Below are 111,254 nucleotides of genomic sequence, written 5' to 3' on the forward strand. Positions count from 1 at the left end.
AGCAGGGTGCCGCCGGCCGAGTGCAGGATGGCCTTGGGCGTGCCGGTGGTGCCGGACGAGTAGAGCAGGTAGAGGGGGTGATCGAAGGGCAGCGCGGCGAAGGCGATCTCGGTGGCGTCGTGATCCAGGAAGTCGTCCCAGGCCACGGCCCCGGGAATGTCGTCGAGCTCGGGCGCGTCGTCCAGGAAGGGGTAGACCACCACGCGCGCCAGGCCGTCGATGGCGCAGGCGATCTCGGCCAGCCGTGGGCGGATGTCGATCGCCTTGCCGTGCCAGGTGGAGCCGTCGGCGGCGATCAGCACGCGAGGACCGATCTGGCCGAAGCGGTCGAGCACGCCCTGGACGCCGAAGTCCGGCGAGCAGGACGACCAGATGGCGCCGAGGCTGGTGGCGGCGAGCATGGCGATCACCGCATGCTCGCCGTTGGGCACGATGCCGGCGACGCGGTCGCCGGGGCCCACGCCGAGCTCTTGCAGCGCCGCGGCCAGGGCGGCCACGCTCCGATACAGCCGGGCATGGCTCAGCTCGCGGCGCCGGCCGCGCTCGTCCCGGGCGATCAGCGCCGGATGCGCGTCACGGCGGCGCAGCAGGTTCTCGGCAACGTTCAGCCGGGCGTCCGGGAACCAGCGGGCGCCGGGCATGGCGTCGGGCCGTTCCAGCACGCGCTCGCCGCGCCGCTCGGCGATGATATCGGCGTCGTCCCACAGCTGGGTCCAGAAGGCCTCGGGATGGGCGAGGCTCCAGGCGTGCAGGGCGGCGTAGTCGGGCAGCTCGATGCTGTGCCGGCGTTCGAGCCGGCGCATCAGGGCGGCCAGGCGAGTCGCCTCGATCGCCTCGGGAGACGGTTGCCAGAGCGGTTCGGCCATGGGACATCCCTCCTGATCGACGACGGCTGTTGGATTCCCCTGTCTTGAGATTAGTCGGCGCCGAGCACGGGGGCGGTGATGGTCTCCTGGATGACCTCTCTCAGTGCCTGCGCGGCCACCGAGAGCGCTTCGGCGTTGGCGGACAGCACGCCCACGGCGCGCTGGATGGTCGGCGCCTCCAGGGTCAGGCAGCGCGCGCCCAGCTCATGCATCTGCTCGATGCACAGCGACGGCACCGCGCTGACGCCGAGCCCGGCGGCCACCATGCGGCCCACGGTGGAGAGCTGATAGCTCTCGAAGGCCACCGGCAGCTCGATGCCCTCTGCGCGCAGCTGCTCCTCGAGCATCAGCCGGACCATGGAGGGACGCTGCAGGGTGATGAAGTCCTCGGAGAGCAGGGTCGGCCAGTCCACCCGCTGGCGCTCGGTCAGCGGCGAATCGGCCGGCACCACGGCCACGAAGCGGTCCTCGAAAAGCGGCGTGAAGTGCAGGGTATCGGTGGCCTCGGGGGCGAAGGCGATGCCCAGCTCGACGCGGCCATGGCGTACCATCTCGATGACCTGCTCGTTGATCACGTCGTGCACGGTGACATTGATCTGCGGATAGCGGGCGCGGAAGGCCCTGAGCACGGTGGGCAGCTGGTTGCCGGCGAAGGAGGGCATGGCCGCCACGGCCACCCGGCCCAGGCGCAGGGTGAAGCGCTGGCGCAGCAGCTCCTCGGTGTTGTCCCAGTCGGCCAGCAGGCGCTTGGCCAGCGGCACCAGGGACTCGCCCTCGGGCGTCAGCCTCACGCTGCGGGTGCTGCGGGTCAGCAGGCGGCCGCCGAGGGCTTCCTCCAGGCTCTTGATGGTAAGGCTGAGGGCCGGCTGCGACAGATGCAGGCGCTCGCAGGCCTGGGTGAAGCTGAGCGTCTGGGCCACGGCGAGAAAGGCGCGGAGTTGCTTGACGGTCATGGGCGCTACGCTAGTCTATTTGGTAATCAAAATAATCTATAAAAAAATCAAACTTAACAAATATATATTCCCCGTCGACACTGCGGGTGTCTTGAAAATAACTCCGCAACAACAACCACTTTCCAACCAGGCGAGGCAGATATGGCCGGATTCGACAAGCGAGTGGGTTCCTATGAGGAGGCAATGGCCGGCATCGAGAGCGGCATGACCGTGATCGCCGGCGGCTTCGGGCTGTGCGGTATCCCCGAAAACCTGATCGGCGAGATCAAGCGCCGTGGCGTCAAGGACCTGACCGTCTATTCCAACAACTGCGGCGTGGACGGCTTCGGCCTGGGCCTGCTGCTCGAGGATCGCCAGATCGGCACCATCTATGCCTCCTACGTGGGCGAGAACGCGCTGTTCGAGCGGCAGATGCTCGATGGCGACATCGAGGTGGTGCTGACGCCGCAGGGGACCCTGGCCGAGAAGATGCGCGCCGGCGGTGCCGGCATTCCGGCCTTCTACACCGCCACCGGCTACGGCACGCCGATCGGCGAGGGCAAGGAGGTCCGCGAGTTCAACGGCCGCCACTACATCCTCGAGGAATCCGTCGTCGGCGACTTCGCCATCGTCAAGGGCTGGAAGGCCGACCGCTACGGCAACGTCATCTACCGCGACACCGCCCAGAACTTCAATCCGCTGGCCGCCACCGCGGGCAGGATCACCGTGGTCGAGGTCGAGGAGATCGTCGAGCCCGGCGAGCTGCCGCCGGACCAGATTCATACCCCGGGCATCTATGTCGATCGCATCATCCAGGGCACCTTCGAGAAGCGCATCGAGAAGCGCACCGTGCACCAGGGCTAAGCGCTTATCCCTTACAAGATACAAGAGGCAATCACGATGGCACTGACTCGCGAACAGATGGCTATGCGCGTGGCGCGCGAACTCGAGGACGGTTTCTACGTCAACCTGGGCATCGGCATTCCCACCCTGGTGGCCAACTACGTGCCGGATGACATCGACGTCATGCTGCAGTCCGAGAACGGCCTGCTGGGCATGGGCCGCTTCCCCACCGAGGAGGAAGTGGACCCGGACATGATCAACGCCGGCAAGCAGACCGTCACCGCCCGTTCCGGCGCGGCGATCTTCTCCTCCGCGGAATCCTTCGCCATGATCCGCGGCGGCCACGTCGACCTGACCGTGCTCGGCGCCTTCGAGGTCGACCAGAACGGCAACATCGCCTCCTGGATGATCCCCGGCAAGCTGATCAAGGGCATGGGCGGTGCCATGGATCTGGTGGCCGGCGCCGAGAACATCATCTGCACCATGACCCACGCCTCGAAGCACGGTGAGTCCAAGCTGCTGGAATCCTGCAACCTGCCGCTGACCGGCGCCGGCTGCATCAACCGCGTGCTGACGGACTTGGCCTACCTCGAGATCGAGAACGGCGCCTTCGTGCTCAAGGAGCGCGCGCCGGGCGTCTCGGTCGAGGAGATCAAGGAAAAGACCGCCGGCAAGCTGATCGTGCCGGACCACGTGCCGGAGATGGTCTTCGCCGACTGACGTCTTCGGCGTCGTCAAGGATTTTTTCCTTTCATGGCCCGGGCTTGCCCGGGCCATCTCGTTGCCGGCGAGTGCCGAAAAACTGACCATTCCAAGCGCCACGGCCATGTCACGGGGCTCGTCGCCGGCTGTGCCGAGATGATGCACAGCGTTATCCACAGAAACTGTGGATGGTCGCGCCGGCGCGGCGCGAGCCGGGACGCCTCGAGGCCGAATCGTCAAGGGGCGCGGGCGGAGATCGGGTCGAGAAACGGCGGGTGAGCTGGCGCTCGGTTGGCCAGCAAAAGACGCCCGCCGGATGGGCGAGCGCTGACAGTTTTCGTACAGGACCTAGGTGAGCTCGCAGCGGGTGTGGTGGGGCAGCAGCAGCTCGGCGCAGCGCTCCTGATTGGCGCTGACCTGCTTCTGTACCAGCGCCAGGCCGCCGGCGGTGACCCTGTGCTCGTCGCCCTCGGCGAAGATCAGCCGCCGGGCCGGCCCCGGATAGAAGCGGTAGTCGAGCAGTGGCGAGACGGGCAGGATGCCGTGATGGCGGTCGGCGCTGCCGTCGATGCCCGACTGGGCGAGGGCGCCGTCGAGCTGATCGAGGCTCTGGCCGAGCCGGGCGCAGTCGAAGCCGGGATGATGCAGTCGCGGCCCCATGGCGGCCAGCCAGCCGGCCAGCGGATGCGCCGCCGTCAGTGCCTGGAAGGTGGCCCAGTCCGGCACCGGCCAGGGGCGACCGCGGCACAGCAGGTTCTGGCCCCGGGTGTCGGCGGCATGGGCCTGGCTCACCAGCTGCTGCAGGGCCTCGCGGGGCGGCCGCGACAGGGTGCCGAGCTGCAGTTCGGCCAGCACCAGCCAGGCGCCGTCGTCGGGTGCCGCCAGCAGGGTGGCGAGCAGGCCACGGTCGGCCATGGCATAGCGCTGCAGCGGGCGATAGCCGAAGCGCACCAGGGTCGGCAGCAGCGCCTCCATGGCCCAGGGGCCGTGGTTGAGCGTCAGCAGCGTCAGGTATTCCGGCGGGGTCTCCACCGGCCATAGCCGCAGCCCGCCGAGATCCGGGTGCTGATGAACGTAATCCAGCCATAGCTGCTGGATGAATTCTTCCCGCTGCATCCTGCCTCTTCCTCTGTCCGCGTAGTTGTCCCTTCAGGAGTGTAAGCCGCGCGGGTGTGGGCGGATTCAACGAGGCAGGAGGCGCGGCCATGACGCAAGAAGGCCGCCCTCGGGCGGCCTTCGTCTAGCACGTGTCGCGCGGCTTACTGGGCGGCTTCTGCTTTCTCCAGAAGCCCCTGTTCGCGAACGTACTGGTCGAACTCGGTGAAGCCGCCGATGTGGGTCTGGTCGGCGAAGATCTGCGGCACGGTCTCGACCGGCTTGCCGATGGTCTTCTCCATGTCGGCCTTGGTGATGCCTTCCTCGTGGATGTCCACGTAGCGGTGCCCCTGGATGGCGCCGGCGCTCTCGAGCTTCTCGGCGAGCTCCTTGGCGCGAACGCAGAACGGGCAGGCGGGGCGGCCGAAGATGACGACGAACATGGCATGACTCCTTGCATCACGGATGCATCGAAAGGGGATAAAGGCGAAATCGGGGGCCATTCTGCCCCAGCGACGCGCGTGTGGCCAATAGGCATCGGCTGGGGCGGCGATTGCATCGCCCTATAGGGCGCTTGCCGCCGGGGGCGGCGCCCCGGCGGACGGGCTCAGAGGGCGTCCTGGTCGCTGGCGTCGGCGTGGCGCAGCAGCTCGCCGAGTGGCTCGTGCAGCGCCGGGCTCGATACCAGCAGGTTCTCGCCGTAGAGATCCTCGGGCAAGCCGCCGGGGACCGGATAGAGATGGCCGGTGCGCGCCCCGGCCTCGCGGGCGATCAGCAGGCCGGCGGCCAGGTCCCAGGGCGAGACGCTCTCGTAGTAGGCGTCCAGGCGGCCGCTGGCCACGGCGCACAGGTCGAGGGCCGCGGAGCCGGCGCGGCGCACGTCTTGGCAGTGGGTGAGCACGGCCATCAGCCGGCGCATCAGCGGCGGCCGGCTGTCGCGGCGATAGGGGAAGCCGGTGCCGACCAGGCTGGTGGCCATCTCCTTGTTGCCGCTGGCGCGAATCGGCTCGCCGTTGCACCAGGCGCCGCGTCCGGCCAGCGCCGTGTAGGTCTCGCCGAGGAAGGGGGCGTGCACGACGCCGAGCCTCACCTTGCCGCCGCTGGCCCAGCCGACCGAGACTGCCACGTGGTGAAGGCCGTGGGCGAAGTTGACGGTGCCGTCGATCGGGTCCACCACCCACAGCGCATCGGGCCGTTCGAGGACCTCGCGGTCCGGGGCGAGCTCCTCGCTGAGCCGCGCTTCCTCCGGGAAGCTCGCCTCCAGCCGCTCGCCGATGTAGGTGTCCACCTGCAGGTCGATGTCGGTGACCAGTTCCTGGCCCTGCTTGTAGCGATGGTCGAAATCGCCCTGTTCGCGGGCCTCGATGATCATCCGCCCGGCGTGGGTGGCGATGTCGACGGCGATCTCCAGGCGCTGTTCGGGGGTCATGGCGGCTCCTCGGGGTGTCGTTAGGCTTACCATGCTAGCAGTAACCCCCGGTCGGCTGGCTATACTGGCCGCCCGTTCATCTCATCGTGTCATCTCAACGCAGGAGCGCCGTGATGCAGGCCCTGTCCGCCGATCAGTACGACCGCCTTAACCGCCTGGCGCAGGCCTGGGAGCGCGACTTCCTGGAGGCCGCTTGCCGCGCCCCCGGCGACAACCCGCGGCTCGGCGTGGATGCCCTGTGCTTCCAGCCCCAGGCGCTGCCGGACGGTCGACGCGGCCTGCTGGGCGCGCTGATCACCCCTGGCTCGATGTCGCTGGCGCTGGTGCCGGAAGACGACGAGGCGTGTCCCGGCGAGGGGGCGCGCCTGACGCTGGCGCTGCCCTCCGGGCGCTATCCCTTCCAGGCGGTATCGCTGCGCGCCGGCGAGTGGCTGTGGCTGTGCACGCTGCTCGACGATCTCTCCGATCTCGATTCGGTGCAGGACGGCAGCCGGCTGGCCCAGCGGTTGATGGCGCAGGTGATGGCGCCGGCTGCCGCCGAGTAGGAGAAAGGTCGCTCTGGTGCAGTGCGGCAAAGGTTCATATGCTGGTGGCGCAGCGTCGTATCTTCAGCTTTCCCATGGAACTGCAACGAGGAGACTCCATGACCGCTCAATCTTCCACGCCGCGCGTGGCGCTCGTCACCGGCACCAGCAGCGGCATCGGCGAGGCCGTGGTGCGCCACTTCCGAGAGCAGGGCCATCAGGTGCTGGCCGTGGACTTCAATCCCGAGGGCCAGGCGATCGCCGAGCGCGCCGGCGCCGCCTTCTTCCAGGCCGACCTCACCGATGGAGAGGCCTGCAAGGCCGCGGTCGCCGATGCCCTGAGCCGCTTCGGCCGGCTCGATATCCTGGTCAACAATGCCGGCATTCAGCATGTGTCGTCGATCGAGGAATTCCCCGAGGCGCAGTGGCGTCGGATCATCGATCTGATGCTGACCGCGCCCTTCCTGCTGACCCAGGCCGCCTGGCCCTCGATGCGCGAAAACGGCTGGGGCCGCATCGTCAACGTCGCCTCGATCCACGCCCAGGTCGCGTCTCCCGGCAAGGCCGCCTACATCAGCGCCAAGCACGGCCTGATCGGGCTGACCAAGACCGCGGCCCTGGAAGGCGGCCCGCAGGGCATCACCGCCAACGCCCTGTGCCCGGCCTATGTGAAGACGCCGCTGGTGGAGAACCAGATCGCCGACCAGGCGAGACTGAACCGGATGGACGAGCAGGAGGTGGTCGAGCAGATCATGCTCAAGAACGCCGCCGTCAAGCGACTGATCGATCCCGGCGAGGTGGCCTCGCTGGTGGGCTACCTGGCCTCCAATGCGGCGGGGGCCGTCACCGGCGCCAGCTGGAACATCGATCTGGGCTGGACGGCCCAGTAATCGCCGAGCGACAAGCGCCGAGCGCCGAGCGACAAGAAACCCCGAAGGCCCGGGCCTTCGGGGTTTCTTCGCTGTGGGCGGTTTCAGGCTGCAGCTTGCGACTCAGCGCCTGACCGGGCGCTTCTGCAGCTTGCGCTGCAGGGTGCGGCGATGCATGCCCAGCGCGCGGGCGGTGGCGGAGATATTACCGTCGTGCTCCTGCAGCACCTTCTGGATATGCTCCCAGGTCAGGCGGTTGATCGAGGGCGGATGCTCGGCGACCTCGGCCCCGGGATCGGCCTCTTCCTGTGACAGGGCGGCGAGAATCTCCTCGGCGTCGGCGGGCTTGCACAGGTAGTTCACCGCGCCGAGCTTGATCGCCTGCACCGCGGTGGCGATGCTCGAGTAGCCGGTCAGCACCACCACGCGGCAGTCCGGCACCACCTCGAGCATCTCGGGCAGCAGCTTGAGCCCCGACTCCTGTTCCAGCTTTAGATCCAGGGTGGCCATGGTGGGCGCATGCTGGCGCGCCAGCGACAGGGCGTGCTCGGCGTCGTGGGCCACCAGCACCTCGAAGCCGCGCCGGCTCATGGCGCGGTGCAGCACGTGGCAGAACATCTCGTCGTCATCGACGATCAGCAGGCGTTCGTCGGTCTCTTGCATGGCATCCTCGCTGGAATCGGGGCCGCTCAGACGGCGGGGGCGCTGCGAGGCAGGGTCACCTCGGTCAGGGTGCCGCCCTCGGGATGATTGTACAGCCGCACGCCGCCGCCGAAACGGTTGATGGTGGCATGGGTCAGGAACAGGCCGATGCCGAGGCCCTTGCTCTTGGTGGACACGAAGGTCTCGCCGAGCTGGTCGGCGATGTCCAGCGACACGCCGGGGCCGTGATCGCGAATGTCGATCACCACCTCGTCGGCCTTCCAGTCGAGCTGGATGAGGATGTTGTCCGGGTTGGCATCGGCGGCGTTGTTGAGCAGGTTGGTCATCGCCTGGGCGAGGGTGGTGTCGACGGTCAGGCGCGGCGTGCCGCGGCGGCCGGTCACCTCGAGGCGGTAGCCGACGTCCGGGCGCAGCACCAGCCAGCGCTGCACGACCTCCTCGAGCCACTCGGTGGCCTCGCGCACCTCGGGGCTGGCCATGCGGCGCCGGTCGGCGTTGTCCACCAGGTGGCGCAGCCGCGACTTGCAGGTGGCGACCTGCTCGCGCAGCAGGTCGATGTCCTTCTCCAGCAGCTCGTTGCCCCGGGCGTCCTCACGCATCTCGTTGAGCAGCACCGCCATGGTCGACAGCGGGGTGCCGAGCTCGTGGGCGGTGCCGGCGGCCTGGGTGGCCACGGCCAGCACCTGCTCGTTGCGCAGTACCGCCTCGCGGGTGCGCGACAGGGCCTGCTCGCGGCCGCGCAGGGCGCGGGCCATCTTGAAGATGAAGAAGGTCACCAGCCCCGCGGACAGCGCGAAGTTCAGCCACACGCCGAGGATATGCAGGCTGATGCCGTCCTGCAGGTGCGGCATGCCGAGTTGAGGCACGGGATGATAGAAGATCATCAGGAAGCTGGTGCCGGCCAGGCCCGCGGCGGCCACGCCCCAGGCATGACGCCACGGCAGCGTGGCGGCGGCGATGGTCACCGGCACCAGGTAGTAGTTGATGAAGGGGTTGGTGGCCCCGCCGGTGAAGTAGAACAGCAGCGTCAGGCCCGCCATGTCGGCCAGCAGGTGCGCCAGGTATTCGCGGTGGCTGACGTCCCGTGGACGGCCCAGCCGCCACCAGGTACCGATGTTGATCAGCGCCATCACCACGATCACCGCGCCCACGGCGGGCAGGTCGAGCTCGAAGCCGAGCCCCGTCACGCCGATCACGATGCCGAACAGGAAACCGGTCCAGGTGATGCCTCGGACGATGGTCAGGCGCACCATGTTGCGGTTGGGGGTGGACAGCGGCAGGGGCAGGGCGGCTGGCATGGGGGCTCCGCGGCAGAATCGTGCTCGCGATGATACCCGATCGCTCCGCACCGCGTCCCGCGGCGGGGTGCGGTCAGGCGTCGCTCCCCGACCGGCCGTGGTCGCCGCCCCGTGACCAGCGCATGGCGCGCCCGGTCAGCAGGTCCACGCTCATCACCCCGGAGGTCACCGCCGGCCGGCGGGGCTTCGGCGATGATGATGGCGTGATGGTGTCGTGTCCGGCCCCGGCCCCTGGCCGGCTGCTCCGGAGCTGAACGCCCAGACCCAGGATGTCGCGTCCCTATCGCATCGATCGTCTCCCCTGGAAGTCGGGGCACGACCCTAGGGGCGCGGGATGACGGAACCATGACGGCGCGCAAGCCGACGACGAATCTCGGGTTTCTCCCCGCGGTTCAGACGGTATATTGGAGTCTTCGAATCCTGTCCGATGGATGGCCGATGCGACGATTGCTGATCCCCGTGCTGTTCCTGGCGCTCGGTGCCGGCGCCTTTCTCGGCCTGCGGGCGACGCGCCCGGAGCCCGCCGAGGTGGCGCCCCAGGAGCGCAGCTGGCGCGTCGAGACGCTGTCCGTGGCGCTGTCGAGCCATGCGCCGCTGCTGCCGCTCTACGGCGAGATCGTCGCCCCGGAGGCGGTGACCTTCACCGCGCCGCTGCCCGCGCGCATCGCCGAACGGCCTGTGCGCGACGGCCAGCGCGTGGCCGAAGGCGAGCCGCTGGTGGTCCTGGACGAGGCGGACGTGGCGCCGGTGGTGGCGCGAGCCGAGGCCCGGGTCGCCGACCTGGCGGCGCAGATCGAGGCCGAACGCGTGCGCCAGCAGAGCGATCGCACCGCGCTGGCCCGGGAGCGCGAGATGCTCGACAACGCCGGCCGCCGGCTCGCGCGTGTGCGCTCGCTGTCCGATCGCAATCTGGCCTCGGCCTCGTCGCTGGACGATGCCCGCGACGCCCTGGCCCAGGCGCGGGTGACCGTCGACGCCCGGGAAGGCGCCCTGGCCGGCCATCCCGCCCGGCTGGCCCAGCTCGAGGCCGGGCTGGCCGAGGCCAGGGCCGGGCTCGCCGAGGCGCGTCGCGACGCCGAACGAGCCAGGGTCCTGGCGCCCTTCGAGGGCATCGTCAGCGGCGTGACGGTGGCGCCCGGGGAGCGGGTCGGCGAGGGCGCCGAACTGCTGTCGATCTACCCGCGTGATGGCCTGGAACTTCGCGCCCAGGTGCCCAGCGCCTATCTCGGCGAGCTGCAGGCGGCGCTGGACGACGGCGAGCATCCCGTCGCCCAGGGCGAGGGCGCTCGGTTTCGCCTCGATGGCTTCGTCGGCGAGAGCGCGCCGGGCGGCACCGAGGCGATCCTGCGCCTGGTGGGCGAGCCCCGGGGACTGCGGCCGGGCAGCCTGGTCGACGTGACGCTGCGTCGCCCGGCGGTGGCGGATAGCCTGGCGGTCCCGGCCAGCGCGCTCTACGGCGACGAGGTGCTCTACCTGCGCGATGAGAACGATCGCATGCGTCGGCTGCGCGTCGAGCGTCATGGCCCGGTGAACGACGCCACGGCGCCCGGCGACGGCTGGGTGCTGGTCAGCGGCGCGGGGCTGGCCGACGGCCAGCAGGTGATCGTCACCCATCTGCCCAACGCCGCGGAGGGCCTCAGGGTCGAGGTCGCCGGGGAAAAAGACCACAGGACCGGGGAGCGCCCATGAGCCGGCGTCGCGGCCCGCTGAGCTTCTTCGTCCACCACCGCGTCGCCGCGCATCTGGTGATGCTGGTCATGCTGCTGGGGGGCGCGCTCGGGCTGGCGCGCATGAACGTCCAGTTCTTCCCCGACTTCGCCCTCGACGTGGTCAGCGTGAGCACGGTGTGGAGCGGGGCCGCCGCCGAGGACGTGGAGCAGGGCATCACCCTGCCGCTGGAGCAGCGCCTGCGCAGCATCGAGGGGCTGAAGCGCATGACTTCGACCTCGGCCCAGGGCGTGTCCAGCATCAGCCTGGAATTCCGCGAGGGCACCGATCCGGTGCTGGCGCTGGACGACGTACGCCAGCGGGTCGACGAGTTCACCCACCTGCCGGTCGATGCCGAGGAGCTGCGCATCAGCCGGGTGGCGCACTTCGAGCCGGTGGCGCGGCTGCTGATTCACGGCGCGCTGTCCGACGACGAGCTGCGTCATCTGGCCAATCGGCTCGAGGACTCGCTGCTGCAGGCGGGCCTCGACCGGGTGGAGATCGAGGGCCTGCCCGAGCAGCAGATCAGCATCGAGGTGCCGGCCCGGCGCCTGGAGGGGCTGCAGCTGTCCCTCGACGAGATCGCCGAGCGCGTCGAGGCCATGTCCCGGGACCTGCCGGCGGGGCTGATCGGCCAGCGCGACAGCACCCGCGAGCTGCGTGCCGTGGAGCAGCGCCGCTCGTCGGCCGGCTTCGGCGAGCTGCCGATTCTCGGCAGCGATCGCGTGCAGCTGCGCCTGGGCGACATCGCCATCATCCGCCAGGAGCCCCGGCAGGGCGAGGTGACGCTGAGCCGCGACGGCCAGGGCGCGGTGGAGCTGCTGCTGCAGCGCAGCGAGGACGGCAACTCCCTGGCGGCGGCCGAGACGCTGCGGGCCTGGCTCGACGAGACGCGCCCGCTGCTGCCGCCCACGGTGACGCTCGAGGTTCACGACGAGACCTGGCAGCTGATCGCCGAGCGCATCGGGCTGCTGATCAGCAATGGCCTGGGCGGCCTGCTGCTGGTGCTGGGGCTTTTGTATTTCTTCCTGCCGGGGAGGGTGGCCTTCTGGGTGGCGGTCGGCATTCCCACCGCCTTCCTCGGTGCCATGGCGACGTTCTGGATCATCGGCGGCTCGATCAACATGATCTCGCTGTTCGCGCTGATCATGGCGCTGGGGGTGATCGTCGATGACGCCATCGTGGTCGGCGAGGATGCCGATGCCCACTTTCGCCAGGGCGAGGCATCCCGGCGCGCCTCGGAGGGCGCGGCGCGGCGCATGCTGTGGCCGGTGATGGCTTCCTCGCTGACCACGGTGGCGGCCTTCATGCCGCTGCTGATGGTGGGCGGCGTGATCGGCAGCATCCTCGGCGACATCCCGGTGGTGATGATCTGCGTGCTGGTCGCCTCACTGCTGGAGTGTTTCGTGGTGCTGCCCGCCCATCTTCGCAATGCCTTCGTGCCCGCCGCGTCGACAGGCGCCAGGGCACCGAGGCCGTTGCCGCTGGCGCGCTCCCGCGCTCGCTTCGATGCCGCCTTCGACGCCTTCCGCGAGGGCCCCTTCCGGCGCTTCTCGTCGCTGACGCTGCGCTACCGGGCCGCGACCCTGGCCGCAGCGGTGGCCATGGTGCTGGTCACGGTGGGGCTGCTGGCCGGCGGGCGGCTGGCCTTCAACTTCTTCCCCACGCCCGAGCCCAACGTGCTCTATGCCAACGCGAGCTTCGTCGCCGGCACCGATCGCGCCCGGGTCGATGCCTTCCTGAGCGACATGGAAGCCGCCCTCGAGGCCACCGACGAGGCGCTGGGCGGTGGCCTGGTGGCCCAGGCGGTGACGCGACACGGCGCGGTGATCGCCGAGGGGCAGGCCGGGCGCAGCGGCGACAACCTGGGCTCGATCATGGTCGAGCTGATTCCCTCCGACGATCGCACGGCGCGCAACGCCGAGATCATCCGCGACTGGCGCGCACGCCTCGACCCGCCGCCGGGCATCGAGAACCTGACCATCAGCGAGCGCAGCGCCGGCCCGCCGGGCAAGGACGTCAACGTGCGCCTGACCGGCGATGCCGCCGAGCCGCTGAAGGCGGCGGCGACATCGCTGTCGCGCTCGCTTTCCCAGCTGCCCGGGGTGCTGGCCACCGAGGACGACATGCCCTGGGGCCGCGAGCAGCTGATCTACCGGGTCAGTCCGCGCGGTGAGGCGCTGGGGCTGACCACCCGCGAGCTGGGGCGCCAGCTGCGTGCGGCCTACGACGGCAGGCTGGTGCAGGTCTATCAGGACGGCCCGGACGAGGTCGAGGTGCGGGTGCTGCTGCCCCGCGAGCAGCGCGAACGGCTCAGCTCGCTGTCGCGGCTGTCGATTCGCACCCCGGACGGCGACTTCGTGCCCCTCGATCAGGTGGCCCGCTTCGACTATCGCCAGGGCTTCGAGACGCTGCGCCACGCCGACGGACGGCTGGCGGTGGAGGTCACCGCCGAGGTGGACGCCGCGGTCAACACGCCCGACCGTATCCTGGCCGATCTCGCCGCCACGGTGCTGCCGACGCTGATGCGCGAACACGGGGTGCGCTACAGCTTCGAGGGCCGCGCCGCCGATCAGCGCGAGACCTTCGCCGACATGCGCGTCGGGCTCCTGGTCGGGCTGGCGCTGATGTACGTGGTGCTGGCCTGGGTGTTCGCCTCATGGAGCCTGCCGCTGATCGTCATGGCGACGATCCCGCTGGCGCTGGTGGGCGCGCTGCTGGGCCACTGGCTGATGGGGCTCGACCTGACCATGCTGTCGCTGTTCGGCCTGTTCGGGCTCTCCGGCATCGTGGTCAACAACGCCATCATCCTGGTGACCTTCTACCGCCAGCAGCGCCACCGCGGGCTGGCCATCGATGCCGCGCTGAACGAGGCGGTAGTGCAGCGGGTCCGGGCGGTGCTGCTGACCTCGCTGACCACCATCGGCGGGCTGATGCCGCTGCTGTTCGAGACCTCGCTGCAGGCCCAGTTCCTGATCCCGATGGCGGTGTCCATCGCCTTCGGGCTGGGACTCTCGACGCTGCTGGTGCTGGCGGTGATTCCGGCGCTGCTCAGCTATCTCGAGCCCCTGCGCGAGCGCTTCGGGCGCGAGGTGGTGCCGGATGCCAGGGGAACGTGAACGGTTCGGTCATGACTCGTCGTCGAGCAGTTCGGCCAGCAGTTCGGGCTGTCGCGGCATCAGGCCGACCCTGAGCCCCAGCGGACGGAAGACCCGATCGAGGCTGGCCATGGAGGCGTTGCCGGCATCCCGCTCGATGTCCGACAGGGTGCGCCGGCTGACGCCGACCAGCTCGGCATAGGCCGTCTGGGTCAGGCCCAGGACCTCGCGACGCAGCGTCCGCAGCACGCGGCCTTCGGTGGTCTCGCCGCGCATCAGCAGCCGCAGTTGTTCGAGCAGCGCCGCCTGGCGCGCTTCGGGAGAGCGGGCCTGTGGCTTCATGTCAGCCCCCAGCGCGTCAGGCGATCGTCGAGATGGTTCAGCCCCACCGCCGGCATGTCCAGGATGCGCGACGGCACGCCGCGATTCGCCAGTCGATCGCGAAGGCCCGTCAGGCGCTCGCCAAGGGCTCGCAGCTCACCCATCAGGCGCTCCGGCTCGACCAGATCCGCCAGGTGCTCGGCGACCGCCGGCCAGTCGACGTCTCCGCCTCGTTCGAATTCCGGGCCCCACTGTGTCGTCCGGGTCACGCCCTCGGGATCGGCCTTCATGGGGGCGAAGTCATAGACCGGCGCGTGCCATATGCCTTCGGGGCGCTTGAGCAGGGCGGCATTGCGACCGTGGTTGTCCGAATTGCCGAAGGCCAGATTGAGCAGGTCCCGCGTGACCCAGTCGACGACGAAGGCGGCCGTATCGAAGGGCTCGTTGCCCTCGCGCACCCGATGCTGTCCCTTCAGCAGCGCCTCCAGTCGGCGAATGACCGCGGGATGGCGCAGGTGGGTGCCCGGTGCGGCGCCGAGCAGCGCGTACACCGATTCCAGGCCGTGGCGATGGAGCTGGCCCTGGCGCCATTCGACGTCGAAGCGCGGCAGCCAGAGAGAGGGATAGCGCGTGCCCTCGTGTAGCTCCAGGCCCTCGAGCGGCACGGTATCCACGCCGAGGGCATTCAGCTCACGATAGAAGTGATATTCGGCGCGCAGGATGTCGCAGTCGTCGTCGCTGCGGCTCCCGCGGGGAAACTTGACCAGGTAATGGGCGTCGGGCGTGGTGGTGTCGTCCTGCCAGGTATCGATCCACACCTGACGCTCCGGGGTGCGACGTATCAGCAGCTTGGGTGCCTCGCCACCGGCCCCGGTGGCGCCGCCGCTTGCGGCGCCCATCTGCTGGGCGTATTCGAGGAAGTCGGTGTGGCGTTCCAGCACGTCTTCCAGCGGAAAGCGCAGGGACGCCAGTGCATCCCCGGGCGGGCGTTCGGGCAGTGCCTCGCGGATGCGCAGATTGCCCACCGGTGCGATGGTGCCGAGACGCAGCAGTTCGCTGTCCTGCTGGCCGGCGTCGAGATCCTGCAGGCCCAGATGGTCGATCCAGTAGCGGCGGCTGGCACCGGCCGGCATGATGTCCTCGAGAAAGCCGAACCAGCGATCGCCGCGGTGGGTCATCATCAGTTCGACGGGCAGGGTCAGGCTGCACGCATGTTCGTCGTCGTGGAACATCCATGCCAGGGCATAGTCCTGGAAGTATCCCATCCTGGCGGGGCCACGCGTTCCCCGTTCCGGCGCAGGAATCTCGAGAAGCGCGGCGTCCTGCCAGCGTGCCTGGTGGTGGATCTGTATCGTCAGCTGCATGGAAGGCATCTGTTTTGAGCAATATGCTACTCAGGATAGAGCAGGGAGGCTTTTTTTGAGAACTATGCTTCTCAAAAAATCGCCTTGCGACAATTTTTGAGCAATTTTCTGCACAATGGTGTTTTGGATATCCAAGGAGGCGACATGACATCCACCGTTCTGATCACCGGCGCCAATCGCGGCGTCGGGCTGGCGCTGGCGCGTCATTATCACGAGGCGGGCTGGGCCGTGATCGGCGTCTGCCGGGAGGCGTCCTTCGAGCTGGCCGAGGTGGCGGCTCGCGTCATCGAGGGCATCGACGTGACGCGAGAGGAAGACGTCGCGCGCCTGGCGGCCGAGCTCGAGGGCCAGTCGCTGGCGCTGCTGGTCAACAATGCCGGCATGCTGCACGACGAGGTGCTGGGCGAGATCGACTTCGATGCGATCCGTGCCCAGATGGAGATCAACGCCTATGCGCCGCTGCGGGTGGTCGAGGCGCTGCTGCCGTGCCTGGGCAAGGGGGCGAAGATCGCCAACATCACCAGCCGCATGGGCTCGATCGCCGACAATGATTCCGGCGGACGCTACGGGTATCGCGCCTCCAAGGCGGCACTGAACGCCTTCGGCAAGTCGCTGGCGGTGGACCTGGCGCCGCGCGGCATCGCCGTGGCCCAGCTGCATCCGGGCTATGTGCAGACGCGGATGGTCAACTTCGGCGGGCTGATCGGCCCCGAGGAGGCCGCCGCCGGGCTCGCCGAGCGCATCGAGGCGCTGACCCTGGACACCAGCGGCGGCTTCTGGCACAGCAACAGCGAGCGCCTGCCATGGTGAGGCCCGGTACCTGCGAGGAGATAGCCTTCGTCACGCCCGAGGCGCGCGAGCGGCTGCTGGCGGGCGTCGAGGCGGCGGGCGAGGCGGTGATGGCGATCTATCGGCGGCCATTCGACGTGGCGACCAAGTCCGACGACAGCCCGGTCACCGAGGCCGACCTCTGCGCGCATCATGCGCTGGTCGAGCTGCTCGGCGAGGTGACGCCGACGCTGCCGGTGCTCTCCGAGGAGTCGGAGGCCGTGTCCTACGCCACGCGCCGCACCTGGCGGCGCTACTGGCTGGTCGATCCGCTGGACGGCACGAAGGAATTCATCCGGCGCAGCGGCGACTTCACGCTCAACGTGGCGCTGATCGAGGACGGCGTGCCGACCTTCGGCATCGTGCATGCGCCGACGCTCGGCGTGAGCTGGTTCGGCCGGCTGGGGGAAGGCGCCTGGCGGCGCGAGGCCGGCGAGACGCGGGCGATCGGCGTGCGCGCGCTGCCGGATCCTGACCGCGAGCCCTGGCACGTCATGGGCAGCCGCTCCCATGGCTTGTCGGTCTTGGCGGGCTTTCTGGAGCGCCTGCCGCGGCACGAACTCGTCTCGCGGGGCAGTTCGCTGAAGCTGTGCCTGGTGGCCGAGGGCGTCGCCGATCTCTATCCGCGCTTCGGGCCGACCAGCGAGTGGGACACGGCCGCGGCGCAGGCGGTGGTGACCGCCGCCGGGGGCGAGGTGCTGGATGCCCGGACCCTGACGCCGCTGCGCTGCAATCGTCAGGCCTCGCTGCTCAATCCGGCCTTCATCGCCTGCGGAGAGCGCGATTCCCGCTGGCAGCGGGCGCTGGCCGAGAGCCTGGACGAGGAGGTCTGAGGGAGTAAGGCGAGGGAGGGCGCACTGAGCGCCGAGTCGGAGATCGACCGCTGTTCGACAACGCCGTGGACGCAAAACTTTCATCCGCACATGAGCCTTCGGTCTCCCTCCTTTGGACTATTGTTTAGGTCCCAGCGGTCAGCGCGGAGGCGGTCACATGTGTCATGTCGAGGTCGAGCGGCGTCCCCTTCATCGACTGCACCAGCGTGGCTGCGCGGCGCCCGAGGTGGTCTTCGCCGTCCCGCGCCGTGAGCCGCTGCGCGGCGTCGGCTGGGACCCACGGCAGGGGCTCTTTCTGATGCTGCAGTCCGGCGCGCGCTGTTATCCGCTCTATGATGTCAGCCGCGGCAGCGACATCCTGGCCATGCGCCTGCTGGCGGTGGAAGTGGCCGAGCCCGACGATCCGCAGGTGAAGGCGTTCATCATCGAGGCGCTGGGCGATGCGCTCGGAGCAGTGGTGTAGGGGGGCCGGCTAGCGGTCGTCCTCCTGGGCCGGCGCCGGCTGTCGATAGACGGTGCGCTGCTGGCACTGGCCGCAGACCAGCAGGTAGGTGCGATCCTCGACCGCGGTAACGCCGAATTCGTGCCAGGTGTCCATCGTCGATGGGCGAATCTCACTGGCTCCGCAGGGACACATCATGAGCCATCCCCCGCGAGGTTCAGGCATCAGCGTGATATCGTCCATTTGATTGTTCTCTATTAGGTGATGTCAGCGCTGATAGTAGTCTGCCGGCGCGCCAGCGCCTTGTCGGCGATCTCAGACATCCTTGTAAGCCATCGCCCTGCCGCCGAGTGCCTGCCCGACGTCGTGCTGTCGAGACAGCGGGCGGGCCTGGCGGTACAATCTTCGCATTTCTCACACCCATCATCGCCCGCGGTCTTCGGACGCCCGAGTCCGCGGGTGAGCACAGATCAGCAACGAGCCTCAATGTCGACCGACCCTATCGCCCAAGAAGCCGCGCTGCGCCGCACCTTCGCGATCATCTCGCACCCGGACGCCGGTAAGACCACCATCACCGAGAAGATGCTGTTGTTCGGAAACGCCATCCAGATGGCGGGCTCGGTGAAGAGCAAGCGCGACGATCGCCATGCCACCTCCGACTGGATGAAGATGGAGCAGGAGCGCGGCATCTCGGTGACCACCTCCGTGATGCAGTTCCCCTACGGCGGGCGTATCGTCAACCTGCTCGATACCCCGGGCCACGAGGACTTCTCCGAGGACACCTACCGCACCCTGACCGCGGTGGACTCGGCGCTGATGGTGGTCGACGGCGCCAAGGGCGTCGAGGACCGTACCATCAAGCTGATGGAGGTCTGCCGGCTGCGCACCACGCCGATTCTGACCTTCATCAACAAGATGGACCGCGACATCCGCGATCCCATCGAGGTGATGGACGAGGTCGAGAAGGTACTCAACATCCAGTGCGCGCCCATGACCTGGCCGATCGGCATGGGCCGTCACTTCAGGGGCGTCTATCACCTCTACAACGACGTGATCCATCTCTACACCCAGGGCCAGGGCAACCGGATCCCCGAGGACAAGCGCATCGAGGGCCTCGACAGCCCCGAGGTCGACGAGATCCTGGGCGAGGACGCCGCCGAGGAACTGCGCATGGAGGTGGAGCTGGTGCGTGGCGCCTCCCACGAGTTCGATCTCGAGGCCTATCGTCGCGGCGAGCTGACCCCGGTGTACTTCGGTACCGCCATGGGCAACTTCGGCGTGCGCGAGATGCTGGACGGCTTCGTCGAATATGCGCCGGCGCCCCAGTCGCGGGAGACCAACCTGCGCACGGTGGAGTCCGAGGACGGCAAGTTCACCGGCTTCGTGTTCAAGATCCAGGCCAACATGGACCCGAACCACCGCGACCGCATCGCCTTCCTGCGGGTCTGCTCGGGCAAGTACGAGAAGAACATGAAGATGCGCCACACGCGTATCGGCAAGGACGTCAAGATCGCCGACGCCCTGACCTTCATGGCCTCGGATCGTGCCCACGTCGAGGAGGCCTGGCCCGGCGACATCATCGGCCTGCACAACCACGGCACCATCCAGATCGGCGACACCTTCACCCAGGGCGAGGACATGCGCTTCACCGGCATCCCGCACTTCGCCCCGGAGCTGTTCAAGCGCGTGCGCCTCAAGGATCCGCTGAAGATGAAGGCGCTGCAGAAGGGCCTGCAGCAGCTGTCCGAGGAGGGCGCCACCCAGGTGTTCATGCCGATGGACAACAACGACCTGATCCTCGGCGCCGTGGGTACGCTGCAGTTCGATGTGGTCGCCCATCGCCTCAAGGAAGAGTACAAGGTCGACTGCCTCTACGAGGGCATCAACGTCCAGACCGCCCGCTGGGTGTACTGCGACGACGCCAAGATGCTCGAGGAGTTCAAGCGCAAGGCCAGCCAGAACCTCGCCATCGACGGCGGCGGCTACCTGACCTACATCGCGCCGACCCGGGTCAACCTGCAGATGACCCAGGAGCGCTGGCCGGACGTTCGCTTCAGCCCGACCCGCGAGCACTGACCCGGGCTGCGCCCGGAGCTACAAGCGCCGAGCGACAAGCCCCCCCCCGAAGGTTGAGCCTTCGGGGGGGCTTTTGCTTCGGGCGGTTTCATGCTGCTGACTTGCAGCTTGCAGCTTGCAGCTTGCAGCTTGTAGCTTGAGCCCATGCTCATCGACGCCCACTGCCATCTGGACTTTCCCGATTTCGACGCCGACCGCGAGGCGGTGCTGGCGCGTGCCCATGTGGCGGGCGTCGAGCACTTCGTGGTGCCGGGCACCCGGCGTCGCGATTGGCCGCGGGTGCTGGCGCTGGGGGCACGGGACGACGTCAGCGTCTGCCTGGGGCTGCATCCCTACTTCATGGAGGATCACCGCGAGGGCGATATCGATGCCCTGGCGGCGGCGCTGGACGCGCATCCCGAGGCGGTGGCGCTGGGCGAGTGCGGCATCGATGCGCGCCTCACCGACACCCTGGACGCCCAGTGGGCGCTGTTCGACGCCCAGGTCCGCCTCGCCAAGGCGCGCAATCTGCCGCTGGTGATCCATTGCGTGCGGGCCAACGATCGGCTGGCCAAGCGGCTGCGTCAGCTGGCGCCCGAGACCGGCGGGTTGATCCACGCCTTCGCCGGCTCGCCGCAGCAGGCCAAGGCGTTTCTCGATCTCGGCTTCGCGGTGGGGCTCGGCGGAGCGCTGACCCATGAACGAGCCAGGCGACTGCAGCGCAGCGTGGCGGCGCTGCCGGACGATGGCTACGTGCTGGAGACCGACAGCCCGGACATGCCGCCGGCCGGCCATCGAGGGGAGCGCAACGAGCCGGCCAGGGTGAGCGAGGTGTGTCGCCGGGTGGCCGAGCTGCGGGGGCAGTCCGCCGAGCGGGTGGCGGCGGACAGCACCGCCACCGCCCGGCGGCTGTTCGGCCTGCCGGTGCGTGCGTGAGGCGTTCGCTCAGGCCTTGGTGGCCAGGCTCTCCGGGTCCAGGCGCTCGAGCGGGTAGGGCAGCTGCAAGCGCTTGAACTGCTGGCCGTCGACGCTGAGCGGTTCGGGGGCTTCCCGGGTGCTCATCACCGCCAGCACTTCTGGCTGGCCGTAGGCGTCGAGCTCGGCGCACAGCACCTCGCCCAGGCTCTTGCCGTTGGCATCCTCCACGGCGCTGCCCTCGGCGGGCAGTCGCTCGCCCTCGAGCTGACCGCGTACCAGGCGCTTCTTCACCTGGCCCCGGAAGTGCGCGCGGGCCACGACTTCCTGGCCGGTATAGCAGCCCTTCTTGAAGCTGATGCCGCCGAGCGCCTCCCAGTTGAGCATCTGCGGCAGATGGGCGTCGGCCTGGTCGGCGTTCAGCCAGGCCAGCCCGGCCTGGATGTCGTGCAGGCGCCAGATGGCGTTGTCGACCGGAGTGGCCTGATCGGCCAGCGACTGCCAGACGGCCTCGGCGCGCTCGGCGGGCAGGCTGGCCAGCAGGCGGGGGCGCGGCCCGGGATGGGCGAGCAGCTGAAGATCGTCGCCGTTGGCCTGATGCCAGGCCGTGGGCGGTCGCACGTCCAGGCGCGCCTCGGCCACCGCCGGCGCCTCGCGGCCGATCAGCCCGATCAGCGCCAGGTCGTCGCGGACCCTGAGCTCGGCCTTGTAGAAGGGCGCGAACTTCTTGAGATGGTCGTGCAGGCCGGCCACCAGGCTGCGATGCATCAGCAGCCGATAGTGTCCTTCGGCCACGCGCCACAGCTGGGCATTGGCCAGCATCCGCCCCTTGGGCGTGCAGAAGCTGGTAAGCGGCGCGAAGGTGTCGTCGGCCAGCGACACCTGGGCGCTGGTCTGGCCCTGCAGGAAGCGTTCGGCGTCGGCGCCGCTGACATCGAGGATGCCCAGGTGGACCAGCGGCGTCATCACGGTGGCGTCCATGGCGAGATGGGCCTGGTCTGGCGTCTCGAAGACGAGGCGCGTGTCGTCTTCCCGGCGGCCGCCGAGGCGGTCGAGCCAATCATTCATGTGGGGTCTTCCTCGTCTCTTTCCTTAGGCCTTTGGTCCCCCGAGATGAGGGCGTCGGGGCGGCATTGCAACCGCTGCCGGGCCCCGAGGCGGCATGCTAGACTCGTGCCATTCCCATCCAGCCGACCGGAGAGCCAGCCCATGGCCCAGCAGAGCCTTACCTTCAAGGGCGTCGAGAACGCCGATCAGGTCAATCGCATCACCACCGCCCTGATGATGCTCGACGGCGTCGAGAGTGTCGAGGTCGGCCGCCACGGGGCGGAGGTCGACGGCCGGGCGCGCCGCGAGGCGCTGATTCAGGCCGTGAAGAAGCTGGGGCTCGGCATCGAGGTGTCGTGATGAAGCCGCCGATCCGTGTCACCAGCCAGCGCGATCGCGTGCTCCGTCAGCGGGTCGAGCTCGAGGGCGCGGAGGACCTGTTCGTTGACGTCCCCGAGGCCTTCGGCGGCGAGGGCAGCGCGCCCGATCCTCACGACTACTTCGACCTCTCGCTGGGCGCCTGCAAGGCGATCACCGCCCAGATGTACGCGCGGCGCAAGGAATGGCCGTTGGAGGGCGTCGAGGTGACGGTCAATCGCGATGAACGCGAGGAGCGCCACGGCGTCTATCGTCTGGAGGTCGTCATGGCCTTCCTCGGCGATCTCGACGACGCCCAGCGGGCGCGGCTCGAGGAAATCAGCGACAAGTGCCCGATCCACCGCCTGATGACCGCCGCCACGGTGGAGATCACCACCCGGCAGCGCGACTGAGCCCCCAGATTCATGTGACCTGTCGTCACCAGACCAGGAGACCCGATGAGCAAGGCATTCCGACTCGAGTCCAAGTACCGGCCCGCCGGCGACCAGCCCACGGCCATCCAGGGCCTGGTCAACGGGCTCGATGCGGGGCTTGCCCACCAGACGCTGCTCGGCGTGACCGGTTCGGGCAAGACCTACACCATGGCCAACGTGGTCGAGCGCCTGCAGCGTCCGACCATCGTCATGGCGCCCAACAAGACGCTGGCGGCCCAGCTCTACGGCGAGTTCAAGTCGTTCTTCCCCGACAACGCCGTGGAATACTTCGTCTCCTACTACGACTACTACCAGCCCGAGGCCTACGTGCCGTCCTCGGACACCTTCATCGAGAAGGACGCCTCGATCAACGACCACATCGAGCAGATGCGGCTGTCGGCGACCAAGGCGCTGCTCGAGCGTCGCGACGCCCTGATCGTGGTCTCGGTGTCGGCCATCTACGGCCTCGGCGATCCCGATCAGTACCTGAAGATGCGCCTGCACTTCAATCGCGGCGAGCTGATCGACCAGCGGGCCTTCCTGCGCCGCCTGGCGGAGCTGCAGTACACCCGCAACGACCTGGACTTCAAGCGCGGCACCTACCGGGTGCGCGGCGACGTGATCGACATCTTCCCGGCCGACGCCGAGGACGAGGCGGTGCGGGTGGAGCTGTTCGACGACGAGATCGACGGCATCAGCCTGTTCGACCCGCTGACCGGCGAGGTGCGCGGCAAGGTCCCGCGCATGACGATCTACCCGAAGTCGCACTATGTCACGCCCCGCGAGACCATCATGGGCGCCATCGACCGCATCAAGGAGGAGCTCGCGGAGCGGCTGGCCTTCATGCGCCAGCACGACAAGCTGGTGGAGGCCCAGCGCCTCGAGCAGCGCACCCTCTATGACATCGAGATGATGCTCGAGCTCGGCTACTGCAACGGCATCGAGAACTACTCGCGCTATCTCTCGGGCCGCGAGCCGGGCCAGGCGCCGCCGACCTTCTTCGACTACCTGCCCAGCGACGCGCTGCTGTTCATCGACGAGTCCCACGTCAGCGTTCCTCAGGTGGGCGGCATGTACAAGGGCGACCGCTCGCGCAAGGAGACCCTGGTCGAGTATGGCTTCCGGCTGCCCTCGGCGCTGGACAACCGCCCGATGAAGTTCGAGGAGTGGGAGCGGATCAGCCCGCAGACGGTCTTCGTCTCGGCCACGCCCGGCCCCTACGAGGCCGAGCACGCCGGTCAGGTGGTCGAGCAGGTGGTGCGGCCCACCGGGCTGCTCGACCCCGAGCTCGAGGTGCGTCCGGCCTCCACCCAGGTCGATGACCTGCTGTCCGAGATCCGCGAGCGCACCGCGGTGGAGGAGCGCGTGCTGGTCACTACCCTGACCAAGCGCATGGCCGAGGACCTCACCGAGTATCTCGATGAGCACGACGTGCGGGTGCGCTACCTGCACTCCGACATCGACACCGTGGAGCGGGTCGAGATCATCCGCGACCTGCGCCTCGGCAAGTTCGACGTGCTGGTCGGCATCAACCTGCTGCGCGAGGGCCTCGACATCCCCGAGGTGTCTCTGGTGGCGATCCTCGACGCCGACAAGGAAGGATTCCTGCGCAACGAGCGCTCGCTGATCCAGACCATCGGCCGCGCGGCACGCAACGCCCACGGCAAGGCGGTGCTCTACGCCGACCGCATCACCGATTCCATGCGCCGTGCCATGGACGAGACCGAGCGTCGCCGGGCCAAGCAGATCGCCCACAACGAGGAGCACGGCATCGTGCCGGAGACGGTGCATCGCTCGGTGGCCGACATCCTCGAGGCCGCCGAGGCCCCGGGGCGCAAGGGCAAGGGCCGCAAGAGCGAGCGCAAGGTGGCCGAGGGCTCGACGGTCTACGATCCGAACGACCTGGGGCCGGCCGAGCTGGCGAAGGAGATCACCCGGCTGGAGGACGCCATGTCCGAGGCGGCCCAGAACCTCGAGTTCGAGGAGGCCGCGCGGCTGCGCGACCGGCTGCTGGAGCTCAAGGAGCGCCAGCTGGCCGTGGGCTAGTCACCGGCGGTTGAGCAGGGACGGTATCAGCAAGGAGAAAGCATGCCGGAAGGCCCCGAGATTCGTCGTGCGGCGGATGCGCTGCACGACCACCTCGCCGGGCGTCGTCTCGACGACGCCTGGTTCGCGTTTCCCGAGCTGGCGGGCCAGTCAGGATCGCTGATCGGCCGCGAGGTGAGGGCGGTCGACAGCTGGGGCAAGGCGCTGTTGACCCGCTTCGACGACGGTCGGGTGCTCTATTCCCACAACCAGCTCTATGGCGTGTGGAAGCTCCACGACGCCGAGCGCGAGCCCGATACCCAACGCTCGCTGCGCGTGCGCCTGACCGCCGGCGATCGCATGGCGAGCCTCTACAGCGCCTCCGATGTGTCGCTCTGGGAAGCAGGGCGCCTGCACGAGCATCCCTTCCTGTCGCGGCTCGGTCCCGATCTGCTGACCCATGAGGTCACGGTCGACACCCTCGTCGAGCGGCTGATGGACGCGCGCTGGCGCGGGCGCCGCCTGGGCGGCCTGCTGCTGGACCAGTCGCTGGTCGCGGGGCTCGGCAACTACCTGCGCTCGGAGATCCTGTTCTTCGCCGCGCTCTCCCATCGGGCCCGGCCGGTCGACCTGAGCGACGACGAGCGTCGCGAGCTTGCCGGGCAGATGCTGGCCCTGACGCGGCGCTCCTACGAGACCGGCGGGGTGACCAACCGCGACGACTGGGCCGCCGCCGACCGGCGCGAGGGGCGCAGCCGCAGGCGCTGGCGCTTCGCCGCCTTCGAGCGTGAGGGCCTGCCTTGCCATCGCTGCGGGCGGCCGATCGAGAAGCTCAGCGTGGCCTCGCGGCGGCTCTATCGCTGCCCGTCCTGCCAGCCGGACTGAGCCCTCGAGGTTTTCGGTGAAAAAATATACCGTTATCTTCTGTTTTCCTTACCTCGCTAACCTCGGTGGCGCTGCCGTAGGAAGGCAAGTGCGATATAATGTTGCCCCGTTCGAGCCCGCCACCGGCTTCAGGCCGCAGGCATCTGTCGGATCAGCGTTGAGTCCGGCATCTGTCTTGAGAAGCGGGCGTGTCGACCCACCAATGGAGCGTCTTGCCCATGACCGTGATCCGCCAGGATGACCTCATCCAGAGCGTCGCCGATGCCCTGCAGTACATCTCCTACTACCATCCCAAGGACTTCATCGACGCCATGGCGGCGGCCTATGAGCGCGAGGAGAACCCCGCGGCCAAGGACGCCATCGCCCAGATCCTGATCAACTCGCGGATGTGCGCCACCGGCCATCGGCCGATCTGCCAGGACACCGGCATCGTCACCGTCTTCGTCCACGTCGGCATGAACGTGCGCTTCGAGACCGACATGAGCCTCGACGACATGGTCAACGAGGGCGTGCGCCGGGCCTACAAGCTGCCCGACAACATCCTGCGCGCCTCGGTGCTGGCCGACCCGGACGGCAAGCGTCAGAACACCAAGGACAACACTCCGGCGATCATCCATCACAAGCTGGTGCCCGGTGATACCGTCGAGGTGCACGTGGCGGCCAAGGGCGGCGGCAGCGAGGCCAAGTCCAAGTTCGCCATGCTCAACCCCTCCGACAGCGTGGTCGACTGGGTGCTCGAGCAGCTGCCCAAGATGGGCGCCGGCTGGTGCCCGCCCGGCATGCTCGGCATCGGCATCGGCGGTACCGCCGAGAAGGCCATGGAGCTGGCCAAGGAGTCGCTGCTCGACCCGATCGACATCCAGGACCTGCAGGCCCGGGGGGCATCCGATCGCGCCGAAGAGCTGCGCCTCGAGCTCTACGACAAGGTCAACCAGACCGGCATCGGCGCCCAGGGCCTGGGTGGCCTGACCACGGTGCTCGACATCAAGGTCAAGGACTACCCGACCCACGCGGCCAACAAGCCGGTGGCGATCATCCCCAACTGCGCGGCCACCCGTCACGCCCACTTCACGCTGGATGGCACCGGCCCGGCGGCGCTGCCGGCACCGAAGCTCGAGGACTGGCCGGAGATCACCCGCGAGGCGGGCGACAACGTCAAGCGCGTCAACCTCGACGATATCACCCCGGAAGAGGTGCAGAGCTGGCAGCCCGGCGACACCCTGCTGCTCAACGGCAAGCTGCTGACCGGCCGCGATGCCGCCCACAAGCGCATGGTCGACATGCTGGCCAGGGGCGAGACCCTGCCGGTGGACCTCAAGGGCCGCTTCATCTACTACGTCGGGCCCGTCGATCCGGTCGGCGACGAGGTGGTCGGTCCGGCCGGCCCCACCACCGCGACCCGCATGGACAAGTTCACTCGCACCATGCTCGAACAGACCGGCCTGCAGGGCATGGTCGGCAAGGCCGAGCGGGGCGAGGCGGCCATCGAGGCGATCCGCGACAACCAGGCCGTCTACCTGATGGCGGTGGGCGGTTCTGCCTACCTGGTGGCCCAGGCCATCAAGCAGGCCCGCGTGGTCGGCTTCGAGGACCTGGGCATGGAAGCCATCTACGAGTTCGAGGTGGAGGACATGCCGGTGACCGTGGCCGTGGACAGCGCGGGCACCTCGGTCCACCAGACCGGTCCGGCCAAGTGGAAGGAGATCATCGCCGAGCGCGTCTGATCCCCGACGCCAGCGTGAGAATCGACGGCCCCGCCATCTGGCGGGGCCGTCGTCGTTTTGCGTATGCTGGGGACCCTCGCGCACATCCCACGGAAAGGGAGCCTGCTCATGACGTCATGGCTGTTCGGCCTGCTGATCCTCGCCCTTCATCTGCTCGGCATGCTGTCGGCGGTGAAGGCGCTGATGTCGGCGCGCACCTCCCAGGGGGCGATCGCCTGGATCCTGTCGCTGGTCACGGTGCCCTATCTGGCGGTGCCGGCCTACTGGGTGTTCGGGCGCCCGCGCTTCTACGGCTACGTCTCCGCGAGGGGCGAGCGCGATACCGTGCTGCGCCGCGTGCTGGAAGGCTATCGTGAGCGGGTCGCGCCCTATCTGGCCGGCGCCCGTGAGGCCGACGTGCGGGCCGTGGAGAAGCTGGCGATGATGCCGATGACCCGGGGCAACGACGCCGAGCTGCTGATCGATGGTCCGGCCACCTTCGACAGCCTGTTCGACGGGATCGATGCCGCCGAGGACTACATCCTGATCCAGTTCTTCATCGTCCGCGACGATGACCTCGGTCATCGGCTCAGCGAGCATCTGCGGGCGGCGGCGGAGCGGGGCGTCTGGGTGCGTTTCCTGTACGACGAGATCGGCAGCCACGCGCTGCCGGAGCGCTACCTCAAGGCGCTGAGGGAGGCCGGTATCGAGGTCAGCGCCTTCCATTCGTCACGTGGGCTGCGTCATCGCTTCCAGCTCAACTTCCGCAACCATCGCAAGATCGTGGTGGTCGACGGCTATCAGGGCTGGATCGGGGGGCACAACGTCGGCGTCGAGTACCTAGGCCAGCATGCCCGTCACGGCCATTGGCGCGATACCCATCTCAAGCTGGTCGGGCCCAGCGTGCTCGGCCTGCAGGAGGCCTTCTGGGAAGACTGGCACTGGGCCACCGGCGAGGTGATCCGCCTGGACTGGGTGCCGCGCGAGAGCGATCAGGCGTGTCGTAACGTGGTCATCGTGCCCTCGGGGCCGGCGGACCCCCAGGAGACCGCCAGCCTGCTGGTGCAGCACGCCATCCATCGGGCCCACGAGCGACTGTGGATCACCAGTCCCTACTTCGTGCCCGATCACAGCGTACAGGACGCCCTGCGCCTGGCGGCCATGCGTGGGGTGGACGTGCGCATCATGATGCCCGAGCGGCCCGATCACCTGCTGGTGTTCCTGTCGGCCTTCTCCTTCCTGCCGGACATGCTGCGCGCCGGGGTCAGGGTCTACCGCTACCAGCCGGGCTTCCTGCACCAGAAGGTGATCCTGATCGACCAGGCCGCGGCCTGCGTCGGCACGGTCAATCTCGACAATCGCTCGTTCCGGCTCAACTTCGAGGTCACCGCCTTCGTGCCGGATCAGGGCTTCGCCACGGAAGTGGAAACCATGCTGGAGCGGGATTTCGCCAACTGTCGCGAGGTCTCGTTGGAGGAGATCCGCTCGCGCCCGCTATGGAAGAAGCTGGTCTCCCGGGGCGCCTACCTGTTCGCGCCGGTGCAGTGAACGCGGAAAGCGGCGAATCGTCTTGGGTCGTCAGGCCGGCTGGGGTACATTAGCGGCCTTCATGCATTCCGTTCGGAGTCGTGGTGAATCTCGAGACCAAGTGGCTGGAGGACTTCGTTGCCCTGGCCAATACCCGCAGCTTTTCCGCCTCGGCCCGCCAGCGTCACGTCACGCAGCCGGCCTTCAGTCGCCGCATCCGTTCCCTGGAGCAGGCCGTCGGCGTGACCCTGGTCGATCGTTCCACCACGCCGGTCGATCTCACTCCCCAGGGGCAGCTGTTCCTGGTCACCGCGCGCAACATGGTCGAGCAGCTCAACGAGAGCCTCGGTCACCTGCGTGGACTGTCGATGGCCAACGAGGCGCTCGACATCGTCGCCGCTCACTCCCTGGCGCTGAGCTTCTTTCCGCCCTGGATCTCGCGCCTGCAGAAGGGCGTGGGCGAGCTGCCGACGCGGCTGGTCGCCATGAACGTGGGGGACGCCATCCACGTGCTGCGGGAGGGCAACTGCGACCTGATGCTGGCCTACTACGATCCCTACGCCACCATGCAGCTCGATGCCGAGGTCTTCCCGTCGTTCTCGATCGGTCAGGTCAAGATGGTGCCGGTGAGCCTGCCCGACGAGGCGGGCAAGCCGCGTTTCTCGCTGGAAGGGCGCCAGGAGGTGCCGTATCTCGCCTACACCCAGGGCGCCTTCCTCGGCCGCAGCGTGCGCATGCTGCTCAAGAACGACCCGCTGCGCATGCGGCTGCGGGTGGTCTACGAGACGGCCATGGCCGAGGGCCTCAAGGGCATGGTGCTGCAGGGCGTGGGCATGGCCTGGATTCCCGACTTCTGCATCCGCGAGGAGCTCAACAGCGGGCGCCTGGTGCGGGCGGGGCCCGAGAACTATGACGTGCCGCTGGAGATCCGCCTCTATCGCTGTTCGCTGGTGCACAAGCCGGGGGTGGAGAAGCTGTGGCGGCAGATGATGAAGCTGCCGCGGGATTTCCTCCAGGCCTGAAAAAGGCGGGATGTCCTGCTGCGCTCGACGGCTCGTGACGGACATCTCGACGTTTTCAGCGTTCCAGCATCATGGCTGGGGTGACGGGGACTCGCCGGCGCCTGTCAGGGTCCGCCGAAGTCGGCGGGCAGGCCCAGGAAGTTCTGGATGATGAAGAAGTGATCCTCGAACAGCGCGTCGGGTTCGAGGTCGGCCAGCGGCACCCAGCGGGCGTGGTCGCCGCCCTTGACCGGCTTGAGCTGCGGCAGCTGCTGTTCCGGGCGCAGGGCGAAGTAGAAGGCTTCCGCCAAGGTGCGCCCCCGCCAGCTGCGATGCGGCTCGTCGAACAGCCGCTGCCCGCGCAGTGACCCCTTCAGCACCGGCTCCGGCACCTTGAGCCGCACCCGTTCGCGCAGCTCGCGCAGGCAGGCATCCAGCAGCCGCTCCTGAGGACTGATGAAGCCGCCGGGCAGGGCATAGAGCCCCTTGCCGGGCGCCGCGGTGCGCTTGACCAGCAGCACGTGCCCCGACTGGACCACCACCGCGCAGGCGGTGACGAACACCGGCGGGTAGGGCGCCTGGGCCCAGGCCTGTCGGTACTGCTCCAGCAGCCCCTGTTCCTCCACCAGCTGCTCGAAGGCCTCGGTCTCGAGGAACCCCTTGAGGCTGTCCACCACGCCCGGCGGCAGGTCATGCGAGGCGCCGGCGCTGGCGTAGTCTGCCGCGGCGATCGACGAGCGAAACAGTCGCTCGCGGATCTGGCTGGCGGAGATGCCCTCGACCATCGGCACGCTGACCGACTCCCACTGGGGGAAGAGCGACAGGTAGTAGCTGGACTGGCCCCGGCTGGCGCCGATCAGGCCGATGCGCGGCAGGCGCGCATGGCTCGGCGCGGCGATGTCGCGCACCTTGCGCTGCACGTCGCGGACCCAGACGTCGTTGTTGTAGAGCGCATCGAGCAACGGCACGATCTCGAGCCGGGCGTTGTCGTCGGCGTCGAAGGCACTTCGCAGCATCCGGCGGCGCTCGTTGAAGCGCCACGGATTGCGCAGCGAGCGCGCCTGCCAGGCCGACCCGACCAGCACGATCACCTGCCGGGCCCGCTTGAGCGCCTCGTGGATCACCGCCAGATGCCCCAGGTGCGGGGGCTGGAAGCGGCCGATGAAGACCAGGCAGTCGAAGTCGGGGGAGGACGTCTCGGCGTCCGGCGGCGGACACATGGCGGGGCTCCGGCGGGAAAAGGGCCCCATTATGGTGAGCCCCATGAAGCCGTGCAATGCTAATGCTCGTGACGACCGGGGGGCTCCGGTATGCTGAAGCGGCAAGGGACTGTGAAGGAGACATCGTGATGTGGAGCCGTATCAAGCAGGTCGTACTCTTCTGGTGGGGCGTGACCCGCGATGCCGTCAAGCTGTGGGTCGAGCGCAACGCCTTCAGCTATGCCGGCTCGCTGGCCTTCTACACGCTGTTCTCGCTGGCGCCGACCATCATCATCGCGGTGACCGTCATCGGCCTGGTGCTGGGCGAGGAGGCCGCCCAGGGGCAGATCGTCGCCCAGCTCGAGGGCACCATGGGCACCGGCGCGGCCGAGGCCATCCAGAGCGCCGTGGCCCAGTCGCGCATCGAGGCCTCCGGCCTGTGGCCGACGCTGATGGGGATCGGCGCCATGCTGGCCGGCGCGACCACCGTGTTCGGCCAGATGCAGTACTCGCTGAATACCCTGTGGGGTGTCACCGCTCACCCGAAGGCCAACAGCGTGCTGCTGCTGCTGAAGAAGCGCACCCTGTCGATGACGGTGGTACTGGCCATCGGCTTCATCCTGCTGGTGTCGCTGGTGCTGGGCGTGGCGGTCAAGTCGCTGCTGCACGCGGCCAATGACCTGATGCCGTTCGTCGGCGCACTGACGGCGGCCATCGAGTTCCTGATCTCCCTGGCGCTGGTCGGCGCCCTGTTTGCGACCATCTTCCGGGTGCTGCCGGACGTGCTGCTGAGCTGGCGCGACGTGCTGGTGGGGGCCGTGGTCACCGCGCTGCTGTTCGCCGTGGGTCGCAGCGCCATCGCCACCTACCTGGCCTACACCGCCACCGCGTCCACCTACGGCGCGGCGGGCTCGGTGGTGGTCGTGCTGCTGTGGGTCTACTACAGCTCGCTGATCCTGCTGTTCGGCGCCGCCTTCACCAAGAGCCTGCTGCTGGCGCGGGGCGGCAAGGTGATCCCGCGCAATACCGCCGTGCTGGTGCATCACGAGCTGGTCGAGGACGAATCCCGGGACGAGACCGCGACCAACGGCCAGCGGTGGTGGCCCGGCCGCCACCGGGACGACGCGTCGCCCCACGAGGCGGCCGATGACACGCCCGCTGGCGAACCTGCCAGCGCATCATCCCGCGCCGAGGCGAGCTCGGAGGACGCCGATGGCGCCACCGGCGATTCGGAGCCCCGTCCCCCTTCGGCTCGCTGAGCCTCAGCCGCCGGTCTCGAAGCGCTCCCGGGCCATGTCGTCGGCGACCGGGGCCGGGCTGCGGCCTTCCTGCGCGGCCCTGGCGAAGATCTCGTCCAGGGTCGTGCCGATCCCGGCGATATGCGCCATCACCGCCTCGGGGCGGGCGTCGTCGCGGCGCTGCCAGGCGATCTCGATCACGCCGCCGGCATTGGCCACGTAGTCGGGCGTGTAGAGAATGCCGCGGGCCAGCAGCTGGTCTGCCACCTCGGGGCTGGCCAGCTGATTGTTGGCCGCACCGCACACCACCCGCGCCTTGAGGCGCCTCACCACTTCCGGCGTCAGCGCCGCGCCCATGGCGCAGGGGGCGAAGACGTCCACCTCGGCATCGACGATGGCCTCGGGGGCCACGGTGTCGGCGTCGAGCTCCCTGGCCAGACGGGCCACGGCGTCGCGATCGACGTCGGCCAGCACCAGCCGGGCGCCGGCATCGTGCAGCCGCCGGGCCAGGCGACCGCCGACGTGTCCGACGCCCTGGAGGGCGATGCGCAACCCGGCGAGCTGATCCTCGGATTCCGCCCGGCCGAGGCCGTGGTAGATGGCGCTCTGCATGGCATGGAAGACGCCGAGGGCGGTCCAGGGCGAGGGATCGCCGGAGGCCCCGTCTCGGCCGAGCCCGCCGACGTGCTCGGTGGCCTCTGCGATGACGTGCATGTCCGCCTCGTCGGAGCCGGCGTCCTCGGCGGTGATGTAGCGCCCGCCCAGCGAGTCGATCAGTCGGCCCATGGCCTGCAATAACTCGGGCGCCTTGTCGCGCCGCGGGTCGGCGATGATCACCGCCTTGCCGCCGCCCAGCGGCAGATCGGCCAGCGCCGACTTGTAGGTCATGCCGCGGGACAGCCGCAGCACGTCGGTGAGGGCGTCGGCCTCGCTGGCGTAGGGATAGATGCGCAGCCCGCCCAGCGCGGGGCCGCGGGTGGTGTCGTGGATGGCGATGATGGCGCGCAGGCCGCTGGCCGTGTCGCAGCCGTGGATGACCTGCAGATGATGGTCGAAGTCGGGATGATCGAAGACCGGCATGAGGCGTCTCCCTTATGAGGAAACCGGGGCAGCGAGGCGGCGCCGCGAGGCTTGTGGCCGCGCAAACGCCGATGTCACCCTGTAGATTAGGACATCATCATCGCCAACCGCTCACCACAGGAGGCGTCGTATGCAGATTCATGCCATCAAGGCGCGCGTCAGCGGCCGCGTCCAGGGCGTCTGGTATCGCCGCGCCACCCAGGAGCGCGCGAGGCAGGCCGGGGTGACCGGCTACGCCATCAATCTGGCCGACGGCCGCGTGGAGGTGCTGCTGTGCGGGGCGCGGGAGGACGTCGAGGCCGTGACGGTCTGGCTGTGGCAGGGGCCGCCGAACGCCGAGGTCACCAGCGTCGAGTCCGAGGAGATCGCGCTGGCGGAGGGGGAGGCGCCGGGCGCCTTCACCACCGGCTGACGGCGCCACGAACGAGACGCGGTGTCGTACGGCTTCGCGATGCCCGCGAATCAGGCGAGGGTCTCGGTGATCCACTCGACCACGGCTTCGCCGTCGACCCCCAGGCAGACGTCGGCCAGCGGCGTCTGCGACCAGCGCGGGGCGATGAACTCGCGGCCCTCGGACGCGAACAGGGTCTGTCCCTCCGCCGGGCCCTCGGTGGCCACGTTGAGATGGCCGCTGGCGACGGTGAACAGCTCCGGACGCACCAGCCAGGCCAGGGCCAGGCTGTCGTGCGGGCAGCAGCCGTCGATGCCCAGCGCGCCCTGGTAGAACTCGCGGTAGAAGGCGTAGCTGCCGGCCAGCACCTCGCCCAGCTTGCCCTGGCCGGCGGCGATGCGTTCCATGTGCTGCGGCGCCAGCACGCAGCGATGGGTGACGTCGAGGCCGACCAGGGTCAGCGGCCAGCCGGCGGTCAGCACCCGCTGGGCGGCGTGCGGGTCGTTGAAGATGTTGGCCTCGGCCACCGGGGTGACGTTGCCGCCTTCCCTGATCGAGCCGCCCATCACCACCACGCGCTTGACCCGCTCGGTGATGCTCGGGTCGATCTGCAGCGCCGCGGCCAGGTTGCCGAGCGGCCCCACGGCCACCAGCGACACCTCGCCGGGGCGGGTGTTGACGGTATCGACGATGAACTGCGCCGCGTTGCGGGCGTCGGCCTGACCGGTCACCGCCGGCAGGTCGATGTCGCCGAGGCCGTTGGCGCCGTGGATGTGTGCCGGTGCCGGGTGGCGCGGCTTGACCATCGGCACCGCCGCGCCCTGGGCCACCGGGATGCGCTGGCCGGCCAGCTCGGACAGCAGCAGCGCGTTGTGGGTGGCGGTCTCCACGTCGACGTTGCCGAAGGTGGTGGTCATGCCCAGCAGCTCGATGTCGGGATGGCGCAGGGCGATGGCGATGGCCTGGGCGTCGTCGACGCCCGGATCGGTATCGAAGATGATCGGTTCTGACATGGCGTCCTCGGCGGTCGGGTTCAGGGAGTATTCGGGGTCTGAGTCTGGCGCTGCCACCGGGCCACCTCGGCGGCCTCGGGAATGCTCTCGGCCGCGCCGGAGCGCTGCACGCCCAGGGCGGCGGCGGCGGCGGCCCGTTCCAGGCAGGCCTCGGGCCCTTCGCCGTCCTGCAGCGCCGCCAGATAGTAGCCGATGAAGGTGTCGCCGGCGGCAGTGGTGTCGACCGGGGTGACCGGCATCGGCGGCTGGAAGTGGCGCGTCTCGCCGACCTGATACCAGGCGCCGTCGCCGCCCAGGGTCAGCACGGTCTCGGTGGCCGGCAGGCGGCTGGCCAGGGCATCGAGCAGGGCAGAGGCGGCGCTGCCGGCGGGCAGGCCGGTGAGCATCTCCGCCTCGCTGCGATTGACGAACAGCAGCCGGCAGGCCTCCAGCGGCAGCTCGGCGGCGTCGGCGGTCATCGGCGCCGGGTTGAAGGCGATATGCAGCCCGCGCTCGCGCGCCGCCTCGAACAGATAGGGCAGGGCGATACATTCGTTCTGGGCCAGCAGCCAGTCGCCGGGCCTGGCCTCGGCCAGTCGCGCATCCAGCGCCGCCTCGGTGAAGCCATGGTTGGCGCCGGGGAACAGCAGGATGGCGTTCTCGCCGGCATCGTCGACCTGGATGATGGCGTGGCCGCTGGGCTCATCCACCAGTTCGACGCTGTCGACGCCGACCCCGGAGGCCTCGAGCAGGTCGCGTGCCCAGGCGTCCTGCCGGCCCAGGCGGCCCCAGTGGCGCACCTGACCCCCGGCACGGGCCATGGCCAGCGACTGGTTGGCGCCCTTGCCGCCGAGCCCGACGCGGTAGCCGTGGCTGGTGAGGGTTTCGCCGGGCGTGACCAGGTGGGGAACGCGATAGATATGGTCGAGATTGATCGACCCGAAGTTGTGCAGCATGCCGTCATCCGGATGAAGGGGCTTGGGGAAACGATACCGGCGAGAGTATCGGGGGCCAGAGCGACCTTCGCAAGCCCGGACCGAGACCCAACACCACATTTATACCGTTATCTTTCTTACTTGAACCGCCAGGCAAGGCCCGACGGTATGAGAGTCTTCAGTCGCGGAGGGGGCGCGTGAGGTTGTCCGCGGTAAGCGCGACGATGCGCTGGCGGGCCTCGGGGCTGATCCAGGCGCTGTGGGGCGTCACGATCAGGTTGAGCGGCTCGCTCAGGGCATCGATCAGCGGATGGCCGTCACGCGGCGGCTCCTCGGGCAGCACGTCGACGGCGAGCCCGCCGAGCCGGCCCTCGCGCAGGGCCTCGAGCGACGCGATCTCGTCGATCATCCCGCCACGGGCACAGTTGACCAGCAGTGCCGACGGCTTGAGCGTCGCCAGCAAGTCGGCGTCGACCAGGTGCCGGCTGGCCTCGGTGAGCGGGCAGTGCAGGCTGATGGCATCGGCGGTGGGAGCGAGCTCGGCGAGGGTGGGGCGGGCATCCTGCTCGGCCCCGGGGCGCGCGGCGAAGATGACCTCCATGCCGAAGGCGCCGGCGAGCTCGCCGACCCGGGTGCCGAGCTCGCCCTGGCCGACGATGACCAGACGCTTGCCCTCGAGCTGCAGGGTGGTGTGATCCATCAGGCAGAAGAAGGGGCTGTCTCCCCAACGGCCCTCGGCCACGTCGCGCTGGTAACGGCGCAGACGGCCGGCCAGGGCCAGCAGCTGCATCATCGTGTGCTGCGCCACGCTGGCCGTGCCGTAGGCGGAGACGTTGCGCACCACGATGCCGCGGCGCTCGGCTTCGTCCATGGCGATGTTGTTGGTGCCGGTGGCCAGCACGCAGATCAGCCTGAGGTCGGGCAGGGCGGCCAGGGCGTCGGCGTCGAGCACCACCTTGTTGACGATGGCCACCTGGGCGCCGGCGAGCCGGGCGACGGCCTCGTCGCACTCGGTGAAGGCATGGACGTCGAGGCGGGACACCCGCTCGCGGATCGGCGTCAGGTTGATATCGTCGCCGAGGCTGGCGGCGTCGAGAATCACGGCATGCATGGCGGTCTTCCTTGTCGTTAGAGACGTCACCGCGGGGCTGGGCCTGGGGCCTGACGGCAGGCTATAATGTCGGGCTTTCAGGGCAGGCCAGTGTTGGAATCTTCGCCGCCCGACCCTATATCGCAGAACGTGTCGCGGGCCCGCTCGGTCCGCATCGCCCTCTGGGACGTCGTTACCGGGAGATATCGAACCATGCCCATCTACGAATACGAGTGCAAGGCCTGTGGCCACCGCCTGGAGAAGCTGCAGAAGATCAGCGCCGCGCCGCTGACCGACTGCCCGGCCTGCGAACAGGCCGAGCTCGACCGCCTGGTCTCCGCGGCGGGTTTCCGCCTGGCGGGCAGCGGCTGGTACGAGACCGACTTCAAGTCCGGCAGCAAGAAGAACCTGGCCGGCGGCGGCGAGACGTCCGGGTCGGCGGCCTGACCGCGGTCGTCGCCTCCCCACACCATTTCACGCAACAGAACAGGATACGACATGCGCAGCCATTATAGCGGCCAGCTGAACGAGACCATGGTGGATCAGACGGTCACCCTGTGCGGCTGGGTTCATCGCCGCCGTGACCATGGCGGGGTCATCTTCCTCGACATGCGCGACCGGGACGGTATCGCCCAGGTCGTGGTCGACCCCGACACCGCCGAGGCCTTCGCCAATGCCGACCGCGCCCGCAGCGAATACGTGCTGCGCATCAGCGGCCGCGTGCGTCTGCGCCCCGAGGGCACCCAGAACCCGAACATGCCCACCGGCCTGATCGAGGTGCTGGCCAAGGACGTGGAGGTGCTCAACACCGCCGCCACGCCGCCGTTCCAGCTCGACGAGCACGGCAAGGTCGGCGAGGAGGTGCGCCTCAAGTATCGCTACATCGACCTGCGTCGTCCGGAGATGATCGACAAGCTGCGCCTGCGTTCGCGCATCTCCCACAGCGTGCGCGCCTACCTCGAGGGGCAGGGCTTCCTCGACATCGAGACGCCGATCCTGACCCGCGCCACGCCGGAAGGCGCCCGCGACTATCTGGTGCCGAGCCGCACCCATCCGGGCAGCTTCTTCGCGCTGCCGCAGTCGCCGCAGCTGTTCAAGCAGCTGCTGATGGTGTCCGGCTTCGATCGCTACTACCAGATCGCCAAGTGCTTCCGTGACGAGGACCTGCGCGCCGACCGCCAGCCCGAGTTCACCCAGATCGATCTTGAGGCTTCCTTCGTCGAGGAGGAAGACATCATGTCGATCACCGAGAACATGGTGCGCAACCTGTTCAAGGACGTGCTGGACGTCGAGCTGCCGGAGTTCCCGCGCATGCCCTACGCCGAGGCCATGCAGCGCTTCGGTTCCGACAAGCCGGACCTGCGTATCCCGCTCGAGCTGACCGACGTCGACGACCTGATGAAGGACGTGGACTTCAAGGTCTTCTCCGGCCCGGCCAACGCCGATGACGGCCGCGTGGCCGCGCTCAAGGTCAAGGGCGGCGCGACCCTGACGCGCAAGGAAATCGACGAGTACACCAAGTTCGTCGGCATCTACGGCGCCCGCGGCCTGGCCTGGATCAAGGTCAACGAGCGCGCGAAGGGCCTCGAGGGCCTGCAGTCGCCGATCGTCAAGTTCATGGAAGGCGTGGTCGAGCAGCTGCTGGACCGCGTCGGCGCCGAGGACGGCGACATCATCTTCTTCGGCGCGGACAAGACCAACATCGTCAACGAGGCGCTGGGCGCGCTGCGCGTCAAGCTGGGTGAGGACCTCGAGCTCTACACCGCCGAGTGGTCGCCGCTGTGGGTGGTCGACTTCCCGATGTTCGAGGCCGACGGCAACGCCCGCCTGCAGGCGCTGCACCACCCGTTCACCGCACCGTCCTGCGACGTGGAAACGCTCAAGAACAACCCGGCCGAGGCGCTGTCCCGCGCCTACGACATGGTGCTCAACGGCACCGAGCTGGGTGGCGGCTCGATCCGTATCCACGATCAGGCCATGCAGCAGAGCGTGCTCGAACTGCTCGGCATCGGCGAGGAAGAGGCCCGCGAGAAGTTCGGTTTCCTGCTCGACGCCCTGCAGTACGGCGCGCCGCCCCACGGTGGCCTGGCCTTCGGCCTCGACCGCCTGGTGATGCTGATGAGCGGCGCCCGCACCATCCGTGAGGTGATCGCCTTCCCGAAGACCCAGAGCGCGGCCTGCCTGATGACCGACGCCCCGGGCGAGGTCAGCGGCGAGCAGCTCAAGGAGCTCAACATTCGTCTGCGCCAGAAGGCCAAGGCGGAGGGCGCCGCCGAATAATCGGCGAGTCTCCCGTGATCGCACCGGCGCCCCTTGTGGCGCCGGTGTCGTTTCTGGGGGTAATAAAGCTTCAGCACTCGACCTGAGCACCGAGGACCAGCCGAAGCGAGGTTCTTTTGACAAGGATGTCAAAAGAAGCGCCCAGGGAAGGGTTTACCGCGTCCTCGTGAAGGCTGGTCGTCGGGAGGGCTCATCTGGCCGATGATTCAATCCGGTTTCCTGACTCACCGACGAGACACGAAGGAGGGAATATGGCCGGCCATAGCAAATGGTCCAATATCAAGCATCGCAAGGCGGCTCAGGACGCCAAACGCGGCAAGATCTTCAACAAGCTGATCCGCGAGCTGACCGTGGCCGCGCGGCAGGGCGGCGGCGATCCCGAGGACAACCCGCGCCTGCGCGCCGCCATGGACAAGGCGCTCGGCAGCAACATGCCCAAGGACACCGTGCAGCGGGCGGTGGATCGCGGCGCCGGCAACACCGACGGCGATGCCATGGAGGAGGTGGTCTACGAGGGCTACGGCCCCGAAGGCGTGGCGGTGATGGTCGAGGCCATGACCGATAACCGCAATCGAACTGTCTCCGAGGTGCGACACGCCTTCGGCAAGCATGGCGGCAACCTCGGCACCTCCGGCTCGGTGGCCTTCATGTTCCACAGGCAGGGGCGACTGACGCTGCGGGAAGGCGTCGACGAGGAGACGGCCATGGAGGCGACCCTGGCCGCCGAGCCAGAGGACATCGAGACCCTCGAGGACGGTCGCCTGGAGGTCGTCACCACCCCCGACAGCTTCGGCGCGGTCAAGGACGCCCTGGTCGAGGCGGGCATCGCGCCCGAGGCCAGCGACGTGGGGCTGTATCCCGACAATTACACCCGCATCGACGACGCCGAGCTCGGCCGGCGCATCGTCGGGCTGGTCGACCGGCTCGAGGACCTGGACGATGTGCAGAATGTTTACACCAATGCCGACTTCGATAATGCCATTCTCGAGGAACTGCATGATTGAGACGGCACACCAATGCGCTCTCGACCTGGCTCGGATGAGAGCCTGGAAGAGCTGCATGATGACTGATCATTTCACGACGAGAGAGCGCCCATGCTGATCCTGGGCATCGATCCGGGATCCCGCATCACCGGTTACGGCGTGCTGGACGTCACCGAGCCCAAGCCGAAGTACGTGACCAGCGGCTGCATCCGCACTCGCGGCGACGACCTGGCCCAGCGCCTGGCTCAGGTCTATGCCGGGGTCAGCGAGGTGATCGGCCTGCACGGCCCCGGCGAGTTCGCCATCGAGCAGGTGTTCATGTCGAAGAACGCCGACTCGGCGCTCAAGCTCGGGCAGGCGCGGGGCACCGCCATCGTCTGCGCGGCCAATCACGGCCTGCCGGTGAGCGAGTACGGCCCGCGCCAGATCAAGCAGGCGGTCACCGGCGGCGGGGCGGCCGACAAGGCCCAGGTGCAGCACATGGTGACCGCCATCCTGGGCCTCTCCGGCACGCCCCAGGCCGATGCGGCCGACGCCCTGGCCATCGCCCTGACCCACGCCTATGCCCGGCTCGGGCTGATCCGCCGGGGCAGCTACGGCGGCGGCGGGCGAGGGCGCGGAAAGAGCGCGTCCTGGCGCGACTTTCGCCCCGAGTGATGTCGCCTGACGGCGACGCCGAAGCGGTTGTCGAACAGCGTTCCACGGGCTGGCATGGCCCGGGGGGGACCAGTATAGTGAGCGCGACGCGCTGCGGATTCATCATCAAGGACAGTGACATATCATGATCGGACGCTTGCGAGGCACCCTGGTCGACAAGCAGCCTCCCTGGCTGCTGCTGGACGTGGCCGGGGTCGGCTACGAGCTGGAAGCGTCCATGACCACCCTGGTGGCATTGCCTGGGGTCGGCGAGGACGTGGTGCTGCATACCCATCTCACCGTGCGCGACGACGCCCATCTACTCTACGGCTTCGCCCGCGAGCAGGAGCGTTCGCTGTTCCGCGCCCTGATCAAGGTCAACGGCGTCGGCCCCAAGCTGGCCCTGGCCATCCTCTCCGGCATGGACGAGGACGCCTTCATCCGCTGCGTGATGGACGACGACGTCAAGTCGCTGACGCGCCTGCCCGGCGTCGGCAAGAAGACCGCCGAGCGGCTGATCGTCGAGATGCGCGACCGCTTCCCGCACTGGGAGGCCGAGGCGCCCGCGGACGGCGCGGCGCCGTCGACCGGCGGCGCCCCCGAGCCGCGCCAGGAGCCGCTGGCCGAGGCCGAGGCGGCGCTGGTCAGCCTCGGCTACAAGCCCGCCGAGGCCGCGCGGATGCTCGCCGGCCTCGAGGAAGAGGGCAGCACCGAGGCGATCATCAAGGCGGCGCTCGCGCGTCGCATGGCAGGCTGATGACCATGCGCGATTCGCAGCCTTTCATCCCGATGCCGGCGGAGGGCCCCCATGCTGGAAACTGACCGCCTGATCGCCGCCGAGAACCGCGAGGGCGAGGGCCATCTCGATCACGCCATCCGCCCCAAGCAGCTCGGCGACTACATCGGCCAGCCGCGGGTCCGCGAGCAGCTGGAGATCTTCATCCACGCCGCCCGCGGTCGCGACGAGAGCCTCGACCACACCCTGGTGTTCGGTCCGCCGGGGCTCGGCAAGACCACGCTCGCCAACATCATCGCCACCGAGATGGGCGTCGGCCTGAAGTCGACCTCCGGCCCGGTGCTCGAGCGGGCCGGCGATCTCGCCGCCATGCTCACCAACCTGCAGCCCGGCGACGTGCTGTTCATCGACGAGATCCATCGCCTGTCGGCGGTGGTGGAAGAGATCCTCTATCCCGCCATGGAGGACTTCCAGCTCGACATCGTGATCGGCGAGGGGCCCGCGGCGCGCTCGATCAAGCTCGATCTGCCGCCCTTCACCCTGGTCGGTGCCACCACCCGGGCGGGCCTGCTGACCTCTCCGCTGCGCGACCGCTTCGGGATCGTCCAGCGCCTGGAGTTCTACTCCATCGAGGAGCTCAGCGAGATCGTCGCCCGCTCGGCGCGACTGCTGGGCGTGACCGCCGACGATGCCGGCGCCCGGGAAGTGGCGCGCCGTTCCCGCGGCACCCCGCGCATCGCCAACCGCCTACTGCGCCGCGTGCGCGACTACGCCGAGGTCCGCGGCGGCGGGCGCATCGACGCCGAGATCGCGGACCAGGCGCTCAACATGCTCCACGTCGATCATCACGGTCTGGACCACATGGACCGCCGCCTGTTGCTGGCGATGATCGAGAAGTTCGACGGCGGCCCGGTGGGCGTCGACTCCCTGGCCGCGGCCATCGGCGAGGAGCGCGACACCATCGAGGACGTCATCGAGCCCTATCTGATCCAACAGGGGCTGATGATGCGCACCGCCCGCGGCCGGGTGGTGACGCGCCAGGCCTGGCAGCACTTCGGCTTGGCCCCGGACGACCGCGCCCCGGCGCCGACACCTTCCCAAGACTGACTTCGACGAGACGAGGATTCCCGTGAACGACGCCATGTCCATTCCCCACCTGATCATGAACGCCAGCGGCGTGGTCCAGGCGGTGATGCTGCTGCTGCTGCTGGGCTCGCTGCTGTCCTGGGTGGTGATCTTCCAGCGCACCTTCGTGATGCGCCGCGCGCGCAAGGCCCACCGCGAGTTCGAGGACCGCTTCTGGTCCGGGGTCGACCTCAACGAGCTGTATCGCGAGACGCCCGCCGAGCAGGAGACCCTGGGCGCCGAGCACATCTTTCGCGCCGGCTTTCGCGAGTTCAATCGCCTGATGCCGAAGACTCAGAGCCCCCAGGCGATCCTCGACGGCGTGCAACGCAGCATGCGCGTCGCCTGGTCCCGCGAGGAAGACCGCCTCAACCTGCATCTGGTGTTCCTGGCCACCGTGGCCTCGTCCAGCCCCTACATCGGGCTGTTCGGCACCGTGTGGGGCATCATGGGCTCCTTCCAGTCGCTGTCCATGGCTCAGCAGGCCACACTCGGTACTGTGGCGCCATGGATCGCCGAGGCGCTGATCGCCACCGCCATGGGCCTGTTCGCGGCTATTCCCGCGGTGATCTTCTACAACCGGCTGTCGGCGGAATCCAGCCGACTGCTGGGCAAGTACGAGGACTTCGCCGAGGAATTCCATTCCATCCTGCACCGCAACCTGCAGGGTCGCGGCGAATCCGCCGCGGGCTGAGGAGGGCCACGCCATGCACGGACCCTTCAATCGCATGGGCCGGCGCAAGCCGATGAACGAGATCAACGTCGTGCCCTTCATCGACGTGATGCTGGTGCTGCTGGTGATCTTCATGATCACCGCGCCGATGCTGACCCAGGGCGTCAAGGTGGACCTGCCCCAGGTGACCTCCGAGCCGATCGAGGACAGCGAGGATCGCGATCCGATCGTCGTCTCGGTGGACAGCGAGGGCCAGATCTACGTCAGCCTGAGCGGCGACGAGACCGCCGTCGATCTCGACCAGCTCGGCCAGCGGGTCGGCATCCTGCTCGAGCGCGAGCCGGGCACCCGTGTCCTGGTCCGCGGTGATCGCAACGTCGCCTACGGCCAGATCGTCACCCTGATGAGCACCCTGCAGACCTCGGGCGTGGTCAACGTCGGACTGATCTCCGAGCCCCCGCCCGGGGACGCCTGAGGAGGACGCATGGCCAAACAACATCGCCATGTCGGCTACGGTCTGCCATTGATCCTCGCCGTCGGGCTGCATCTGGGGCTGCTGGTGGTCAGCGTGATCCGCTTCCCGAGCGCCGAGCAGGAGCCGCCCAACCAGGCCATCGTCAATGCCACCCTGGTGCGTGCCGAGACCGCCACCGATCAGGCCCAGCAGGCACAGCAGCAGGCCCGGGCGGCGGCCAAGGCGGAACGCGAACGTCAGGAGGCCGAGGCCGCCGAGCAGGCGGAGGCGGAACGTCAGGCCGCCGCCGAAGCGGAGCGACAGGCACAGCAAGCCCAGCGCCAGGAACAGGAGGCGGCCCAGGCCGCCGAGCGGGAGCAGGCCCGCGAAGCCGCCGAGCAGGCGGCGGCCGAAGCCGAACGCCGCGAGCGCGAGGCCGCGGAGCAGGCGGCCGAGCGGGAGCGTCAGCAGGAGGCCGCGCGCCAACGCCGCGAAGCCGAGGAACAGCGACAGCGCGAGGCCGAGGCCGAACGCCAGCGTCAGGCCGAGGAAGAGGCCCGCCGTCAGCGCGAAGCCGAGGAACAGCGTGAGCGCGAGGCGGAGGCCGAACGCCAGCGCCAGGCCGAGGAAGAGGCCCGTCGTCAGCGCGAAGCCGAGGAGCAGCGTGAGCGTGAAGCGGAGGCCGAACGCCAGCGCCAGGCCGAGGAAGAGGCCCGCCGCCAGCGCGAAGCTGAGGAGCAGCGCGAGCGTGAGGCCGCCGCCCAGCGCGCCGCCGAAGCCGCCCAGAGCAGCCTCGACCAGGCCATCGCCGGCGAGTCCGAGGCCGTGGCCAACGCCCAACAGGCAGAGGAGGCGGCCAACGGCTTCATCAACCTGGTGCGCCAGGCGGTGGAGCAGGCCTGGTCGATTCCGCCCAACGTCCCCGACGGCGCCGCGGCCGAGATATCGGTTCGCCTGGGGCCCTCCGGGGAGCTATTCGCCGCCAACATCGGTCGTAGCAGTGGCAACAGTGCCTTCGACCGTTCGGCGCTGAGCGCGGTGGAAACCGCCGCGCCCTTCGCCGAACTGCGCGAGCTGCCCGCTTCGGTGCAGCGCCAGTACCGTGAGTTCAATCTCAGATTCCGACCGGGGGACATACGCTGATGAGAGCCTTGATGACCACCTGGCTGGCGGCCGTGCTGCTGCTGTGCACGTCGCTGGCCCAGGCCGACCTGACCATCGACATCACCCAGGGCAACGAGCAGGCCACGCCGATCGCCGTGGTGCCGTTCGCCGAAGGCGAGAACCTGCCCCAGGACGTGGCTCGGATCATCTCCGACGACCTGGAACGCAGCGGCTACTTCGCGCCCCTCGAGCGCGAGGCGATGTTCGCCAGGCCGACCCGCGGCGACGACGTCAGTTTCGGTGACTGGCAGGCCCTGGACACCCGCTATCTGGTGGTCGGCCGGGTCAGCCGCACCGGCGGCGGCGTCGAGATCCAGTACGAGCTGATGAACGTCAGCGGCGAATCGCGGATGCTGGGCGAGGTGATCACCGCCGGCCAGGATCAGATGCGTGCCGCCGCCCACCGCATCAGCGACAAGATCTTCGAGGAGATCACCGGCATTCGCGGTGCCTTCTCCACGCGCATCGCCTACGTCACCTCTCAGGGCGTCGGCGACGAGACCGCCTATCAGCTGTTCGTCGCCGACGCCGACGGACGCAACAGCCGGCAGGTGCTGAGCTCCGACGAGCCGATCATGTCGCCGGCCTGGTCGCCGGACGGCGGCAAGCTGGCCTATGTGTCGTTCGAGTCCGGCCGCCCGGGCATCTACGTGCAGGAAGTCGCCAGCGGCCGTCGAGTGCGCCTGACCTCCTTCGAGGGCCTCAACAGCGCCCCGACCTGGTCGCCGGACGGCCGCCGACTGGCGATGGCGCTGTCCCGCGACGGCCAGCCGGAGATCTATGTCATGGACGTCGCCTCGCAGAACCTGCAGCGCGTCACCAACAGCCAGAGCATCGAGACCGAGCCGGCCTGGTCACCGGACGGCAACAGCCTGATCTACACCTCGGACCGCAGCGGCGGCCCGCAGATCTATCGCCAGTCGCTTGGCGGCTCGCCGGAGCGCATCACCTTTACCGGCAACTACAATGCCCGGGCGCGCTTCGCGCCGGACGGCGAATCCATCTTCCTGATCCATCGCGGCGGCAACGGCTATCGGGTCGCCAAGCAGGATCTGGAGAGCGGCCGGCTGGTCGAGCTCGGCGACGCCCGCCAGGCGGAGTCGCCCAGTGTCGCGCCCAACGGCACCATGGTAATCTTCGCCACCCAGCAGGGCGGTAATGGGGTGCTGGGGGGCGTTTCCGCGGACGGTCGTGCCTCGTTCCGTCTTCCCGCGGCCCAGGGCGACGTGCGCGAGCCCGCCTGGTCCCCGTTTCTGAACTGAATGTATCCCGCAAAGAAAGGAGTCATACGATGCAATTCAAGCCTTATGCCCGCACTCTGATCGCCGCCATGTCGATGGCCGTCATGGCCGGCTGTTCCAGCACCGGTGGCACCCAGGAAGGCTCCATGGATGGCACCGCCGGTGGCACCGCCGGCGTGGGAACCGGCACCGCCGGTGCCGGCCAGGCGAGCGGCAGTGGCCTCGGCGAGGGCGCCGGCCAGATGGCCGGCTCGCGCATTCCCGAGGTCCGTACCATCTACTTCGCCTACGACAGCGACACCATCCGCCCCGAGTTCCAGTCGGTGCTGGAGGCGCACGCCCGTTTCCTGCAGAACAACGGCAACGCCAGCGTGGTGCTGCAGGGTCATACCGACGAGCGAGGCACCCGCGAGTACAACCTGGCCCTCGGCGAGCGTCGCGCCGACTCCGTGAAGCGCTTCCTGAGCGTGCAGGGCGTGTCGCCGTCCCAGGTCGAAGTCGTCAGCTACGGCGAGGAGCGCCCGGCGGCCCGCGGCAGCAACGAGGAAGCCTACGCCCAGAACCGCCGGGTGGTCTTCGCCTACTGAGCTCCGCGCCACGCACGGCACCACGATAGCGAGGGGAGAAAGCGATGAGACCGCGTCTCAGAATCTGGACCGCCGCCGGCGCCTTGAGCCTGCTGGCCGCCCCGGCGCTGGCCCAGCAGCCGGTGGTGGAGGATCTCACCGCCCGCTCCGGCTCCGGCAGTTTCTATGACCAGACCGCGGCCCGCGAGCCGGCGGGTGGCAATCTGGAGCTGTTCAACGAGCTGCAGCGCAACCAGGAGCAGCTCCGCCAGCTGCGTGGCCAGGTCGAGGAGCTGCGCTATCAGCTCGACCGACTCAAGCGCCAGACCCGTCAGCAGTACATGGACCTGGACGAGCGCCTGTCCGCGAACGCCGGCGCCGCCAGTGCGACAGGCGGGGCCGGTGCCGCCGCGGCCGAGCAGGTGGCCAATGGCGGCAATGCCGGCGAGCCGTCGGCATCATCCACCGGGCAGGCCGCCGGCGCGTCGGGCTCGATGGACAACGACGCCGGCGCCCGGGCCGACTACCAGGCGGCCTTCGCCAAGGTGCAGGCCCGCGAGTTCGATGCCGCGACCCAGGCCTTCGAAGCCTTCGTCGACCAGTATCCGAACGCCGGGCTGACCGCCAACGCCTACTACTGGCTCGGTGAGCTGCATTCGGCCGGCGGCGACCTCGAGGCCGCCGGGGCCTCCTTCCAGCGCGTGCTCGACGACTTTTCCGACAGCAACAAGGTGCCCGACACCCTCTACAAGCTGGGCCTGCTCAAGGCCCGCCAGGGCGAGCCGGAGGCCAGCCAGGCACTGCTCGAGCGGGTGCAGCAGGAATATCCCGACAGCAGCGCCGCCAATCTGGCCGCCGACTTCCAGCGGCAGTCGGGCAACTAGCCCCGGAGGGACATCATGACGGTCTGCAAGATCGACTATGAGGCACCGCAGGGGCTGCTCGACGGCCGGGTGATCCTGGTCACCGGCGCGGGCGATGGCATCGGCCGCGCCGCGGCCCTGAGCTATGCTCGCCACGGCGCCACGGTGATCCTGCTGGGACGGACGATCGCCAAGCTGGAGGCGGTGTACGACGCCATCGAGTCGGAGGGGCTGCCGCAGCCGGCGATCTTCCCGCTCAACTTCGAGGGCGCGACGCTCAAGGACTTCCACGACATGGCAGAGGCCCTGAACAAGGAGTTCGGGCGCCTGGACGGCATCCTGCACAACGCCGGCCTGCTGGGCAGCATCACGCCCTTCGCCCAGTATGATCCGGCGCTGTGGGAGCAGGTGATGCAGGTCAATATCAATGGTCCGATCTGGATGACCCAGGCACTGCTGCCGCTGCTGGAGGCCTCACCGGATGCCTCGGTGATCTTCACCTCCTCCTCGGTGGGTCGCCGCGGGCGCGCCTACTGGGGCGCCTATGCGGTGTCGAAGTTCGCCACCGAGGGCTTCATGGAGGTGCTGGCCGACGAGGTGGAGCATCTCGGCACGCTGCGCATCAACACCCTGAACCCCGGCGCCACCCGCACCGCCATGCGCCAGTCCGCCTATCCGGCGGAGGATCCGGGCACGCTGCGCACGCCGCAGGACATCATGCCCACCTATCTGTGGCTGATGGGGCCGGATAGCCGCGGCCACAGCGGCGAGGCGTTCGACGCTCAACCCCCGCGCCAGTAGGGCCGGACCAGCGAGACAAGCCGGCACGGCAAGGACGCCGGCATGGGGGCGGACCAGGGGTACCGAAAAAGCGGGCCTCCCGACTGGGAGGCCCGCTTTTTTTGTCGATGGCCTTGATCGCGTTTTACCCCCTGCCGGAGCCGTCACGACCGGGCCGTCATGCCGGCACAGGGGTGTCGCCCCGACGGGACATCAACGCTTGGGATCGACCGGCAGCAGGGTCTCGGTCAACGCCTCGGCGGTGTCGAACCAGCGATCCGCCGGCCACAGGCGATAGTCGTCGTCTTCGGTGATATAGCCATAGCCCACCGCCACCGCGGGCATGCCCGCCGCCCTGGCGGCCTGCATGTCGCGGTGATGATCACCGAGGTACCAGCAGTCGCCGGGGGCCACGGCGAGGCGCCGCGCCGCCTCGAGCAGCGGCGCCGGGTCGGGCTTCTTCACCGGCAGGTCGTCGGCGCACAGCAGCGCGCCCGGTTCGAGGCCCAGGGCCTCCACCAGCGGCGCGGCGTAGGCCCGCGGCTTGTTGGTGACGATGCCCCAGGGGCGACCGGCGCCACGCCATTCGTCCAGCAGCCGGTCCAGCGGCGGAAAGACGCGGCTCTCCACCGCCACCGCCTCGCCGTAGGCGGCCAACAGGAAGGCCCGGGCATCATCGTGGCCGTCGTGCTCGCGCTCGAGGCCCAGCGCCAGGGTCACCAGGGCGCTGCCGCCGTTGGAGACCTGGGCGCGGATGGTCGCGTAGGGCAGGGGCGCCAGCCCGTGGTGGTCACGCAGGGCGTTGGTGGCACGGGCCAGATCCGGCGCGGTATCCACCAGGGTGCCGTCGAGATCGAACAGCAGCGCCTCGGGTGTCGTCCATTCGCGACTCACGACGCCTCCCGACGGCAGTGCATCAGGTAATTCACCGACACGTCGGTGGCCGACAGGCGATAGCGGCGGGTCAGCGGCTGGTAGGTCAGGCCGCTCTGCTCACAGACCGCGAGACCGGCCTCTCGGCACCAGCCGGCGAGCTCCGAGGGGCGGATGAACTTGGCGTAGTCGTGGGTGCCCCGCGGCAGCATGCGCAGCAGGTACTCGGCGCCGACCACGGCCAGGGCGTAGGCCTTGGGATTGCGGTTGATGGTCGAGAAGAACACCTGGCCGCCGTGCTTGACCAGCCGCGCGCAGGCGCGGATCACCGAGGCGGGGTCGGGCACGTGCTCGAGCATCTCCAGGCAGGTGACCACGTCGAACTCGCCGGCATGGGCCTCGGCCATGGCCTCGACGCTGACCTGGCGGTAGTCGACGCTCGCGCCGGTCTCCTCGGCGTGCAGCCGGGCCACCGCCAGCGGCGCCTCGCCCAGGTCGATGCCGGTGACCTCGGCGCCGCGATGGGCCATGGCCTCGGCGAGGATGCCGCCGCCGCAGCCGACGTCGAGCACCCGATGGCCGGCCAGCCCGGCGCGGGCGTCGATGAAGTCGAGGCGCAGGGGATTGATCTCGTGCAGCGGCTTGAACTCGCCGTCGGTATCCCACCAGCGATGGGCCAGGGCCTCGAACTTGGCGATCTCCGCCGCGTCGACGTTGTCCGCTTGCGACTGGCTTGCCGTCATCTGTCCTCTCCGTAGGTGTCGCCGGCCGGCCACTGTGGCGAGCTCGGCATGATTCGGTATGATGCCATTCTACTCGTTCCCGACGGCCCGGCCCATGCCCGGCCGCGTCGGGCTACATGCGACACGACAAGGACCGCACCATGATCCGCAAGGCCGTTCTCCCCGTTGCCGGTTTCGGCACCCGCTGCCTCCCCGCCTCCAAGGCGATCCCCAAGGAGATGATCACCATCGTCGACCGCCCGGTGATCCAGTACGTGGTCCAGGAGGCCGTCGAGGCCGGCATTCGCGACATCGTGCTGGTGACTCACGGCAGCAAGAGCGCCATCGAGAACCACTTCGACAAGCACTTCGAGCTCGAGGCCGGCCTCGAGGCCAAGGGCAAGCACGAGCTGCTCGAGGAGCTGCGCTCGATCGTGCCGGAGGACGTCAACATCATCAGCGTGCGCCAGCCGGAACCGCTGGGCCTCGGCCATGCGGTGCTCTGCGCGCGCCCGGTGATCGGCGACGACGAACCCTTCGCCGTGCTGCTGCCCGACGTGCTGGTCGACGGCGATGGCCTCGAGCGCAACGACCTGGCCGGCATGATCGAATCCTTCGACGCCACCGGCCGCACTCAGCTGATGGTGGAGGAAGTGCCACACGAGCTGGTCTACAAATATGGCATCGTCGCCCCCGAGGGCGAGCCGCCCGCGGCCGGCGAAGCCGGGGCCCTGGCCGGACTGGTCGAGAAGCCCAAGGTCGAGGAGGCTCCCTCCGACCTGGCGGTCATCGGCCGCTACGCGCTGCCCGGCGCCATCTTCCCGCTGCTCGCCGAGACGCCGCCCGGTGCCGGCAACGAGATCCAGCTCACCGATGCCATCGAGACCCTGCGTCAGCAGAACGGCGTCGACGCCTGGCGCATGCGCGGTCGCACCTATGACTGCGGCCATCAGCTCGGCTACCTCGAGGCGATCCTCGCCTACGGCCGCCGCCATGCCCGCTACGGCGAGGGCTTCCGCGAGCTGCTGACCCGCTACAGCGGCGAGGAGTAAGCCATGCGCGTTCTGGTCCACGGCAGTGAGCTGGCCGCCGCCACCGCGGCGGCGGCGCTGGCCTCGGTCGGCCACCGGGTGAGCTGGTGGCCCCACGCCAGCGCCGACTGGTCGACCCTGTCCGAGAGCGGCTGGCTGACCAGCGAGCCGCAGCTGATGGCGCGCCTGGGCGAAGGCATCGCCCAGGGCCATCTGAGCGTGCTCGGCGCAGGCGAACAGCCCGAGGGCGACGACTTCGAGGTGCTGTGGCTGGCCCTGTCGCCGGAGCAGCGCGAGGAAGGCCGTGCCACCGTCGCCGAGCTGTCGTCGCGGCTGACCGCGGACGCCGTGCTGGTCAACAACTCGACCTTCCCGGTCGGCGAGACCGACCGCCTGGCCGCCGGCCTCGGCAACGGCCGGCGCGCCGTGGCGCTGGCCGACCTGCTCGAGGAGGGCCGCGCCTGGGAGACCTTCACCCGGCCGTCACGCTGGCTGCTGGGCTGCGACGACCGCGACGCCGAGCGCCAGGTGCGCGAGCTGCTGCGCGCCTTCAATCGCCGCCGCGAGGTCTTCCAGCGCATGCCGCGGCGTGCCGCCGAGCTGACCAAGCTGGCGATCAACGGCATGCTGGCCACTCGCATCAGCTACATGAACGAGATCGCCGGCCTCGCCGACACCCTGGGGGTGGACGTCGAGGACGTGCGCGAGGGCATGGGGGCGGACAGCCGCATCGGCTACGAGTACCTCTATCCCGGCTGCGGCTTCGGCGGCCCCAGCTTCTCCCGCGACCTGATGCGCCTGGCCGACGTCCAGTCGGCCAGCGGCCGCCATTCGGCGCTGCTCGATCAGGTGCTCGACATCAACGAGCAGAAGAAGGAGACGCTGTTCCGCAAGCTGTGGGCCCACTACCACGGCCGGCTGGAAGGCCTGACCGTGGCCATCTGGGGCGCGGCCTTCAAGCCCGGTACCGCGCGCATCGACCATGCGCCGGTGCTGACGCTGCTGCGTGCCCTCTGGGCCCAGGGCGTGCGCGTGCGGCTGCACGATCCCGCCGCCACCGAGGCGCTGCGTGAACGGCTGGGCGATCATCCGCTGCTGGAACTGTTCGACGGCGATCCAGACGAGGCGCTCGAGGGCGCCGACGCCCTGATGCTGGTCACCGAGTGGAAGGCCTACTGGAACCCGGACTGGCCGCGCCTGGCATCAAAGCTGAAGGGCAAGCTGCTGCTCGACGGCCGCAATATCTACGATCCGGCCCACGTCGCCGACATGGGACTGCACTATCGGGGCATCGGGCGCCGCGCCGATCCTTGAGTCGGCTCGATTTGCTGCTGCGCTCGACAGGCTGGCCGCCGGCGGTGCTCGCTATCCTCATGTAGCAGGCTACGCTCCGATAGCTGTGCTCCGGCGACAACCAGCCCGCCTTCGCTCGCGACGTAAATCGAGGCCGACTCTCTAATAAGCAGTAGAAACAAAACGGCCCCGCCAGATGGCGGGGCCGTTGTCGTTCGCGAGTCCGCTGGGGATCAGGCGAAGTTCTGGGCGACGAAGTCCCAGTTCAGCACGTTCCAGACGTTCTCGAGGTACTTCGGACGCGCGTTGCGGTAGTCGATGTAGTAGGCGTGTTCCCACACATCGATGGTCAGCAGCGGGGTCTGGCCGTGAGCGACCGGGGTGTCGGCGTCGTCGGTGTTGACGATGTCGACGCCGCCGTCGGCGGTCTTGATCAGCCAGGTCCAGCCGGAGCCGAAGTTGCCGACGGCCTTGGCGTTGAAGGCGCTCTTGAATTCCTCGAAGGAACCGAACTTGGCATTGATGGCCTCGGCCAGCGCGCCGGTCGGCTCACCGCCACCGTTCGGGGACAGGCAGTGCCAGTAGAAGGTGTGGTTCCAGACCTGAGCCGCCTGGTTGAACAGGCCACCGGAAGCAGACTGGATGATCTCCTCCAGGGACTTGTTGGCGTTCTCGGTGCCCTCGGTCAGCTCGTTGAGCTTGGTGACGTAGGCCTGGTGGTGCTTGCCGTAGTGGTACTCCAGGGTCTCGGCGGAGATGTGCGGCTCCAGGGCGTTCTTTTCGTACGGCAGTGCGGGCAGTTCGAATGCCATTATCGTTTCTCCTCGTTGCTAGTCATGGGTCGGCGACCCATGGTGTGCCAGTGCGCTGGGGGAGTGCAAGGTCGATGTCGGCCCGGATTCGGCCGTGCCCCGTTCGCTCCCTCGATAAAAAACCGTACACTATCAGTGTGCTGTACCAGTCCGATCACGGCATCATATCACCCGGCCTGGGGTCCGCCAATTCCGATCAGGGGACTCGGGCTTGGGTCGCGTGCCGGCGATATCGCCGGCGGGACGCCGACACGCAACGCGCAAGGAGACCACCATGGCAGAGCGCCCGGAAGACAGCCGGCAGCCACGACCGATCGTGCCGGACCCGGATGCCAGCCTGGCCGGGCACCACCGGTCACACGCCCCGCCCAGGGCGACCGTCTGGCCACTGTGGCTGCTGATCCTGCTGCTCACCGCGGCGCTGATCGGGCTGGCCTACGCCGGCTGGATGGAGCGTCAGCGCCTGGAGCAGCGGCTGACCCGCCTCAACGGAGAGATCTCCAACGTCCATGCCCGCTTCGACGCCTCCGAGGGTCGCGGCGAGCTGCTGTCGGAGATCCAGACACGCCTCGACGAGCTCGAGGGGCTGGAGGACCGGCTACAAGCCACGCTGGACGACCGCGTCACCGAGCGCCTGTCGGACTGGCAGGACGAACACCTGGCGCCGCAAGCGCAGGCCCAGTCTGCGCTCGAAGGCCGGGTCGCGACCCTGGCCGAGGATGGCGAGGTGCGCGCCGATACCCTGGCGGCGGTGCGCGACTCCATGGATGCCCTCGAGACCGCCAGCCGCGAGGGACGGTCCGCGCTCACCGAGCGCCTGGCGGCACTGGAGAGCACTCAGCAGGGCGAGGCCGAGCGTCAGCAGGCGCTCGATGAACGGCTCGATGGCGCCGTCGAGGCCCTGGCCGGGCTGAGCGACGACGTTGAAGCCCTGGGTTCGTCGAGCGATGATGAGCGCGAGCAAACCGCGGCCCTCGAGGAGCGCCTCGCGGATCTGCAGGCCGAACTGCGGGAGCTGCGCCAGTCACAGCTGGCCATGAACGCCCAGCTGGAAGCGCTGCGGCAGTGACAGGACGTCAGCCAGGGAACCCCGACATCATGGACAAGTGTCTCGTCAATCGTCTCGTGACCGGCCTGCTGGTCGCCGGCCTCGTCTCACCGGGCGTCGTCCTGGCCCTCGACGCCAATATCGAGGGCCTCGAGGGCGAACCGGCCGAGAACCTCGAGACCTACCTCGACGGCCTCGATGCCGAGCAGTACTCGCCGCAGCGGCTGGAATCCGAAGTGCGTCGCCTGGCCGGCGAGTCGCTCAGGGTCTATGGCTACTACGAGCCCACCTTCGAGCTTCGCTTCGACGACCGCGACGCACCGGAAGAGGTGACCATCGTCGTCGACCCCGGCGAACCGGTGCGAATCGAGCGTCTCGCCTTCGGGTTGGCCGGTGGCGCCGCCGACGATCAGCCCTTCCAGGACGCCATCGACGACTATCCCCAGGAAGAGGGGGATGTGCTTCGCCACGCCCCCTTCGATGCGCTGCGCAGCCAGCTCTCCGGCCTGGCCCTCGAGCGCGGCTACTTCGACTGGCGCTTCAGCGAACGGCGCATGGAGATCCGCCCCTGGGCCAACAGCGCCCGGCTGTCGCTGGACCTGGACAGCGGCGCGCGCTATCGCTTCGGGCCGGTGCGCTTCCACGGCCAGCACATCGAGACCGAACGCCTGCAGGCCCTGGCGCCGTTCCATGAGGGCAAGCCCTATCTCGCCAGCGACATCGCCACCTTCAACCAGCGCCTCGGCCAGACCGAGTGGTTCGGCTCGGTCAGCGTGCGTCCGCTGCTGGATGCCGGCATCGGCGAACTGGCGCTGCCGCCGGCGCCCATCGGCTTTCTCAACGCCCTCGACGTGGAGGGCCTGCCAGAGGCGCCACCGCCCGAGCCCCGCCTGAGCGCGGAGGCGCTCGCCGCGGCCGCGTCGCTTCAGGCACCGGCGGTGCCCGAGGTGCCCATCGAGGTCAGTGTCACGCCGGCCGATCGTCACCAGTTCGAGGTCGGTATCGGCTTTGCCACCGACGTCGGCCCCCGGATGCGCTTCTCCTGGGACCAGCCCTGGGTCAACCGCTACGGCCACAGCCTCGAGCACGACCTCTACCTCTCCGGGCCCGAGCAGGAGTTCAGCGGCGTCTACAACATGCCCCTCGACGATCCGCGTCGCGACAGCTATCGCCTCCAGTACGGGCTGCGCAACGAGGACAACGAAGACACCGAAACCCTCGAGGCCAGCGTGGAGTTCGGCCGCCGCTGGCAGTTCGATAACGCCTGGGAGCAGATCGTCTACCTGCGCGCCACCTACGAGGACTTCACCCAGGCCGATCTCGACAACCAGGTGCTGCTGCTCTATCCCGGCGTGCGCTGGACCCGCACTCGCTCGCGCAATCCGACCTTTCCGCGCTGGGGAGATCGCCAGCAGATCTCGGTGCAGTACTCCAGTGAGGCCTGGGGCTCCGACGCCGAGTTCCTGCGCCTGGATGCCGATACCCAGTGGGTCCGCAGCCTCGGCGACGACTACCGCTTCGTGGGTCGCGTCGGCGCGGGCAGCATCGTCACCGACGACTTCGAGAACATCCCGCCGTCGCTGCGTTTCTTCGTCGGCGGCGACACCAGCGTGCGCGGCTATGGCTACGAGACCCTGTCGCCGGAGAACAGCGACGGCGAGCTGGTCGGCGGCGAGCAGCGCCTGGTCGGCAGCGTCGAGGCACAGCGCCGGATCACCGGCCCCTGGTGGCTGGCCAGCTTCGTCGACGCCGGCGATGCCTTCACCGACTGGTGGCCCCAAGAGCTGAACACCAGCGCCGGCCTCGGCGTGCGCTGGATCTCGCCGGTGGGGCCGATCCGCTTCGATGTCGCCCATCCCTTCGACAGCGACGACGCCTATCGCATCCACTTCGCTATCGGCCCGGAGTTCTAGCGTGCGCCGGGCACCGATCATCGTCACCGTTCACCCCCGTCGTCCGTGGCTCACCGCGCCCCGGACGACGCTGCCGCGAGAGTCATCATCGTGAGAATGCGCCGCCTTAGCTGGGCCCTGCTCCGGCTGTTGATCCTGCTGCCGCTGTGGCTGATCGGCCTGGTCATGCTGCTGCTTGGCCTGGCCCTGTCGCCCTGGGGCACCAGCGCCCTGTTCACCCAGGCCGAGCGGCTCGGCCTGCTCGAGGTCGAGCGCGTCGAGGGCGCGCCCCTGGACACGCTCAGGATCGAGGGGCTGCGCCTGACGGCCGGCCCGGCCAGCGTCGCGGTGTCCGACGTCGAGCTCGCCTGGGCCGACGACTGTCTGCTCCAGGGGCGGCTGTGCATCGACCGCCTGGCCGTGGCGGGCGCCCGCATCCGCCTCGGCGCGAGCGACGCCGCCGAGGAGCCGGTGGCGGAAGAGGGCGACGGCGGCCCGCCCGGGCCGATTCAGCTGCCGCTGCCGGTGGCGCTGCGCGAGCTGTTGCTGGATGACGTCGAGGTGCGCCTCGCCGATGGCACCCGCCTTGGCTGGCGGCACTTCGAGAGCGGCGCCGAGGCCGAAGGTAACGCCCTGACCCTGTCGCCGACGCGCCTGGTCGGGCTGCGGCTGACGCCGTCGATCTCGCCGGGCAACCGGCTCGCCCTGAGCGAGGCGGAAAGCCGCGACGACGTGCTCACGGCCATCGCGATCGACGCCGCCGTGGCGGTGCGCTCGCCGCTGCCGGCCAGCGTCGCCGCGGCCGCCGCAGGAGTGAGCGATTCGCCGGCGTCGCCGGACTCACCGGCCGAGGAGCGCCTCCGGCTGCCGGACGTCACCCTGCCGCTGGCGGTGGAGGTACCGAGTCTGACCGTGGAAGACGCGGCCTTCGAGGGCGCGCAGGCCTACGTCATCGACCGGCTCGATCTCAGCGTCACCGCCCGCGACCAGCACATCGCCGTGCACCCGCTCGCCGTCGCCTCCCGGGAGGCCGACGCCACCCTCCAGGCCGAGGTCACCCTGCGCGATGACTATCCCCTCGACGTACAGCTGGGCGCCGACTTCTACCTGCCCGAGCGCCTGCCGGCCCTGGCCGGCCAGCGGCTCGAGCTGGCCCTGAGCGGGGACCTTGGCGACCTGGACGTGGCGCTGACTGCCAGCGGCCCCATGGAAGCCAGCCTGACGGCCCGCCTCGACGCCCTGGACCCGACGATGCCGTTCTCCGCTCGCCTGACCAGCCCCGAGCTGCAGTGGCCGCTGCCCGGCGCCGTGGCGGCGCCCGAGGACGCGGATAACGGCGAGGACGAGGGCGCGAGCGAGACGGCGCAAGACACGCCGACCGAGCCGTGGCGAGTCGAGAACCTCGACCTCGACGCCGAAGGCACGCTCGACGACTATCGGGTCAGCCTGGGGCTCGCCGCCCAGGGCCCGTCGCTGCCGCGCACAGACATCGCGCTGAACGGGCAGGGCAACCTGCAGCGCTTCGACTGGGCGCCGCTGCGCCTGACGCCGCCGGAGGGCACGCTGACCAGCGAGGGACGGATCGACTGGTCCGAGGCGCTCTCGGTGTCGGCGCGGCTCGACGTCGACGGCTTCGACCCCGAGCCCTTCGTCGAGGGACTGGCCGGCCGTCTCGACGGCCGCCTGCAGGTGGCCTTCTCCCAGAGCGCCGACGGCTGGCGGCTCGGCGTGCCGACGCTTGCCGTGGACGGCGAACTCGCCGAGCAGCCGTTCTCGCTCTCGGGGCAGCTGTCCGGCGATCACGACATGAACTGGGACATCGCCTCGCTGAGCCTGCGCCAGGGCGACAATCGCCTGGACGCCTCGGGCCGGGTCGCGCCGAGCGAGCTGGACCTGGACGCCCGCATCGACATGCCGCGACTGGACACCCTCCATCCCGAGCTCGACGGGGCGCTCGACGGCGACATCGAGGCCCGCGGCAGCGTCGAGCGGCCGCAGCTGTCGCTGTCCCTGAGCGGCGATCGGCTGGCCTTCGGCGACAACCGCCTCGCCCGGCTGCGCCTGGACGGCGAGGTGGCCGGCCTCGACGACCCGAGCCTCGACCTGAGCCTGGCCGCCGACGACGTCGCCGCCGGTGGCCAGGCCTTCACGTCTATCGCGCTGGGCCTCGACGGCAGGCTCTCCGAGCATCGCCTGACCCTCGACGTGGAAGGCGACCCGGACGGGCCGCTGTCGGCGCTGAACCTGGCCCTCGAGGGCGCGCTGGACGAGGCCCGCGAGCACTATCGCGGGCGGCTGACGCCGCTGGACGCCGAGACCGCCTACGGCAGCCTCGGCCTCGACCAGGCGCTGGCCTTCGATGCCGACCTGACCGCCAGCGCCGTGGAGGTCCAGCCGTTTTGCCTGACCCGCGCCGAGGGCGGCGGGCTGTGCCTGACGGCACCGCTGTCGGCGTCGCCGGACAGCGGACGCGCCGAGCTCGCGATCCGCGAGCTGCCGATGGACCTGATCAACGACGCCATGCCGCCGGGATGGGCCATCGACGGCGCCACCGAGGGCGGCCTGGTGGCCGAATGGTCGAACGGCGGCGCCCGCTGGCAGGCCAGCGCGAATCTCGACAGCCAGGCCGAGATCAACGGCCAGGACGCCTATGGCCAGCCGTGGTCGGTGCCCGGCACCGGGCTCTCGCTCGCCCTCGACGCCGATCAGGAGCGTGCCGACGTCGACCTGGGGCTGACCTTCGGCGAACAGGGTGCGATGCGCCTCGACCTGGGCATCATCGAGCCCATGGGTGCCGGCCGCCTGGAAGGGCGCTTCGAGATCGACAACGTGCGACTGGCGCCGTACCGGCCGCTGGTCGCAGACATGGAGACCCTGGAAGGCGCCCTCGACGCCGGTATCGACATCACCGGCGACCGCGAGCAGCCGCGGCTGGACGGCCGCCTCGCGCTGGCCGGCCTGCGCGCCGAGGGTCTCGGGCTGCCGCTGTCGGTGGCCGACGGCGAGCTTGAGGTCGACCTGTCCGGCGACCGCGCCGACATCGACGGCTACCTGGAAGGCGAGGAAGGCCGGATGAACATCACCGGCGATGCCCGCTGGCCCTCGTCGGCCGCGTGGCAGGCGGCCCTCGACCTGGAAGGGCGCGACGCGCCGCTGCTGGCCGCGCTGCCGGGGTTCGGGCGGCTGCACATCGCCCCGGACCTGTCGATCCGCGCCGATCCGGACCGGCTGCGGGTGCGCGGCGAGGTCGGCATTCCCTGGGCCCGGCTCGAGGTCGGCAAGGTACCGGCCTCGGCGGTCTCGCCGAGCCCCGACGAGGTCATCGTCACCCGCGAGGAGGCCGAGGCCGCCGACCGCCAGGCCGCCAGCGAGGAGCCGGGGGCGAGCACCGCCGAGGCCATGCAGCAGGCCGGCATGGCGCTGGACGTCCAGGTGGACCTGGTGCTGGGGCCGGACATGCGTCTCGAGGCCTACGGGCTCGAGACCGACCTGCGCGGCGACCTGCAGGTGCGCCAGTCCGACGGCCCCGTGCAGCTGTTCGGCAACGTCAACCTGGAAGACGGACGCTTCCGGGCCTTCGGCCAGGACCTGATCGTCCGCGAGGGCATCCTCTACTTCAGCGGCCCCCCGGGCCAGCCGCTGCTCGACTTCGAGGCGGTGCGCAATCCGGACAATACCCAGGACGAGGTGGTGGCCGGTCTGCGGGTCAGCGGGCCCGCGGCCAATCCCAGCCTGGAGATCTTCTCCGAGCCGTCCATGAACGAGTCCCGGGCGCTGTCCTACGTGCTGCGCGGCCGTGCCCCGGACGACAGCAGCGGCGGCAGCGCCCTGACTTCGGCGCTGATCGGCGTGACCCTGGGCCAGGCCGGCGGCGCCGTGGGCGCGATCGGCGAGGCCTTCGGCATCGACGACCTGAGCCTCGACACCGCCGGCAGCGGCGACGATAGCCAGGTGGTCGTGACCGGGAACCTGACCGATCGGCTGAGCGTCGGATATGGTGTCGGCGTCTTCTCGCCGATCGCCGAGCTGACGCTGCGCTACAAGCTGTGGCGAGACCTCTACCTCGAGGCGGTATCCGGCGCCAGCCAGGCGGTCGACCTGATCTATACCTTCAGCCTGCCGGGCGATCCCCCGGCGCTGACACGATGAGCGACATGCGCAAGACGAACCAAGGAGCCACACGATGACCACTTCGCCGCTGTACGCCCCCGAGGGCCGCGACACGCCGCTGCAGATACTGGGTCGCCACACCGTCAGCGGCCGCGACATGACGCCGCCGTGGCCGGCGGGCCTGCAGGAGATCGTGCTCGGGCTGGGCTGTTTCTGGGGCGCCGAGCGGCTGTTCTGGCAGCTGCCCGGCGTGCATGTGACCGCCGTGGGCTATGCCGGCGGCGTGACGCCGAACCCCACCTACGAGGAGACCTGCACCGGACGCACCGGCCACGCCGAAGTGGTGCGGGTGGTGTTCGATCCGGCGACGATCGATCTGGAGACCCTGCTGCGCCACTTCTGGGAGGCCCACGATCCCACCCAGGGCAATCGCCAGGGCAACGACATCGGGCCCCAGTATCGCTCGATCATCCTGGTCACCGACGAGGCCCAGCGCGAGATCGCCGAGCACAGCCGCGCGGCCTACGACGACGCCCTGGCCCGGGTCGGACGCGGCCCCATCACCACCGCCATCGAGCCGCTCGAGACCTTCTATTACGCCGAGGACTATCACCAGCAGTACCTCGACAAGAGACCCGACGGCTACTGCGGCCTCAAGGGCACCGGCGTCAGCTGCCCGATCGGCTGAGCGGCTCGCGCAGGCAGGGCGCCGTGTCGGCCCGGCCCTCCAGCTGAGCGCCGACCCGGCGCGCGAGCCAGCTCGCCAGCCGCCCGTCACGGCGTTCGACGAAGCCCACGTGACCGCCGTGGCGGGCCGTTTCCAGGCGAATGCCCGGGCCCAGTGCGACGTTCTCGAACAGGCCCGGCGGCATGAAGGGATCGTCCTCGGCGTGGAGGATCAGCGTCGGCCGGCGAATCTCCTGCAACAGTGGCCCGGCCGAGGCCCGGCGATAGTAGTCGGCGGCGCCGTCGAAGCCATGCAGCGGCGCGGTCACCACATCATCGTACTCGCGCAGGGTGCCAAGGCCGGCAAGCGCCCGGGGTGACAGTGCCAGCGGCAGCTCGCCGGCCTCGAGCCGCGGCGCCACCTTGGCCTTCAACGCACCGAGCAGGTGACGCTGATAGACCCGCGCGAAGCCGCGTTCCAGGCAGTCGGCGCTGGCCGCGAGATCCACCGGCGGGGCGATGGCGATCGCGCCGTGCAGCGCCGGGGATTCGCGGCCGGCATCCTCGGTCATCAGCTTGAGCAGCATGTTGGCCCCAAGCGACACGCCGCAGGCGATGCGCGGCGCCCGGGGATGGCGGCGGGCCAGCTGGGTCAGCAGCCAGTGGGCATCGGCGGTGTCACCGCTGTGGTAGGCCCGCGGGCGACGGTTGGGGTGGCGGCCACAGCCGCGGAAATGCATCAGCACGGCGCGATGCCCACGTTCGCCGGCCGCCGTCAGCAGCTGCCGGGCATAGGGCGAGTCCACCGAGCCTTCCAGCCCGTGGAACAGCACGAACAGCGGCGCGTCGTCGTCGGCGGGGCCCGGTGTCACCCAGCTGAGTTCGACCACATCGCCGTCGGGCAGCGCCAGCGTCTCCCAGGCCAGCGCGGGCGAGGGCGCCGGCAGCATCCTCGGCAACAGGGTCTGCAGGTGGCGATTGGCCAGGCCCGTCGGGGCGCGGAAATCCGCCGCATGGCGGCCCGGCGTCATATGGCGTCGGCCCTGGGTTCGACGAGCCGCTGCCACAGCGCCTCCACCGCCGGGTGTGGGTTGTCGCGGTGGCGAAAGAGGCGAATCTCCAGCGGCACCTGCCAGCGCGTGCCGCCCGCCGGCACCAGACCGCCGGAGGCCAGCGCGGTCTGGATGGAGCGCGCCGGCAGCCAGCCGAGTCCGTAGCCGAGCCCCACCAGTTCGCGAATATTGCCGCTCTGGATGCTCTCGTTGAGCACGCTGAAGGTCGGCACCTGGCCGAGCGCCTGCAAATGCGCACGAATGCACTGGTCGATCATTCCCCGGGGGTGATAGGCGATCAGCGGCAGCGGACGACGCCCGCTGTCCTCGAGCGAGAAACGCGGGTTGCCCTCGGCGTCGGGCAGCGACACCGGCACCAGCCGCTCGCGGCCGAGCACCCGAGCCTCCAGGCCCTCGGTTTCCAGTGGCAACGTGCGTGGCGTGGCGGGCCAGTAGCAGAGCACCAGGTCGCATTCCTGGCGCTCCAGGGCCCGGAAGTAGTCGTCGGCCAGCCAGCCGGTAGCGCGCAGGTAAGGCGTGACCGGCGGGGCGGGATCGAAATCGGCCAGCCATTCCGGCAGGAAATTGGCCAGCAGGCTCTGGGGCGCGGCCAGGCGCAGACGGCTGGCGTCCGCCTCGGCCAGCTGGCCGAGGCGCTCGCGGGCGGTGGTCACCCGTCGGGTGACGTCCTCGCACAGCGCCAGGAACTCCTCGCCGGCCGGCGTCAGCGACAGCGGCAGGGTCTGGCGATTGATCAGGGTGGCCCCCATCTCCTCCTCGAGCAGCTTGATGCGGCGCGAGAAGGTCGGCTGGGTCACGTTCTGGGTCTCCGCCGCCCGCGAGAAGTGGCGCGTACGCGCCAGGGCGATGAAGTCTTCCAGCCAGCGTAATTCCATAGTGTTCCTTGTGCCGGAGCGCCAGGGACGGTGAGTCTACTCAGCTTAGCCAGCGTTGACCAACCGGTCAGCCGGATGATCAACGGCAGCGTCTCTCCGCGCGTCTAGCCGAGCGCAGGCACTTTTCGATACCTCAGATCCGGCCTTCCTCCACCCCATGACAGGCCACCTGGCCGCCCTGGTCGGTGGCGATCAGGGTCGGGACTTCTTCCCGGCAGCGCGCGTCGGCATGCGGGCAGCGGCCGTGGAACACACAGCCCGACGGCAGGTTCACCGGCGTCGGCACCTCGCCCTGCAGGCGGATGTGCTGCGGGCGGTCATCCTCGAGCCGGGGAATCGCCGACATCAGCGCCTGGGTGTAGGGATGGCGCGGGGTGGCGAACAGCGTCGCCGTGGGCGCCACCTCGCACACCCGGCCCAGATACATGACCGCGACCCGGGTGCCGAAGTGCTCGACGACGGCCAGGTCATGGGTGATGAACAGGTAGGTCAGGTTGCGCTGCTGCTGGGCCTCCATCAGCAGGTTGAGCACCTGGGCCTGGATCGAGACGTCGAGGGCCGAGATCGGTTCATCGGCGACGATGAACTCCGGGTCCACCGCCAGCGCCCGGGCGATGGCGATGCGCTGACGCTGGCCGCCTGAGAATTCGTGGCCGTAGCGCGCCCCCCAGTCCGGGGCGATGCCCACCGCGTTCATCACCTCGGCGACCTTGTCCTGGACCCTGGCCGGCGACCAGTCGGGATGATGCAGGCGAATCGGCTCCTCCAGCGTCTGCTGGATGGTCATGCGCGGGTTCAGCGACGCATAGGGATTCTGGAAGATCATCTGCATGCGCCGACGGTAGGGCAGCAGCTCCCTGGTGGAGCGGTCGTCGATGCGCTCGCCATCGTAGCGGATCTCCCCGGCGCTGGGGGTGATCAGGCCCATCACGGTGCGCGCCACCGTGGACTTGCCGCAGCCGGACTCGCCGACCACGCACAGCGCCTCGCCGCGCCGGATGTCCAGGTCGACGCCGTTGATGGCGTGCACGTGCTTCTGCTCGCGCACCAGCTTGCCGCCCTTGAACTTGAGCTGCTCGAGGAAGTCGCCGGACAGCGAGAAGCGCTTCTCCAGCCCGCGGATCGACAGCAGCGGCTCGGCCGTCTCCGGCGCCTTCGAAGCGCCCGAGGAGGAGCCGGTAGATGAAGAAAGAGAGGCGGTGGTCATGAATCTTGCTCCTCGGCCGGAATGCGTTCGCGTTCGATCATCTCGGCGACCATGTGGCAGGCCGCCTGGCAGTTGCCCGAGGCGACGAAGGCGGGCACCTCGTCGACGCAGGCCTGGCGACGCGAGCCGTCGGGCCGGGTGACGAAGCCGCAGCGCGGATGGAAGGCGCAGCCGCTCGGCAGGTGGCTGAGCGATGGCATGCTGCCGGGGATCTGGTTGAGCCGCTCGCCGGGCGTGGCCATCTGCGGCAGGGCGTTGAGCAGGCCCTGGGTGTAGGGGTGCTGCGGGTCGTTGATGATCTCGCGGGTCGGGCCCTGCTCGATCACGCGGCCGGCATACATCACCAGCATGCGCTGGGTGACCTGGCTGACCACGCCCAGGTCGTGGGTGATCAGCACCAGGCCGACGTTGTGCTCCTCGCACAGCTCCAGCAGCAGCGCCATGATCTCGGCCTGGATGGTCACGTCCAGCGCCGTGGTGGGCTCGTCGGCGATGATGATGTCCGGGTCGAGCAACAGCGCGATGGCGATGATCACGCGCTGACGCATGCCGCCGGAGAGCTCGTGGGGATACTGGTCGAGGCGCGCCTCGGGCGAGGGGATCTGCACCTGCTCGAGCTTGCGCAGCGAGATCGCCCGGGCGTCCTTGGTCGAGATGCGACGGTGGGCCTTCAGGCACTCGATCATCTGCTCGCCGATGGTCAGCACCGGATTGAGCGTCATCATCGGGTCTTGGAAGATCATCGAGATGCGATGCCCGCGGATGCGGCGCAGGGCGCGGTCGGACAGGCCGATCAGCTCCTGGCCGTCGAACGTGATGCTGCCGCCGGCGATGTAGCCGGGCTTGGCGATCAGGTTGAGCAGGCTGAAGGCGGCCACGGACTTGCCGGCGCCGGACTCGCCGACGATGCCCAGGCGTTCGCCGCGATCCAGGCTGAAGCAGACGTCGCGCAGGGCCTGGACGTCGCCGCGGCGCAGCGCGAAGCGCACGTCGAGGTGGTTGACTTCGAGAAGTGACATGGGAACTCCTTGGCCTCAGCCCTTGTGCCGGATGAAGAGGCGCGGATCGAGCGCGTCGTGCCGGCGACCGTCGGACATGGGGGACGTATCGATATTCAGCATGGCCTCAGCCCTTGTAGAGACGCGGATTGAGGACGTCGCGCAGCCAGTCGCCGAGCAGGTTGATGACCAGCACCAGCACCACCAGCACCAGGCCCGGGATCAGGGTGATCCACCAGGAGCCGGACTGGATGTAGTCGAACCCGGACTTGATCAGCGAGCCCAGCGAGGGCTGGGTCTCGGGCATGCCGAGGCCGAGGAAGGACAGCGCCGCCTCGGAGATGATGGCGTTGGCCACCTGCACGGTGGAGATGACGAAGATCGGCGACAGGGTGTTGGGCAGGATATGGCGAAACATGATGCGCCGGCTCGGCAGCCCCATCACGCGGGCGGCGTCGACATATTCCTTGCTCTTCTCGGCCAGCACCGAGGCGCGCACGGTGCGCGCATACTGGGGCCACTCGGCCAGGCCGATGATCAGCACCAGCAGCGGCACCGCATAGGTGCTGAAGGTGGCGCCGCCGAAGATCGCCTTGAACAGCGCGCCGACCACGATCGCCACCATCAGGGTGGAGAACGACAGCTGGATATCGGCCATGCGCATCAGGAAGGCATCGACGCGCCCGCCCAGGTAGCCGGCCAGCAGGCCGAAGCACACGCCGAGGGTGGCCTGCAGCGCCACCGCGCCGAAGCCGATGATCAGCGAGACCCTGAGGCCGTAGAGGATGGTCGAGAGCAGGTCACGCCCCTGGGCATCGGTGCCCATGAGATAGGCCGGATCGCTGCCGTCGACCCAGAACGGCGGCAGCTCCGAGGCCAGGATATCGATCTGTGCCAGGTCGTAGGGGTTCATCGGCGCCAGCCAGGGTGCCAGGACGGCGCAGGCCACCATCAGGATGAACACCGCCAGGCTGACCTGGGCGATCGGGTCACGCAGGAAACTGTAGAGCAGGTAGGAGTCGCGAAAGCGCTCCCAGCGGCTCGCCGTGGACGAGCTCGCAGCGGATGAGGTCGAGGTGGTCATGCGGGCTTTCCTGTCAGCTTGACGGTGGGGTTGACCAGGCCATAGATCAGGTCGACCAGGGTGTTGGTGATCACGAAGATCAGCCCCACGATCATCAGGTAGGTGACGATCAGCGGAATGTCGGAGCGTTCGATGGCGTCGAGGAACATCAGGCCCATGCCGGGCCACTGGAACACCGTCTCGGTGAGGATGGTGTAGGCGACCAAGGTACCGATCTGTACCCCGCCCACGGTGATCACCGGCAGCATGGTGTTCTTCAGCGCGTGCAGGAAGTAGATGCGGCGCAGCGAGATGCCCTTGGCGCGGGCGAACTTCACGTACTCCGACTGCATCACCTCGAGCATCTCGGCGCGGATCAGGCGGATGAACAGCGGCAGCATGATCGAGGCCAGCGAGATGGCGGGCAGCACCAGGTAGGTCAGCCCCTCGAGGGAGGCGAAGTTGGTCTCCCAGGTGCCGAACACCGGCACCGGGTCGCCGCGGCCGTAGGCCGGCATGCCGCCGTCGGTACTGATCAGGTCATTGAGCCAGGCGCCCCAGCCGGTATCGGCGGGGAAGGGCGACCAGGACACGCCGATGGCGAACAGCTGGATCAGCACGATGGCGGTCAAAAACACCGGTATCGAGATACCGATGATCGACACGCCCATGAAGAACCGCGACAGCCAGGCACGCGGCCGGATGGCGCTGTAGACCCCGATGGGAATCGACAGGGCGATGATCAGGAAGGTGGACGCGGCCACCAGCTCCAGGGTCGCGGGCAGGTGGCGCAGGATGACGTCGGTGGTCGGCTCGTTGAAGACGTAGGAATAACCGAAGTCGAACTGCACCGCGTTGGCGGCGAAGCGCAGGTACTGCACCGCGAAGGGGTCGTTCAGGCCCAGTTCCTCGCGCAGCGCCGCGCGCTCGCTCTCCGGCACCGACTGGCCGACCATCTGCTGGATGGGGTCGCCCAGATTGTCCTGGATGGCGAAGGCGATCACGCTGATGACGAACATCACCAGCAGCGCATGGAAAAGGCGCTTGATCAGAAAGGCGATCATGAGTGGCGTCCCGTAGGCAATACGGGGTGGCACGCTCGCGTCGAGCGCGCCACCGGGTCAGGATGGGGGGAAGTCCTCGCCGACGATGACGCCGGCGAGGGAGGAATCACTCTTCCTCGACGACCAGGTCCCCGAGATAGGGGAAGTTCATCACGTTGACGACCGGCTCGATGTCGACGTTGGCGGCGGATGCCCAGGCCAGGTCCTGCCAGTGCAGCGGAATGAAGGCGGCCTCGTCATGCAGGGTCTGCTCGACCCGCTGCAGCATCTCGGCGCGGGCCTCGAGGTCGACCTCCAGGTTGGCCTCGGTGACCAGGGCATCGAGCTCCGGATTGCAGTAGTTGCCGGCGTTGTACTGACCGGCCCCGCTGTCGGCGTCCGGGCAGGCGGTGAGGTACTCGTGCAGGTTGGCCGAGTCCTCGGTGTCGGCGTGCCAGCCGATCATCATCATGTCGGCGACGCGGTCGTCGTATTCGCCCCAGTACTGGGCCTTGGGCAGGGTCTTGAGATCCACCGTGACGTTGATGCGCGCCAGCATGGCGGCCACCGCCTGAGCGATCTTGGCGTCGTTCACGTAGCGGTTGTTGGGCGCCATCATGGTGATCTCGAAGCCGTCCTCATAGCCGGCCTCGGCCATGAGTTCCTGGGCTCGCTCGAGGTCGTAGCGTGGCGCGAGGTCCTCGACGTGGCCCGCATACCCTTCCGGTGACATCTGGGCCGCCGGGGTGGCGAAGCCCTTCATCAGCCGGTCGGCGATGCCTTCCTGGTTGATGGCATAGGCGAAGGCCTGGCGCACCCGCGGATCCTGGAAGGCCTCGACGCGCTCCTGATTCATGTGGAAGAGGATGATCCGGGTGCCGGTCATGGTGACCAGCTGGGTATCGTCGTCGTTACGGATGCGCTCCAGGTCGTTGGGCGGCACCGGGGCGATGAAGTCGACGTCGCCGGAGAGCAGGGCGGCCACGCGGGTGGCGTTCTCGCTGATCGGCGTCATCACGATCTTGTCGACGTTGCCGGGGGAATCCTCGTCCCAGTAGTCGTCGTGGCGTTCGAACACCACGCGCACGCCCTGCTGGCGTTCGCTGACCTCGAAGGGGCCGGTGCCGGACAGATGCCGCGAGGCGTAGGAGTTGCCGTTCTTGACGATCTCGTCCTTGGGATCACCGTCGGCGTCCTCACCGCTGTAGAACTGGCTGTCCATCGGGAAGATGTAGGTCGCCAGGTTGAGCAGCAGCGGATAGGGCTTCTCGGTGGTGAACTCCACGGTGTGCTCGTCGACCGCGGTCACCGAGGCGATGGGCGCGAAGATCGCCTTGAAGTCGGGGCTGCGCTTCAGACGCTCCACGGTCCACACCACGTCCTCGGCGGTGAAGGCGTTGCCGCTGTGGAATTCGACGCCCTCACGCAGCGTCATGCGCAGGGTGGTGTCGTCGACCTGCTCCCAGTCGGTGGCCAGGCGCGGGGCGAACTCGAGGTCCTTGTTCCAGCGCACCAGCGGGTCGAAGGTCATGTGGGACAGCTGCAGGATACCGCCGGAGAGCTGCTCGTGGATATCGAGCGACACCGGGTCGGCGTCGTAGGCCATGCTGAGGGTGGTCTCGGCCTGGGCGGCCGGTGCGATGGCAGCCGCGGTCATGGCCGCGCCGACGGCGCTGGCCAGAAGGGTCTTCTTGATTGTCATGTTGTATTCCATGCCGGATGGATTGTTATGCGTATCGCCTCGGGATGGGGCGAACGACCGTTTGTTCCGGTCCGGTCTTCAACATAGAGAGTTCGGCGGCGGGAGGACAATCGAAATAACGAGAGGCGTCATGCGCCCGGCGAATGAGGCTCGCCTGGCGGTGCCACGCGGTCGCTGGGATACGGCAGGGCGACCCGGCCCAGGCCCGCCGACGGGGCGCTCATGACGTTTTGATGGGGCAGGGAGGCGGCTCTTATGATCGGGATCGCTGACAAGTTGCTTTTTTTATTACCACCATAGCGGCGGTCAATGGCCGCGGACCTCCCGGGGGCTGCCGACGGCTGGTATGATCGCTGCCACTCACGCCCATCCCCTCTATCACGCACCCATCTACACACACCCAACAGGAGATGCCTGTGTCTGTGACCGAGTATGACTACGACCTCTTCGTCATCGGGGCGGGATCCGGCGGCGTCCGCGCCGCACGCACCGCCGCCGCCACCGGGGCCCGCGTTGCCGTGGCCGAGGATCGCTACCTGGGCGGCACCTGTGTCAACGTCGGCTGCGTGCCCAAGAAACTGTATTCCTACGCCGCCCACTTCCACGACAGCTTCGAGGACGCCAGCGGCTTCGGCTGGACCCTGCCCGAGGCGCCCACCTTCGACTGGGCGACCCTGCGTGACAACAAGATCGGCGAGATCAAGCGCCTCAACGGCATCTACGGCCGGCTGCTCGACGGCGCCGGCGTGCGCCTGATCAACGGCCGGGCCACGGTGGTCGACGAACACCACGTCAGCGTCGGCGGCGAGACCATCAGCGCCGAGAAGATCCTGGTCGCCGTGGGCGGCTGGCCCTGGGTGCCGGACTTCCCGGGCAATGAGCTGACGCTGGACTCCAACCGCGTCTTCGATCTCGACCGCTTCCCGGAACGCTTCCTGGTGCTCGGCGGCGGCTATATCGCCGTGGAGTTCGCCAGCATCTTCAACGGCCTGGGCAGCGACACCCACCTGGTCTACCGCGGTGACCTGTTCCTGCGCGGCTTCGACCAGGAAGTGCGCGAGTTCACCCGCGACGAGATGGACAAGAAGGGCGTCAACCTGCACTTCGGCACCAACATCGAGACCATCGAGCAGGTCGAGGGCGGCCTCAAGGTGACCCTGACCAGCGGCGAGACGCTGGAAGTGGATGCGGTGCTGGCCGCCACCGGCCGTCGCCCGCACCTCGAAGGGCTGGGCCTGGACAAGCTCGATGTCGCCACCAGCGACGACGGCAAGCTCAAGGTCAACGAGCGCTTCGAGACCTCGGTGCCGTCCATCCTGGCGCTGGGCGACGTCACCGACGGCCCCGAGCTCACCCCGGTGGCGCTGGAAGAGGCCATGAAGCTGGTCGAGCACCACTTCGGCGACACCACGCCCGAGCCGCTGGACTACGAGCGCATCGCCACCGCGGTGTTCTGCCACCCCAACATCGGCACCGTGGGTCTCTCCGAAGAGGCCGCGCGCGAGCGTTTCGACGCCATTCGCGTCTACAGCGCCGATTTTCGCCCCATGAAGCACACCCTGTCCGGCAGCAGCGAACGCTGCCTGATGAAGCTGATCGTCGATGACGAGAGCGATGTGGTGGTCGGGGCGCACATGGTCGGCGACGAGGCCGGCGAGCTGATCCAGGGCATTGCCATCGCGGTGCGTGCCGGGCTGACCAAGGCCCAGTTCGACCAGACGGTGGGCATCCATCCCACCGGGGCCGAGGAATTCGTGACCATGCGTACGCCGACGCGTCGCTGACGCCACGGACGGCGACATCTCGCCGTCACACCATCGCCACATGAGCGGGCCACCCTGAACGGGTGGCCCGCTTGCGTTTGAAGCATCGGCAGGCCGGAGGAGCGAGACCGGGCTATGCTGTGAGAAGCCCGTCATGGCGGCATTTCACCGCATGCCATAATACAGGTTTATGGTTTCTTGCCGTCCGGATAACAGCGTTTTTGAAAAGGTGATAAGCAGCTGTTATGCTAATTCCCGAATTCGCTAAGCGAACATGATAATGAACGTGACCACAGAGCCCTTCATTCCCTCCGCCGAGCTCGCCCGGCCCAGCATTGCCGACACCGTCGTCGGCCATCAGTCCACCCCGCTGTTCATCCGCAAGCCAAACCCGGACGACGGCTGGGGCATCTACGAACTGGTCAAGTCCTGCCCGCCGCTGGACATCAATTCCGCCTATGCCTATCTGCTGCTGGCGACCCAGTTTCGCGACAGCTGCGCCGTGGCCACCAACGAGGAAGGCGAGATCGTCGGCTTCGTATCCGGCTACGTGAAGAGCAACTGCCCGGACACCTATTTCCTGTGGCAGGTCGCCGTGGGCGAGAAGGCCCGCGGCACCGGCCTGGCTCGCCGCCTGGTGGAGGCCGTGATGACCCGGCCGGAGCTGGCCGAGGTGCACCACCTCGAGACCACCATCACGCCGGACAACCAGGCGTCCTGGGGCCTGTTCCGCCGCCTGGCCGACCGCTGGCAGGCGCCGCTGAACAGCCGTGAATACTTTTCCACCGATCAGCTGGGCGGTGAGCACGACCCCGAAAACCTCGTGCGCATCGGTCCTTTCCAGACCGTCGACATCTGATCGCTGCTGCCACGGTGCCGGCGCGCCACGTCGGCCGGCATCGTCACGCCCGAATTTCCCTTTCTTCCGCTCTTTCCGACAGGAGGTCGCAATGCAGACCCAGACCCTCGAACGCATGGAATCCGACGTCCGGACCTATTCCCGCTCCTTTCCGGTCGTCTTCACCAAGGCGCAGAATGCGCGCCTGACCGACGAGACCGGCCGCGAGTACATCGATTTCCTGGCCGGCGCCGGCACCCTGAACTACGGCCACAACAACCCCAAGATCAAGCAGGCCCTGGTCGACTACCTGGCCAGCGACGGCATCGTCCACGGCCTGGACTTCTGGACCGCCGCCAAGCGCGACTACCTCGAGACCCTCGAGGAGGTGATCTTCAAGCCGCGCGGCCTGGACTACAAAGTGCACTTTCCGGGGCCGACCGGCACCAATGCCGTCGAGGCGGCTATCCGCCTGGCCCGCGTGGCCAAGGGCCGTCACAACATCGTGACCTTCACCAACGGCTTCCACGGCGTGACCATGGGGGCACTTGCCACCACCGGTAACCGCAAGTTCCGCGAGGCCACCGGCGGCATCCCGACCCAGGGCGCGTCCTTCCTGCCGTACGACGGCTACATGGGCGAGGCCACCGACACCCTCGACTACTTCGAGAAGCTGCTCGGCGACAAGTCCGGCGGCCTGGACGTGCCGGCCGGCGTGATCGTCGAGACCGTGCAGGGCGAAGGCGGCATCAACGTGGCCGGTCTCGACTGGCTCAAGCGTCTGGAAGGCATCTGCCGTGCCCACGACATCCTGCTGATCGTCGACGACATCCAGGCCGGCTGCGGCCGTACCGGCAAGTTCTTCAGCTTCGAGCACGCCGACGTGGTGCCGGACATCGTCACCAACTCCAAGTCGCTGTCCGGCTTCGGCCTGCCGTTCGCCCACGTGCTGATGCGCCCCGAGCTCGACAAGTGGAAGCCGGGCCAGTACAACGGTACCTTCCGCGGCTTCAACCTGGCCTTCACCACCGCCGCCGCCGCGCTGCGTCAGTACTGGAGCGACGACACCTTCGAGCGTGACGTGCAGCGCAAGGGCCGCATCGTCGAGGAGCGCTTCCAGAAGATCGCCGCCTGGCTCACCGAGGAGTGCGGCATCGAGTCCAGCGAGCGTGGGCGTGGCCTGATGCGCGGCATCGACGTCGGCAGCGGTGACATCGCCGACAAGATCACCGGCCAGGCCTTCGAGAACGGCCTGATCATCGAGACCAGCGGCCAGGATGGTGAAGTGGTCAAGTGCCTGTGCCCGCTGACGATTCCCGACGAGGACCTGATCGAAGCCCTGGACATCCTCGAGGCCAGTGCCCGCCAGGCCCTGAGCTGATCGATTCCCCGGCCCGTCTCGTCGCCGACGAGGCGGGTGGTCATCGGTGTCGGCCCGAGCCTCGACACATCGAGCGGGCCGGACGCCCGTCACACCAGACACCCCATGGAGAGCGCCAATGATCGTTCGCAATCTCGAGGAAGCCCGTCAGACCGACCGCCTGGTCACCGCCGAGAACGGCAACTGGGATAGCACCCGCCTGTCGCTGGCCGAGGACGGCGGCAACTGCTCCTTCCACATCACCCGGATCTATGAGGGCACCGAGACCCACATCCACTACAAGCACCACTTCGAGGCGGTGTACTGCATCGAAGGTGAGGGCGAGGTCGAGACCCTGGCCGACGGCAAGATCTGGCCGATCAAGCCGGGCGACATCTACATCCTCGATCAGCATGACGACCACCTGCTGCGGGCGACCAAGACCATGCATCTGGCCTGCGTGTTCACTCCGGGCCTGACCGGTAAAGAGGTTCACCGCGAGGATGGCTCCTACGCGCCGGCCGACGACTGATCAACCATCGATCAGGCCATGACGCCAACGGCCCCGGTTCCATCAGGAACCGGGGCCGTGTCGTTTCCTGTAAAGGAAGAACGGGAAGACAGGGCAGGGTGACGACCTAGCGTGGGGCATCGCGGTCGAAGGTGATGGTGATCTCGGCCAGCGTCAGGCCGAACTTCTTCATGGACGTACGATTGATCAGCCGGCCGTCGGGCTGCAGGTACATCCAGTCGTCCATCTGGAAGGTGAGGTCGCGCCCGTCGACCGTGACCTCGAGTGGATAGCTCATATGGAAGACGTGCCCCGCCTGGCGAGCCTGCACCACGCCCTCGACGTCATTGGCGCGCCCCTCCCAGCGGCCGCCGTCGCGACGTTCGAAGGTCCAGACGCGGCGATCGGTCTCGCCGTCGGCGTAGGTGAAACGCTCATCCAGGGTCAGGGTGTCGCCCTCGACGCTGCCGTCGATGTCCACCGTGAAGCGGCGCTGCACCTCGCCGCTGTAGTCCTGCACCATGCCCCAGGCACGCGTCTGCCCCTCGAAGTAGTCGGCGATGTCGAGCCGTGGCGTGGTTCCCGCGTAGCGCCCCACGTCGATGCCGGCACAGCCGGCGAGCATCAGCACCAGGGCCAGCCAGACGACCGGGCGGCCCCGCCGGCTCGGTAATTTTCTATACATGACTCATATCCTTTATGTGTGATGTATAACAATATAGAGGAGTGAGGCCGCGGGTGCCATGCGAGCCGGGGCAGGTCGGGCTTCGGGCCATCGGGCGCGAAGCTCGGCGAAGCGCTGTTCGGTCAAGGACGTGGCGATCTTCTCGGCGCCGCCTTCACGGACGGCAGGGTCAAGGCCTCACGGGATTCCATTGGACGCGGTGCGACGAGAGGAATATGTTAGGGGGCTCATTAGTTGAGGAAGAGGCAATGAGCCAGGACGAGCATATCAGAGAGTATTCGGGCGCGGCGGCCGGCTGGGGAGCGCTGAAGAGCGTGACCAAAAGCTGGCTCGGCAGCGACAACGCGGTCAAGAACCTCCGTGCCATGCTCAAGACCAACCAGGATCACGGCTTCGACTGCCCGGGTTGCGCCTGGGGCGAGGCGCCGGAGAGCGGGCTGGTGAAGTTCTGCGAGAACGGTGCCAAGGCGGTGAACTGGGAATCCACCGGGCGCTCAGTCGGCCCCGCGTTCTTCGCCGAACACCGCGTCTCGGACCTGCTCAGGCAGAGCGACTACTGGCTGGAATATCAGGGCCGGCTGTCACATCCCATGCGCTACGACGCCGACAGTGACCGCTACGTCGAGATCCGCTGGGAAGACGCCTTCGCGCTGATCGCCGAGCACCTGAACCGTCTCGAGTCGCCCAACCAGGCCGAGTTCTACACCTCCGGCCGGGCCAGCAACGAGGCCGCCTACCTCTATCAGCTGTTCGTGCGCGCCTTCGGCACCAACAACTTTCCCGACTGCTCGAACATGTGTCACGAGGCCAGCGGCATCGGCATGACCGACAGCCTCGGCGTGGGCAAGGGCACCGTGGTGTTCGACGACCTGGCGCACGCCGACGCGATCTTCGTCATCGGCCAGAATCCCGGCACCAACCATCCGCGCATGCTCGAGCCGCTGCGCGAGGCGGTACAGCGCGGCGCCCAGGTCGTCTGCATCAATCCGCTCAAGGAGCGCGGCCTCGAGCGCTTCCAGCATCCCCAGAAACCGCTGGAAATGCTCGGCAACGGCTCCGAGCCTACCCACACCGCCTATTTCCGTCCGGCCCTCGGCGGCGACATGGCGCTGATGCGCGGCATCGCGAAATACCTGCTGGGCTGGGAGCGCGAAGCGCTGGCGGCCGGCGAGCCGCCGGTGTTCGATCACGCCTTCCTCGAGACCCACACCGACGGCCTAGACGACTATCTGGCCGCCGTGGATGCCACGCCCTGGGCGCATATTCGCGCGCAGTCGGGGCTCTCGCTCGACGACATCGAGCTGGCCGCACAGATGTATCGCCGCGCCGAACGGGTGGTGATGTGCTGGGCGATGGGCATCACCCAGCACCGCCATTCGGTGGCAACGGTGCAGGAAATCGTCAATCTTCAGCTGCTGCGCGGCAATGTCGGCAAGCCTGGCGCCGGGCTGTCGCCGGTGCGCGGCCACAGCAATGTGCAGGGCGATCGCACCATGGGCATCGACGAGAAGCCGCCGGCGAGGCTGCTCGACGCCCTGGAGCGGCGCTTCCGCTTCGAGGCGCCGCGAGACCATGGTCACAACACGGTGCAGGCGATCCAGGCGATGGAAGAAGGGCGGTCGAAGGTCTTTCTCGGCCTGGGCGGCAACTTCGCCCAGGCCACGCCGGATACCGAGCGCACCCACGCCGCGCTGCGACACTGCGAGCTGACCGTGCATATCGCCACCAAGCTGAACCGCTCGCACCTGGTGACCGGCCGGGACGCCCTGATCCTGCCGTGCCTGGGGCGCACCGAGATCGACAAGCAGGCCGAGGGGCCTCAGGGCGTCACCGTCGAGGACACCTTCAGCATGGTGCACGTCTCCCGTGGCCAGCTGACACCGCGATCTCCACATTTACGCTCGGAGCCCGCGATCATCGCCGGCATCGCCCAGGCGACGCTGGGCCCGCATCCCGTGGACTGGATGTCGCTGATCGCCGACTATGGCCGCATCCGCGAGCTGATCGCGGACACCGTTCCCGGCTTCGAGGACTTCAACGCACGGCTGAACCAGCCCGGTGGCTTCCACCTGGGCAACGCCGCTGCGGAGCGGGTGTGGCACACGGACAGCGGCAAGGCCCGGTTCCGCTCCCACGCGCTGCCCGAGGCGCTGGTCAACGCCGGCGTGCTGGCGCGCGGCGAGACCCCGGACCTGATCCTGCAGACGCTGCGTTCCCACGATCAGTACAACACCACGCTCTACGGGCTCGACGATCGCTACCGTGGCGTCTTCGGGCTGCGCGAGGTGGTGTTCGCCAGCGAGACGGAGATCCGGCGGCTCGGCTTCGCCCCAGGTGACCGGGTAGACCTGGTGTCGCTGTGGGACGACGGCCGCGAACGTCGGGTCAGCGATTTCCAGCTGGTGGCCTATGACATGCCGGACGGCCAGGCCGCGGCCTACTATCCGGAAACCAATCCGCTGGTGCCGCTCGACAGCTACGGCGAGCAGACCTTCACGCCGACCTCGAAGTTCATCGCGATCCGGCTCGAGCGCGCCGCGCCCAGCCAGCGACTGGACGCCGAGACGGCCTGACATCATCGACTGCACGGCCGCGCGCCCGGAACCTCGAGAGGCGTTCCGGGCGCCGGCGCTGTGACGCGGGTTCCCGTGGCGAAAGCGTGAAGGCTGGACGACACTGGGCATCATGCCAGGCCGTCTTGGTGTCGCGATGATGACACAAGGGCATCAAGCCGCCACGACAAGGACTTCGCATAATATATATTATGTTAAATCATGGTCGTGGCGGAGCCATGCAAGCCCGTGTCACCCACGGCTTCGTCATCGCCACGACATGGACAGCTTGCCCCCCGCTCCTTATCATCCCGTCAGTTCGCGAGGCCTTTGCCTCTTCACTCGCCAGAGCCAAGGATGTCGACGACATGCCGATTCGCCCCCTGCTGATTGCACCTCTCGCCGCCCTGTTATCGCTCGGTGGCTGCGGAATGGTGCCCCAGCGCGAAGCGCCCCCCGAGCCCGTCACCCAGCAGGCCTTCGCGAATCGCATGGATCGGCTCCAGGCCGACCTGGCCGACCGCTGCGACGCCACGCTCCAGGCCCAGTCGGCGCACCGCGAGGAGCAGCTGGGCCTGCGCGCCGACGTGCGCGAACTGGGATACCTGCTGCGCAACGTGCGCGGCGAGCTCGAGACGCTGCGCGGCGAGACACGCCAGGAGCCGACGTCCCGCAATTGCCCGGTGGTCGACGAGCGGCTCGACAAGAAGACCCTGGTCGGTCGCAGCGAGTGGATCGGCCTGCCCGAGGTGGGCACCTATCTGGAAGCACGTATCGATTCCGGTGCCGAAATGTCGTCGCTGTCGGCCACCGAGATCACGCCGTTCGAGCGTGACGGCGAAGACTGGGTGCGCTTCAAGCTGGGCCTCAACGACGAGGACAGCGTGATCGAGTCCAAGCGCGACGAGTGGATTGAGGCGCCTGTCGAGCGCCGGGTCCGCGCCGCCCAGGCCAACGGCGACGCCTCGCGGCCGGTGATTCGCCTGCTGCTGACGCTGGGGCCGCTGCGCGAGAGCGTGGAGTTTACCCTCGATGACCGCACCCATCTCGACTCTCCGGCGCTGCTGGGCCGTCGTTTCCTGATGGATATCACCATCGTCGACGTGGCCCGCCGGCATATCTACGATCGCCCCGAATTTTCCTCGCCGTCGGCAGCGGATGCCGACGCGCCCGAGACACAAGACGAGACGACGGCGCCCTGATCCCGTCAGCGAAGCCCACGTCACGCGTCCAAGGAAGCCGACATGTCCCGACTGCCCTTTTATCTGATCGTCGCCCTGCTGCTGGTCACCGGCATTGCCATGAGCGTCCATCGCCATGTCCAGTTCGAGGTCCCCTGGACGCCGGGCGAACAGCGCCAGGTCTGGGAGATCGAAGCCCAGGTCGACTTCCGCGCCGACGGCGGCCCGGCCAGGGTCGAAATGGCCCTGCCTTCCACCCAGCCCGGCTTCCGGGTGCTCACCGAGCACACCGCCTCGCCCGGCTATGGCCTGAACTACCTCGAGGAGAACGGCGCGCGCCGTGCCCTGTGGTCGGTACGCGAGGCCGAGGGCAACCAGCAGCTCTATTACAGTGCCCAGGTCCTGGTCGCGCCGAACGCAGAGGCCGGTGACGTGCCGCCGCCGCGCCCGGTGCCGAACGTGGTCTGGGAGCCGCCCTATGACACCGCGGCCCAGGAAGTCATCGACCACGCCTGGTCGCGCAGCGCCGATCCCTTCACCTTCGCCCAGCAGCTGATCAGCGACTTCAGCGACGAGCGGCGTGGCGAGAACGTGCGCCTGCTGCTGACCCAGTTCGATCGCTCGCCGCTGCTGCTGCGCCTGTTCCATCAGGCCGGCGTCCAGGCGCGAGCGGTCAGCGGCCTGACGCTGGAGAACGGCCGCCGTCGCCAGGCCCTGAACATCTGGCTCGAGGTCTACGACGGCAACGAGAGCGCCTTGTTCGATCCGGCCACCGGACAACGCGGCCGCCCGGACAACCTGCTGCTGTGGGAGAACGCCGGCCAGTCGGTGCTGGAGGTCCAGGGCGGGACCAACTCCCGGATCAGCTTCTCGATGATCTCGCGCAACCAGCCCGCCGCCGCCGCGGTGCGCAGCCAGGTGGCCAAGGACGCCGACACCCTGCTCAACTTCTCGATCCACAGCCTCCCGCTCGAGGAGCAGGCGCTGTTCCAGACCATCCTGCTGATCCCCATCGGCGCGCTGGTGGTGGTGCTGCTGCGGGTGCTGGTAGGGATCAAGACATCGGGCACCTTCATGCCGGTGCTGATCGCCCTGGCCTTCATCCAGACCTCGCTGGTGACAGGACTGGTCGGCTTCCTGCTGGTCGTGGCCGTGGGCCTGGTGATCCGCAATTACCTGTCCTACTTGAACTTGCTACTGGTGGCCCGGGTGACGGCGGTGATCATCACGGTCATCGCCATCATCTCGCTGTTCTCGGTGCTGTCGTTCCGCATGGGCCTCAACGCCGGGCTGCAGATCACCTTCTTCCCGATGATCATCCTGTCGTGGACCATCGAGCGCATGTCGATCCTGTGGGAAGAGGAAGGTCCCAAGGAAGTGCTGATCCAGGGCGGCGGCAGCATGCTGACCGCGGTGCTGGCCTACCTGGCGATGAACAACCCCTGGATCCGCCACATCACCTTCAACTTCCTCGGGGTGCAGCTGATCCTGATGGCGCTGATTCTGATGCTCGGCAACTACACCGGCTACCGGCTGCTGGAGCTGCGTCGCTTCAAGCCGGTCACGGAGGACTGATCGCATGTGGACCTCCCCGGGCAAGCTGCGCGCCAAGGGCATCATCGGCATGAACCAGCGCAACATCCGCTATATCGGCCGCTACAACGACCGGCGGCTGTATCCGCTGGTCGACGACAAGCTCCAGACCAAGCTGCTCGCCCAGCGGTACGACATCACCACGCCGGCGCTGATCGGCACCGTCTCGACCCAGTTCGGCATCAAGCGCATCCACGAGATGCTGGCCGCCCACGGCGGCTTCGTGATCAAGCCGGCCAAGGGCAGCGGCGGCAAGGGCATTCTGGTCATCGAACAGCGCGACGGCGCGCACTTCGTCAAGCCCAGCGGCGCCCACCTCACCCTGGAGGACGTCGAACGCCACGTGTCGAACATTCTCTCGGGGCTCTATTCGCTGGGTGGCTCACCGGACGTGGCGGTGATCGAGGCGCTGATCGACTTCGACGAATCCTTCGCCGAATACAGCTACGAGGGCGTGCCGGACATCCGCGTGATCGTCTTCCAGGGCTATCCGGTGATGGCCATGATGCGGCTGTCGACCGCCGCCTCCGACGGCAAGGCCAACCTGCACCAGGGCGCGGTCGGCGTGGGCATCGACATCGCCAGCGGCACGGCGATCCGCGGCGTGCAGTTCGACCGGGCCCGTCACGACCACCCGGACACCGGCCACGAGCTGGCCAGCCTGCGCATTCCCGGCTGGAAGACGCTGCTCGAACTGGCCGCCAGCTGCTACGAGATGACGGCGCTGGGCTACCTCGGCACTGACATGGTGATCGACCGCCAGCACGGGCCGATGCTGCTGGAGCTCAACGCCCGCCCGGGGCTGGCGATCCAGATGGCCAACGGCGAGGGGCTGCGCAAGCGGCTCGACCTCATCGAACGCCAGCCGGAGGGCGTATCGCCCGAGGAGCGCGTGGCCTTCGCCCAGCATCACTTCGCCCGCAGCAGCGAGCTGGAGCGCGTGGCGCAGGAGGCGGCCGAGGCCTGAGGCGGCCGCCCTGCCCGCCTCCTCGCGCGTCGCCGCTCGAAGCCACGCCACCGTCATCGTGGCCACCAACGCCCGGCTGGCTCGGGCCATGCCGGGCGCGTAGAATGTTCCCCTCAATCCTCGACCGCATGGCCCGCATGACCGATTCCAGCGACCTTATACAACAGGCCGAGCGACAGTGCCACCAGCGTGGCGTGCGCTTCACTCCGATTCGCCAGCGGGTGCTGCAGATCATCGCCGACACCCGCGGCGGCCTGAAGGCCTACGAGCTGCTCGACCGCCTCGCCACCGAGCACGCGTCGGCGCGGCCGCCCACCGTGTATCGCGCCCTGGAATTTCTCATCGACCAGGGACTGGTGCACCGCATCGAATCGCTCAACGCCTACGTGGCCTGCCCCTGCCCGGAGCACGCCCACGGCTTCCAGCTCTTGATCTGCCGCGACTGCGGCCGAGTCGAGGAGCTGCACCTCGATGACATCAACGATCGGCTCGGCCAGCGTGCCCGCGAGCTCGGCTTCGTGGTGCATCGCCAGACCATCGAGCTGCTCGGCCAGTGCGAGGCCTGCCGGTCGGCCATCGCGACCTAATGATGCACGGAGCACCCATGACCGACACCTTCAAGCGCCTGGAAGGCGCGGCACTCGACAGCCGCCGCCCGCTCGGCGAGATCCTCGATGCCATCCGCTTCAATGACGACGGCCTGATTCCCGCCATCGCCCAGCAGCATGACAGCGGCGAGGTGCTGATGATGGCGTGGATGAGCCGCGAGGCGCTGGAAGAAACCCTGGACACCGGCCGCGTCTGCTACTGGTCGCGCTCCAAGGGCAAGCTGTGGCGCAAGGGCGAGTCCTCCGGCCAGCAGCAGCATCTGCGCAGCGCCACCCTCGACTGCGACGGCGACACCCTGCTGATGCAGGTCGACCAGACCGGCCCGGCCTGTCACAGCGGCCGCCGCAGCTGCTTCTACGTGTCCCTCGAGGGCGACGAGGCACGCATCACCTCGGCGCCGCTGATCGACCCCGAGACCCTCTACGGCAAGCGCTGAGGTCATGACCGCCCTGCTCCACCGCGTCCGGCACCTGGCCGGACGCCTCCTGACCTGGCCTCTGCTGGGCCTGGTCAAGGCCTACCAGCTGATCCTGAGCCCGCTGCTCGGGCCTCGCTGTCGCTACTGGCCGAGCTGCTCCCACTACACGGCGGAGGCGCTGAGGGTCCACGGCCCGATCCGGGGCGGCTGGCTCGGCCTGCGCCGTATCCTGCGCTGCCATCCCGGCGCCGAGGGCGGCATCGACCCGGTCCCGGGTGGCCCGAGCGAGACGCTGTGCCGGGAAGACCCCGAGCTCGACGAGCATTTCCGTTGTCGCGACGGCGACGAGGCATCACGCTCTCGCTAGCGCGTCAGATATCGCCACCCATGTCCCGGAAGCCCTCGGCGACCTCCCGCTCGAGCCGGGATACCAGCCGCTCGTCCGACAGGACCGGAAACTCCTTGGCCAGCTTGCCGCTGACGCTACCATGCTGGCGAATCGAGCGGATGATGCGATCGATATGATCGTCCGGCCCTTCCAGCCAGTCCTTGATCGCCAGCCGTGTCTGGTGCCAGGCGCGCTGAAGCGCCGCCTGTCGGTGCATCTCATGCTCCAGCGTATGGCGCACGATATCCAACAGGTATTCGACCTGCCGCGTCAGGTCGGGATATCGCCAGCTGGCGGCCGCCTGCTCGTAGGCGGTGAAGACAAAATCGGACTCGATGCCATCTTCATAGCACCGCCGTTCAGCAGAAAACGTGGCCGCCGCGCGGAAGGCGTCCATCAGCGGGCGTGAATAGAGTTCCAGGATATGATCGTACTCGGCGCGCCGAATGGCCGAAGAAGTAATGGCCGCGGAGACCGGCAGAATGAAGGGCGCTGGCACCGCTTCGTCTCGACGCAGTACATCATTGACAAGAAAGCGGGACACGCGACCGTTGCCGTCGGCCAGGGGATGCAGGAAGACGAAGCCGAAGCTGGCCACCGCCGCCCTCAGGATCGGCGGCGCTCCTTCGGTGACATCCAGGAAATGGCGCAGCCCGTCCAGCATGGCAGGCAGCCAGTCCCAGCGCGGGCAGACATAGTGTACGACCGTGCCATCCTGCAGCGAACGGCTGCCGACGAAGACCGGCGACAGCCGCAGCCCGGGCCGGATCGTCGATATTCCCAGAATGGCACGCTGCAGATCCTCGAGGGCATGTCGGTCCAGCGAGTCAGGCAGGTTCCCGCAATAGGCTTCCATCGCCTCGGCAAACCGCTGGATGCGATCCCGATGTCCGCCTTCGCGCTCGATCACGAAGCTGGCCCGACTCTCCTTGATCGTCAGCCAGACGGCGCTTCGCAGCAGGATGTCGGTGCCGAACTCGCCCTTCATCGCCTCAAGCTGCGCCGCAATATCATAGTGGCCGGTACTCTCGACGCCCGGCGTACGGCGTATCAGCGGGCAGTAGGATGGCGTGCCTGGCAGGTTGTCGTTGATTCGCCAGCGGCGATTGCGTACCGCGCTGGTCCGGGTCACGTAATATCGTGAGTCGAGCGCATCGCGGTAGTTGCCGCCCATGTGCTCGACGTCCAGCTCCCGGCCCGTCAGCCACTCGAAGAAAAAGCCGGCACGGCGCGCATACTGACCGGTCGGCTCCCGCCGCATCCACTCGGCCAGCTCCGTTTCCGGCAGCACATCGAACAGGCGTGCGAGAAATTCCAGGTGAATGCCCTCGTGCTTCAGGGCAAAGGTTAGCTGGGCGCTCAGGGTATCGGCGGGCCGCATGGCCTCCAGATAGGTCTCGAGGCGACTTCCCCCAAGCTCATGGGTGTGGCGCGTACTGCCGATACGGCTGGTAATGGCAAACGGCTGGGTCGTCTCGACGCCGTAGCGGCGCGCGAGCCAGCCGTAGCCGATTTCATCCCGAGTTTTCGCCGTCAAAACGATTATCCCGCTGAAAGAACGATTATATATCCAGCCATGCTCATAAAAATGATTATGTCAGGCAGGGCAGCGGGCGACCAGTGTTCAGGCGGCTTCCTGCTCGGCGACCCGATAGATGCGCTCGAGCATGGCGTTCAGGCCATTGCTGCGCGTCGGCGAGAGATGCTTGTCGAGGCCCAGATCCTTGAGGAAGTGCGGGCTGGTGTCGCGGATGTCCTCCGGGCGGCGGTCGTCGTAGATACGCATCAGCACGGCGATCAGCCCGGAGACGATGGCGGCGTCGGAGATCGCCTGGAAGCGGAGCCGCTCGCCGTCGCGCTCATGGTGCATCCAGACGTTGGACTGGCAGCCCTGGATCTTCAGCTCGTCGCGCTTCCACTCCTCGGGGAAGGTCGGCAGCTGCTTGCCCAGGTCGATGATGTACTGGTAGCGGTCCATCCAGTTGTCGAACATCTCGAACTCGTCGACGAGTTCCTGCTGGGCCTGTTCGGCGGTCGTGGTCATGCAACACTCCTTGAAACGATTGTCGCCATTATAACGGCTGGGCCCCGTCGTCGTCCGCCCCCGACGACAGTCCGTGACGCGACTGCTGGCGATGCCACTCGGCGTCCTCGGCGTGCAGGTAGCGGGCGGTGGTGTCGAGCCGCGAATGCCGGGCCGTCTCGGCGAGATAGCGCAGCTCGACGCCGGCCTGGGCCTGATGCGTGAGCGCGGTATGGCGCAGCCAGTGCGGCGTGGCGCGCCGCAGCAGTGCGATCTCGCGGGCGCTTGCCCGGCCCTGGCGCGCCTCCAGGTCATCCGCCGCCCGAGCGAAGGCCTCGCGCATCAGTCGATAGAGCCGGTTCTCGCCCAGCCCGCGTTGACCATCGAGCCCTCTCAGCATCGGCGTGACCTCGTCCGGGGCGGGCTCGGGCGCGAGGCCGAGCGCCGTTCGCCACTGTCCGAGCAGGCGCATCATGTCCGGCGGCACCGGGATGCTGGCCGCCTTGCCGCCCTTCCCCACCGTGTGCCACCACCAGCGCCCCTCGCGGCGAAACACGTCCTGCATCCTCGCCGCCGCCATCTCGCCGATCCGTGGGGCCAGCAGGTAGGCGAAGCCGAACGCGAAGCGGCGACGCTCGTGCTCGAAGCGCGCCCGCGGCGTCGCATCGTCGTCCGGTGCCTCGCTCAGCCACTGCCATAGCCAGTCCCACAGCGGCTTCTCCAGGTAGCGCTCCACCCTGCCCTGGCGATTGTCCAGCCGGCGGCGCTTGTCGCGCATCAGCCTGAACGGGTTGTGCCCGACCCAGCCCGCCTCCACCAACCAGGCGAACAGCCCCTGCAGGATCACCAGGCACTGCCGGCGGCTGGCCGGCGACAGCGGGCCGCGAAACGGCCGCCAGCGCGGATCGTGGCGCGGCCGGGTCGGCCCGACCCAGCGCTCGCGGGGCTGCGGATCGGCCAGGAAAGCCTCGAAGGCGTCCAGATGATCGCGGCGCATCTCGCCGAGCGCGAGCTCCTGCTCGGCCAACCACAGCAGCAGCCGCTCCGCTTCCCGCCGATAGGCCCGCTGGGTGTTGGGGCTGGCGCGATACTCGCCGAGCCACTGGGCCACCGCCTCGGCATCGCTGGTCGCGACGATATGGGCGTGTCCGGCGGCCGGAGCCACCGTCGATGCCGTCGACGGCTCGCCCCGACTCACGACATCGCCCAGCACCTCGCCCATCGTCTCGTTCAGCGCCGCCGCCCGAGACATCAGCGCGCCCGGCTTCTCGCTATCCCTTTCCACGGCCGTTTACACCTCCCTCGTGGCTATTGCGTCACAGCGGGCGGTCGAAACAGGTGCCTGACCACCCTTCCCGCCGGCTTTCATCCGCACTTCGCCCTTTGAATTCAATCATCTGCTCCACCCGGCCGCAGTATCGACGTTACGCACCAGATAATCAAGATAAGCCGCGTAATCTTGCTTTTATGTCTTTTTTAATAATGTAAATTACGTATTACGTTTAATGTAATTATCTTTATCCCGACGACCGGGACGGGTATAGTGCGAGCTGAAGGCCCCGACGGGCGGACTCACGAGACGAGGAGAACGGCATGGCGCGCAGCGGCGTACGCTTCGAAGACGTGCAGCGGGCGATCGACGAGCTGATGGCCGCCGGGCAGGCGCCCAGCGTGCAGCGGATTCGCGAGACGCTCGGCACCGGCAGCTTCACCACCATCAGCGAGCATCTGCGCGAATGGCGAAAACGCCGCGAGGAGAACCGCGACGTGCCGCCGCCCCGCGGCATGCCGGCGCCGCTGCAGGAGCTCGCCGAATCGCTGTGGCAGCAGGCCCAGGACGCCGCCAACGAGGCGCTGGCCCACTACCGCCGCGAGGCCGACGACAAGGTCGCCGAGGCGCAGCAGGCGGTGGCCGCCGCCGAGCGCCGCGCAGAGGATGCCGAGCAGCGCGAGAGCGCCCTGTCGTCACACCTGACCCGCAGCGAGGAACGCCTCAACGAGCAGACCGCCGAACTCAGTCGACTGCAGGCCGATCACGACACCCTGCAGGCTGAGGCCACGCGTCAGCGCGAGGTCCGCGGCCGACTGGAAGCGCGGCTGGATGAGCTGCAGGGCGAGCTGGAGCGCCAGGCCCAGGCCCACCGTCAGGCGCAGGAAGAGCTGGAAGCCGCGCACCAGGCGCGACTCGGCCAGGAGGAGCAGCGTCACGAGGCCGCCGAGGCACGACTGATGGGGCTGGTCGACGAGGCCCGCCAGGAACGCCAGGCCGCAGAGAAGGCCCATGCTGCGCGTCACGAGCGCCTGGAGAAGCGTCTCGAGGCCGCCAAGACGGAGCAGCAGGCGCTGCAGGACGCCCTGAAGGAAGAAGAGAAGAAGTGGCGTGCCGAGGAGCAGGCGCGGCGCGATGCCGAGGCTGCCCGAGTCAGCCTCGACGAGGAACGCACCCGCCTCGGCGCCCGCCTGGAGGATGCCCAGGCGGCCCTGGCCAGCCGCCAGGCCCGCGTGGAAGCGCTGGAGCAGCAGCTCGAGGCGCGGCTGTGGTCATCGCTGGAGAAGATGCAGGCGAGTCAGGACCGGCTCGAGGCCGCGGCCGAAAACGCCTCGGGCCCCGACGATGCGGGGCCCGAGGAGGACACACAGGCCGGCCACTGAGCCGGCCCGGCGGAACGCTTATTGATAGTAGGCGTTGGTGGTGTCGCTGTGGTCGGTCACGTCGCGGATGCCGGCGAGCTCGGGGATTCGCTCGAGCAGGGTCTTCTCGACGCCTTCCTTGAGCGTCAGGTCGACCGCGGCGCAGCCCTGGCAGCCGCCGCCGAAGGCCAGCACCGCCACCTGCTCCTCGGTCAGCTCGACCAGCTTTATCTCGCCGCCGTGGGCCGCGAGGCCGGGATTGATCTCGCTGTAGAGCACGTAGTTGACGCGATCCGCCAGCGGGCTGTCCTCGTTGACCTTGGGCATCTTGGCGTTGGGCGCCTTGATGGTCAGCTGGCCGCCCATGCGGTCGGCGTTGAAGTCGACCACCGCTTCCTCGAGGAAGGCGATGCTGTTCTTGTCGAGGTAGACGATGATCTTGTCGAGCTCCAGACGCTCGTCGGTCAGCTCTTCCTCACCGGGGCGGCAGTACGCCAGGCAGGTCTCGGCATAGGGCGTGCCCGGCTGGGTGATGAAGATGCGCACGGCGATCCCTTCGACGTTCTGCTTGGCCAGCAGCTCGGCAAGGTAATCCTGGGCGCTGTCGGTGATCTGAATGCTCTCGCTCATTGCTCTCTCGCTGGTCGAGCCCGGCACGGTCGGGCCGGGATGAGGGTCTGCCACTATGGTAAGCGACTGCCCGAACCCTGACAATCCCGACCGCCGCACTGGGTTTTACGCCCGCCGGCTGCATGAAACCCGGTCACGCACGACATGAAAGACGCTCGCGTCGCGCCCCTGCCGCGGGACCCCGGCTTTTGCTAAGATGCGACGTTTGTCCGGCCTCGCGACGGACGCCATACGACACAATATCATCGCGCCGTTGTCGCGCCCCGACGCCCTTATCGCTGGAGATAGACTCGACCCATGGCCGCCGTTCCGACTCCTCTCACCGCTTCGCTGACCGACAGCCTTCGCCGCCGCATCCTGATGCTCGACGGAGGCATGGGGACCATGCTGCAGAATGCCGCGCTGTCGGAGGAAGAATTCCGCGGGGAGCGCTTCGCCGACTGGCCCACCGACCTCAAGGGCAACAATGATCTGCTGGCGCTGACCTGCCCGGATCTGGTGACGCGCATCCATCGCGACTACCTGGAAGCCGGCGCCGACATCGTCGAGACTAACACCTTCAACAGCACCCGCCTGTCCCAGGCCGACTACGGCATGGAAGCGCTGGTGGCAGAGCTCAACCGCGAGTCGGCGCGCCTGGCCCGCGCGGTCTGCGACGCCGTGGCCGAGGAAACCGGCGTGCCGCGCTTTGTCGCCGGCGTGCTGGGCCCGACCTCACGCACCGCCTCGCTGTCGCCGGACGTCAACGACCCGGCCAAGCGCAACGTCACCTTCGATCAGCTGCGCGAGAACTATCGCGAGGCCGCCGAGGCGCTGATCGAGGGCGGCAGCGACCTGATCCTGATCGAGACCATCTTCGACACCCTCAACGCCAAGGCCGCCATCTACGCCCTGGAAGAGCTGTTCGAGGATCGCGGCGAACGCCTGCCAGTGATGATCTCCGGCACCATCACCGACGCCTCCGGCCGCACGCTCTCGGGCCAGACCACCGAGGCGTTCTGGAACTCTGTCCGCCACGCCAAGCCGATCTCGGTGGGCCTGAACTGCGCGCTGGGGGCCGAGGAGCTTCGCCCCTATTTGCAGGAGCTCTCCGACAAGGCCGACACCTTCGTCTCGGCGCACCCCAACGCCGGCCTGCCCAACGAGTTCGGCGAGTACGACCAGACGCCGGAGGAGATGGCCGCCATCGTCGGCGATTTCGCCGAGAGCGGCCTGGTCAACATCATCGGCGGCTGCTGCGGCTCCACGCCGGAGCACATCGCCGCCATCCATCGGGCGATTCGGGACCTGCCTCCACGCGAAGTGCCCGAGCGCGCGCTGGCCTGCCGACTGTCCGGCCTCGAGCCGTTCAACATCGCCCACGACTCGCTGTTCGTGAACGTCGGCGAGCGCACCAACGTCACCGGCTCGGCGCGCTTCAAGCGCCTGATCAAGGAAGAGGACTACACCACCGCCCTGGAGGTGGCCCTGGAGCAGGTCGAGAACGGCGCCCAGGTCATCGACGTCAACATGGACGAGGGCATGCTGGAATCCGAGGAGGCCATGGTGCGCTTCCTCAACCTGATCGCCGGCGAGCCCGACATCGCCCGGGTGCCGATCATGGTCGACTCCTCCAAGTGGGAGATCGTCGAGGCCGGCCTCAAGTGCATCCAGGGCAAGGCGGTGGTCAACTCGATCTCGCTGAAGGAAGGCGAGGAGATCTTCCGCGAGCAGGCCACCCGCTGCATGCGTTACGGCGCCGCCATCGTGGTGATGGCCTTCGACGAGGAAGGCCAGGCCGACACCTTCGCGCGCAAGACCGAGATCTGCCAGCGCGCCTATCGCCTGCTGGTCGACGAGATCGGCTTCCCCGCCGAAGACATCATCTTCGACCCCAACATCTTCGCCATCGCCACCGGCATCGAGGAGCACGACAACTACGCCGTCGACTTCATCGAGGCCACCCGCTGGATCCGCGAGCATCTGCCCCACGCCATGGTCTCCGGCGGGGTGTCGAACGTGTCGTTCTCGTTCCGCGGCAATAATCCGGTGCGCGAGGCGATCCACTCGGTGTTCCTCTACCATGCCATCCGCGCCGGGCTGACCATGGGCATCGTCAACGCCGGCCAGCTGGCGGTCTACGACGACCTGCCCGAGGCGCTGCGCGAGGCGGTCGAGGACGTGGTGCTCAACCGCAGCAGCGACAGCACCGAGCGCCTCCTGGAGATCGCCGACGAGTACAAGGGCGACGGCTCCGGCGGCGCCAAGAAGGAAGACCTCGAGTGGCGCAACGAGGAGGTCGAGAAGCGCATCGAGCACGCCCTGGTCAAGGGCATCACCGCCTACATCGAGGAAGACACCGAGCTCGCCCGCCAGCGTGCCACGCGCCCGATCGAGGTGATCGAGGGGCCGCTGATGGACGGCATGAACGTGGTCGGCGACCTGTTCGGCGCCGGCAAGATGTTCCTGCCCCAGGTGGTCAAGTCGGCGCGGGTCATGAAGCAGGCGGTGGCCTACCTGCTGCCTTACATCGAGGCGGAAAAGAGCGAGGATACTCAAACCAAGGGCAAGATCGTCATGGCCACGGTCAAGGGCGACGTCCATGACATCGGCAAGAACATCGTCGGCGTGGTCCTGCAGTGCAACAACTACGAGGTCATCGACCTCGGCGTGATGGTGCCGGCGGAGAAGATCCTGCAGACGGCGAAGGAAGAGAATGCCGACATCATCGGCCTCTCCGGCCTGATCACGCCGTCGCTGGACGAGATGGTCCACGTGGCCAAGGAGATGCAGCGCCAGGGCTTCGACACCCCGCTGCTGATCGGCGGCGCCACCACCTCCAAGGCCCACACCGCGGTCAAGATCGAGCCGGGCTACGAGCATCCGGTGATCTACGTCACCGACGCCTCGCGGGCCGTGGGCGTGGCCGGCAAGCTGCTCTCCCCGGCGCTCAAGCCCGAGTACGTGGCCGAGATCCGCGCCGAGTACGAGGTCGTGCGCGAGCGCAACGCCAAGCGTCGGCCCAAGGCGGCGGATCTGTCCTACGCCGAGGCCCGTGCGCGCAAGCCGGTCCTCGACTGGGACGGCTACACGCCGCCGGCGCCGGGCTTCACCGGCCTCAAGGTGTTCGAGGACTACGACCTGAGCGAGCTGGTCGAGCGCATCGACTGGACGCCGTTCTTCATGAGCTGGGAGCTGGCCGGCAAGTACCCGAAGATCCTCGATGACGAGGTGGTCGGCGAGGCGGCGCGCAGCCTGTTCGCCGACGCCCAGGCGATGCTTCGCAAGCTGATCGACGAGGGGCTGGTCCAGGCCCGTGGCGTGATCGGCCAGTGGCCGGCCAACGTCGTCGATGACGACGTCATCGAGGTCTACGCCGACGAGTCGCGCGGCGAGGTGATCGAGCGGCTGCACCACATCCGCCAGCAGACCACCAAGAACCGCGAGGGCGTCTGCTACAGCCTGGCCGACTTCATCGCGCCGAAGGAGGCCGGCAAGCCGGACTGGATCGGCGGCTTCGCCGTCACCACCGGCCACGGCGTCGAGGAGCTGGCCAACCGCTACAAGGCCGCCGGCGACGACTACAACGCCATCATGGTCCAGGCGCTGGCCGACCGCCTCGCCGAGGCCTTCGCCGAACGCATGCACGAGCGGGTGCGCAAGGAGTTCTGGGGCTACGCCGCCGACGAGACCCTCGACAACGAGGCGCTGATCGCCGAGAAGTACCAGGGCATCCGCCCGGCGCCGGGCTATCCGGCCTGCCCCGATCACACCGAGAAGGCCACCCTGTTCCGGCTGCTCGAGGCCGAGGCCAACGCCGGCCTCGAGCTCACCGACAGCTTCGCCATGTGGCCCGCCGCCGCGGTGTCCGGCTGGTACTTCGCCCACCCGCAGTCGAAGTACTTCTCGACCGGCAAGATCACCCGCGATCAGGTCGAGGCGCTGGCCAGCCGCAAGGGCATGGCGCTGGCCGAGATGGAGCGCTGGCTGTCGCCGGTGCTCTCCTACGACCCGAGCTGATGCTCGTCTCGCTCGTCCCGGGCCCGCTCAGCGGGTCCGGTTTCGTCATTGCTGGAAGTCGGCATGCTGCCTGAATCCTCTCGTCGTCAGACCATCCACCGCCTCGTCCAGCCGATCCCTGGAGGCCGGCATGCTGCCTGAGACCTCCAGACGCCAGACCATCTTGCGCCTCGCCCTGCCGATCATCGGTGGCATGCTCACCCAGAGCCTGCTCAACCTCGTCGATGCCGCCCTGGTGGGCTCGCTCGGCGAGGTGCCGCTGGCCGCGGTGGGCATCGGCGGCTATGCCATCTTCCTGATCACCGCCGTGGTCTTCGGGCTGTCGTCCGCGGTGCAGGCCCAGGCGGCGCGACGGCACGGCGAGCAGGACTGGGGACGCTGCGCCGTGGCGCTCAATGCGGGGCTCGTCATCGCCCTGGCCGTGGCCGGCCCGCTGACCCTGCTGTGCCTGTGGCAGGCGCCGGCGCTGCTGGCGCTGATCAACCAGGACCCGGCGGTGAACGCCGAGGCGGCCGGCTACTTCCAGTGGCGCGTCGCCTCGCTGGTGCCGGTGGCGATGATCTTCTGCTTCCGCGGCTACTGGAACGGCATCCAGCAGACCGGCCTCTATCTGCGCATCATCCTGGCCATGCACCTGATCAACGTGGTGGCGAGCGTGGGGCTGATCTTCGGCCTGGCCGGCCTGCCCGCCATGGGCAGCGCCGGCGCCGGTGCCGGCACCACCCTGTCGCTGTTCGCCGGGCTCGGCCTGTGGGCCTGGCATAGCCTGCGTCACGCCCGGGCGAACGGCTTCCTGACGCAGCGCCCCTGCGCCGGCACCTTCGCCACCACGCTGCGCCTGACCGTGCCGCATTCCTTCCAGCAGATCTGGTTCGCCGCCGGCTACGCGGTGCTGTTCTGGATACTCGGGCGGATCGACACCGCCAGCGTGGCGGTCGGCCACGTGCTGGTGAACCTGTCGCTGCTGCTGATCCTGCCCGGCGTGGGGCTGGGCATGGCGGCGATGAGCCTGGTCGGCGAGTCGCTGGGGCGTCACGATCATCGCGACGCCCATCGCTGGGGCTGGGACGTGGTGCGCCTGGCCTTTCCTTGCCTGGCGCTGATCGCCCTGCCGATGGTGCTGCTGCCCGACGTCGTGCTGAGGCTGTTCCTGCACGACGCGGCGCTGATCGCGCTCGGACGCTTGCCGCTGCAGCTCACGGCGGCGATGATCGTGCTCGACGCCGCGGCCCTGGTGTTCGCCCAGGCGCTGCTCGGCGCCGGTGCCCAGCGCACGGTGATGACCCTCACCCTGACGCTACAATGGATGGTATTCCTGCCGCTGGCCTGGTGGGTCGGTGTGCATCAGGAGGCCGGGCTGCTCGGTATCTGGTGGGTCCAGCTCGGCTATCGCTGCCTCAACTCCCTCGGTTTCATGCTGATCTGGCAGCGCCGAGGCTGGCAGCGGTTGGCGGTATGAGCGAAAAGGGTCGACGAACAGGCCCTGTGCTCATTCCGTTTCGAATATAAACTATGAAGATTTATTCTTTTATAGAATAATTGCGACCCGTTAAGGTAGTCGCCAAGCTTCGCCACTTCCCCGTTTCAGGTAAGCGCTGAATGTATCGCTACGACACCCATGATCAGACCCTGGTCGACGAACGCGTCGCCCAGTTCCGCGACCAGATGCGTCGCTACCTCGAGGGCAAGATCAGCGACGAGGAATTCCTGCCGCTGCGCGTGCAGAACGGCCTCTATGTGCAGCGCTATGCGCCGATGCTGCGCATCGCCATTCCCTACGGCATGCTCGCGTCCTACCAGCTGCGCAAGCTGGGCGAGATCGCCGCGCGCTACGACCGCGGTTACGGCCACTTCACCACGCGCACCAATCTGCAGCTGAACTGGCCCAAGATGGAAGACGTGCCGGACATCCTCGCCGACCTGGCCAGCGTGGAAATGCACGCCATCCAGACCAGCGGCAACGATATCCGCAACACCTCCACCGACCAGTTCTCCGGCATCGCCGCCGACGAGGACGTCGATCCGCGTCCGTGGTGCGAGCTGATCCGCCAGTGGTCCACCTTCCACCCCGAGTTCGCCTACCTGCCGCGCAAGTTCAAGATCGCGGTGACCGGCGCCGAGGAGGATCGCGCGGCGATCCAGGTCCACGACGTGGGCCTGCGCTTCTGGCGCAACGACGACGGTGAGGTGCGGGTCAAGGTGCTGGCCGGCGGCGGCCTGGGCCGTACCCCGATGATCGGCAACACGGTCTGCGAGGACCTGCCCTGGCAGCACCTGCTGACCTACCTCGAGGCGATCCTGCGGGTCTACAACCAGTTCGGCCGCCGCGACAACAAGTTCAAGGCGCGCATCAAGATCCTGGTCAAGGCCCTGGGCGTCGACGAGTTCCGTCGCCGCGTCGAGGAAGAGTGGGCGCACCTCAAGGACGGCCCCCAGACCCTCACCGACGAGGCCGTGGCGTCCGTGGCCGAGCACTTCGTCGACCCCGAGCGTCGCGAGATCAGCCAGGAGGCGATCGAGGCCTACGAGGCGCTGCGCGCCGACAACCGCGCCTTCGCCCGCTTCGTGACCAACAACGTCACCGATCACAAGGTGCCGGGCTACAAGGCCGTGACCCTGTCGCTGAAGCGCCGCGAGCACTCGCCGGGCGACGTCACCTCCGATCAGATGGCCGCCATCGCCGACATCGCCGACGAGTTCAGCTACGGCGAGCTGCGCGTGACCCACGAGCAGAACCTGGTGCTCACCGACGTGGCCGTGGACCGGATCGAAGCCCTGTGGCAGCGCCTCGACGAGCTCGGCCTGGCCAACCCCACCGTGGGCACCCTGGCCGACCTGATCTGCTGCCCCGGCGGCGACTACTGCGGCCTGGCCAACGCCAAGTCGATCCCGGTCGCCCATGCCATCCAGGAACGCTTCGAGGACCTCGACTTCCTCTATGACCTGGGTCCGCTGGAGCTCAACATCTCCGGCTGCATGAACGCCTGCGGCCACCACCACGTCGGCAACATCGGCATCCTCGGCGTCGACAAGAAGGGCGAGGAGTACTATCAGATCTCGCTGGGCGGCAGCCAGGGCAATGAGTCTTCGCTCGGCAAGATCCTCGGCCCCTCCTTCTACCGCGAGGACGTGCCGGGCGTGATCGACACCCTGCTGCAGGTCTATGTCGGCGAGCGCCACCCCGACGAGACCTTCCTCGACACCTATCGCCGCATCGGCCTCAAACCCTTCAAGGAGCGTGTCTATGCCTGAGCAGACCTCTCGCCCCCTGATCGCCGACCGGCGCGTCGTGGCCGATGAGTGGATCCTCTGCGAGGACGCCACCCAGCGCCCCGACGGCCAGCCGGCCCTGCTGCCGCTGGCCGACTGGCAGGCCTCCGACAAGGGCGACGACGTCGCCCCCTGGCTGGCCAGCGACATCGAGATGACCGACGAGCTGGCGCGTGAACTCGAGGCCGCCCCGCTGGTGGCCATCGACTTCCCGAAGTTCACCGACGGCCGCGGCTACAGCATCGCCCGCCTGCTGCGCGAGCGGCACGGCTACCAGGGCCAGATCCGCGCCATCGGCGACGTGCTGATCGACCAGCTGTTCTACATGTCGCGCTGCGGCTTCGACGCCTTCTCGCTGCGCGAGGATCAGATCGTCGAGGATGCCTTGAACGCCCTGAGCACGTTCAGCCGCAGCTACCAGCCCGGCACCGACGATCCGGAACCGCTGTTCCGCCGTCGCCTGCGCGAGGCCCACAAGGGCGAAGTCGCCTGACGGATCGCCTCGCCAGAACGCACGAAGCCGGCCCTTGGGCCGGCTTCGTCGTTTTTTATCGAGCGATGGCTGAGTACCCATCGCATGATGATCATCAAGGTTGCTATCAGCCGCGGCGCTTCTGTTGGCGCTCCCGATTGGCCGCCCTCGCCCGCTCGCTCTTGCGCAGCATCACCCAGGTGGTGCCGAGGCCGCCGTCGGCCTGGCTGGCCGAGGCGAAGGCCTGGACCTCGTCGAAGGCCGGCAGCCACTTGGCCAGGTAGGAACGCAGCACGTTGGCGGGGCTGTCGATCTCGCGGCCGCGACCGTGGACGATCATCACCGAGCGCAGGTCGTGCTCCACGGCCTCGCGCAGGAAGGCCGGCAGCGCCTGGCGGGCCTCCTCCACCGGGCGCCGCAGCAGGTGCAGGCTGGCCTGCATCGGGTAGCCGCCCTGGCGCAGACGCTCCGCCACGCCGCGCTGGATGCCGTCGCGGCGAAAGTCCAGCGGATCGAAGGGCGGCACCAGATCGACGAAGTCGTCGGAGAGAATATCGCGGCCCGCGGCGTCACCGGCCGCGCTTTCACGCTTGGCGAGCTGCGCCTCGGTGGGCATGCGGCGAGTCTGGCCGGTATGCGCCCGGCCCTGGCCGCGCGACAGGGGTTTCACATCGCCCATCAGGGCCTGGAAATCGGCATCGTCGTGAAGGTCCGTCATGGCACACCTCCTGGCCAGCGTGAGTAGAACGCTCATCCTAGCAAAGTGCCGAGGGCCATCGCATGTCGAGATGACGCCACAATATCCGCTATAGGGGATATTGTGCTAATATCCTCTATGGCGGATAAACGCATTTTTATCCTCTACAGGGGATACCATGAAGATCACCTCACCCGAGATGCTCGCGCACTCGCTGAAGAACGCGCGCACGCGTCGCCAGCTGACACAGCAGGCCACCGCCGAGCAGATCGGCATCAAGCAGTCGACCGTCTCCGGCTTCGAGCACCACCCGGAGCGCAGTCGGCTCGAGACGCTGTTCAAGCTGCTGTCGGCTCTCGAGCTGGAGCTTCACGTCACCGAACGCGACAGCACCGACGCATCGGCCAGCCCCGAGGCGGGCTGGGACCAGGAGTGGTAGGCCATGGCGAATCTCACCGTCGCGATGAACGGCATCGAGATCGGCACCCTGAGCCTGGCGCGCTCCGGCGCCATGGCCTTCCAGTACCGCCGTGAATGGGTCGACCGCCCCGGCGCCCGGGCCGTCTCGCTCTCGCTGCCGCTCTCCATGGCGGCGTACCGCGGCGAGCGGGTCTACAACTTCTTCGACAACCTGCTGCCGGATTCGGAGGCGATCCGCGCCCGCATGCAGGCCCGTTTCCGGGTGCCGACGCGCCACCCCTTCGACCTGCTGGCGAGCATCGGCCGAGACTGCGTCGGCGCCATCCAGCTCACCCCCGAGGATGCCCCGTGTGGTGACGTCCACGGCGTCAGCGCCGAGCCGCTCGACGATCGCGCCATCGAGGCGCTGTTGTCCGGCTACCAGGACGCCCCGCTGGGCATGGCCGAGGGCCAGGATTTCCGCATCTCGCTGGCCGGCGCCCAGGAAAAGACGGCGCTGCTCTGGCATCAGGGCCGCTGGCAGCGTCCCACCGGCAGCACGCCCACCAGTCACATCTTCAAGCTGCCGATCGGCTTTCTCGAACACAGCAACATCGACCTACGCCAGAGCAACGCCAACGAGTGGCTGTGCCTGCGCCTGCTGGAGGCCTTCGGCCTGCCGGCGGCGCAGACAGAACTCGCCCGCTTTGGTGACCAGGAGGTGCTGGTGGTCGAGCGCTTCGACCGCCGCTGGTCGCGGGACGGGTCCTGGCTCATGCGCCTGCCCCAGGAAGACTTCTGCCAGGCGCTGGGGATTGCCCCGGCGCTCAAGTACGAGAGCGACGGCGGCCCGGGGATCGCCCAGGGCATGCGCCTGCTGCGCGGCTCACAGCAGGCCGGCGTGGATCGGGAGCGCTTCTTCAAGGCCCAGATCCTGTTCTGGCTGCTGGCCGCCATCGACGGGCATGCCAAGAACTTCAGCCTGTTCCTCGAGCCGGGCAGCGCCTATCGCATGACGCCGATGTACGACGTCATCTCGGCCTATCCGCTCATGCATCAGGGCAGCATGGCCGCCGAGCGCGCCAAGATGGCCATGGCCCTGAAGGGCAAGAATCGCCACTACCGCTGGTCGCGGATGGCGCCCCGGCACTTCATCGCCACCGCCGAACAGGTCGAGTATTCCCCCGAACGCGTCACCGCCCTGATGGAGGAGATCGCCGGCTCCGCCGGGCGGATCGTGGGTGATCTCGACGCCGACCTGCCCGGCGACTTCCCGGCGGCGACCAGCGACCCCATCCTCGAGGGCGTCCTCCAGCAGGCATCGAGACTGGCAGACTTCCTGGCCTGAGCCGCGATGCCCCGTCGTGCTGTCGCCCCGGGAGCGGCTATGGCAGCATGGGCGCCGTTCTGTCGCCCCGGAGTTCCCCCATGCCCTCCCCGCGCCTGCTGATCGGCCTGCCGCTGCTCGCCGCCCCGCCGGCGGTCGCCGCCTGGCTGTGGCTGACGATGCTCAGCCCCTGGACCTACGAGCGCCCCGAGCATCTGGCGCCCATCGCCGAGGGCCCGCACGCGCTGTTCGTCTACGGCACCCTGACCCATGCCCCGATACGCTGGGTGGTCTATGGCCGCGCGGGCGACCCCGAGCCGGCGAGTCTCGAGGGCTACCGGCGTACCGGGCTCGACCTGGTGCCCTGCTCGCCCTGTGAGGTGGAAGGGCTTCGACTGACCGTCAGCGCCGAGGAGCTGGCCCGCCTCGATCGCTACGAGCGCCTCGGCGTGCGCTATCGTCGCGTACGCATCGAGCTGGCCGATGGCCGCTCGGCCTGGGTCTATCGCCGCCTGGATAACCAAAGTTGACACTTCAAGTGCATCGCTTTTGGCAGAAACAGAAGATAACGGTATAAACTTTCCTGGGTTTCGGCCGTGTCGTATCGCAGGCACTATCGGGACTGACATCATCCCCGACCGAGGACGCCTCCATGGATGCCGGGATCACCCTGCTCGACATGTTCGCTCGCCTGGGCGTGGCCGCCGGCCTGGCCTTGGTGCTGGGTCTCGAGCGCGAGCTGCGCGGCAAGCCTGCCGGGCTGCGCTCGCACATGCTGGTGGCGCTGGGCGCCGCGGCCTTCCTGATCGTCGGCCTCGAGATCCTGTACGCCACCGCCGAGGGCGACCCCTCCGCCCGCATCGATCCGACCCGCATCGTCGAGGGCGTGATCGGCGGCATCGGCTTCCTCGGTGCCGGCAGCATCATCCGCAGTGGCACCAGCGTCCAGGGCATCACCACCGGCGCCTCGATCTGGCTGGCCGGCGCCATCGGCATCGCCGCGGGCGTCCATAACTTCCCGCTGGCCGCCATGGTCACGCTGATGGCGCTGGTGATCATGGTGGTGCTGGGCGGCATCGAACGCGCCCTGCCGCACCACCGCCGGCCCGACGGTGACTGAGGGGCCGCCAGTTGTGACGGCATTCGGCCCCAGCCTACAATGAGCCCCGTTTCTGACCCGCGATACGACTTCTCGGACAACACCAAGGACTCTCGCCCATGATCACCCTGCTGCATAATCCGCGCTGCTCGAAGTCGCGCCAGGCCCTGGCGCTGCTGGAAGAGCGCGGCACCGCCGTCCAGGTACGTCGCTACCTGGATGAGCCGCTCGACGGTGCCGAGCTTCGCGCCCTGATGGGGCGCCTGAGCGCCGATCCGCGCGACCTGGTGCGCACCAACGAGGCCGAATGGAAGGCCCTGGACGCCGACCGCGACGACCCCGAGCAGGTGATCGACGCCATCGTCGCCCATCCCAAGATCCTGCAGCGGCCCATCGCCGACGATGGCAGTCGGGCGATCATCGGCCGACCGCCGGAAGATATCCTCGCCCTGCTCGACTGACGCCCTTTCCTCTCCGGAATCAGGAAGCTCCATGTCCTCCCTGCCCTATGTGCTGATCCTCTACTATTCCCGCTCCGGCGCCACCCGCGCCATGGCCGAGCGCCTGGCCGCCGGCGTCGAGTCCTGCCGCGGCATCGAGGCGCGGCTGCGCACCGTGCCTCCGGTCTCGCCCACCTGCGAGGCGGTCGACCCCGAGATTCCCGCCGAGGGCGCCATCTACGCCGAGCTCGACGACCTGCGCCACTGCGCCGGCCTGGCGCTGGGCAGTCCCACGCGCTTCGGCAACATGGCCGCGCCACTGAAGCACTTCGTCGACACCACCAGCGAGCTATGGCTGGGCGGCGCCCTGGTGGACAAGCCGGCCACCGCCTTCACCTCGACCTCCAGCCTGCACGGCGGCCAGGAGACCACCCTGATCTCGATGCTGCTGCCGCTGCTGCACCACGGCATGGTCTACGCCGGCCTGCCCTACAGCGAGACCGAGCTCACCGAGACCCAGAGCGGCGGCACGCCTTATGGCGCCAGCCATCTGGCCGGCAAGCGCAGCGACCGTCCCCTCGACGAGAACGAGCGCCAGCTGGCCTACGCCCAGGGCAAACGCCTGGCGCGGCTGGCCCTGGCGCTCGACGGCGCGGGGGATCGCTCATGAGGCGCTGGCTGGAAGACCTGGAGGCTCGCCAGGGGCTCGATCACCTGACCGCCCGGTCGCGGCGCCTGGTGATCGGCAGCTACGTGATGCTGCTGGCGTTGATGCTGTATCGCGGCGTGGCGATCCAGAGCGACGGCAGCAACGTCGGACCGCTGGTGGCCTTCGTGCTGCCGCTGGTGCTGTTCCTGCCATCGATCCTCGCCCAGCGAGCCCGCGGCCACGCCTGGCTGGCCTTCGTCAGCCTGCTCTACTTCGCCCAGGGGGTGATGGTGGCCTCGCTGCCCGGCGAGATGCTGCGCGGCGGGCTCGAGGCGCTGGTCTCGCTGTCGCTGTTCACCGGCTGCATGGGCTATGCCCGCTTTCGCAGCCGCCAGCTCAAGGCCCGGCAGTAAAGCGACTGCCCGGCGACCGGAGCCGCCTCACGGCGAGGCGGCTCACGCTCCCCTGCCACGGCGCCAGCCGCGTGGCGGCGATGATTTAGCTCAATGGAATCCCGCCCACATGGCGTATGATGGCCATGGTCGACCTGCCCCCCCCGAACCGGGTCGACGGGGCGAGGTTGAGCTTGCCCCGACAAGCGGCGAACATGGGAGCACATTCGAGGAGAACACCATGACACGCAACATCGCCGATATCAGGCGCGACTACGAGGGTGGCCGCCTGGACGAGACCCAGCTCCCCGACCGGCCAATGCCGCTGTTCGACGAGTGGCTGGCCCTGGCGCTGGACGCCGAGGGAGAGGACGCCAACGCCATGACGCTGGCCACCGTGGACAGTCAGGGCTTTCCCCACGCCCGCGTGGTGCTGCTCAAGGGTGCCGACGACCAGGGACTCAAGTTCTTCAGCAACTACCACAGCCACAAGGGCAGCGAGCTGGCCAACGTGCCCCAGGCCGCGCTGGTCTTCTGGTGGCCGTCGCTGGCACGCCAGATTCGCGTGGAAGGCAGCGTCGAGCAGGTCAGCGAACAGGAATCCGATGCCTACTTCGCCAGCCGCCCCCGCGCCAGCCAGCTGGGCGCCTGGGTCGCCACCCAGAGCGTGGTGATTCCCGGCCGCCAGTGGCTCGAGGAACGCGAGAACCGCTTCGAGCAGGCCTACGAGGGCCAGGACATCCCGCGCCCGGTCCACTGGGGCGGCTATCGCCTGGTGCCCGAGATGATCGAGTTCTGGCAGGGTCAGCCCAGCCGCCTGCACGACCGCATCCGCTTCGAGCGCCGCGACGACCACTGGCATCGCTTCCGCCTGGCGCCCTGATCGCCGCCTGACCAGTACCAGCATGACCGTCCGACCCCGCCATCGTGCGGGGTCGGGCCTTTTACGCTCTCGACTTTATACCCGAAGCCTCTCTCAGCCCGCCACCGGGCTCTCCAGGCGCAGCCGCTGCCAGTCGCTCTCGGGCTCGTTGAGCCTGAGCACCGCGTCCATGACCTCCTCTTCCAGGTTGTAGCTGAGCCGGAAGCCGAGATGCTCCATCAGCGCGCGCATGGGCCGGTTGTCGACCATGATCTTGCCGACCATCTCCAGGGTGCCGAGGCGCTTGCTGTAGCGGATCATCTTCTCCATCAGCAGGCTGCCGATCCCCAGTCCCTGGAGGTCGTCGCGCACGATGATCGAGAACTCGGTGCGGATGTTGTCGGCATCGTTCCACACCCGCACCACGCCGAGCATCTCCTTGCCGCCCTCGGGCAGCGGATGTTCGGCGATGAAGGCCATCTGCCGGTCGTAGTTGATGTGCGAGAGCAGCGACAGGTCGCGCTGGGTGAGGTCGGCCTTGTGATGAAAGTAGCGAAAGCGAATGCTTTCCTCGGACAGCCGCCGGTGAAAGCCGGTGATCAGCGGCGCGTCCTCGGCGCGAATCGGCCGCACCTCGACCTCCCAGCCGTTGTTCAGCGTCACCCATTCGCGCAACTCTTCCGGGTAGGGCATGATCGCGAAACGCGCCGGCGTCCCCAGGTCCATGGCGAAGTCGACCGCCAGCATGCCGTCACGATTGAGCACCAGCGGGTTGAGCTCCAGCCCGCGCAGCTCGGTGAGATCGCTGGCCATCTGCGAGAGCGTCACCAGCAGCTCGCCGATGCGCCGCAGATCGCGCTCGGGATCGCTGGAGTGCTCGCGAATCAGCCGCGCGGCATGGGTACGCCCGACCAGGTCCGCGGCCAGGCTCATGTTCAGCGGCGGCAACGCCACCTGCCGGTCGGCGAGAATGTTCACCTTGTAGCCGCCGATGCCGAACACGATCAGCGGGCCGAACACCGGATCCCGGGTGATGCCGGCACACAGCTGCATGGAGTGCTTGCCGCGCTGCATGGGCTGCAGGCAATACTCTCGTACCGTGAAGGCGGGAAACTTCTCGGCCACCTTGTCACTCAGCCGGACCACGCCCTCGGCGACCCGCTCGGGGCCCTCCAGATCCTGCAGCAGGCCGGCGGACAGCTTGTGGGGATGCTGACGATAGCGGTACGGCCGGCAGTTGCCGTCATGCACCACCTTCAGCGCCAGCGGCCCCTCGAGCCCCAGTGCCGCCTCGGCGGCCTGCTCCGGCGTGTCGATATAGCGACTCTCGGCCACCGGGATACCGTAGGCCGACAGCACCTGCGCGGTCTCGGAGTGCGACAGGCACTCGCGTCCTTCATCCCGCACCCGCTCGATCAGCGTCCGGCTGGCGGCGCGGCTCTCCCGGGTGGTGGAGAACGGCAGGCTCGGCGGCGTCTCCTGCAGCAGCTTCTGCACCCGCTGATAGTTGACCATGTGCATGAAGGCCTTGACCGCCTTCTCCGGCGAGAGATAGGTGGGAACGCCGGCCTCGTGACAGGCCTGCCGGGCGGCCAGCGCCTCGCCGAGCCCCATCCAGCTGGTCAGCAGGTTGCGCCGGAAGCGCTGGCGGGCGGCAATCAGCGCCTGGGCGGTATCCAGCGACGGCGCCATGCGGGTCGGCGCATGCACCACCAGCACCGCATCCACCCCGGGATCGGCGGCGACCAGCTCGATGATCTCGGTGAACCGCTGCGGCGTGGCGTTGCCGCCGATATCCACCGGATTCTCGCCCGGCTTGCTGACGTCCATGTCATCACGACACAGCGCCTCACGGGTCTGCTCGTTGAAGGTGGCCAGCCGCCCACCGGCGCTGATCAACTTGTCGATGGCCAGCATCGCCGGCCCCAGTCCGTTGGACACCACCGCCAGCCGGTCGCGCTTGAGCGGACGCATGCGCGACAGCGTCTCCAGGGCATCGAACAGCTCGTCGGAGTCATCGACCCGCACCACCCCGGCCCGGGCGAAAGCCGCATCGAAGATCTGATCGCGGTTAGCGATCCCCGGCGTGGGCGGCAGATTGGCGATGTCCGACGCCGCGGTGCGTCCGCTCTTGATCGCCAGCACCAGGCGATGACGGGAGGCCTCGCGTACCGCGGTCATGAAGTGCTGGGCGTCCTGGATATGCTCCAGGTGCAGCATCAGCGCCTGGATCGGCGCGAACTGGTTGAGATAGTCGATCATGTCCGGCAGCAGCACATCGACGCTGTCGCCCACGGTCAGCAGATGAGAGAAGCCGATGCCGCGCCCGGCGGCCCAGTCGATCATGGCATTGCCCAGCATGCCCGACTGCCCGAGATAGGCCATTCGCCCCTTCTTCACCGGCTGGCTGGCATAGGAGGCGTTGAGCCGACGCCCCGGCACGATCAGCCCCATGCAACCGGGGCCGAGCACCCGGATGCCGGATTCACGCGCCGCGGCCAGCATGCGCCCGCGGATCGAGCCGTGACCGTCGAGGTCCTCGTTCAGGTTCGCCCCGCCGGACAGAACCAGGGCCGCCCGCACGCCGAAGCGCCCGAGCTCGGCAATCACACCCGGCACGCGCGCCACCGGCGCGCACACCACGGCCAGGTCCGGCACCCGGGGCAGCTGATGCACGCGGGACAGGCCATCCACCCCGTGCACGCTGTCGTAGCCCTTGGGGTTGATCGCCCACAGCGTGCCCGCGAAGCCGCCCTCGAGCAGGTTACGGATCACGATGCCGCCCATGGAATGTGGCTTTTCCGAGGCCCCGACCACGGCGATGCTGCGCGGCGAGAAGAAATGGTGCAGGAAGCGTGTGCTCATCCGGGGCTCCGTGGTGATTCGGCTCAGCCTACTGTGTACGACTTATGGCCACTGTCACGCAAGGGCCCATCACGCTTAGGGTAAGGGCGTCTCGTCTGGAGCCCCTGCATGATCACGGCCTATCTGACCCACCCCGAGTGCCATCGCCACCACATGGGGCCCGAACATCCCGAGAGCCCCAAGCGCCTGGATGCCATTCACGCGCGACTGATGCGCGCCGGCCTGCTCCAGCAGACCATGCAGGGCGACGCCCCCGCCGCCACCGACGAGCAGCTGACCCGGGTGCACCCGAGAAGCCACTTGAAGAGTCTCGAGGCCTGCCTGCCCGAACACGGGCTGATCCTGCTCGAGGACGACACCCTGATGAATCCGCACAGCCTGCAGGCCGCCCGCCATGCCGCCGGCGCCGTGGTGCGTGGGGTCGACCGGGTCTATCGCCATCAGGCCGACAACGTCTTCTGCGCGGTGCGCCCCCCGGGCCACCACGCCGAGCGCGACCAGGCCATGGGCTTCTGCTTCTTCAACAACGTGGCGGTCGGCGCCGCGCACGCCCGGGCCAGGCACGGCGCCAGGCGGGTGGCGATCCTCGACTTCGATGTTCACCAGTGCAACGGCACCATCGACATCTTCCGCGACGATCCCGAAGTGCTGATCTGCACCAGCTTCCAGTCGCCCTTCTATCCCTGGCGACACCTCGAGACCGAAGCCAGTAACGTCGTCCAAACGCCGCTGCCGGCAGGCGCCGACGGCGCGGCCTTTCGCCGCGCCATCGAGCGGGACTGGCGGCCCGCGCTGGAGGACTTCGCCCCGGAGATCGTGCTGCTCTCGGCCGGCTTCGACGCCCACCGCCACGACCCGCTGGCCGACCTCTGCCTGGAGGACGAGGACTACTACTGGATCACCCGCCTGGCGATGGACATCGCCGACCGCCATGCCGATCACCGCCTGGTCTCGGTGCTGGAGGGCGGCTATGACCTCGATGTCCTGGGCCGCGGCGTCGAGGCGCACCTCAAGGCGCTGATGGGGCTGCCCTTCGACTGAACGCGGCCGCCGTTTCCGACCCGCGGGAAACAGGGTCCCGCGACGGCCGGTCATCCCGACGCCATGTCGCAGCCCATCTGCCGCGGGTCGCAACCGAGTCCGCAGGCGCACGGCGATATGGTAGGCTGGTGGAAATCATGTTTCCGATAGTGAACCCGCATGCCCGCCAACAACGATCAGGATGCCGCCCTGCGCATCGCCTCCGGGCGCAAGGCCTTCGTCGAGCCGCTCAGGCTCGGTGAGCGCCTCAAGGAGATCCGCCTGGCCAACCAGTGGACCCTCGGTGACGTCAGCGAGCGTACCGGCCTGGCCCGCTCGACCCTGTCCAAGATCGAGAACGACCAGATCTCGCCGACCTTCACCGCCGTGCAGAAGCTGATCAGCGGCCTGGACATCGACCTGCCACAGCTGCTGTCCCAGCCGCGCCCCCAGGCCCGCACCATGGGTCGCCGCGACCTGACGCGCCGCGGCGACGGCCAGCAGCATCCGACGCCGACCTACGAGCACGAGCTGCTGAGCTGCGAGATGGCCCAGAAGCGCATGATCCCGTTCAAGACCATCGTGCGGGCGCGCAGCTTCGACGAGTTCTGCCAGTGGGTGCGCCACGACGGCGAGGAGTTCCTGATGGTGCTCGAGGGCGAGATCCAGCTCTACTCCGAGTTCTACGAGCCCCTGCACCTGGTCAAGGGCGACAGCATCTACTTCGACAGCGACATGGGCCACGCCCTGGTGTCGGTGAGCGAGGAAGACGCCACCGTGCTGTCCGTGTGCACGCCCCGCGACTCCCAGTAAGCCTTCCCCGACTCTCGCTCATGCGTCCCGTTTCGCCGCGCCGGTCCGCCGTCGCGGCGTGCCTGTCTTGCGCCGTCGTTCGGCGCGCCCCAGCCCGGATGACTTTTGATAAGCTGGTCGCCTACCCGATGGGCCAGACCGCATGGTCCAGAACGACAGTGGAGTCAGCATCATGCAACACCTGGATGACAGCACCCGCACCGAGCTCGAAGCCGCCGCCTTTCGCCGACTGCTGAGCCATCTGGACGAGCACAAGGAGGTGCAGAACATCGACCTGATGATCCTCGCCGACTTCTGCCGCAACTGCCTCTCCAAGTGGCTGGTGGCCGCCGCCGAGGAACGCGGCGAGACCCTCGACTACGAGGCCGCCCGCGAATACGTCTACGGCATGCCCTACAGCGAGTGGAAGTCGCTCTATCAGCCCAAGGCCACGCCGGAACAGCTGGCCGCCTTCGAGGCGCGCCAGGAAGCGAAGCAGGCGGCCAAGCAGGACGATCCGTCATGAGCGAGGAGATGGTCCCGCTGTCGGTGGCGGTGCTGACGGTCTCGGACACCCGCACCGAGGACACCGACCGCAGCGGCCAGGCGCTGGTCGAGCGGCTCACCGCCGCCGGCCACCGGCTGGCCGACAAGCGCATCGTGCCCGACGACGTCTATCGCATCCGCGCCGTGGTCGCCGACTGGATCGCCGACCCCGAGGTGCAGGTGGTGCTGACCACCGGCGGCACCGGCTTCACCGGCCGTGACTCCACGCCGGAGGCGGTCTCGGTGCTGCTCGACAAGCGCATCGAGGGCTTCGGCGAACTGTTCCGCCAGCTGTCCTGGCAGGAGATCGGCAGCTCAACGGTGCAGAGCCGCTGCCTCGGCGGCCTGGCCAACGCCACCGTGGTGTTCTGCCTGCCCGGCTCCACCGGCGCCTGCCGCACCGGCTGGGACGGCATCCTCGCCGAGCAGCTCGACAGCCGCCATAGGCCCTGCAATTTCGCCAACCTGGTCATCCCCGAGCGAGGCCAGCATGGATAACATCACACGTAAGCGGCAGCCGTTCCTCCGCGACGCGCCCTGCCGCTCTCGACAAGGTCCGGCCAATCTCGTCATCCCCAGGCGAGGTCAGCATGGCTGAGCTCAAGCCCGTCGCGGCGGCGCTGGAGGCGCTGCTGGCCGACGTGACGCCGGTCGAGGGCGAGCGCCTGGCGACCAGCGAGGCCGCGGGGCGAGTGCTGGCCGAGGCGGTCACCGCCCGGCTCGACGTGCCGCCCTTCGACAACAGCGCCATGGACGGCTATGCCCTGCATCATGCCGATGCCGGGCGCTGGCTGCCGATTGGCCAGCGCATCGCCGCCGGCCACACGGCCGCACCGCTCGAGCGCGGCCAGTGCGCGCGCATCTTCACCGGCAGCGAGATCCCGCCCGGGGCCGACTGCGTGGTGATGCAGGAGAAGGTCGAGCTCGAAGGCGACCGGGCGCGGATGCCCGAGGACGTGCCGCAAGGCGACAACCTGCGCCGCCGAGGCCGCGACGTGGCGGCCGGCAGCCCGCTGCTGGCCGACGGCACCCGGCTCGACGCCGCCGCGCTCGGGCATCTCGCCGGCCAGGGCATCACCGAGGTCTCGGTCAGGCGCCGTCCGCGGGTCGCGCTGCTCTCCACCGGCGACGAGATCGTCGATCCGGGCCAGCCGCTGGGGCCGGGCCAGATCTACAACACCAACCGCCCGATGCTGACGACGCTGCTCGAACGCTTCGGCGCCGAGGTGGTGATGGCCAACGCGGTGCCGGACGACGCCGCGAGCACGCGACGCCTGCTCGGCGAAGCCGCCGAGCTCGCCGACGTGGTGATCACCACCGGAGGGGTCAGCGTGGGGGAAGAGGATCACGTGCGCGGCGCGGTCGAGGCCCTGGGGCGGCTCGATCTGTGGCGGCTGGCGCTGCGCCCCGGCAAGCCGCTGGCCCTGGGCCGGCTGCCCGGCGCTGGCGCCGGCGCCGGCGGTGAAGCCCGCTTCGTCGGCCTTCCGGGCAACCCGGTCTCGGGCTATGTGGGCGCCTGGCTGTTCCTGCGCCCGCTGATGGGCGCGCTGCAGGGCTGTCACGCCATGGCCGAGCTGCCGGCACTGACCGCGCGCGCCACCTTCACCACTCGCACCGGCCCACGCCAGCACTACCTGCGCGTGACGCTGGACTTCGGCACCGACGGCATCGAGGCCCATGCATTCGCGGATCAGAACTCCGGCGTGCTCTCGTCCTGCGTCGGCGCCGACGCCCTGGCGGTGATCCCGCCCGAGGCATCAGTGGCGCCCGGCGATGCGGTCCGCTGCCTGTGGCTGCGCGTCGACTGAGCCGGTGTCGTTCGGGTCGAACGGCACGTCGAGATGGGCCTCGATGTCCGGCCACAGCCGGGTGAAGGCCTCGTCCAGCGCCAGATAGTCGCGTTCGAGCCACGGCAGCAGCGCGGCGAGGCGGTTGGGGCCCGAGAGCCGGCGCCCCAGCCCCGCCACCGCACGACAGGTGAAGCGGAAATCGGCATAGCCGCGCAGCCAGTCCTGGCGCACCAGAGCCGGCATCATCGCGGCCAGCCGATCCGGCGCCGGACGAGCGTCGAGCAGCCGATAGCAGCGCGCGACCAGCCAGTCGCGCTCGGCGACGGTCAAGCGGCGCGCCAGGCAATGATCCCACATCAGATCCAGGGCGATACCGGCCACGCGACGCCCCTCGCGGGGCGCCCGAGCCTTGACCTCGAGCAGCACCGGATGACGATCGATGTAGGCGTCGACCCGCCGATGATGGCGGATGCCCGCCGCCACGCCCGCCCCCCAGGCGTCGAGATCGACGCCCTTGACCCCGTCGGCGATCAGATTGCCGTAGAGGAAGTCGTCGCTGCCGCCGCGGGCGAGCCAGCCGTGGGCCAGGAAGTTCATGGCGAGCGCCTCACAGGCAATTGGTCGGCTTGGGCAGCCCGGCCAGCCGCGCCGCGCGCTTGGCGGGGCTGCCGGGAAACAGCCGCATCAGATGCATCGAGCGGCCCTTGTCGGGGCCCAGCTCGCGCCCGACCGCCTTGACCAGCGGCCGCATGGCCGGCGCCATCTCGTATTTCGCATAGAAGGCCCGCAGCACCTCGAGCACTTCCCAGTGCTCGGCGTCCAGCTCGATGCCTTCTTCCTCGGCCAGCGCCTCGGCCACCGCCGGCGACCACTGATCGAGCTCGACCAGATAGCCCTCGGGGTCGAGGCCGATCTCGGCATCGGAGACGGTCAGATAACGGGTGATTGCTGTGGTTGCCATGCTCAGTACCAGCTCAGGGTGTGTTCGGCTTGCTCGGTCAGCTGGACGAAGCCGTCGACGTCGACCACCTGCACCGAGCCGTCGCAGCGACCGAGCAGTCCGCGCGCCTCGAGATCCTCGCGTTGCGCATAGAGCCGCCCCGCAATCGCCTCGAAGTGGCGTACCAACTGCGGTAGACCGCCCTGCACGCCGTCCTCGATCAGCAGCAGGCGATCCTCCGGCCCCATGGCGGCCAGCGCCTGCTCGTGCACGCGATGACTGGCCGGCGAACGGTTCACGATATGAAGTTTCATGGTGTCGGGTTCCCCCACCAGGCTAGAAAGTGAGCACGCGCGGGTGCTTCCGGACCGCCTCGGCGATCGCCCCGGCCTCGAGCACCCGGGGCGCCAGCATCAGCTCGTCGGGATCGAGACCGAAGCGCGAAAGCGCCTCGGCCTCGACCCACAGCGTCTCGATATCATACATCTCCAGCATCTCGAGCGTGGGCGCGGTGCTCTTCTGCCCCAGCGCCCCCGCCGACTGATCCTCGACCAGGGCCGTGACGCCCTCACCCATGAACAGCAGCGAGACGTCGGTGCCGAAGGCGGCCGCCACCAGGGCGACGTCCAGGCCCTCGCGCAGCCAGCTGCTGCCGTGAGGCGCATGACGCAGGATCACCAGCAGATCGCCGGCGAGCGGTTCGTGTTCGTCACTCATGTCACACTCTCCCTCAGGGCCCGAAGGTCACCAGCCGGTCACAACGTTGGCTCAGGTCGACCAGCTGCCCGACGCCGGTCAGTTCGAACGGCGCCTCGACGCTGTGCCCTGCCTTGCCGTGTCGAGCCGCCTCGCGCTCGTCCATCAGGCCGCGACGCAGCGCCGCTGCGATGCACACCTGAAGCGCCACGCCGTGCGTCTCGTGTAGCGCCACCCAGCCATCGGTCAGATGCGGTTCGTCCTGGGGCGGCGCCGACAGGCGGGCGGCGTTGTAGACCCCGTCGTGGTAGAAGAACACCGCCTCCAGGCGGTGTCCCCGCGCCAGCAGTGCCCGGGCGAATCGCAGCGCCGAGTGGCTGGCCTGATCGCTGTAGGGAGCCCCCATCAGCAGGATCGCGTAGCGCATATCATCCTCTCAGAAACAGGCTGGCCCCGCCGAAGCGGGGCCAGCAATTCTCGCATCGCCGTGGCTGGCGTCAATCCTGGCTCATGATACCGAGCAGGGACAGCAGGCTGATGAAGAGGTTGTAGATCGACACATAGAGGGTGATGGTGGCGAGAATGTAGTTGGTCTCGCCGGCCCGGTGCACGATCTCGCTGGTCTGATAGAGGATGGTCGCGGAGGCGAACAGCACGAAGCCGGCGGAGACCATCAGCGACAGCGCCGGGATCTGGAAGAACAGCCCGGCGAGCATGGCCAGCACCAGCACGATGGCACCCGCCATCAGGAAGTTGGCCAGGAAGCTGAAGTCCTTGCGTGTGACCAGCGCCACGGCGGAAAGACCGAAGAAGGTCAGGCCGGTCAGCCCCAGCGCGGTCATGATCAACTGGGCACCGTTGGGCAGCGACAGGTAGGCGCTGAGGATCGGCCCCAGGGTGAAGCCCATGAAACCGGTGAAGGCGAAGGTCGCCAGCAGGCCCATGGCGGAATTGGCGGTCTTGTGCACCAGGAACATCAGCCCGTAGGCGCCGATGAAGAAGATGAAGATGTTCATCTGCTGGACGCCGAGCGCCATGGCGGCGCCGGCCGTGACGGCGGAGAAAAGCAGGGTCATCGCCAGCAGGCCATAGGTGTTGCGCAGGACCTTGTTGGCGCTGACGGCACTCGTCTGTTGCGTCGTCATTCGCGTGTCTTGGTAAGCCATCGATCCAAAGCTCCGTGTGGTTGATCTTGGCGATGCTTTACAGCATGCCGCCTGGACGGTGGTGACGCAAGTTTGAACCGATCACGCTTGTCACCCTGCGGCGACACGCATGGGGCTCGATGGCCACTCGACGGTAACATGCGCGATACGACACTGCCGACTCGGTGAGGGTCGGCAAAGCCAGGCGGCATCTCTGACGTGAAGGAGACACCACCATGAGGCCATCGTCGATTCATTCCCATCGCAGGCGCATGAAGCCCGCCACCTGAGCGGACTGGCCCGCGGAAGGCTTGGCCGATCGGCACGATACGTCTTCGCGAACGGCCCGGCGGCGCTCGATGCCTCGGATCATGCGGCCGCGAGACGTCACTCGCCGTCATATGGCAGGGAAACTGCCGGCGCAGGATTTGGAGGAGTCCTGAAACGAAAAAAGCGCCCGAAGGCGCTTGATTCTTGAGAATAAGGTGGCGGAGGGACAGGGATCGCCCTCATCAACCCGACAACCCATTGAAAATCAGCAGCTTGGCTGTGTTGATTCCTCGCCAATGTAGCGCTTCCCTGTAACAGAAGCAATGAGTTCGTACTTGGAGCTTGGCGGTAACCATCGCCCAGAGCTACTGTAGGTATTCGCGTAGAGCGAGAGGCTATAACAGTGCTTCTGGAAAAAAAGCTAGAGTCGGATCAATGGGGTTGAAGGAACAGAACATGGATAGACAGCTTTTGCTGGAACATGCTGAATCGATGCAAAACATGATGGTGGCCCGTGCCACAGGTGGTGATGCTAGCGATTTCGAATACTCTCAGATTCGAGCCGCTTTGCTAGATGACCAAAGCATAGCGCAGCTTGTTCCTCAAATGGTTAAGACATGCCGTTCACCGAGCCAGTTCTGGAGCTTCATCAAGAAAATCGAGCAGTATGAACCGAGAAGGCAGTTCATCTGGGGGGAGTTTAGGCCCCTCCTCGACAAATTGGAGCAAGTAGGTGCTCCATCTGACATAGCCATTACCGATACACTTGAAAATTTTGACTCGGCCCATGTTCATATGGCGTGGCAGAAGACGTTGTCTCGAAGAACATCGGACCCTG

Annotated in this window: 108 protein-coding genes (2 of these 108 cut by a window edge); 69 read left to right on the plus strand and 39 right to left on the minus strand. The window is 68.3% G+C overall.

Going from position 1 to position 111,254, the window contains the following annotated elements; genetic code table 11:
• Window positions 1-866, minus strand: partial view of an acetoacetate--CoA ligase gene (locus UYS_RS0207280; RefSeq protein WP_016854848.1) — the 5' portion only. The gene continues 1,084 nt to the left of window position 1, outside the view; the window shows 866 of its 1,950 coding nt (coding positions 1-866); its start codon is at window positions 864-866; its stop codon lies off the left edge, out of view.
• 50 nt (window positions 867-916) lie between these two features.
• The gene (locus UYS_RS0207285; RefSeq protein WP_016854849.1) at window positions 917-1,819 is read right to left on the minus strand and encodes a LysR substrate-binding domain-containing protein; all 903 of its coding nucleotides are present in this window, start codon (window positions 1,817-1,819) and stop codon (window positions 917-919) included.
• Window positions 1,820-1,960: 141 nt separating this feature from the next.
• Here UYS_RS0207285 and UYS_RS0207290 point away from each other — a divergent pair, with 141 nt between their 5' ends.
• The gene (locus UYS_RS0207290) at window positions 1,961-2,662 is read left to right on the plus strand and encodes a CoA transferase subunit A (protein WP_026068407.1); all 702 of its coding nucleotides are present in this window, start codon (window positions 1,961-1,963) and stop codon (window positions 2,660-2,662) included.
• A 36-nt stretch (window positions 2,663-2,698) separates the two neighbouring features.
• Entirely contained in the window at window positions 2,699-3,361 is a 663-nt protein-coding gene (locus UYS_RS0207295) for a CoA transferase subunit B (RefSeq protein ID WP_016854851.1), read from the plus strand.
• 330 nt (window positions 3,362-3,691) lie between these two features.
• Here the strand turns inward: UYS_RS0207295 and UYS_RS0207300 are convergent, their stop codons facing one another.
• From UYS_RS0207300 to UYS_RS0207310, 3 genes are all read right to left on the minus strand, one after another.
• Window positions 3,692-4,459 carry a VOC family protein gene (locus UYS_RS0207300; RefSeq protein WP_016854852.1) on the minus strand — a complete coding sequence of 256 codons (768 nt, stop codon included), beginning with the start codon at window positions 4,457-4,459 and terminating at the stop codon, window positions 3,692-3,694.
• A gap of 143 nt (window positions 4,460-4,602) precedes the next feature.
• Window positions 4,603-4,881 carry a GrxA family glutaredoxin gene (locus UYS_RS0207305; RefSeq protein WP_016854853.1) on the minus strand — a complete coding sequence of 93 codons (279 nt, stop codon included), beginning with the start codon at window positions 4,879-4,881 and terminating at the stop codon, window positions 4,603-4,605.
• A 164-nt stretch (window positions 4,882-5,045) separates the two neighbouring features.
• Entirely contained in the window at window positions 5,046-5,867 is an 822-nt protein-coding gene (locus UYS_RS0207310) for an inositol monophosphatase family protein (protein ID WP_016854854.1), read from the minus strand.
• A 113-nt stretch (window positions 5,868-5,980) separates the two neighbouring features.
• Here UYS_RS0207310 and hybE point away from each other — a divergent pair, with 113 nt between their 5' ends.
• Together hybE and UYS_RS0207320 are read left to right on the plus strand one after the other, a co-directional pair.
• Window positions 5,981-6,412 carry a [NiFe]-hydrogenase assembly chaperone HybE gene (gene hybE, locus UYS_RS0207315; protein ID WP_016854855.1) on the plus strand — a complete coding sequence of 144 codons (432 nt, stop codon included), beginning with the start codon at window positions 5,981-5,983 and terminating at the stop codon, window positions 6,410-6,412.
• A 98-nt stretch (window positions 6,413-6,510) separates the two neighbouring features.
• A complete protein-coding gene (locus tag UYS_RS0207320) occupies window positions 6,511-7,281 on the plus strand; it encodes a 3-hydroxybutyrate dehydrogenase (RefSeq protein ID WP_016854856.1) in 771 nt (256 codons plus the stop codon).
• A gap of 102 nt (window positions 7,282-7,383) precedes the next feature.
• On the opposite strand, the gene UYS_RS0207325 is transcribed toward UYS_RS0207320, so the two are convergent.
• Together UYS_RS0207325 and UYS_RS0207330 are read right to left on the minus strand one after the other, a co-directional pair.
• Window positions 7,384-7,923, minus strand: coding sequence for a response regulator transcription factor (locus UYS_RS0207325; RefSeq protein WP_016854857.1), 540 nt, complete (start codon window positions 7,921-7,923; stop codon window positions 7,384-7,386).
• A 26-nt stretch (window positions 7,924-7,949) separates the two neighbouring features.
• The gene (locus UYS_RS0207330; RefSeq protein ID WP_016854858.1) at window positions 7,950-9,221 is read right to left on the minus strand and encodes an ATP-binding protein; all 1,272 of its coding nucleotides are present in this window, start codon (window positions 9,219-9,221) and stop codon (window positions 7,950-7,952) included.
• 438 nt (window positions 9,222-9,659) lie between these two features.
• Here UYS_RS0207330 and UYS_RS0207335 point away from each other — a divergent pair, with 438 nt between their 5' ends.
• Both UYS_RS0207335 and UYS_RS17090 read left to right on the plus strand, forming a co-directional pair.
• Window positions 9,660-10,910, plus strand: coding sequence for an efflux RND transporter periplasmic adaptor subunit (locus UYS_RS0207335; RefSeq protein ID WP_026068408.1), 1,251 nt, complete (start codon window positions 9,660-9,662; stop codon window positions 10,908-10,910).
• Window positions 10,907-14,047, plus strand: coding sequence for an efflux RND transporter permease subunit (locus tag UYS_RS17090; protein ID WP_016854860.1), 3,141 nt, complete (start codon window positions 10,907-10,909; stop codon window positions 14,045-14,047). The genes UYS_RS0207335 and UYS_RS17090 overlap by 4 nt, the downstream gene beginning before the upstream one ends.
• A gap of 9 nt (window positions 14,048-14,056) precedes the next feature.
• Here the strand turns inward: UYS_RS17090 and UYS_RS0207345 are convergent, their stop codons facing one another.
• On the minus strand, window positions 14,057-14,368 hold the full coding sequence (locus UYS_RS0207345; protein WP_016854861.1) for a helix-turn-helix transcriptional regulator: 312 nt from the start codon (window positions 14,366-14,368) through the stop codon (window positions 14,057-14,059).
• Window positions 14,365-15,711 carry a type II toxin-antitoxin system HipA family toxin gene (locus UYS_RS0207350; protein WP_026068409.1) on the minus strand — a complete coding sequence of 449 codons (1,347 nt, stop codon included), beginning with the start codon at window positions 15,709-15,711 and terminating at the stop codon, window positions 14,365-14,367. Before UYS_RS0207350 ends, UYS_RS0207345 begins: the two co-directional genes overlap by 4 nt.
• 144 nt (window positions 15,712-15,855) lie before the next feature.
• Here UYS_RS0207350 and UYS_RS0207355 point away from each other — a divergent pair, with 144 nt between their 5' ends.
• The 3 genes from UYS_RS0207355 (at window position 15,856) to UYS_RS0207365 (ending at window position 17,835) form a co-directional block, all read left to right on the plus strand.
• Entirely contained in the window at window positions 15,856-16,521 is a 666-nt protein-coding gene (locus tag UYS_RS0207355; RefSeq protein ID WP_016854863.1) for an SDR family oxidoreductase, read from the plus strand.
• On the plus strand, window positions 16,515-17,372 hold the full coding sequence (gene cysQ, locus UYS_RS0207360) for a 3'(2'),5'-bisphosphate nucleotidase CysQ (RefSeq protein ID WP_016854864.1): 858 nt from the start codon (window positions 16,515-16,517) through the stop codon (window positions 17,370-17,372). The genes UYS_RS0207355 and cysQ overlap by 7 nt, the downstream gene beginning before the upstream one ends.
• 157 nt (window positions 17,373-17,529) lie before the next feature.
• Window positions 17,530-17,835, plus strand: a complete 306-nt coding sequence (locus UYS_RS0207365) for a hypothetical protein (RefSeq protein WP_016854865.1) — start codon at window positions 17,530-17,532, stop codon at window positions 17,833-17,835.
• 9 nt (window positions 17,836-17,844) lie between these two features.
• On the opposite strand, the gene UYS_RS18975 is transcribed toward UYS_RS0207365, so the two are convergent.
• Window positions 17,845-17,970, minus strand: a complete 126-nt coding sequence (locus tag UYS_RS18975) for a hypothetical protein (protein WP_016854866.1) — start codon at window positions 17,968-17,970, stop codon at window positions 17,845-17,847.
• Window positions 17,971-18,300: 330 nt separating this feature from the next.
• Here UYS_RS18975 and prfC point away from each other — a divergent pair, with 330 nt between their 5' ends.
• Both prfC and UYS_RS0207380 read left to right on the plus strand, forming a co-directional pair.
• The gene (gene prfC / locus UYS_RS0207375; RefSeq protein ID WP_016854867.1) at window positions 18,301-19,890 is read left to right on the plus strand and encodes a peptide chain release factor 3; all 1,590 of its coding nucleotides are present in this window, start codon (window positions 18,301-18,303) and stop codon (window positions 19,888-19,890) included.
• 144 nt (window positions 19,891-20,034) lie between these two features.
• A complete protein-coding gene (locus tag UYS_RS0207380) occupies window positions 20,035-20,805 on the plus strand; it encodes a TatD family hydrolase (protein ID WP_016854868.1) in 771 nt (256 codons plus the stop codon).
• Window positions 20,806-20,814: 9 nt separating this feature from the next.
• On the opposite strand, the gene ygfZ is transcribed toward UYS_RS0207380, so the two are convergent.
• Window positions 20,815-21,852, minus strand: a complete 1,038-nt coding sequence (gene ygfZ, locus UYS_RS0207385) for a CAF17-like 4Fe-4S cluster assembly/insertion protein YgfZ (protein WP_016854869.1) — start codon at window positions 21,850-21,852, stop codon at window positions 20,815-20,817.
• 141 nt (window positions 21,853-21,993) lie between these two features.
• Between ygfZ and UYS_RS0207390 the strand changes: the two genes are divergently transcribed.
• From UYS_RS0207390 to UYS_RS0207420, 7 genes are all read left to right on the plus strand, one after another.
• Window positions 21,994-22,191, plus strand: coding sequence for a hypothetical protein (locus UYS_RS0207390; protein ID WP_016854870.1), 198 nt, complete (start codon window positions 21,994-21,996; stop codon window positions 22,189-22,191).
• Entirely contained in the window at window positions 22,191-22,601 is a 411-nt protein-coding gene (locus UYS_RS0207395; RefSeq protein WP_016854871.1) for an OsmC family protein, read from the plus strand. The genes UYS_RS0207390 and UYS_RS0207395 overlap by 1 nt, the downstream gene beginning before the upstream one ends.
• A gap of 45 nt (window positions 22,602-22,646) precedes the next feature.
• Entirely contained in the window at window positions 22,647-24,668 is a 2,022-nt protein-coding gene (uvrB, locus tag UYS_RS0207400; protein WP_016854872.1) for an excinuclease ABC subunit UvrB, read from the plus strand.
• A 42-nt stretch (window positions 24,669-24,710) separates the two neighbouring features.
• Window positions 24,711-25,532, plus strand: a complete 822-nt coding sequence (nei, locus tag UYS_RS0207405) for an endonuclease VIII (protein ID WP_016854873.1) — start codon at window positions 24,711-24,713, stop codon at window positions 25,530-25,532.
• Window positions 25,533-25,750: 218 nt separating this feature from the next.
• The gene (locus UYS_RS0207410) at window positions 25,751-27,256 is read left to right on the plus strand and encodes a fumarate hydratase (RefSeq protein WP_016854874.1); all 1,506 of its coding nucleotides are present in this window, start codon (window positions 25,751-25,753) and stop codon (window positions 27,254-27,256) included.
• 108 nt (window positions 27,257-27,364) lie between these two features.
• Window positions 27,365-28,783 (plus strand): cardiolipin synthase, encoded by a 1,419-nt coding sequence (gene cls / locus UYS_RS0207415; protein WP_016854875.1) that lies wholly within the window; start codon window positions 27,365-27,367, stop codon window positions 28,781-28,783.
• A gap of 83 nt (window positions 28,784-28,866) precedes the next feature.
• A complete protein-coding gene (locus UYS_RS0207420; RefSeq protein ID WP_016854876.1) occupies window positions 28,867-29,784 on the plus strand; it encodes a LysR substrate-binding domain-containing protein in 918 nt (305 codons plus the stop codon).
• 104 nt (window positions 29,785-29,888) lie between these two features.
• On the opposite strand, the gene UYS_RS0207425 is transcribed toward UYS_RS0207420, so the two are convergent.
• Window positions 29,889-30,983: a bifunctional nicotinamide-nucleotide adenylyltransferase/Nudix hydroxylase gene (locus UYS_RS0207425; protein WP_016854877.1), complete on the minus strand. Its 1,095-nt coding sequence runs from the start codon at window positions 30,981-30,983 to the stop codon at window positions 29,889-29,891.
• A gap of 128 nt (window positions 30,984-31,111) precedes the next feature.
• On the opposite strand from UYS_RS0207425, the gene UYS_RS17095 reads away from it, so the two are divergent.
• Window positions 31,112-32,221, plus strand: coding sequence for a YihY/virulence factor BrkB family protein (locus tag UYS_RS17095; protein WP_016854878.1), 1,110 nt, complete (start codon window positions 31,112-31,114; stop codon window positions 32,219-32,221).
• Between the two features lie 3 nt (window positions 32,222-32,224).
• Here the strand turns inward: UYS_RS17095 and UYS_RS0207435 are convergent, their stop codons facing one another.
• A complete protein-coding gene (locus tag UYS_RS0207435; protein ID WP_016854879.1) occupies window positions 32,225-33,280 on the minus strand; it encodes a Glu/Leu/Phe/Val family dehydrogenase in 1,056 nt (351 codons plus the stop codon).
• A 130-nt stretch (window positions 33,281-33,410) separates the two neighbouring features.
• On the opposite strand from UYS_RS0207435, the gene UYS_RS0207440 reads away from it, so the two are divergent.
• The gene (locus tag UYS_RS0207440) at window positions 33,411-33,692 is read left to right on the plus strand and encodes an acylphosphatase (protein WP_016854880.1); all 282 of its coding nucleotides are present in this window, start codon (window positions 33,411-33,413) and stop codon (window positions 33,690-33,692) included.
• 50 nt (window positions 33,693-33,742) lie between these two features.
• On the opposite strand, the gene UYS_RS0207445 is transcribed toward UYS_RS0207440, so the two are convergent.
• The 3 genes from UYS_RS0207445 to UYS_RS0207455 form a co-directional block, all read right to left on the minus strand.
• Window positions 33,743-34,684, minus strand: coding sequence for a nucleoside hydrolase (locus UYS_RS0207445; RefSeq protein WP_016854881.1), 942 nt, complete (start codon window positions 34,682-34,684; stop codon window positions 33,743-33,745).
• 20 nt (window positions 34,685-34,704) lie between these two features.
• Window positions 34,705-35,619: a ribokinase gene (locus UYS_RS0207450; protein WP_016854882.1), complete on the minus strand. Its 915-nt coding sequence runs from the start codon at window positions 35,617-35,619 to the stop codon at window positions 34,705-34,707.
• 157 nt (window positions 35,620-35,776) lie between these two features.
• Window positions 35,777-36,709, minus strand: a complete 933-nt coding sequence (locus tag UYS_RS0207455; protein WP_016854883.1) for a D-2-hydroxyacid dehydrogenase — start codon at window positions 36,707-36,709, stop codon at window positions 35,777-35,779.
• Between the two features lie 192 nt (window positions 36,710-36,901).
• Here UYS_RS0207455 and UYS_RS0207460 point away from each other — a divergent pair, with 192 nt between their 5' ends.
• From UYS_RS0207460 to UYS_RS0207520, 13 genes are all read left to right on the plus strand, one after another.
• Window positions 36,902-37,135, plus strand: a complete 234-nt coding sequence (locus tag UYS_RS0207460; RefSeq protein ID WP_016854884.1) for an FmdB family zinc ribbon protein — start codon at window positions 36,902-36,904, stop codon at window positions 37,133-37,135.
• Window positions 37,136-37,186: 51 nt separating this feature from the next.
• The gene (gene aspS / locus UYS_RS0207465) at window positions 37,187-38,968 is read left to right on the plus strand and encodes an aspartate--tRNA ligase (RefSeq protein ID WP_016854885.1); all 1,782 of its coding nucleotides are present in this window, start codon (window positions 37,187-37,189) and stop codon (window positions 38,966-38,968) included.
• A 251-nt stretch (window positions 38,969-39,219) separates the two neighbouring features.
• A complete protein-coding gene (locus UYS_RS0207470; RefSeq protein ID WP_016854886.1) occupies window positions 39,220-39,972 on the plus strand; it encodes a YebC/PmpR family DNA-binding transcriptional regulator in 753 nt (250 codons plus the stop codon).
• A 90-nt stretch (window positions 39,973-40,062) separates the two neighbouring features.
• Window positions 40,063-40,608 (plus strand): crossover junction endodeoxyribonuclease RuvC, encoded by a 546-nt coding sequence (gene ruvC, locus UYS_RS0207475; RefSeq protein ID WP_016854887.1) that lies wholly within the window; start codon window positions 40,063-40,065, stop codon window positions 40,606-40,608.
• 124 nt (window positions 40,609-40,732) lie between these two features.
• The gene (gene ruvA, locus UYS_RS0207480; protein ID WP_016854888.1) at window positions 40,733-41,344 is read left to right on the plus strand and encodes a Holliday junction branch migration protein RuvA; all 612 of its coding nucleotides are present in this window, start codon (window positions 40,733-40,735) and stop codon (window positions 41,342-41,344) included.
• A 51-nt stretch (window positions 41,345-41,395) separates the two neighbouring features.
• The gene (gene ruvB, locus UYS_RS0207485) at window positions 41,396-42,430 is read left to right on the plus strand and encodes a Holliday junction branch migration DNA helicase RuvB (protein ID WP_016854889.1); all 1,035 of its coding nucleotides are present in this window, start codon (window positions 41,396-41,398) and stop codon (window positions 42,428-42,430) included.
• A gap of 34 nt (window positions 42,431-42,464) precedes the next feature.
• The gene (tolQ, locus tag UYS_RS0207490) at window positions 42,465-43,142 is read left to right on the plus strand and encodes a protein TolQ (RefSeq protein ID WP_172977757.1); all 678 of its coding nucleotides are present in this window, start codon (window positions 42,465-42,467) and stop codon (window positions 43,140-43,142) included.
• A gap of 13 nt (window positions 43,143-43,155) precedes the next feature.
• On the plus strand, window positions 43,156-43,596 hold the full coding sequence (gene tolR, locus UYS_RS0207495) for a protein TolR (protein ID WP_016854891.1): 441 nt from the start codon (window positions 43,156-43,158) through the stop codon (window positions 43,594-43,596).
• 9 nt (window positions 43,597-43,605) lie between these two features.
• Window positions 43,606-44,718 carry a cell envelope integrity protein TolA gene (gene tolA / locus UYS_RS0207500; RefSeq protein WP_016854892.1) on the plus strand — a complete coding sequence of 371 codons (1,113 nt, stop codon included), beginning with the start codon at window positions 43,606-43,608 and terminating at the stop codon, window positions 44,716-44,718.
• The gene (gene tolB / locus UYS_RS0207505) at window positions 44,718-46,001 is read left to right on the plus strand and encodes a Tol-Pal system beta propeller repeat protein TolB (RefSeq protein WP_026068410.1); all 1,284 of its coding nucleotides are present in this window, start codon (window positions 44,718-44,720) and stop codon (window positions 45,999-46,001) included. Before tolA ends, tolB begins: the two co-directional genes overlap by 1 nt.
• A gap of 29 nt (window positions 46,002-46,030) precedes the next feature.
• Window positions 46,031-46,567 carry a peptidoglycan-associated lipoprotein Pal gene (gene pal, locus UYS_RS0207510; protein ID WP_016854894.1) on the plus strand — a complete coding sequence of 179 codons (537 nt, stop codon included), beginning with the start codon at window positions 46,031-46,033 and terminating at the stop codon, window positions 46,565-46,567.
• 44 nt (window positions 46,568-46,611) lie between these two features.
• Window positions 46,612-47,430 carry a tol-pal system protein YbgF gene (gene ybgF, locus UYS_RS0207515; protein ID WP_016854895.1) on the plus strand — a complete coding sequence of 273 codons (819 nt, stop codon included), beginning with the start codon at window positions 46,612-46,614 and terminating at the stop codon, window positions 47,428-47,430.
• Window positions 47,431-47,445: 15 nt separating this feature from the next.
• Complete coding sequence (locus UYS_RS0207520) at window positions 47,446-48,210, plus strand: YciK family oxidoreductase (RefSeq protein ID WP_016854896.1); 765 nt, start codon at window positions 47,446-47,448, stop codon at window positions 48,208-48,210.
• Window positions 48,211-48,402: 192 nt separating this feature from the next.
• On the opposite strand, the gene UYS_RS0207525 is transcribed toward UYS_RS0207520, so the two are convergent.
• Together UYS_RS0207525 and ubiG are read right to left on the minus strand one after the other, a co-directional pair.
• Complete coding sequence (locus tag UYS_RS0207525; protein WP_016854897.1) at window positions 48,403-49,083, minus strand: HAD-IA family hydrolase; 681 nt, start codon at window positions 49,081-49,083, stop codon at window positions 48,403-48,405.
• Window positions 49,080-49,805 carry a bifunctional 2-polyprenyl-6-hydroxyphenol methylase/3-demethylubiquinol 3-O-methyltransferase UbiG gene (gene ubiG / locus UYS_RS0207530; RefSeq protein ID WP_016854898.1) on the minus strand — a complete coding sequence of 242 codons (726 nt, stop codon included), beginning with the start codon at window positions 49,803-49,805 and terminating at the stop codon, window positions 49,080-49,082. The genes UYS_RS0207525 and ubiG overlap by 4 nt, the downstream gene beginning before the upstream one ends.
• Before the next feature lie 140 nt (window positions 49,806-49,945).
• Between ubiG and galU the strand changes: the two genes are divergently transcribed.
• The gene (galU, locus tag UYS_RS0207535) at window positions 49,946-50,836 is read left to right on the plus strand and encodes a UTP--glucose-1-phosphate uridylyltransferase GalU (RefSeq protein WP_016854899.1); all 891 of its coding nucleotides are present in this window, start codon (window positions 49,946-49,948) and stop codon (window positions 50,834-50,836) included.
• A gap of 3 nt (window positions 50,837-50,839) precedes the next feature.
• On the plus strand, window positions 50,840-52,129 hold the full coding sequence (locus UYS_RS0207540) for a nucleotide sugar dehydrogenase (protein ID WP_016854900.1): 1,290 nt from the start codon (window positions 50,840-50,842) through the stop codon (window positions 52,127-52,129).
• A 212-nt stretch (window positions 52,130-52,341) separates the two neighbouring features.
• On the opposite strand, the gene UYS_RS0207545 is transcribed toward UYS_RS0207540, so the two are convergent.
• Window positions 52,342-52,920: a superoxide dismutase gene (locus tag UYS_RS0207545; protein WP_016854901.1), complete on the minus strand. Its 579-nt coding sequence runs from the start codon at window positions 52,918-52,920 to the stop codon at window positions 52,342-52,344.
• Window positions 52,921-53,194: 274 nt separating this feature from the next.
• On the opposite strand from UYS_RS0207545, the gene UYS_RS0207550 reads away from it, so the two are divergent.
• From UYS_RS0207550 to msrA, 4 genes are all read left to right on the plus strand, one after another.
• Window positions 53,195-53,989 carry a hypothetical protein gene (locus UYS_RS0207550; protein WP_016854902.1) on the plus strand — a complete coding sequence of 265 codons (795 nt, stop codon included), beginning with the start codon at window positions 53,195-53,197 and terminating at the stop codon, window positions 53,987-53,989.
• A gap of 29 nt (window positions 53,990-54,018) precedes the next feature.
• Window positions 54,019-55,881: an autotransporter assembly complex protein TamA gene (gene tamA, locus UYS_RS0207555; protein ID WP_016854903.1), complete on the plus strand. Its 1,863-nt coding sequence runs from the start codon at window positions 54,019-54,021 to the stop codon at window positions 55,879-55,881.
• A 96-nt stretch (window positions 55,882-55,977) separates the two neighbouring features.
• Window positions 55,978-60,009: an autotransporter assembly complex protein TamB gene (gene tamB / locus UYS_RS0207560; RefSeq protein ID WP_016854904.1), complete on the plus strand. Its 4,032-nt coding sequence runs from the start codon at window positions 55,978-55,980 to the stop codon at window positions 60,007-60,009.
• Window positions 60,010-60,043: 34 nt separating this feature from the next.
• Window positions 60,044-60,658: a peptide-methionine (S)-S-oxide reductase MsrA gene (gene msrA, locus UYS_RS0207565; RefSeq protein WP_016854905.1), complete on the plus strand. Its 615-nt coding sequence runs from the start codon at window positions 60,044-60,046 to the stop codon at window positions 60,656-60,658.
• Here msrA and UYS_RS0207570 read toward each other — a convergent pair.
• The 7 genes from UYS_RS0207570 to UYS_RS0207605 form a co-directional block, all read right to left on the minus strand.
• Window positions 60,639-61,667 (minus strand): hydrolase, encoded by a 1,029-nt coding sequence (locus tag UYS_RS0207570; RefSeq protein WP_016854906.1) that lies wholly within the window; start codon window positions 61,665-61,667, stop codon window positions 60,639-60,641. The genes msrA and UYS_RS0207570 overlap by 20 nt on opposite strands.
• A complete protein-coding gene (locus tag UYS_RS0207575; protein ID WP_016854907.1) occupies window positions 61,664-62,584 on the minus strand; it encodes a LysR family transcriptional regulator in 921 nt (306 codons plus the stop codon). The genes UYS_RS0207570 and UYS_RS0207575 overlap by 4 nt, the downstream gene beginning before the upstream one ends.
• A 133-nt stretch (window positions 62,585-62,717) precedes the next feature.
• On the minus strand, window positions 62,718-63,791 hold the full coding sequence (locus UYS_RS0207580; protein ID WP_016854908.1) for an ABC transporter ATP-binding protein: 1,074 nt from the start codon (window positions 63,789-63,791) through the stop codon (window positions 62,718-62,720).
• Window positions 63,788-64,810 (minus strand): ABC transporter ATP-binding protein, encoded by a 1,023-nt coding sequence (locus UYS_RS0207585; protein WP_016854909.1) that lies wholly within the window; start codon window positions 64,808-64,810, stop codon window positions 63,788-63,790. The genes UYS_RS0207580 and UYS_RS0207585 overlap by 4 nt, the downstream gene beginning before the upstream one ends.
• A 106-nt stretch (window positions 64,811-64,916) precedes the next feature.
• A complete protein-coding gene (locus UYS_RS0207595) occupies window positions 64,917-65,873 on the minus strand; it encodes an ABC transporter permease (RefSeq protein ID WP_016854910.1) in 957 nt (318 codons plus the stop codon).
• Window positions 65,870-66,916 carry an ABC transporter permease gene (locus tag UYS_RS0207600; protein WP_016854911.1) on the minus strand — a complete coding sequence of 349 codons (1,047 nt, stop codon included), beginning with the start codon at window positions 66,914-66,916 and terminating at the stop codon, window positions 65,870-65,872. Before UYS_RS0207600 ends, UYS_RS0207595 begins: the two co-directional genes overlap by 4 nt.
• 106 nt (window positions 66,917-67,022) lie before the next feature.
• A complete protein-coding gene (locus UYS_RS0207605) occupies window positions 67,023-68,597 on the minus strand; it encodes an ABC transporter substrate-binding protein (protein ID WP_016854912.1) in 1,575 nt (524 codons plus the stop codon).
• A 410-nt stretch (window positions 68,598-69,007) separates the two neighbouring features.
• Here UYS_RS0207605 and gorA point away from each other — a divergent pair, with 410 nt between their 5' ends.
• The 4 genes from gorA (at window position 69,008) to UYS_RS0207625 (ending at window position 73,090) form a co-directional block, all read left to right on the plus strand.
• Complete coding sequence (gene gorA / locus UYS_RS0207610) at window positions 69,008-70,381, plus strand: glutathione-disulfide reductase (protein WP_040478115.1); 1,374 nt, start codon at window positions 69,008-69,010, stop codon at window positions 70,379-70,381.
• Window positions 70,382-70,640: 259 nt separating this feature from the next.
• Window positions 70,641-71,219 carry a diaminobutyrate acetyltransferase gene (gene ectA, locus UYS_RS0207615; protein WP_016854914.1) on the plus strand — a complete coding sequence of 193 codons (579 nt, stop codon included), beginning with the start codon at window positions 70,641-70,643 and terminating at the stop codon, window positions 71,217-71,219.
• A gap of 91 nt (window positions 71,220-71,310) precedes the next feature.
• Window positions 71,311-72,579: a diaminobutyrate--2-oxoglutarate transaminase gene (gene ectB, locus UYS_RS0207620; RefSeq protein WP_016854915.1), complete on the plus strand. Its 1,269-nt coding sequence runs from the start codon at window positions 71,311-71,313 to the stop codon at window positions 72,577-72,579.
• A gap of 118 nt (window positions 72,580-72,697) precedes the next feature.
• Complete coding sequence (locus UYS_RS0207625) at window positions 72,698-73,090, plus strand: ectoine synthase (RefSeq protein WP_016854916.1); 393 nt, start codon at window positions 72,698-72,700, stop codon at window positions 73,088-73,090.
• 106 nt (window positions 73,091-73,196) lie between these two features.
• On the opposite strand, the gene UYS_RS0207630 is transcribed toward UYS_RS0207625, so the two are convergent.
• A complete protein-coding gene (locus UYS_RS0207630; protein ID WP_016854917.1) occupies window positions 73,197-73,754 on the minus strand; it encodes a DUF3833 domain-containing protein in 558 nt (185 codons plus the stop codon).
• Between the two features lie 248 nt (window positions 73,755-74,002).
• Between UYS_RS0207630 and UYS_RS0207635 the strand changes: the two genes are divergently transcribed.
• The 7 genes from UYS_RS0207635 to yidD all read left to right on the plus strand — a co-directional run bounded on the left by UYS_RS0207635 (window position 74,003) and on the right by yidD (window position 81,441).
• A complete protein-coding gene (locus UYS_RS0207635; protein ID WP_016854918.1) occupies window positions 74,003-76,327 on the plus strand; it encodes an FdhF/YdeP family oxidoreductase in 2,325 nt (774 codons plus the stop codon).
• Window positions 76,328-76,674: 347 nt separating this feature from the next.
• Window positions 76,675-77,508, plus strand: a complete 834-nt coding sequence (locus UYS_RS0207640) for an ATP-dependent zinc protease family protein (RefSeq protein ID WP_016854919.1) — start codon at window positions 76,675-76,677, stop codon at window positions 77,506-77,508.
• Window positions 77,509-77,550: 42 nt separating this feature from the next.
• Window positions 77,551-79,062, plus strand: a complete 1,512-nt coding sequence (locus UYS_RS0207645) for an inactive transglutaminase family protein (RefSeq protein ID WP_016854920.1) — start codon at window positions 77,551-77,553, stop codon at window positions 79,060-79,062.
• Between the two features lie 4 nt (window positions 79,063-79,066).
• Entirely contained in the window at window positions 79,067-80,047 is a 981-nt protein-coding gene (locus UYS_RS0207650) for an alpha-L-glutamate ligase-like protein (protein WP_016854921.1), read from the plus strand.
• Between the two features lie 137 nt (window positions 80,048-80,184).
• Window positions 80,185-80,634 carry a Fur family transcriptional regulator gene (locus UYS_RS0207655; RefSeq protein ID WP_026068414.1) on the plus strand — a complete coding sequence of 150 codons (450 nt, stop codon included), beginning with the start codon at window positions 80,185-80,187 and terminating at the stop codon, window positions 80,632-80,634.
• Between the two features lie 17 nt (window positions 80,635-80,651).
• Entirely contained in the window at window positions 80,652-81,092 is a 441-nt protein-coding gene (hisI, locus tag UYS_RS0207660) for a phosphoribosyl-AMP cyclohydrolase (RefSeq protein ID WP_016854923.1), read from the plus strand.
• Window positions 81,093-81,096: 4 nt separating this feature from the next.
• Window positions 81,097-81,441, plus strand: coding sequence for a membrane protein insertion efficiency factor YidD (gene yidD, locus UYS_RS17100; RefSeq protein WP_016854924.1), 345 nt, complete (start codon window positions 81,097-81,099; stop codon window positions 81,439-81,441).
• A gap of 4 nt (window positions 81,442-81,445) precedes the next feature.
• Here the strand turns inward: yidD and UYS_RS0207670 are convergent, their stop codons facing one another.
• From UYS_RS0207670 to UYS_RS0207680, 3 genes are all read right to left on the minus strand, one after another.
• Window positions 81,446-82,999, minus strand: a complete 1,554-nt coding sequence (locus UYS_RS0207670; RefSeq protein ID WP_016854925.1) for a Fic family protein — start codon at window positions 82,997-82,999, stop codon at window positions 81,446-81,448.
• An 87-nt stretch (window positions 83,000-83,086) separates the two neighbouring features.
• Entirely contained in the window at window positions 83,087-83,506 is a 420-nt protein-coding gene (locus UYS_RS0207675; RefSeq protein WP_016854926.1) for a SufE family protein, read from the minus strand.
• A 28-nt stretch (window positions 83,507-83,534) separates the two neighbouring features.
• Complete coding sequence (locus UYS_RS0207680) at window positions 83,535-84,707, minus strand: tyrosine-type recombinase/integrase (RefSeq protein WP_016854927.1); 1,173 nt, start codon at window positions 84,705-84,707, stop codon at window positions 83,535-83,537.
• A gap of 371 nt (window positions 84,708-85,078) precedes the next feature.
• Here UYS_RS0207680 and UYS_RS17105 point away from each other — a divergent pair, with 371 nt between their 5' ends.
• Complete coding sequence (locus tag UYS_RS17105; RefSeq protein ID WP_016854928.1) at window positions 85,079-86,137, plus strand: DNA-binding protein; 1,059 nt, start codon at window positions 85,079-85,081, stop codon at window positions 86,135-86,137.
• Window positions 86,138-86,155: 18 nt separating this feature from the next.
• Here UYS_RS17105 and nfuA read toward each other — a convergent pair whose 3' ends face one another.
• Window positions 86,156-86,746: a Fe-S biogenesis protein NfuA gene (gene nfuA / locus UYS_RS0207690; protein ID WP_016854929.1), complete on the minus strand. Its 591-nt coding sequence runs from the start codon at window positions 86,744-86,746 to the stop codon at window positions 86,156-86,158.
• Window positions 86,747-87,043: 297 nt separating this feature from the next.
• On the opposite strand from nfuA, the gene metH reads away from it, so the two are divergent.
• The 4 genes from metH to UYS_RS0207710 all read left to right on the plus strand — a co-directional run bounded on the left by metH (window position 87,044) and on the right by UYS_RS0207710 (window position 94,508).
• Complete coding sequence (metH, locus tag UYS_RS0207695; protein ID WP_016854930.1) at window positions 87,044-90,745, plus strand: methionine synthase; 3,702 nt, start codon at window positions 87,044-87,046, stop codon at window positions 90,743-90,745.
• A gap of 130 nt (window positions 90,746-90,875) precedes the next feature.
• Window positions 90,876-92,204, plus strand: a complete 1,329-nt coding sequence (locus tag UYS_RS0207700; protein ID WP_016854931.1) for an MATE family efflux transporter — start codon at window positions 90,876-90,878, stop codon at window positions 92,202-92,204.
• Window positions 92,205-92,344: 140 nt separating this feature from the next.
• Window positions 92,345-93,997 carry a nitrite/sulfite reductase gene (locus UYS_RS0207705; protein ID WP_016854932.1) on the plus strand — a complete coding sequence of 551 codons (1,653 nt, stop codon included), beginning with the start codon at window positions 92,345-92,347 and terminating at the stop codon, window positions 93,995-93,997.
• A complete protein-coding gene (locus tag UYS_RS0207710) occupies window positions 93,990-94,508 on the plus strand; it encodes a DUF934 domain-containing protein (RefSeq protein ID WP_016854933.1) in 519 nt (172 codons plus the stop codon). Before UYS_RS0207705 ends, UYS_RS0207710 begins: the two co-directional genes overlap by 8 nt.
• Before the next feature lie 106 nt (window positions 94,509-94,614).
• Here the strand turns inward: UYS_RS0207710 and smrA are convergent, their stop codons facing one another.
• Complete coding sequence (smrA, locus tag UYS_RS0207715) at window positions 94,615-95,205, minus strand: DNA endonuclease SmrA (RefSeq protein ID WP_016854934.1); 591 nt, start codon at window positions 95,203-95,205, stop codon at window positions 94,615-94,617.
• Between the two features lie 157 nt (window positions 95,206-95,362).
• On the opposite strand from smrA, the gene UYS_RS0207720 reads away from it, so the two are divergent.
• The 8 genes from UYS_RS0207720 to pdxH all read left to right on the plus strand — a co-directional run bounded on the left by UYS_RS0207720 (window position 95,363) and on the right by pdxH (window position 100,373).
• The gene (locus UYS_RS0207720) at window positions 95,363-95,623 is read left to right on the plus strand and encodes a helix-turn-helix domain-containing protein (RefSeq protein ID WP_016854935.1); all 261 of its coding nucleotides are present in this window, start codon (window positions 95,363-95,365) and stop codon (window positions 95,621-95,623) included.
• A gap of 3 nt (window positions 95,624-95,626) precedes the next feature.
• The gene (locus UYS_RS0207725; protein WP_016854936.1) at window positions 95,627-96,931 is read left to right on the plus strand and encodes a type II toxin-antitoxin system HipA family toxin; all 1,305 of its coding nucleotides are present in this window, start codon (window positions 95,627-95,629) and stop codon (window positions 96,929-96,931) included.
• Window positions 96,932-97,011: 80 nt separating this feature from the next.
• Entirely contained in the window at window positions 97,012-97,440 is a 429-nt protein-coding gene (locus tag UYS_RS0207730; protein ID WP_016854937.1) for a gamma-glutamylcyclotransferase family protein, read from the plus strand.
• A gap of 122 nt (window positions 97,441-97,562) precedes the next feature.
• Complete coding sequence (locus UYS_RS0207735) at window positions 97,563-98,030, plus strand: MgtC/SapB family protein (protein WP_016854938.1); 468 nt, start codon at window positions 97,563-97,565, stop codon at window positions 98,028-98,030.
• 98 nt (window positions 98,031-98,128) lie between these two features.
• The gene (gene arsC / locus UYS_RS0207740) at window positions 98,129-98,470 is read left to right on the plus strand and encodes an arsenate reductase (glutaredoxin) (RefSeq protein WP_016854939.1); all 342 of its coding nucleotides are present in this window, start codon (window positions 98,129-98,131) and stop codon (window positions 98,468-98,470) included.
• 31 nt (window positions 98,471-98,501) lie between these two features.
• The gene (wrbA, locus tag UYS_RS0207745) at window positions 98,502-99,119 is read left to right on the plus strand and encodes an NAD(P)H:quinone oxidoreductase (protein ID WP_016854940.1); all 618 of its coding nucleotides are present in this window, start codon (window positions 98,502-98,504) and stop codon (window positions 99,117-99,119) included.
• Entirely contained in the window at window positions 99,116-99,511 is a 396-nt protein-coding gene (locus UYS_RS0207750; protein WP_016854941.1) for a DUF2069 domain-containing protein, read from the plus strand. The genes wrbA and UYS_RS0207750 overlap by 4 nt, the downstream gene beginning before the upstream one ends.
• 220 nt (window positions 99,512-99,731) lie before the next feature.
• A complete protein-coding gene (pdxH, locus tag UYS_RS0207755) occupies window positions 99,732-100,373 on the plus strand; it encodes a pyridoxamine 5'-phosphate oxidase (RefSeq protein WP_016854942.1) in 642 nt (213 codons plus the stop codon).
• Window positions 100,374-100,466: 93 nt separating this feature from the next.
• Here the strand turns inward: pdxH and UYS_RS0207760 are convergent, their stop codons facing one another.
• Window positions 100,467-103,217, minus strand: coding sequence for a bifunctional acetate--CoA ligase family protein/GNAT family N-acetyltransferase (locus tag UYS_RS0207760; protein WP_016854943.1), 2,751 nt, complete (start codon window positions 103,215-103,217; stop codon window positions 100,467-100,469).
• A gap of 108 nt (window positions 103,218-103,325) precedes the next feature.
• Here UYS_RS0207760 and UYS_RS0207765 point away from each other — a divergent pair, with 108 nt between their 5' ends.
• The 5 genes from UYS_RS0207765 to UYS_RS0207785 all read left to right on the plus strand — a co-directional run bounded on the left by UYS_RS0207765 (window position 103,326) and on the right by UYS_RS0207785 (window position 107,383).
• On the plus strand, window positions 103,326-104,258 hold the full coding sequence (locus tag UYS_RS0207765) for a histone deacetylase family protein (RefSeq protein WP_016854944.1): 933 nt from the start codon (window positions 103,326-103,328) through the stop codon (window positions 104,256-104,258).
• Between the two features lie 159 nt (window positions 104,259-104,417).
• Entirely contained in the window at window positions 104,418-105,050 is a 633-nt protein-coding gene (locus tag UYS_RS0207770; protein WP_016854945.1) for a helix-turn-helix domain-containing protein, read from the plus strand.
• A 172-nt stretch (window positions 105,051-105,222) separates the two neighbouring features.
• Window positions 105,223-105,555: a DUF1244 domain-containing protein gene (locus tag UYS_RS0207775; protein WP_016854946.1), complete on the plus strand. Its 333-nt coding sequence runs from the start codon at window positions 105,223-105,225 to the stop codon at window positions 105,553-105,555.
• Window positions 105,552-106,073 (plus strand): molybdenum cofactor biosynthesis protein B, encoded by a 522-nt coding sequence (gene moaB, locus UYS_RS0207780; RefSeq protein ID WP_016854947.1) that lies wholly within the window; start codon window positions 105,552-105,554, stop codon window positions 106,071-106,073. Before UYS_RS0207775 ends, moaB begins: the two co-directional genes overlap by 4 nt.
• Window positions 106,074-106,165: 92 nt before the next feature.
• Window positions 106,166-107,383, plus strand: coding sequence for a molybdopterin molybdotransferase MoeA (locus UYS_RS0207785; RefSeq protein ID WP_016854948.1), 1,218 nt, complete (start codon window positions 106,166-106,168; stop codon window positions 107,381-107,383).
• Here the strand turns inward: UYS_RS0207785 and UYS_RS0207790 are convergent.
• The 6 genes from UYS_RS0207790 to UYS_RS0207815 all read right to left on the minus strand — a co-directional run bounded on the left by UYS_RS0207790 (window position 107,333) and on the right by UYS_RS0207815 (window position 110,167).
• Window positions 107,333-107,962, minus strand: a complete 630-nt coding sequence (locus UYS_RS0207790; RefSeq protein ID WP_016854949.1) for an acyl carrier protein phosphodiesterase — start codon at window positions 107,960-107,962, stop codon at window positions 107,333-107,335. The genes UYS_RS0207785 and UYS_RS0207790 overlap by 51 nt on opposite strands.
• 10 nt (window positions 107,963-107,972) lie before the next feature.
• Window positions 107,973-108,326 (minus strand): TusE/DsrC/DsvC family sulfur relay protein, encoded by a 354-nt coding sequence (locus tag UYS_RS0207795; protein WP_016854950.1) that lies wholly within the window; start codon window positions 108,324-108,326, stop codon window positions 107,973-107,975.
• Between the two features lie 2 nt (window positions 108,327-108,328).
• Window positions 108,329-108,619: a sulfurtransferase complex subunit TusB gene (gene tusB, locus UYS_RS0207800; protein WP_016854951.1), complete on the minus strand. Its 291-nt coding sequence runs from the start codon at window positions 108,617-108,619 to the stop codon at window positions 108,329-108,331.
• A 22-nt stretch (window positions 108,620-108,641) separates the two neighbouring features.
• On the minus strand, window positions 108,642-109,022 hold the full coding sequence (tusC, locus tag UYS_RS0207805; protein WP_016854952.1) for a sulfurtransferase complex subunit TusC: 381 nt from the start codon (window positions 109,020-109,022) through the stop codon (window positions 108,642-108,644).
• A gap of 13 nt (window positions 109,023-109,035) precedes the next feature.
• Window positions 109,036-109,428: a sulfurtransferase complex subunit TusD gene (tusD, locus tag UYS_RS0207810; protein WP_016854953.1), complete on the minus strand. Its 393-nt coding sequence runs from the start codon at window positions 109,426-109,428 to the stop codon at window positions 109,036-109,038.
• Between the two features lie 70 nt (window positions 109,429-109,498).
• On the minus strand, window positions 109,499-110,167 hold the full coding sequence (locus tag UYS_RS0207815) for a Bax inhibitor-1/YccA family protein (protein ID WP_026068415.1): 669 nt from the start codon (window positions 110,165-110,167) through the stop codon (window positions 109,499-109,501).
• A 705-nt stretch (window positions 110,168-110,872) separates the two neighbouring features.
• On the opposite strand from UYS_RS0207815, the gene UYS_RS18805 reads away from it, so the two are divergent.
• Window positions 110,873-111,254, plus strand: the 5' portion of a protein-coding gene (locus tag UYS_RS18805) for an abortive infection family protein (protein ID WP_156821572.1). Its footprint extends 362 nt past the window's final position; 382 of the gene's 744 nt are visible here — the first part of the coding sequence; it begins with the start codon at window positions 110,873-110,875; its stop codon lies off the right edge, out of view.

This window comes from Halomonas smyrnensis AAD6 (genome assembly GCF_000265245.1).
In the GTDB taxonomy this organism is placed as follows: Bacteria; Pseudomonadota; Gammaproteobacteria; order Pseudomonadales; family Halomonadaceae; genus Halomonas; species Halomonas smyrnensis.

Bases quoted from the DNA above. Each gene is read 5' to 3' on its own strand.
- UYS_RS0207285 (WP_016854849.1), bottom strand. From the start codon at position 1,819: ATGACCGTCAAGCAACTCCGCGCCTTTCTCGCCGTGGCCCAGACGCTC.
- UYS_RS0207290 (WP_026068407.1), top strand. From the start codon at position 1,961: ATGGCCGGATTCGACAAGCGAGTGGGTTCCTATGAGGAGGCAATGGCC.
- UYS_RS0207295 (WP_016854851.1), top strand. From the start codon at position 2,699: ATGGCACTGACTCGCGAACAGATGGCTATGCGCGTGGCGCGCGAACTC.
- UYS_RS0207300 (WP_016854852.1), bottom strand. From the start codon at position 4,459: ATGCAGCGGGAAGAATTCATCCAGCAGCTATGGCTGGATTACGTTCAT.
- UYS_RS0207305 (WP_016854853.1), bottom strand. From the start codon at position 4,881: ATGTTCGTCGTCATCTTCGGCCGCCCCGCCTGCCCGTTCTGCGTTCGC.
- UYS_RS0207310 (WP_016854854.1), bottom strand. From the start codon at position 5,867: ATGACCCCCGAACAGCGCCTGGAGATCGCCGTCGACATCGCCACCCAC.
- hybE (WP_016854855.1), top strand. From the start codon at position 5,981: ATGCAGGCCCTGTCCGCCGATCAGTACGACCGCCTTAACCGCCTGGCG.
- UYS_RS0207320 (WP_016854856.1), top strand. From the start codon at position 6,511: ATGACCGCTCAATCTTCCACGCCGCGCGTGGCGCTCGTCACCGGCACC.
- UYS_RS0207325 (WP_016854857.1), bottom strand. From the start codon at position 7,923: ATGCAAGAGACCGACGAACGCCTGCTGATCGTCGATGACGACGAGATG.
- UYS_RS0207330 (WP_016854858.1), bottom strand. From the start codon at position 9,221: ATGCCAGCCGCCCTGCCCCTGCCGCTGTCCACCCCCAACCGCAACATG.
- UYS_RS0207335 (WP_026068408.1), top strand. From the start codon at position 9,660: ATGCGACGATTGCTGATCCCCGTGCTGTTCCTGGCGCTCGGTGCCGGC.
- UYS_RS17090 (WP_016854860.1), top strand. From the start codon at position 10,907: ATGAGCCGGCGTCGCGGCCCGCTGAGCTTCTTCGTCCACCACCGCGTC.
- UYS_RS0207345 (WP_016854861.1), bottom strand. From the start codon at position 14,368: ATGAAGCCACAGGCCCGCTCTCCCGAAGCGCGCCAGGCGGCGCTGCTC.
- UYS_RS0207350 (WP_026068409.1), bottom strand. From the start codon at position 15,711: ATGCAGCTGACGATACAGATCCACCACCAGGCACGCTGGCAGGACGCC.
- UYS_RS0207355 (WP_016854863.1), top strand. From the start codon at position 15,856: ATGACATCCACCGTTCTGATCACCGGCGCCAATCGCGGCGTCGGGCTG.
- cysQ (WP_016854864.1), top strand. From the start codon at position 16,515: ATGGTGAGGCCCGGTACCTGCGAGGAGATAGCCTTCGTCACGCCCGAG.
- UYS_RS0207365 (WP_016854865.1), top strand. From the start codon at position 17,530: ATGTGTCATGTCGAGGTCGAGCGGCGTCCCCTTCATCGACTGCACCAG.
- UYS_RS18975 (WP_016854866.1), bottom strand. From the start codon at position 17,970: ATGGACACCTGGCACGAATTCGGCGTTACCGCGGTCGAGGATCGCACC.
- prfC (WP_016854867.1), top strand. From the start codon at position 18,301: ATGTCGACCGACCCTATCGCCCAAGAAGCCGCGCTGCGCCGCACCTTC.
- UYS_RS0207380 (WP_016854868.1), top strand. From the start codon at position 20,035: ATGCTCATCGACGCCCACTGCCATCTGGACTTTCCCGATTTCGACGCC.
- ygfZ (WP_016854869.1), bottom strand. From the start codon at position 21,852: ATGAATGATTGGCTCGACCGCCTCGGCGGCCGCCGGGAAGACGACACG.
- UYS_RS0207390 (WP_016854870.1), top strand. From the start codon at position 21,994: ATGGCCCAGCAGAGCCTTACCTTCAAGGGCGTCGAGAACGCCGATCAG.
- UYS_RS0207395 (WP_016854871.1), top strand. From the start codon at position 22,191: ATGAAGCCGCCGATCCGTGTCACCAGCCAGCGCGATCGCGTGCTCCGT.
- uvrB (WP_016854872.1), top strand. From the start codon at position 22,647: ATGAGCAAGGCATTCCGACTCGAGTCCAAGTACCGGCCCGCCGGCGAC.
- nei (WP_016854873.1), top strand. From the start codon at position 24,711: ATGCCGGAAGGCCCCGAGATTCGTCGTGCGGCGGATGCGCTGCACGAC.
- UYS_RS0207410 (WP_016854874.1), top strand. From the start codon at position 25,751: ATGACCGTGATCCGCCAGGATGACCTCATCCAGAGCGTCGCCGATGCC.
- cls (WP_016854875.1), top strand. From the start codon at position 27,365: ATGACGTCATGGCTGTTCGGCCTGCTGATCCTCGCCCTTCATCTGCTC.
- UYS_RS0207425 (WP_016854877.1), bottom strand. From the start codon at position 30,983: ATGTGTCCGCCGCCGGACGCCGAGACGTCCTCCCCCGACTTCGACTGC.
- UYS_RS17095 (WP_016854878.1), top strand. From the start codon at position 31,112: ATGTGGAGCCGTATCAAGCAGGTCGTACTCTTCTGGTGGGGCGTGACC.
- UYS_RS0207435 (WP_016854879.1), bottom strand. From the start codon at position 33,280: ATGCCGGTCTTCGATCATCCCGACTTCGACCATCATCTGCAGGTCATC.
- UYS_RS0207440 (WP_016854880.1), top strand. From the start codon at position 33,411: ATGCAGATTCATGCCATCAAGGCGCGCGTCAGCGGCCGCGTCCAGGGC.
- UYS_RS0207445 (WP_016854881.1), bottom strand. From the start codon at position 34,684: ATGTCAGAACCGATCATCTTCGATACCGATCCGGGCGTCGACGACGCC.
- UYS_RS0207450 (WP_016854882.1), bottom strand. From the start codon at position 35,619: ATGCTGCACAACTTCGGGTCGATCAATCTCGACCATATCTATCGCGTT.
- UYS_RS0207455 (WP_016854883.1), bottom strand. From the start codon at position 36,709: ATGCATGCCGTGATTCTCGACGCCGCCAGCCTCGGCGACGATATCAAC.
- UYS_RS0207460 (WP_016854884.1), top strand. From the start codon at position 36,902: ATGCCCATCTACGAATACGAGTGCAAGGCCTGTGGCCACCGCCTGGAG.
- aspS (WP_016854885.1), top strand. From the start codon at position 37,187: ATGCGCAGCCATTATAGCGGCCAGCTGAACGAGACCATGGTGGATCAG.
- UYS_RS0207470 (WP_016854886.1), top strand. From the start codon at position 39,220: ATGGCCGGCCATAGCAAATGGTCCAATATCAAGCATCGCAAGGCGGCT.
- ruvC (WP_016854887.1), top strand. From the start codon at position 40,063: ATGCTGATCCTGGGCATCGATCCGGGATCCCGCATCACCGGTTACGGC.
- ruvA (WP_016854888.1), top strand. From the start codon at position 40,733: ATGATCGGACGCTTGCGAGGCACCCTGGTCGACAAGCAGCCTCCCTGG.
- ruvB (WP_016854889.1), top strand. From the start codon at position 41,396: ATGCTGGAAACTGACCGCCTGATCGCCGCCGAGAACCGCGAGGGCGAG.
- tolQ (WP_172977757.1), top strand. From the start codon at position 42,465: ATGTCCATTCCCCACCTGATCATGAACGCCAGCGGCGTGGTCCAGGCG.
- tolR (WP_016854891.1), top strand. From the start codon at position 43,156: ATGCACGGACCCTTCAATCGCATGGGCCGGCGCAAGCCGATGAACGAG.
- tolA (WP_016854892.1), top strand. From the start codon at position 43,606: ATGGCCAAACAACATCGCCATGTCGGCTACGGTCTGCCATTGATCCTC.
- tolB (WP_026068410.1), top strand. From the start codon at position 44,718: ATGAGAGCCTTGATGACCACCTGGCTGGCGGCCGTGCTGCTGCTGTGC.
- pal (WP_016854894.1), top strand. From the start codon at position 46,031: ATGCAATTCAAGCCTTATGCCCGCACTCTGATCGCCGCCATGTCGATG.
- ybgF (WP_016854895.1), top strand. From the start codon at position 46,612: ATGAGACCGCGTCTCAGAATCTGGACCGCCGCCGGCGCCTTGAGCCTG.
- UYS_RS0207520 (WP_016854896.1), top strand. From the start codon at position 47,446: ATGACGGTCTGCAAGATCGACTATGAGGCACCGCAGGGGCTGCTCGAC.
- ubiG (WP_016854898.1), bottom strand. From the start codon at position 49,805: ATGACGGCAAGCCAGTCGCAAGCGGACAACGTCGACGCGGCGGAGATC.
- galU (WP_016854899.1), top strand. From the start codon at position 49,946: ATGATCCGCAAGGCCGTTCTCCCCGTTGCCGGTTTCGGCACCCGCTGC.
- UYS_RS0207540 (WP_016854900.1), top strand. From the start codon at position 50,840: ATGCGCGTTCTGGTCCACGGCAGTGAGCTGGCCGCCGCCACCGCGGCG.
- UYS_RS0207545 (WP_016854901.1), bottom strand. From the start codon at position 52,920: ATGGCATTCGAACTGCCCGCACTGCCGTACGAAAAGAACGCCCTGGAG.
- UYS_RS0207550 (WP_016854902.1), top strand. From the start codon at position 53,195: ATGGCAGAGCGCCCGGAAGACAGCCGGCAGCCACGACCGATCGTGCCG.
- tamA (WP_016854903.1), top strand. From the start codon at position 54,019: ATGGACAAGTGTCTCGTCAATCGTCTCGTGACCGGCCTGCTGGTCGCC.
- tamB (WP_016854904.1), top strand. From the start codon at position 55,978: ATGCGCCGCCTTAGCTGGGCCCTGCTCCGGCTGTTGATCCTGCTGCCG.
- msrA (WP_016854905.1), top strand. From the start codon at position 60,044: ATGACCACTTCGCCGCTGTACGCCCCCGAGGGCCGCGACACGCCGCTG.
- UYS_RS0207570 (WP_016854906.1), bottom strand. From the start codon at position 61,667: ATGACGCCGGGCCGCCATGCGGCGGATTTCCGCGCCCCGACGGGCCTG.
- UYS_RS0207575 (WP_016854907.1), bottom strand. From the start codon at position 62,584: ATGGAATTACGCTGGCTGGAAGACTTCATCGCCCTGGCGCGTACGCGC.
- UYS_RS0207580 (WP_016854908.1), bottom strand. From the start codon at position 63,791: ATGACCACCGCCTCTCTTTCTTCATCTACCGGCTCCTCCTCGGGCGCT.
- UYS_RS0207585 (WP_016854909.1), bottom strand. From the start codon at position 64,810: ATGTCACTTCTCGAAGTCAACCACCTCGACGTGCGCTTCGCGCTGCGC.
- UYS_RS0207595 (WP_016854910.1), bottom strand. From the start codon at position 65,873: ATGACCACCTCGACCTCATCCGCTGCGAGCTCGTCCACGGCGAGCCGC.
- UYS_RS0207600 (WP_016854911.1), bottom strand. From the start codon at position 66,916: ATGATCGCCTTTCTGATCAAGCGCCTTTTCCATGCGCTGCTGGTGATG.
- UYS_RS0207605 (WP_016854912.1), bottom strand. From the start codon at position 68,597: ATGACAATCAAGAAGACCCTTCTGGCCAGCGCCGTCGGCGCGGCCATG.
- gorA (WP_040478115.1), top strand. From the start codon at position 69,008: ATGCCTGTGTCTGTGACCGAGTATGACTACGACCTCTTCGTCATCGGG.
- ectA (WP_016854914.1), top strand. From the start codon at position 70,641: ATGAACGTGACCACAGAGCCCTTCATTCCCTCCGCCGAGCTCGCCCGG.
- ectB (WP_016854915.1), top strand. From the start codon at position 71,311: ATGCAGACCCAGACCCTCGAACGCATGGAATCCGACGTCCGGACCTAT.
- UYS_RS0207625 (WP_016854916.1), top strand. From the start codon at position 72,698: ATGATCGTTCGCAATCTCGAGGAAGCCCGTCAGACCGACCGCCTGGTC.
- UYS_RS0207630 (WP_016854917.1), bottom strand. From the start codon at position 73,754: ATGTATAGAAAATTACCGAGCCGGCGGGGCCGCCCGGTCGTCTGGCTG.
- UYS_RS0207635 (WP_016854918.1), top strand. From the start codon at position 74,003: ATGAGCCAGGACGAGCATATCAGAGAGTATTCGGGCGCGGCGGCCGGC.
- UYS_RS0207640 (WP_016854919.1), top strand. From the start codon at position 76,675: ATGCCGATTCGCCCCCTGCTGATTGCACCTCTCGCCGCCCTGTTATCG.
- UYS_RS0207645 (WP_016854920.1), top strand. From the start codon at position 77,551: ATGTCCCGACTGCCCTTTTATCTGATCGTCGCCCTGCTGCTGGTCACC.
- UYS_RS0207650 (WP_016854921.1), top strand. From the start codon at position 79,067: ATGTGGACCTCCCCGGGCAAGCTGCGCGCCAAGGGCATCATCGGCATG.
- UYS_RS0207655 (WP_026068414.1), top strand. From the start codon at position 80,185: ATGACCGATTCCAGCGACCTTATACAACAGGCCGAGCGACAGTGCCAC.
- hisI (WP_016854923.1), top strand. From the start codon at position 80,652: ATGACCGACACCTTCAAGCGCCTGGAAGGCGCGGCACTCGACAGCCGC.
- yidD (WP_016854924.1), top strand. From the start codon at position 81,097: ATGACCGCCCTGCTCCACCGCGTCCGGCACCTGGCCGGACGCCTCCTG.
- UYS_RS0207675 (WP_016854926.1), bottom strand. From the start codon at position 83,506: ATGACCACGACCGCCGAACAGGCCCAGCAGGAACTCGTCGACGAGTTC.
- UYS_RS0207680 (WP_016854927.1), bottom strand. From the start codon at position 84,707: ATGGGCGAGGTGCTGGGCGATGTCGTGAGTCGGGGCGAGCCGTCGACG.
- UYS_RS17105 (WP_016854928.1), top strand. From the start codon at position 85,079: ATGGCGCGCAGCGGCGTACGCTTCGAAGACGTGCAGCGGGCGATCGAC.
- nfuA (WP_016854929.1), bottom strand. From the start codon at position 86,746: ATGAGCGAGAGCATTCAGATCACCGACAGCGCCCAGGATTACCTTGCC.
- metH (WP_016854930.1), top strand. From the start codon at position 87,044: ATGGCCGCCGTTCCGACTCCTCTCACCGCTTCGCTGACCGACAGCCTT.
- UYS_RS0207700 (WP_016854931.1), top strand. From the start codon at position 90,876: ATGCTGCCTGAGACCTCCAGACGCCAGACCATCTTGCGCCTCGCCCTG.
- UYS_RS0207705 (WP_016854932.1), top strand. From the start codon at position 92,345: ATGTATCGCTACGACACCCATGATCAGACCCTGGTCGACGAACGCGTC.
- UYS_RS0207710 (WP_016854933.1), top strand. From the start codon at position 93,990: ATGCCTGAGCAGACCTCTCGCCCCCTGATCGCCGACCGGCGCGTCGTG.
- smrA (WP_016854934.1), bottom strand. From the start codon at position 95,205: ATGACGGACCTTCACGACGATGCCGATTTCCAGGCCCTGATGGGCGAT.
- UYS_RS0207720 (WP_016854935.1), top strand. From the start codon at position 95,363: ATGAAGATCACCTCACCCGAGATGCTCGCGCACTCGCTGAAGAACGCG.
- UYS_RS0207725 (WP_016854936.1), top strand. From the start codon at position 95,627: ATGGCGAATCTCACCGTCGCGATGAACGGCATCGAGATCGGCACCCTG.
- UYS_RS0207730 (WP_016854937.1), top strand. From the start codon at position 97,012: ATGCCCTCCCCGCGCCTGCTGATCGGCCTGCCGCTGCTCGCCGCCCCG.
- UYS_RS0207735 (WP_016854938.1), top strand. From the start codon at position 97,563: ATGGATGCCGGGATCACCCTGCTCGACATGTTCGCTCGCCTGGGCGTG.
- arsC (WP_016854939.1), top strand. From the start codon at position 98,129: ATGATCACCCTGCTGCATAATCCGCGCTGCTCGAAGTCGCGCCAGGCC.
- wrbA (WP_016854940.1), top strand. From the start codon at position 98,502: ATGTCCTCCCTGCCCTATGTGCTGATCCTCTACTATTCCCGCTCCGGC.
- UYS_RS0207750 (WP_016854941.1), top strand. From the start codon at position 99,116: ATGAGGCGCTGGCTGGAAGACCTGGAGGCTCGCCAGGGGCTCGATCAC.
- pdxH (WP_016854942.1), top strand. From the start codon at position 99,732: ATGACACGCAACATCGCCGATATCAGGCGCGACTACGAGGGTGGCCGC.
- UYS_RS0207760 (WP_016854943.1), bottom strand. From the start codon at position 103,217: ATGAGCACACGCTTCCTGCACCATTTCTTCTCGCCGCGCAGCATCGCC.
- UYS_RS0207765 (WP_016854944.1), top strand. From the start codon at position 103,326: ATGATCACGGCCTATCTGACCCACCCCGAGTGCCATCGCCACCACATG.
- UYS_RS0207770 (WP_016854945.1), top strand. From the start codon at position 104,418: ATGCCCGCCAACAACGATCAGGATGCCGCCCTGCGCATCGCCTCCGGG.
- UYS_RS0207775 (WP_016854946.1), top strand. From the start codon at position 105,223: ATGCAACACCTGGATGACAGCACCCGCACCGAGCTCGAAGCCGCCGCC.
- moaB (WP_016854947.1), top strand. From the start codon at position 105,552: ATGAGCGAGGAGATGGTCCCGCTGTCGGTGGCGGTGCTGACGGTCTCG.
- UYS_RS0207785 (WP_016854948.1), top strand. From the start codon at position 106,166: ATGGCTGAGCTCAAGCCCGTCGCGGCGGCGCTGGAGGCGCTGCTGGCC.
- UYS_RS0207790 (WP_016854949.1), bottom strand. From the start codon at position 107,962: ATGAACTTCCTGGCCCACGGCTGGCTCGCCCGCGGCGGCAGCGACGAC.
- UYS_RS0207795 (WP_016854950.1), bottom strand. From the start codon at position 108,326: ATGGCAACCACAGCAATCACCCGTTATCTGACCGTCTCCGATGCCGAG.
- tusB (WP_016854951.1), bottom strand. From the start codon at position 108,619: ATGAAACTTCATATCGTGAACCGTTCGCCGGCCAGTCATCGCGTGCAC.
- tusC (WP_016854952.1), bottom strand. From the start codon at position 109,022: ATGAGTGACGAACACGAACCGCTCGCCGGCGATCTGCTGGTGATCCTG.
- tusD (WP_016854953.1), bottom strand. From the start codon at position 109,428: ATGCGCTACGCGATCCTGCTGATGGGGGCTCCCTACAGCGATCAGGCC.
- UYS_RS0207815 (WP_026068415.1), bottom strand. From the start codon at position 110,167: ATGGCTTACCAAGACACGCGAATGACGACGCAACAGACGAGTGCCGTC.